Origin of the sequence: Paludifilum halophilum (assembly GCF_002245355.1) — a bacterium.
Lineage (GTDB): Bacteria > Bacillota > Bacilli > Thermoactinomycetales > DSM-45169 > Paludifilum > Paludifilum halophilum.
Genome location: NZ_NOWF01000008.1, coordinates 115,343 through 215,638, shown reverse-complemented (window position 1 = coordinate 215,638; position 100,296 = coordinate 115,343). Strand labels below are relative to the sequence as shown.

At 48.5% G+C, this 100,296-nt stretch carries 105 protein-coding genes (1 of these 105 running past the window's edge); 16 read left to right on the top strand and 89 right to left on the bottom strand.

Annotation, left to right across the window (positions count from 1 at the left end):
* Nucleotides 1-280 precede the first annotated feature (280 nt).
* The gene (locus CHM34_RS14045; RefSeq protein WP_169713747.1) at nucleotides 281-1,153 is read right to left on the bottom strand and encodes a nucleotidyltransferase-like protein; all 873 of its coding nucleotides are present in this window, start codon (nucleotides 1,151-1,153) and stop codon (nucleotides 281-283) included.
* A gap of 210 nt (nucleotides 1,154-1,363) precedes the next feature.
* On the opposite strand from CHM34_RS14045, the gene CHM34_RS14040 reads away from it, so the two are divergent.
* The gene (locus tag CHM34_RS14040; protein ID WP_240512031.1) at nucleotides 1,364-1,678 is read left to right on the top strand and encodes a DUF2614 family zinc ribbon-containing protein; all 315 of its coding nucleotides are present in this window, start codon (nucleotides 1,364-1,366) and stop codon (nucleotides 1,676-1,678) included.
* Between the two features lie 127 nt (nucleotides 1,679-1,805).
* Here CHM34_RS14040 and perR read toward each other — a convergent pair whose 3' ends face one another.
* The 10 genes from perR to CHM34_RS13985 all read right to left on the bottom strand — a co-directional run bounded on the left by perR (nucleotide 1,806) and on the right by CHM34_RS13985 (nucleotide 9,229).
* Nucleotides 1,806-2,243 carry a peroxide-responsive transcriptional repressor PerR gene (gene perR, locus CHM34_RS14035; RefSeq protein WP_094265239.1) on the bottom strand — a complete coding sequence of 146 codons (438 nt, stop codon included), beginning with the start codon at nucleotides 2,241-2,243 and terminating at the stop codon, nucleotides 1,806-1,808.
* Nucleotides 2,244-2,348: 105 nt separating this feature from the next.
* On the bottom strand, nucleotides 2,349-3,002 hold the full coding sequence (nth, locus tag CHM34_RS14030) for an endonuclease III (RefSeq protein WP_094265262.1): 654 nt from the start codon (nucleotides 3,000-3,002) through the stop codon (nucleotides 2,349-2,351).
* Nucleotides 3,003-3,165: 163 nt separating this feature from the next.
* Nucleotides 3,166-4,119 (bottom strand): D-2-hydroxyacid dehydrogenase, encoded by a 954-nt coding sequence (locus CHM34_RS14025; protein WP_094265238.1) that lies wholly within the window; start codon nucleotides 4,117-4,119, stop codon nucleotides 3,166-3,168.
* The gene (locus CHM34_RS14020) at nucleotides 4,116-4,922 is read right to left on the bottom strand and encodes a class I SAM-dependent methyltransferase (protein ID WP_240512030.1); all 807 of its coding nucleotides are present in this window, start codon (nucleotides 4,920-4,922) and stop codon (nucleotides 4,116-4,118) included. The genes CHM34_RS14025 and CHM34_RS14020 overlap by 4 nt, the downstream gene beginning before the upstream one ends.
* Before the next feature lie 79 nt (nucleotides 4,923-5,001).
* Complete coding sequence (gene bcp, locus CHM34_RS14015; RefSeq protein WP_094265260.1) at nucleotides 5,002-5,475, bottom strand: thioredoxin-dependent thiol peroxidase; 474 nt, start codon at nucleotides 5,473-5,475, stop codon at nucleotides 5,002-5,004.
* A gap of 326 nt (nucleotides 5,476-5,801) precedes the next feature.
* Nucleotides 5,802-7,157 carry a sensor histidine kinase gene (locus tag CHM34_RS14005; RefSeq protein ID WP_169713746.1) on the bottom strand — a complete coding sequence of 452 codons (1,356 nt, stop codon included), beginning with the start codon at nucleotides 7,155-7,157 and terminating at the stop codon, nucleotides 5,802-5,804.
* Nucleotides 7,147-7,833, bottom strand: coding sequence for a response regulator transcription factor (locus CHM34_RS14000; RefSeq protein WP_094265235.1), 687 nt, complete (start codon nucleotides 7,831-7,833; stop codon nucleotides 7,147-7,149). The genes CHM34_RS14005 and CHM34_RS14000 overlap by 11 nt, the downstream gene beginning before the upstream one ends.
* Before the next feature lie 390 nt (nucleotides 7,834-8,223).
* Complete coding sequence (locus CHM34_RS13995; protein ID WP_094265234.1) at nucleotides 8,224-8,421, bottom strand: spore germination protein; 198 nt, start codon at nucleotides 8,419-8,421, stop codon at nucleotides 8,224-8,226.
* Between the two features lie 120 nt (nucleotides 8,422-8,541).
* Nucleotides 8,542-8,745, bottom strand: coding sequence for a spore germination protein (locus CHM34_RS13990; RefSeq protein WP_094265233.1), 204 nt, complete (start codon nucleotides 8,743-8,745; stop codon nucleotides 8,542-8,544).
* Nucleotides 8,746-8,809: 64 nt separating this feature from the next.
* Complete coding sequence (locus CHM34_RS13985; protein WP_169713745.1) at nucleotides 8,810-9,229, bottom strand: Hsp20/alpha crystallin family protein; 420 nt, start codon at nucleotides 9,227-9,229, stop codon at nucleotides 8,810-8,812.
* A gap of 154 nt (nucleotides 9,230-9,383) precedes the next feature.
* Here CHM34_RS13985 and gerPC point away from each other — a divergent pair, with 154 nt between their 5' ends.
* Complete coding sequence (gene gerPC, locus CHM34_RS13980) at nucleotides 9,384-9,770, top strand: spore germination protein GerPC (protein ID WP_169713744.1); 387 nt, start codon at nucleotides 9,384-9,386, stop codon at nucleotides 9,768-9,770.
* 77 nt (nucleotides 9,771-9,847) lie between these two features.
* On the opposite strand, the gene CHM34_RS13975 is transcribed toward gerPC, so the two are convergent.
* The 9 genes from CHM34_RS13975 to CHM34_RS13935 form a co-directional block, all read right to left on the bottom strand.
* Entirely contained in the window at nucleotides 9,848-10,849 is a 1,002-nt protein-coding gene (locus tag CHM34_RS13975) for a glycoside hydrolase family 5 protein (RefSeq protein WP_094265230.1), read from the bottom strand.
* A gap of 505 nt (nucleotides 10,850-11,354) precedes the next feature.
* Complete coding sequence (locus tag CHM34_RS13970; protein ID WP_094265229.1) at nucleotides 11,355-12,140, bottom strand: ABC transporter permease; 786 nt, start codon at nucleotides 12,138-12,140, stop codon at nucleotides 11,355-11,357.
* Between the two features lie 10 nt (nucleotides 12,141-12,150).
* On the bottom strand, nucleotides 12,151-12,945 hold the full coding sequence (locus tag CHM34_RS13965; protein WP_094265228.1) for an ABC transporter permease: 795 nt from the start codon (nucleotides 12,943-12,945) through the stop codon (nucleotides 12,151-12,153).
* A complete protein-coding gene (locus tag CHM34_RS13960; protein WP_094265227.1) occupies nucleotides 12,938-13,945 on the bottom strand; it encodes an ABC transporter ATP-binding protein in 1,008 nt (335 codons plus the stop codon). Before CHM34_RS13960 ends, CHM34_RS13965 begins: the two co-directional genes overlap by 8 nt.
* 196 nt (nucleotides 13,946-14,141) lie before the next feature.
* Nucleotides 14,142-14,903, bottom strand: coding sequence for a sporulation protein (locus CHM34_RS13955; protein WP_094265226.1), 762 nt, complete (start codon nucleotides 14,901-14,903; stop codon nucleotides 14,142-14,144).
* A 27-nt stretch (nucleotides 14,904-14,930) separates the two neighbouring features.
* Nucleotides 14,931-15,671, bottom strand: coding sequence for a sporulation protein (locus CHM34_RS13950; RefSeq protein ID WP_094265225.1), 741 nt, complete (start codon nucleotides 15,669-15,671; stop codon nucleotides 14,931-14,933).
* A gap of 40 nt (nucleotides 15,672-15,711) precedes the next feature.
* Nucleotides 15,712-17,109 carry a class II fumarate hydratase gene (locus CHM34_RS13945; RefSeq protein ID WP_094265224.1) on the bottom strand — a complete coding sequence of 466 codons (1,398 nt, stop codon included), beginning with the start codon at nucleotides 17,107-17,109 and terminating at the stop codon, nucleotides 15,712-15,714.
* Nucleotides 17,110-17,149: 40 nt separating this feature from the next.
* Entirely contained in the window at nucleotides 17,150-18,538 is a 1,389-nt protein-coding gene (locus CHM34_RS13940) for a hypothetical protein (RefSeq protein ID WP_094265223.1), read from the bottom strand.
* A gap of 145 nt (nucleotides 18,539-18,683) precedes the next feature.
* A complete protein-coding gene (locus CHM34_RS13935; RefSeq protein ID WP_169713743.1) occupies nucleotides 18,684-19,652 on the bottom strand; it encodes a DUF1835 domain-containing protein in 969 nt (322 codons plus the stop codon).
* Nucleotides 19,653-19,983: 331 nt separating this feature from the next.
* Between CHM34_RS13935 and CHM34_RS13930 the strand changes: the two genes are divergently transcribed.
* The 3 genes from CHM34_RS13930 (at nucleotide 19,984) to CHM34_RS13920 (ending at nucleotide 23,098) form a co-directional block, all read left to right on the top strand.
* On the top strand, nucleotides 19,984-21,279 hold the full coding sequence (locus CHM34_RS13930; protein ID WP_094265221.1) for a glutamate-1-semialdehyde 2,1-aminomutase: 1,296 nt from the start codon (nucleotides 19,984-19,986) through the stop codon (nucleotides 21,277-21,279).
* 12 nt (nucleotides 21,280-21,291) lie between these two features.
* Complete coding sequence (locus tag CHM34_RS13925) at nucleotides 21,292-21,711, top strand: globin domain-containing protein (protein WP_094265220.1); 420 nt, start codon at nucleotides 21,292-21,294, stop codon at nucleotides 21,709-21,711.
* A 598-nt stretch (nucleotides 21,712-22,309) separates the two neighbouring features.
* Nucleotides 22,310-23,098 (top strand): 2OG-Fe dioxygenase family protein, encoded by a 789-nt coding sequence (locus CHM34_RS13920; RefSeq protein WP_094265219.1) that lies wholly within the window; start codon nucleotides 22,310-22,312, stop codon nucleotides 23,096-23,098.
* Nucleotides 23,099-23,394: 296 nt separating this feature from the next.
* On the opposite strand, the gene CHM34_RS13915 is transcribed toward CHM34_RS13920, so the two are convergent.
* The 21 genes from CHM34_RS13915 to CHM34_RS13815 form a co-directional block, all read right to left on the bottom strand.
* A complete protein-coding gene (locus tag CHM34_RS13915; protein ID WP_094265218.1) occupies nucleotides 23,395-23,655 on the bottom strand; it encodes a helix-turn-helix domain-containing protein in 261 nt (86 codons plus the stop codon).
* A 216-nt stretch (nucleotides 23,656-23,871) separates the two neighbouring features.
* Nucleotides 23,872-24,768 (bottom strand): cytochrome c oxidase assembly protein, encoded by an 897-nt coding sequence (locus CHM34_RS13910; protein WP_240512035.1) that lies wholly within the window; start codon nucleotides 24,766-24,768, stop codon nucleotides 23,872-23,874.
* Between the two features lie 24 nt (nucleotides 24,769-24,792).
* Entirely contained in the window at nucleotides 24,793-25,416 is a 624-nt protein-coding gene (locus tag CHM34_RS13905) for a cytochrome (ubi)quinol oxidase subunit III (protein ID WP_094265216.1), read from the bottom strand.
* Nucleotides 25,413-27,314: a cytochrome c oxidase subunit I gene (ctaD, locus tag CHM34_RS13900; RefSeq protein WP_094265215.1), complete on the bottom strand. Its 1,902-nt coding sequence runs from the start codon at nucleotides 27,312-27,314 to the stop codon at nucleotides 25,413-25,415. The genes CHM34_RS13905 and ctaD (CHM34_RS13900) overlap by 4 nt, the downstream gene beginning before the upstream one ends.
* A gap of 30 nt (nucleotides 27,315-27,344) precedes the next feature.
* Nucleotides 27,345-28,361 carry a cytochrome c oxidase subunit II gene (gene coxB, locus CHM34_RS13895; protein WP_240512029.1) on the bottom strand — a complete coding sequence of 339 codons (1,017 nt, stop codon included), beginning with the start codon at nucleotides 28,359-28,361 and terminating at the stop codon, nucleotides 27,345-27,347.
* Nucleotides 28,362-28,408: 47 nt separating this feature from the next.
* Complete coding sequence (gene cyoE / locus CHM34_RS13890; protein ID WP_240512028.1) at nucleotides 28,409-29,347, bottom strand: heme o synthase; 939 nt, start codon at nucleotides 29,345-29,347, stop codon at nucleotides 28,409-28,411.
* A gap of 198 nt (nucleotides 29,348-29,545) precedes the next feature.
* Nucleotides 29,546-30,685 carry an oxidoreductase gene (locus tag CHM34_RS13885; RefSeq protein ID WP_094265214.1) on the bottom strand — a complete coding sequence of 380 codons (1,140 nt, stop codon included), beginning with the start codon at nucleotides 30,683-30,685 and terminating at the stop codon, nucleotides 29,546-29,548.
* Between the two features lie 151 nt (nucleotides 30,686-30,836).
* Nucleotides 30,837-31,058 (bottom strand): thioredoxin family protein, encoded by a 222-nt coding sequence (locus tag CHM34_RS13880; protein ID WP_094265213.1) that lies wholly within the window; start codon nucleotides 31,056-31,058, stop codon nucleotides 30,837-30,839.
* A 190-nt stretch (nucleotides 31,059-31,248) separates the two neighbouring features.
* A complete protein-coding gene (locus CHM34_RS13875; RefSeq protein WP_094265212.1) occupies nucleotides 31,249-31,692 on the bottom strand; it encodes an RrF2 family transcriptional regulator in 444 nt (147 codons plus the stop codon).
* 53 nt (nucleotides 31,693-31,745) lie between these two features.
* Nucleotides 31,746-32,624 (bottom strand): sulfite exporter TauE/SafE family protein, encoded by an 879-nt coding sequence (locus tag CHM34_RS13870; RefSeq protein ID WP_094265211.1) that lies wholly within the window; start codon nucleotides 32,622-32,624, stop codon nucleotides 31,746-31,748.
* A 224-nt stretch (nucleotides 32,625-32,848) separates the two neighbouring features.
* Nucleotides 32,849-33,724, bottom strand: coding sequence for a cytochrome c oxidase assembly protein (locus tag CHM34_RS13865; protein ID WP_094265210.1), 876 nt, complete (start codon nucleotides 33,722-33,724; stop codon nucleotides 32,849-32,851).
* Between the two features lie 88 nt (nucleotides 33,725-33,812).
* Nucleotides 33,813-34,127: a cytochrome C oxidase subunit IV family protein gene (locus CHM34_RS13860; RefSeq protein WP_094265209.1), complete on the bottom strand. Its 315-nt coding sequence runs from the start codon at nucleotides 34,125-34,127 to the stop codon at nucleotides 33,813-33,815.
* 3 nt (nucleotides 34,128-34,130) lie between these two features.
* Nucleotides 34,131-34,757 (bottom strand): cytochrome (ubi)quinol oxidase subunit III, encoded by a 627-nt coding sequence (locus CHM34_RS13855; protein ID WP_094265208.1) that lies wholly within the window; start codon nucleotides 34,755-34,757, stop codon nucleotides 34,131-34,133.
* Complete coding sequence (ctaD, locus tag CHM34_RS13850; RefSeq protein WP_094265257.1) at nucleotides 34,757-36,691, bottom strand: cytochrome c oxidase subunit I; 1,935 nt, start codon at nucleotides 36,689-36,691, stop codon at nucleotides 34,757-34,759. The genes CHM34_RS13855 and ctaD (CHM34_RS13850) overlap by 1 nt, the downstream gene beginning before the upstream one ends.
* Nucleotides 36,692-36,763: 72 nt before the next feature.
* The gene (gene coxB / locus CHM34_RS13845; protein ID WP_094265207.1) at nucleotides 36,764-37,783 is read right to left on the bottom strand and encodes a cytochrome c oxidase subunit II; all 1,020 of its coding nucleotides are present in this window, start codon (nucleotides 37,781-37,783) and stop codon (nucleotides 36,764-36,766) included.
* A gap of 128 nt (nucleotides 37,784-37,911) precedes the next feature.
* Nucleotides 37,912-38,847, bottom strand: a complete 936-nt coding sequence (gene cyoE / locus CHM34_RS13840; protein WP_094265206.1) for a heme o synthase — start codon at nucleotides 38,845-38,847, stop codon at nucleotides 37,912-37,914.
* A gap of 564 nt (nucleotides 38,848-39,411) precedes the next feature.
* On the bottom strand, nucleotides 39,412-39,834 hold the full coding sequence (locus CHM34_RS13835; RefSeq protein ID WP_169713740.1) for an anti-sigma regulatory factor: 423 nt from the start codon (nucleotides 39,832-39,834) through the stop codon (nucleotides 39,412-39,414).
* Between the two features lie 23 nt (nucleotides 39,835-39,857).
* On the bottom strand, nucleotides 39,858-41,639 hold the full coding sequence (locus tag CHM34_RS13830; RefSeq protein WP_094265256.1) for an ABC transporter ATP-binding protein: 1,782 nt from the start codon (nucleotides 41,637-41,639) through the stop codon (nucleotides 39,858-39,860).
* Nucleotides 41,640-41,937: 298 nt separating this feature from the next.
* Nucleotides 41,938-42,717 (bottom strand): GTP-sensing pleiotropic transcriptional regulator CodY, encoded by a 780-nt coding sequence (gene codY / locus CHM34_RS13825; RefSeq protein WP_094265204.1) that lies wholly within the window; start codon nucleotides 42,715-42,717, stop codon nucleotides 41,938-41,940.
* 261 nt (nucleotides 42,718-42,978) lie between these two features.
* A complete protein-coding gene (gene lepB / locus CHM34_RS13820) occupies nucleotides 42,979-43,482 on the bottom strand; it encodes a signal peptidase I (RefSeq protein ID WP_169713739.1) in 504 nt (167 codons plus the stop codon).
* Between the two features lie 35 nt (nucleotides 43,483-43,517).
* Nucleotides 43,518-44,060: a DUF402 domain-containing protein gene (locus CHM34_RS13815; RefSeq protein ID WP_169713738.1), complete on the bottom strand. Its 543-nt coding sequence runs from the start codon at nucleotides 44,058-44,060 to the stop codon at nucleotides 43,518-43,520.
* A 471-nt stretch (nucleotides 44,061-44,531) separates the two neighbouring features.
* On the opposite strand from CHM34_RS13815, the gene proC reads away from it, so the two are divergent.
* A complete protein-coding gene (gene proC, locus CHM34_RS13810) occupies nucleotides 44,532-45,383 on the top strand; it encodes a pyrroline-5-carboxylate reductase (RefSeq protein WP_169713737.1) in 852 nt (283 codons plus the stop codon).
* Between the two features lie 48 nt (nucleotides 45,384-45,431).
* Here the strand turns inward: proC and CHM34_RS13805 are convergent, their stop codons facing one another.
* The 6 genes from CHM34_RS13805 to CHM34_RS13780 all read right to left on the bottom strand — a co-directional run bounded on the left by CHM34_RS13805 (nucleotide 45,432) and on the right by CHM34_RS13780 (nucleotide 52,640).
* Nucleotides 45,432-46,736 (bottom strand): S8 family peptidase, encoded by a 1,305-nt coding sequence (locus CHM34_RS13805; RefSeq protein WP_094265200.1) that lies wholly within the window; start codon nucleotides 46,734-46,736, stop codon nucleotides 45,432-45,434.
* A gap of 250 nt (nucleotides 46,737-46,986) precedes the next feature.
* On the bottom strand, nucleotides 46,987-47,427 hold the full coding sequence (locus CHM34_RS13800) for a GNAT family N-acetyltransferase (RefSeq protein ID WP_094265199.1): 441 nt from the start codon (nucleotides 47,425-47,427) through the stop codon (nucleotides 46,987-46,989).
* 161 nt (nucleotides 47,428-47,588) lie between these two features.
* Nucleotides 47,589-48,332: a hypothetical protein gene (locus CHM34_RS13795; protein WP_094265198.1), complete on the bottom strand. Its 744-nt coding sequence runs from the start codon at nucleotides 48,330-48,332 to the stop codon at nucleotides 47,589-47,591.
* A 345-nt stretch (nucleotides 48,333-48,677) separates the two neighbouring features.
* Nucleotides 48,678-49,949, bottom strand: coding sequence for a VanW family protein (locus CHM34_RS13790; RefSeq protein WP_094265197.1), 1,272 nt, complete (start codon nucleotides 49,947-49,949; stop codon nucleotides 48,678-48,680).
* A 118-nt stretch (nucleotides 49,950-50,067) separates the two neighbouring features.
* Nucleotides 50,068-51,198 (bottom strand): A/G-specific adenine glycosylase, encoded by a 1,131-nt coding sequence (mutY, locus tag CHM34_RS13785; RefSeq protein WP_094265196.1) that lies wholly within the window; start codon nucleotides 51,196-51,198, stop codon nucleotides 50,068-50,070.
* Nucleotides 51,195-52,640: a WD40 repeat domain-containing protein gene (locus CHM34_RS13780; protein WP_094265195.1), complete on the bottom strand. Its 1,446-nt coding sequence runs from the start codon at nucleotides 52,638-52,640 to the stop codon at nucleotides 51,195-51,197. The genes mutY and CHM34_RS13780 overlap by 4 nt, the downstream gene beginning before the upstream one ends.
* A gap of 499 nt (nucleotides 52,641-53,139) precedes the next feature.
* Between CHM34_RS13780 and CHM34_RS13775 the strand changes: the two genes are divergently transcribed.
* On the top strand, nucleotides 53,140-54,069 hold the full coding sequence (locus CHM34_RS13775) for a mechanosensitive ion channel family protein (RefSeq protein WP_094265194.1): 930 nt from the start codon (nucleotides 53,140-53,142) through the stop codon (nucleotides 54,067-54,069).
* Between the two features lie 237 nt (nucleotides 54,070-54,306).
* Here CHM34_RS13775 and CHM34_RS19370 read toward each other — a convergent pair whose 3' ends face one another.
* On the bottom strand, nucleotides 54,307-54,456 hold the full coding sequence (locus CHM34_RS19370) for a hypothetical protein (RefSeq protein WP_169713736.1): 150 nt from the start codon (nucleotides 54,454-54,456) through the stop codon (nucleotides 54,307-54,309).
* A 214-nt stretch (nucleotides 54,457-54,670) separates the two neighbouring features.
* On the opposite strand from CHM34_RS19370, the gene CHM34_RS13770 reads away from it, so the two are divergent.
* On the top strand, nucleotides 54,671-54,874 hold the full coding sequence (locus CHM34_RS13770) for a hypothetical protein (protein WP_094265193.1): 204 nt from the start codon (nucleotides 54,671-54,673) through the stop codon (nucleotides 54,872-54,874).
* 27 nt (nucleotides 54,875-54,901) lie between these two features.
* Here the strand turns inward: CHM34_RS13770 and CHM34_RS13765 are convergent, their stop codons facing one another.
* Both CHM34_RS13765 and CHM34_RS13755 read right to left on the bottom strand, forming a co-directional pair.
* The gene (locus CHM34_RS13765; protein ID WP_240512034.1) at nucleotides 54,902-55,813 is read right to left on the bottom strand and encodes a DNA-3-methyladenine glycosylase family protein; all 912 of its coding nucleotides are present in this window, start codon (nucleotides 55,811-55,813) and stop codon (nucleotides 54,902-54,904) included.
* Nucleotides 55,814-56,371: 558 nt separating this feature from the next.
* Nucleotides 56,372-57,016: a 3D domain-containing protein gene (locus CHM34_RS13755; RefSeq protein WP_094265190.1), complete on the bottom strand. Its 645-nt coding sequence runs from the start codon at nucleotides 57,014-57,016 to the stop codon at nucleotides 56,372-56,374.
* A 189-nt stretch (nucleotides 57,017-57,205) separates the two neighbouring features.
* Between CHM34_RS13755 and CHM34_RS13750 the strand changes: the two genes are divergently transcribed.
* A complete protein-coding gene (locus tag CHM34_RS13750) occupies nucleotides 57,206-57,451 on the top strand; it encodes a DUF8617 domain-containing protein (RefSeq protein WP_094265189.1) in 246 nt (81 codons plus the stop codon).
* Nucleotides 57,452-57,678: 227 nt separating this feature from the next.
* Here the strand turns inward: CHM34_RS13750 and CHM34_RS13745 are convergent, their stop codons facing one another.
* From CHM34_RS13745 to CHM34_RS13720, 5 genes are all read right to left on the bottom strand, one after another.
* Nucleotides 57,679-59,352 carry a putative ABC transporter permease subunit gene (locus CHM34_RS13745; RefSeq protein WP_094265188.1) on the bottom strand — a complete coding sequence of 558 codons (1,674 nt, stop codon included), beginning with the start codon at nucleotides 59,350-59,352 and terminating at the stop codon, nucleotides 57,679-57,681.
* On the bottom strand, nucleotides 59,349-60,083 hold the full coding sequence (locus tag CHM34_RS13740) for an ABC transporter ATP-binding protein (protein WP_094265187.1): 735 nt from the start codon (nucleotides 60,081-60,083) through the stop codon (nucleotides 59,349-59,351). Before CHM34_RS13740 ends, CHM34_RS13745 begins: the two co-directional genes overlap by 4 nt.
* Nucleotides 60,084-60,722: 639 nt before the next feature.
* Nucleotides 60,723-61,961 (bottom strand): O-antigen ligase family protein, encoded by a 1,239-nt coding sequence (locus tag CHM34_RS13730; RefSeq protein ID WP_094265185.1) that lies wholly within the window; start codon nucleotides 61,959-61,961, stop codon nucleotides 60,723-60,725.
* Between the two features lie 268 nt (nucleotides 61,962-62,229).
* Complete coding sequence (locus CHM34_RS13725) at nucleotides 62,230-63,429, bottom strand: MGDG synthase family glycosyltransferase (RefSeq protein WP_094265184.1); 1,200 nt, start codon at nucleotides 63,427-63,429, stop codon at nucleotides 62,230-62,232.
* Between the two features lie 223 nt (nucleotides 63,430-63,652).
* On the bottom strand, nucleotides 63,653-64,612 hold the full coding sequence (locus CHM34_RS13720; protein ID WP_094265255.1) for an ABC transporter substrate-binding protein: 960 nt from the start codon (nucleotides 64,610-64,612) through the stop codon (nucleotides 63,653-63,655).
* 181 nt (nucleotides 64,613-64,793) lie between these two features.
* On the opposite strand from CHM34_RS13720, the gene CHM34_RS13715 reads away from it, so the two are divergent.
* From CHM34_RS13715 to CHM34_RS13700, 4 genes are read left to right on the top strand one after another with little or no spacing between them, the layout of a single operon-like run.
* Nucleotides 64,794-65,855, top strand: a complete 1,062-nt coding sequence (locus CHM34_RS13715) for a FecCD family ABC transporter permease (RefSeq protein WP_240512026.1) — start codon at nucleotides 64,794-64,796, stop codon at nucleotides 65,853-65,855.
* Nucleotides 65,852-66,892: a FecCD family ABC transporter permease gene (locus tag CHM34_RS13710; protein WP_240512025.1), complete on the top strand. Its 1,041-nt coding sequence runs from the start codon at nucleotides 65,852-65,854 to the stop codon at nucleotides 66,890-66,892. The genes CHM34_RS13715 and CHM34_RS13710 overlap by 4 nt, the downstream gene beginning before the upstream one ends.
* A gap of 39 nt (nucleotides 66,893-66,931) precedes the next feature.
* Nucleotides 66,932-67,756: an ABC transporter ATP-binding protein gene (locus CHM34_RS13705; RefSeq protein ID WP_094265183.1), complete on the top strand. Its 825-nt coding sequence runs from the start codon at nucleotides 66,932-66,934 to the stop codon at nucleotides 67,754-67,756.
* Nucleotides 67,757-67,760: 4 nt separating this feature from the next.
* Nucleotides 67,761-68,546, top strand: coding sequence for a (2Fe-2S)-binding protein (locus tag CHM34_RS13700; protein ID WP_094265182.1), 786 nt, complete (start codon nucleotides 67,761-67,763; stop codon nucleotides 68,544-68,546).
* 288 nt (nucleotides 68,547-68,834) lie between these two features.
* On the opposite strand, the gene CHM34_RS13695 is transcribed toward CHM34_RS13700, so the two are convergent.
* From CHM34_RS13695 to CHM34_RS13685, 3 genes are all read right to left on the bottom strand, one after another.
* Nucleotides 68,835-69,890: an HPr family phosphocarrier protein gene (locus tag CHM34_RS13695; RefSeq protein ID WP_094265181.1), complete on the bottom strand. Its 1,056-nt coding sequence runs from the start codon at nucleotides 69,888-69,890 to the stop codon at nucleotides 68,835-68,837.
* A gap of 108 nt (nucleotides 69,891-69,998) precedes the next feature.
* Nucleotides 69,999-70,445 carry a DUF6114 domain-containing protein gene (locus CHM34_RS13690; RefSeq protein ID WP_094265180.1) on the bottom strand — a complete coding sequence of 149 codons (447 nt, stop codon included), beginning with the start codon at nucleotides 70,443-70,445 and terminating at the stop codon, nucleotides 69,999-70,001.
* A gap of 15 nt (nucleotides 70,446-70,460) precedes the next feature.
* Nucleotides 70,461-71,006: a DUF6230 family protein gene (locus tag CHM34_RS13685; RefSeq protein ID WP_094265179.1), complete on the bottom strand. Its 546-nt coding sequence runs from the start codon at nucleotides 71,004-71,006 to the stop codon at nucleotides 70,461-70,463.
* A gap of 452 nt (nucleotides 71,007-71,458) precedes the next feature.
* On the opposite strand from CHM34_RS13685, the gene CHM34_RS13680 reads away from it, so the two are divergent.
* Nucleotides 71,459-72,646: a LuxR C-terminal-related transcriptional regulator gene (locus CHM34_RS13680; RefSeq protein ID WP_094265178.1), complete on the top strand. Its 1,188-nt coding sequence runs from the start codon at nucleotides 71,459-71,461 to the stop codon at nucleotides 72,644-72,646.
* 125 nt (nucleotides 72,647-72,771) lie between these two features.
* A complete protein-coding gene (locus tag CHM34_RS13675) occupies nucleotides 72,772-73,104 on the top strand; it encodes an IDEAL domain-containing protein (protein WP_094265177.1) in 333 nt (110 codons plus the stop codon).
* Nucleotides 73,105-73,270: 166 nt separating this feature from the next.
* On the opposite strand, the gene CHM34_RS13670 is transcribed toward CHM34_RS13675, so the two are convergent.
* The 18 genes from CHM34_RS13670 to CHM34_RS13585 all read right to left on the bottom strand — a co-directional run bounded on the left by CHM34_RS13670 (nucleotide 73,271) and on the right by CHM34_RS13585 (nucleotide 86,922).
* A complete protein-coding gene (locus CHM34_RS13670; RefSeq protein ID WP_094265176.1) occupies nucleotides 73,271-73,468 on the bottom strand; it encodes a YwbE family protein in 198 nt (65 codons plus the stop codon).
* An 86-nt stretch (nucleotides 73,469-73,554) separates the two neighbouring features.
* Nucleotides 73,555-75,171: an ABC-F family ATP-binding cassette domain-containing protein gene (locus CHM34_RS13665; protein WP_094265175.1), complete on the bottom strand. Its 1,617-nt coding sequence runs from the start codon at nucleotides 75,169-75,171 to the stop codon at nucleotides 73,555-73,557.
* A gap of 184 nt (nucleotides 75,172-75,355) precedes the next feature.
* Nucleotides 75,356-75,604 (bottom strand): hypothetical protein, encoded by a 249-nt coding sequence (locus CHM34_RS13660; protein WP_094265174.1) that lies wholly within the window; start codon nucleotides 75,602-75,604, stop codon nucleotides 75,356-75,358.
* A gap of 40 nt (nucleotides 75,605-75,644) precedes the next feature.
* Nucleotides 75,645-75,998, bottom strand: a complete 354-nt coding sequence (locus CHM34_RS13655; RefSeq protein ID WP_141201722.1) for a hypothetical protein — start codon at nucleotides 75,996-75,998, stop codon at nucleotides 75,645-75,647.
* Nucleotides 75,999-76,082: 84 nt separating this feature from the next.
* Complete coding sequence (locus CHM34_RS13650; RefSeq protein WP_094265172.1) at nucleotides 76,083-77,900, bottom strand: recombinase family protein; 1,818 nt, start codon at nucleotides 77,898-77,900, stop codon at nucleotides 76,083-76,085.
* A 61-nt stretch (nucleotides 77,901-77,961) separates the two neighbouring features.
* Entirely contained in the window at nucleotides 77,962-78,108 is a 147-nt protein-coding gene (locus CHM34_RS13645; protein WP_094265171.1) for a conjugal transfer protein, read from the bottom strand.
* Nucleotides 78,109-78,483: 375 nt separating this feature from the next.
* Nucleotides 78,484-78,738 carry a helix-turn-helix domain-containing protein gene (locus tag CHM34_RS13640; RefSeq protein WP_094265170.1) on the bottom strand — a complete coding sequence of 85 codons (255 nt, stop codon included), beginning with the start codon at nucleotides 78,736-78,738 and terminating at the stop codon, nucleotides 78,484-78,486.
* On the bottom strand, nucleotides 78,722-79,159 hold the full coding sequence (locus CHM34_RS13635) for an RNA polymerase sigma factor (RefSeq protein ID WP_094265169.1): 438 nt from the start codon (nucleotides 79,157-79,159) through the stop codon (nucleotides 78,722-78,724). Before CHM34_RS13635 ends, CHM34_RS13640 begins: the two co-directional genes overlap by 17 nt.
* 280 nt (nucleotides 79,160-79,439) lie before the next feature.
* Nucleotides 79,440-80,585 carry an MFS transporter gene (locus CHM34_RS13630; protein WP_094265168.1) on the bottom strand — a complete coding sequence of 382 codons (1,146 nt, stop codon included), beginning with the start codon at nucleotides 80,583-80,585 and terminating at the stop codon, nucleotides 79,440-79,442.
* Between the two features lie 69 nt (nucleotides 80,586-80,654).
* Nucleotides 80,655-81,113, bottom strand: coding sequence for a flavodoxin family protein (locus CHM34_RS13625; protein ID WP_169713735.1), 459 nt, complete (start codon nucleotides 81,111-81,113; stop codon nucleotides 80,655-80,657).
* Nucleotides 81,114-81,203: 90 nt separating this feature from the next.
* Nucleotides 81,204-82,025: a flavodoxin gene (locus tag CHM34_RS13620; RefSeq protein ID WP_206093812.1), complete on the bottom strand. Its 822-nt coding sequence runs from the start codon at nucleotides 82,023-82,025 to the stop codon at nucleotides 81,204-81,206.
* 10 nt (nucleotides 82,026-82,035) lie between these two features.
* The gene (locus CHM34_RS13615) at nucleotides 82,036-82,680 is read right to left on the bottom strand and encodes an NAD(P)H-binding protein (protein WP_094265166.1); all 645 of its coding nucleotides are present in this window, start codon (nucleotides 82,678-82,680) and stop codon (nucleotides 82,036-82,038) included.
* Between the two features lie 33 nt (nucleotides 82,681-82,713).
* On the bottom strand, nucleotides 82,714-83,565 hold the full coding sequence (locus tag CHM34_RS13610) for an aldo/keto reductase (RefSeq protein WP_094265165.1): 852 nt from the start codon (nucleotides 83,563-83,565) through the stop codon (nucleotides 82,714-82,716).
* A gap of 63 nt (nucleotides 83,566-83,628) precedes the next feature.
* The gene (locus CHM34_RS13605; protein WP_094265164.1) at nucleotides 83,629-84,612 is read right to left on the bottom strand and encodes an aldo/keto reductase; all 984 of its coding nucleotides are present in this window, start codon (nucleotides 84,610-84,612) and stop codon (nucleotides 83,629-83,631) included.
* 72 nt (nucleotides 84,613-84,684) lie between these two features.
* Nucleotides 84,685-85,080, bottom strand: coding sequence for a cupin domain-containing protein (locus tag CHM34_RS13600; protein WP_094265163.1), 396 nt, complete (start codon nucleotides 85,078-85,080; stop codon nucleotides 84,685-84,687).
* Nucleotides 85,081-85,098: 18 nt separating this feature from the next.
* On the bottom strand, nucleotides 85,099-85,419 hold the full coding sequence (locus CHM34_RS13595; RefSeq protein WP_094265251.1) for a carboxymuconolactone decarboxylase family protein: 321 nt from the start codon (nucleotides 85,417-85,419) through the stop codon (nucleotides 85,099-85,101).
* Nucleotides 85,420-85,506: 87 nt separating this feature from the next.
* A complete protein-coding gene (locus CHM34_RS13590; RefSeq protein WP_094265162.1) occupies nucleotides 85,507-86,145 on the bottom strand; it encodes an NAD(P)H-binding protein in 639 nt (212 codons plus the stop codon).
* Nucleotides 86,146-86,172: 27 nt separating this feature from the next.
* Entirely contained in the window at nucleotides 86,173-86,922 is a 750-nt protein-coding gene (locus CHM34_RS13585; protein WP_094265161.1) for an SDR family oxidoreductase, read from the bottom strand.
* Between the two features lie 241 nt (nucleotides 86,923-87,163).
* Here CHM34_RS13585 and CHM34_RS13580 point away from each other — a divergent pair, with 241 nt between their 5' ends.
* Nucleotides 87,164-88,057: an AraC family transcriptional regulator gene (locus CHM34_RS13580; protein ID WP_094265160.1), complete on the top strand. Its 894-nt coding sequence runs from the start codon at nucleotides 87,164-87,166 to the stop codon at nucleotides 88,055-88,057.
* Nucleotides 88,058-88,400: 343 nt separating this feature from the next.
* On the opposite strand, the gene CHM34_RS13575 is transcribed toward CHM34_RS13580, so the two are convergent.
* The 13 genes from CHM34_RS13575 to CHM34_RS13515 all read right to left on the bottom strand — a co-directional run.
* Complete coding sequence (locus CHM34_RS13575) at nucleotides 88,401-89,312, bottom strand: conjugal transfer protein (RefSeq protein WP_094265159.1); 912 nt, start codon at nucleotides 89,310-89,312, stop codon at nucleotides 88,401-88,403.
* 15 nt (nucleotides 89,313-89,327) lie between these two features.
* Complete coding sequence (locus tag CHM34_RS13570) at nucleotides 89,328-90,338, bottom strand: bifunctional lytic transglycosylase/C40 family peptidase (RefSeq protein WP_169713748.1); 1,011 nt, start codon at nucleotides 90,336-90,338, stop codon at nucleotides 89,328-89,330.
* Between the two features lie 8 nt (nucleotides 90,339-90,346).
* On the bottom strand, nucleotides 90,347-92,497 hold the full coding sequence (locus CHM34_RS13565) for a CD3337/EF1877 family mobilome membrane protein (RefSeq protein ID WP_240512033.1): 2,151 nt from the start codon (nucleotides 92,495-92,497) through the stop codon (nucleotides 90,347-90,349).
* A 34-nt stretch (nucleotides 92,498-92,531) separates the two neighbouring features.
* Nucleotides 92,532-94,985 (bottom strand): conjugal transfer ATPase TcpF, encoded by a 2,454-nt coding sequence (gene tcpF / locus CHM34_RS13560; RefSeq protein ID WP_094265157.1) that lies wholly within the window; start codon nucleotides 94,983-94,985, stop codon nucleotides 92,532-92,534.
* Nucleotides 94,969-95,361, bottom strand: coding sequence for a conjugal transfer protein (locus tag CHM34_RS13555; RefSeq protein ID WP_094265156.1), 393 nt, complete (start codon nucleotides 95,359-95,361; stop codon nucleotides 94,969-94,971). The genes tcpF and CHM34_RS13555 overlap by 17 nt, the downstream gene beginning before the upstream one ends.
* A gap of 60 nt (nucleotides 95,362-95,421) precedes the next feature.
* Nucleotides 95,422-95,922 carry an antirestriction protein ArdA gene (locus tag CHM34_RS13550; protein WP_094265155.1) on the bottom strand — a complete coding sequence of 167 codons (501 nt, stop codon included), beginning with the start codon at nucleotides 95,920-95,922 and terminating at the stop codon, nucleotides 95,422-95,424.
* Nucleotides 95,923-96,088: 166 nt separating this feature from the next.
* On the bottom strand, nucleotides 96,089-96,310 hold the full coding sequence (locus tag CHM34_RS13545) for a hypothetical protein (RefSeq protein ID WP_017473211.1): 222 nt from the start codon (nucleotides 96,308-96,310) through the stop codon (nucleotides 96,089-96,091).
* Between the two features lie 21 nt (nucleotides 96,311-96,331).
* Nucleotides 96,332-97,537 (bottom strand): MobT family relaxase, encoded by a 1,206-nt coding sequence (mobT, locus tag CHM34_RS13540; RefSeq protein ID WP_094265154.1) that lies wholly within the window; start codon nucleotides 97,535-97,537, stop codon nucleotides 96,332-96,334.
* Nucleotides 97,538-97,743: 206 nt separating this feature from the next.
* Nucleotides 97,744-99,084 (bottom strand): FtsK/SpoIIIE domain-containing protein, encoded by a 1,341-nt coding sequence (locus tag CHM34_RS13535; protein WP_094265153.1) that lies wholly within the window; start codon nucleotides 99,082-99,084, stop codon nucleotides 97,744-97,746.
* Nucleotides 99,084-99,464 carry a YdcP family protein gene (locus CHM34_RS13530; protein ID WP_094265152.1) on the bottom strand — a complete coding sequence of 127 codons (381 nt, stop codon included), beginning with the start codon at nucleotides 99,462-99,464 and terminating at the stop codon, nucleotides 99,084-99,086. The genes CHM34_RS13535 and CHM34_RS13530 overlap by 1 nt, the downstream gene beginning before the upstream one ends.
* Nucleotides 99,465-99,476: 12 nt before the next feature.
* Nucleotides 99,477-99,791 (bottom strand): YdcP family protein, encoded by a 315-nt coding sequence (locus CHM34_RS13525; protein WP_094265151.1) that lies wholly within the window; start codon nucleotides 99,789-99,791, stop codon nucleotides 99,477-99,479.
* Between the two features lie 98 nt (nucleotides 99,792-99,889).
* Entirely contained in the window at nucleotides 99,890-100,084 is a 195-nt protein-coding gene (locus CHM34_RS13520) for a hypothetical protein (RefSeq protein WP_094265150.1), read from the bottom strand.
* Nucleotides 100,085-100,153: 69 nt separating this feature from the next.
* Nucleotides 100,154-100,296 carry the final stretch of a DNA cytosine methyltransferase gene (locus CHM34_RS13515; protein WP_094265149.1) on the bottom strand. It continues 919 nt past the right edge of the window, so the window shows 143 of its 1,062 coding nt (coding positions 920-1,062); its start codon lies off the right edge, out of view; its stop codon occupies nucleotides 100,154-100,156.

The following is a 100,296-nucleotide window of genomic DNA, read 5'->3' as shown; positions in this document are numbered from 1 at the left end:
TGTATTAGGCACGCCGCCAGCGTTCGTCCTGAGCCAGGATCAAACTCTCCGTTAAAGGCGAGCTTGATTGCTCGAATAGACAGGGTCCTGTTCGCTCTTCAGTTTTCAAGGAACGCTTCCCGTTGTCTTCGCGGTTTTCCCCGCGAGAGCCGCTCGTTTGCGGCGACATTTAATACTATACCACCGTAGAAAATATGAGTCAACACCTTTTTTCATTTGTACAGAAAAAACTTTCATTCAAACCGATCAGACAGCAGAGAAACCCCTGGCAGGACCCTCTTTACTCTTTGGGGGCCAACCGATACCGCTGTTCACCGACTTCCTCTTCCATAAAGACGACTTCTTCAATATAAGAACGTTTCACCAGTTCTTCCAACAGTAAAGTGAGATCCAGGTTCATCTGTTCCAGCTGGAGTCGGTCATGCAATTCCTTGACGGTCCAGACTCCCGCCCCGCTGCCGAGAAGATCCAACACATAGCGGCAATAATGTTCCATCCTTGACAGGATCGAGTATTCCGCGGCCAACAAAACCAGACGGGAACGTTGCTCCACTGTTTCCCTCCCGTCAACCAATTCTTTGTACAATTTGTAGACACCAGTATTCAAAGGCTGGACCTGCCTCCACAGTTGGACGCGCGGATAATCTCCCGCATCGATCACCACCAACCGGGCCCAATACTGCAGCGTATGCTGAACTGATACATAAGCATCCAGGTTGAAGCCTTCCTTCAGATAGTTCTTGCTCTCCATATAATAGCGAAGAAGGCGCGAAAACTCGACACAGGATTTTTTCCGCCGCAGATCTTCGGGAAACCTTCTCACAAAAGAACAGAGTTGACGCACCCTGTGATCCGGATCATATAAGACATCCCCATCTAACAGCCAATGAACCGTCCAGGGTTCTTCCCCCGCCAAAATATCCGCTGTCAAACGGGAAAATTGCATCCAAATCTCTTTTACTCTCCAATGACCCACCATATAAGAAGCTACACAACCGTGGATTTCCGACCGGTTACAAAAAACCATGACAAAAAGGTCAGCCGGTTCCAGGGAAGTATGATATGCTGATCGGGCAGGGACAACAAGAGCCCCCGCCGCGTCCATATTTCGGTTCAATTGCTTTTCCAAATCAGGATAAATCGTCTCTCGCATCGGCCTTTCCTCCATCACAACATAAATGAACCAACGGAATCGCGACGTCTACACCCATGTTTTCGACAATTGCTTGAATAATCCTTCCGAAGAACCGTTTTCTCATCGTTCTTGCTGGTAAGCTTCATTTTTCAGCCGATGGGATCCGTGGTATACTGTGATGAAAAATCGGGCGGATTGATTGAATCCTTCCGCAAAGGGGGAGCCCTTTTGCTTTTCGCCAGTAAGTTGAACAAGTTGCGTACTGTAGCTCTGCTTCTCATCTTTTTGGGGATCGGGGTTATGTATTTCGGGTTTCTGTGGCCGGCGGCCATGATCTTCTTTTTTTTGCTCGGTCTGCTTGTTATCGGGTCCAGTGTGGGCATCTATTTTTGGGCGGGAACTTTATCCACCCAGGCCGTCCAAGTGGAGTGTCCCGAATGCGGTCGAATCACAAAAATCCTGGGCAAAACGGACCAATGTATGTACTGCCAAGCAACACTAACTCTGGACCCGGCCTATGCCCCCGATTCCAGGACTGATTAAAACCACCGCCTATAAATATCAAACCCCTTGACCGTCCAGGCACGGTCAAGGGGTTTTTCATTACGGAATCATTCCCCACCCATCCAAAAAAGTCCCGCTCAACGCAGGACTTTTGCTAAGGATGATTCTAAATCGCTTTTGCTTCCTGACAGGCGGAGCAGACACCGTAAATCTCCATCCGATGGGTCTCCACCCTGAACCCGGTTTTCTCTGCCGCTTCCTTTTCCACATTGAAAAGCGGGGGGTAATCAAAATCCACAATCTTGCCGCAATCCCGGCAAATAATGTGGTAATGATCATTCATGTTGGCATCAAACCGGCTGGAAGAATCCCCGTACGTCAATTCCCGTACCAATCCGGCTTCCTTGAATACACGCAGATTGTTATAAACCGTTGCGACACTCATGTTGGGAAACTTATTCTCCAAGGCTTTGTAAATCGCGTCGGCGGTGGGATGGCCCATCGTAGACAACAGGTATTCTAAAATAGCGTACCGTTGCGGTGTCATGCGTACCCCTGTCGATTTAAGCGTTTCGATTGCACGATTTAGGCGGGTGTTTTCCATTACCATCCACCTCACTTCCGCCATACCCGTCGACCACAAATCATTCTCTCTTAATAATATCTATAAACAGTCTACTTCCTCATCACAGGCTTTGTCAATGGCTCCTTATCGCTCCTTCATCCGCTGTTTTCCATACCAGCAGTAAGAGAGAAGATCGCACCGGTCACACTTCGGATTGCGTGCGGAACAGATTCGCCGTCCGTGCCAGATCAACCGGTGGTGGGTCAAGGTCCATTCCGAACGGGGAACGCGACGGTTCAACTGTTTCTCTGTCTCCAAAGGGTTTTCACTGTCCGCCAGAGCCAATCGGTTGGCCACTCGCTGAACATGGGTATCCACCGCTAAAGCCGGTTCATCAAAAGCATTACTGAGTACGACATTGGCTGTTTTTCTGCCGACACCGGGAAGGGCCTCCAGCTCCTTTCGCGTCTGCGGCACTTTTCCTCCGTGTTGATCCACCAGCCTGTGACAGGTCTGCAGGATGTTCCTGCTCTTGTTTCGATACAGGCCCAAGCCTCGGATCTCTTCAGCCAACTCCTCCTCCGTCAGAGAGAGGAAATCCTCCGGTGTCGGATATTTGTCAAACAACTTCTCCGTAACGATATTGACTTGCCGGTCAGTGGATTGTGCGGACAAAATGGTTGCAATCAAGAGCTCAAAAGGGTTTTTAAAGTTTAACTCACAATGGGCGTCCGGATACATTTCCGCAAGAGTATCCAATATTTTACGCGTCGGTACGCGTTTCGGTTTTTTTGTCATCATCCATGGTCCCTCCTTTCCCTTTTCATCTAGAAGCGTTGTGATAGAGCACATCCTTGGTGGGTCGGGGTGGGGTTCCACACTCCGTTTCGTTGTTCTGACGAGCCAAAGGCACTCCGTGTGGAACCCCACCCTCCCGAAAACGGACTTTTTCACAACGCTTTTAGTAACCCTTTTCCAGGGAAACGGGATTGATCATGTTTCCACGTCCAGTGAGGTAAACGTCGAGATTTCGGTGGAATAGATCCATGGCACGAGTCATATACAGTGGAGAACGGCCGGAAAGATGCGGAGTCAGGATCACTTGATCCGATGTCCAAAAGGGATGGTCCGGAGGCAAAGGTTCCCGGTTAAACACGTCGAGAACCGCACCGCCGATCTTTTTTTCCCTGAGCGCCGCTTCAAGGGCCGATTCATCCACCACCGCCCCGCGAGCCATATTGATCAGCCAAGCCCCGGGTTTCATCCGCTCCAACTCCGTTTCTCCGATCATTCCCCGAGTTTGGGGAGTCAAAGGAACCGTAACGATAACGAAATCGGAACGGGAAAGAAGATGAGGCAACGCTTCCCCGGAAAATATTTCATCAAAAGGGGAAACGGGGGTTCCTCGGGAATTGAGTCCCAGGATTCGCACACGAAAAGGACGAAGCCGTTCGGCAATCCCCCGGCCGACCGCCCCGGCGCCGACGATTCCCACCGTTTTACCTGCCAGCTCACCTACGCGGATGTCCCGGGACCAGTTTTTGTGCATTTGTTGGACATACAACTCATGAACGCGGCGAGTCACCTGCAGCATGACCGCGAGCGCATATTCAGCCATGGGGGTTTCATGAATTCCTTTGGCATTGGTCACACGGATGCCGCGTTCCTGTAACCCTGCAAAGGGAAGCCGCTCAACTCCCGCACTGATCACCTGGATCCATCGAAGACGGGAAAACCGGCGCAACCGCTCTTCATTCAGATCCTCTCCGTAAGTGATCAATACCTCCGCCGACGACGCTTCGGACAAAGCCTCTTCCATCCGGTCAAAAAAAGAAAAGCGCGCTCCGGGAATACGCTCCCGCAACCGCTTTTTATGCTTTTCACTCATCTTGGCCGATGAAATGACATGGGTCATCCGAGTCCCCCCTTCTCAGCCGGTTCCGTCCCCTTTTTCTTCCGCGCTTCAATGATCAATTCACTGCTGTGGGGTCCAAAGGGCTCCCGGCGGAAACCTCCGTACCGGTGGACCACTTCAAAACCGGCCAACTGCAAGAGATGATCCAGCTCCACCGGGTATATATAACGGAAAGAAAATCCGGTTTTCAACCGTTCAATGGATCGGCCCGTCCGGTCAAACCGCTCATAGTACCGTGACACCACTCCCTGTTGGTGATAATGATCAAACCGGATCGCATCATAGACTTCCACCGTTTCACCGAATCCGGGAACTGCATACGAACCGCGGTAAAGGTATGAATCCTCTTCCTCCACCAACTGGTGGGGATGGGGAACCAAGATGTTCATGGCGAACATACCGTCCTTCTCCAGATGGCGGTGAATCCCACGCAGAGCGGCGATCTGTTCCCTCACTGTCAACAGGTGGAGAAAGGAGCGGTAGGGGATGATGATCAGATTGAACCGTTCATTGAGATGAAGCTGGCTCATATCCGCTTCCACCCAGCGACAGAAACCGTCCAACTCCGTCGCCTCCGCCTTTTCCTTCGCCTTTTGGAGCATCTCCGGCTGTCTGTCCACTCCTACAACCGGAACCCCGTGACGGGCGATGGCCAGAGTACAACGCCCGGTGCCGCATCCCAGCTCCAGCACCGGACCTCCGGCATTCATGGCCAAATCGGAGTAGTAAGACCGGTCTCCGTCTAATCCGTCGGAGGTCCAATCGTAATAATCGGCCCACCGATACATCGAGTCATCTGCCAATTACAGCCCTCCTTTTCTGTGAACATCCACCGGAACGAGAGGATTCAGGAGAGCGCCTTATTCCCAGGTAAGCGGAAAGTTATCCTTCCAGGTTCTCCTTGATATAGGTGAGAGCTTCCTCTACGTGGCCGTCCACTTTCACTTTTCGATATACTTTGACCAACTTTCCCTCTTTATCGATGATAAAGGTGGAACGCTCAATCCCCCATTTTTTCTTTCCGAACATGTTTTTTTCTTTATAAACCCCGTATGCTTGCGATACTTCCGCTTCCGTATCACTAAGCAGTAAAAAAGGGAGTTCGTATTTTTGAATAAATTTCTCATGGGATTTCAGATCATCCAGGCTGACACCCAGAATCACCGTGTCCAGATCAGCAAACTGATCCTTTCGGTCTCTGAAATCGCAGGACTCCGCGGTACAACCGGGGGTGTTGTCCTTGGGATAAAAATAGAGAACCACATTTTTCTTCCCCCGGTAATCAGCCAGGGATACGTTTTCTCCATGGGTCGCAGGAAGAGAAAAATCCGGCGCTTGATCTCCTTCTTTCAACATCAACGGCACCTCCAAGCCATGTGTTCCTCTTTTTTATTGTATCATGTCCCGAAGAAGAGTGGAAAAGCCGGGACAAAGAAAAAAACCGGGGTTTTCCCGGCCGGTTTTGATGCCTGTATCTGGATCGGGGAACGGGGATTAAAGATAAACCGTATCCTTAAGGATTTCCGAAAGGCTTCGCAGGCAAAAATAAGCCTTAAGCCCCCATACCGGTACAACCAGCAGAAAACCAAAGATCCCTAACACCATCTTCATATGGTTCGCCCCCTTTGGTCCGTTCATTGTACGACACCAAAGTGAGACACCTATAAAAGCCCCATTAACATTTAATGAGAAAGAGGAATTTTCACACACACTTCCGTCCATTCTCCCCAACGGCTGTCAATCGAAATGTCGCCGCCGTATTTTTCAACAACCTCCTTGGCGATAGACAAACCGAGTCCGCTTCCGGGGCGTGAATGCTCCGCTATCTTCACCCGGTAAAACCGATGGAACACCTGAGGAAGTTCGTCAGCGGGAATGCCGGCTCCCGTGTTTCGGACGATAAAAACCGCCATATCCCCTTCCCGAAACAGCTTCAGAGAAATCAGGTCCCCGTCATCAGAATACTTCCCGGCATTATCCAACAGAATATCGATCAGATCCTCCCAATCGGATGGATAAACCTCAGCCGTAAGGGAATCCGGTTCCGGCATCCACTCGATCTTCCGTTGTTTCAGGGTATTTTTCCAGTGGGAAATCCGTTGATCGGTTGTCTTATTCAAGTTAACCCTTGAAATCCCTTCCTTTCTCCCTTCTTGATCAAAATAAGCACTTTCCAATCGGGCCAAACGGAGAAGACGGGAAGTCAAGCGCTCCATCCTCTCCGTTTCTTGGTCGATCGCGTCCAGAGCTTCCTGCATCACTTGGGGATCTTCCTTTCCCCAGCGGGATAACAGGTTGGTATACCCCCGAATCACAGAGACCGGTGTACGCAATTCATGAGAAGCGTCTGCCACAAACTGCCGCTGTTTCTGCATCATCCCGTAGATTTCATCCAACAGTTTATTGAAGGTACGGGACATCATTTCGATCTCATCACGGGTATCCGGGACATGCAACCGGCTGTCCAAACGGGATGCGTCCAGTTCACACACCGTGCGGACGATCCTCTTGACGGGGTTAAGAGCGATGCTGGACATGATATATCCTCCGATCACAACCGTCACCAACAACACGGAGGAACCGATCATTAACGCGGACAGCATCGTATCCAGGTATCGGTTGAGAAAGGTGAAGTCCGTATACATCTCCACTCTCCCTCCCCCCTGAAGCGGAAGAGCGAGAATGGAAACCTGCCTGCCGTTTACATTCTTCACTTCTTTGACCGACTGTCGGGAATTTTCGGGAAGATAGAGATCCCGGGAAACCCCCCGATTGATCTCTAATTCCGCCGAACCATTGCCGGTCACCCGGATCGCCTGTCCCTGATCGACGAAAGGTTGAAGCCACTGGCGAAGAGAGGGGTTTACATCCCGAACCCGATAAAAATCCGACAGGGTGGACAGCTTGTGCTCGAGAACGTTTTGCTCCGTTTGAATGATCATCCCTTCAAACAACTTGTACACAAACCCGTGAAAAAAAATCAAAATCATCAGCAGGAACAGACTGGATAATAAAGAAAGGCGCCATTTAATCGGCATCGTCATTCCGCCGGATGACATACCCGACACCCCGGACCGTTTCAATCAGGTCTTCCAACTCCGCCTCCGAGAGCTTATGTCTGAGATAACGGATATAGACATCCACAATATTACTGTCCCCGTTATACTCGAGACCCCATACCCGATCCAAAATCCGGTCCCGGTTCAGTACGCGATCTTGGTTGCGAACCAGAAAGGTGAGCAAGTCGAACTCCCGAGTGGTCAGTTTCAACTCTTTTTCCCCACAAAACACTCTCCGCTGTTCCACAAAGACACGGCAAGGCCCGGCTTCCAACACTTCTTCTTCTCCCCAGCCCTTTCGGCGAAGCAAAGCGCGCACCCGCGCAAAAAGCTCCTCGATCGCAAAGGGTTTGGTCAGATAATCGTCCGCACCGGCGTCCAATCCGCTTACCCGATCCGGAACGGCATCTCTGGCTGTCAACATGATGATCGGTACCTGACTTTCCCCGCGGATGCGGCGACAAACTTCCAGACCGCTTAGATCCGGAAGCATCACATCCAGAATGATCACATCCCAACGCTGACCCATCGCCTTTTTCAGCCCGGAACGCCCTTCTTCCGCCCGACCCACGGACCATCCTTCGTGTTGAAACTCCAGCTCCAAGAATCGCGCCAAATTGGCTTCATCCTCGACAATCAACACTTTATAGTTCAAATCGGATCCCGCCTGTCGTTCGATGATTCTGTACCCATTATATAATACTAACGGTTCTTTGTACGGGGATCAGGCGGATCCAAGATCCGATTGGAACCCCTTCAAGTAGCGGATGTTCCTAAAGTGGCGCCCGGAGCAGGTGTTCCCGGTCCTGGGACAGGCGTCGGAGCCGGAGCGGGCATTCCCGGTACCGGCTGCGGGGTAGGAACTTGCGGGGGCGGAATACGGGGAGGGCCCGGTTCTCGATCCGGTGGTCTCTCGGGAGCTTCCTCCCTCGGTGCGACGAGGTTCAGAGTCGTACCGATATTGAGAGACCCTACACCGGCAATGGAGTGAACTTTTATGTTATGAATACAAATGCGGAACATGGTTACCCCATCCGTTTCTAACTTAGTCAATAAAATCCCGGTCATTGACCCAGTTCTTTTCCATGTCCAGATTACGTCCATGATCACCGATAGGCGATGACCCACCCACGGTTTTCGTCTCACTATCCGGACCGATATTAATGGTATTGCCAAAATTAGCAGATCCCGTACCGGAAATGTTGTGTATCTTCAGGTTGTAGATGTTGTTTACCGTGCCCATGGATCATCCACCCCGAAGAACCCTTTTTAACAAACGACCTTTCAAAAAGGTAAACTTTTCTTCCAGATCTCGGCGGTATACCAACGCCTCCATGATCCGTTTCATTCCGCCAAGGGTCGACTACACTTGGTCGATCACGTCGGAATCGAAATTTGTATTAAGTCCTAAAGTGGCATTCCGACCCCAGTCACCGATCAGGAAAGAGCCTCCGACAGCTTTTTCGTTGGATTCCACTCCAATATTCAGAGCGTTGCCGTAATTGAGCGCGCCCGGGCCGGATACACTCTGTATCTTCTGGCTGAAGATATTGTTCAAAGTCCCCATAATACCTCTCCTTCCTCCTTAACTCTGTCATCTTATGAGCATCTGCCGGGCTGTGTGCCCGCCTTCAATCTTGTTCCACCCGGATCCGCCTCTCGTTACGGGCAGTCGACCCCTTAGGCAAATAAATTTCCAGTACTCCTTTCCGATAACGGGCACGGGTGTTTTCGCGACTGACCGTCTCCCCCAGGGGGACGACCCGTTCAAACTGCCCCTGAAACCGCTCCGTTAAGATCCGCTGGCAATCTTGTCGAGAGGGGGAAATTTCGCCTCTCACATAAAGGGTTTCTTCGTCCACATGAAGTTCCACGGTATCGATATCGTCGATTCCCGGTGCATCGATAAGAACAATCACTTCGCGTTCATTCTTTAATACATCGACTCGGGGTGGATACCCCTGTACCGCTCCCGACACTTCCGACCAAAAATCCTCGCCGAGAAAATCCCTCGCCAAACGTCCCCACTGGGTGAATTGGTTCCTTTTCACCAGTCTCCCTCCTGATTGCCCATGAAAACTCATATAGGCCAGTGTATTCGGTTTTCGCTATTCGGTCACAGATCGGTTGGAGGAGTGCTTGGCATGAACCGGTTTGCATCGCCCATATACTGTTACAGAATCGGGTACCGGAGGTGAAAACACCGTGTATGCCTACCTGTGGGATCGATTGAACCGGTTGGAGCAGGACCTCCAATCATTGCGCCAGGAAAACGAAGAGCTTAGGAAAAAACTGGCCACGATCCAGCCGCTCCGGATCGAACGGATTGAATATAAAGTGCAGGAACTTCAAGTGGAAACCCTCAGCGGTACCCTGGACATCGGGTTGTCGGTCAAGGGGGACGACCAGAGCATCGACCGACTCGTCGAAAAAATCAAAGACGGCCAAAACACCCATTTCCAATTGGGGGATCAAATCCCCTCGCCGGAGGAACAAAAGGAGGAGAACACCTGCCCCGGCCCGGAAGAATCAACAGAGAAAGAACGGAACGGGAATAAAGATGACCACTCCGACAAAGAAAAGGATTTGTAGAAAACCAGAAATAAACCAGCCTCAGAGAGCGACTCTGCGGCTGGCTGTGTATTTCATGGGAGACGCTTTTTCGCTGATTACTTATTCCTGATAAACACGGATGCAGGCGAGCTCGTGGATCGAAGACCGTCGGGGCCGTATACGATTCGGCTGCCCCATTCAGTCAAGTGATTTCCGGCCCAATCGTAGGAGAGGTCAAGGTATTCCACTCCCCCACTGTTTCCTTTCCAGGACCAGGCCGCCCAGCCTACTCCCTTTTCTGCTGTATAGCTCAAAATGGTATCTTCGTCCACATCTCCATCATGATGTCGATGGCCGAATTCACCGATCATGACGGCCAATCCCTGATCGAGCACACCATCGATGTTGGACCGGATCGTTTCCGCGTCTCCACCCGCGTATTCATACATGTGGATGGAAAACATCGTGTTCTCAAGCGGATCGGCATCAAATACTTCTTTTCCGTATTCGTGAATCGATTGGGGATATTGCCCCCATCCCGCAGCGTCAACTAAGAGTGTGTGTTCGAGTCCTGCTGCTCGCAGCTGTGGAATGGCCTGTTTATAACCCGCCGCCCAACCTGCACCGTCCGAGCTTCCATACCACTCATTGGCAATATTGATGATAACGGTATCTTCTTTCCCGATTAACACATCCTTGATTTCTTTCCAATAATTAATCGCTCGATTGAGATCCGATACTTGATCACTTCCGGTTCCATCGTGTACTTCGAGAATCGTGACCAAATCGTGTTCCTCTGCCAGCGATATAATCTTTCTCACTGTGTCTGCATCATCTTTTGTCCATTGACCGCCATCGGAAAGAGTGACCCGGATGGTATTGGCCCCCTGATTTGTTATTGCTTGTACGGCAGTAGCGGTTTGATCCTTATACCATGTATGGGCGTGATTGATCCCTCTCATGACAAAGGCGTTTCCATTCGCATCATAAAGCCTTCCATCATCCACATAAAAACCATTGGCCGCAGCATGACTCGTCGGTATCGGGACGGAAACTGCCCCGCACAACACGATCACCAACATCCAAACCACGACTTGAATTGACAAGATTTTTTTCATTCAGATAACCCCCGGTACCATGTGTTTGAACGCTTCACTCCTCAATCGATCCCCCAGTTTCCTCCCGGCTTCATAATAAGCAGGTATCTTTTTCTTCTCCAGTTTTCCCATTTAAAACATATTTTTCAATGTTTCGCTTTGATTATATCCTCCTTCAGAGATATTTGTCTATACTTTTATTTTAAAAAGTACATATTTATATGATCACCCCTGCTTTGCGAGAAGAGATCCTCTCTGAGAAATTACAAGTCCCTCGCCTGATAGAAGGCAAGGGACTTGTAAAATAGCGTCAATGCAAGCTCCAGATTCAGTGGACGAAAGACACGTCATTTATATTTGGCAACTGAACCGACAGCGGGTGATAACCAGTGTGCGGCACTTAGTTAGGTCCCCGGAGGAAACAGTGGGACCGTTTTTCATCTGCGGGAGGGCACCCGGCACAGGGCCGAAATCGACTCCCGCACTCACCCAGTACCAATCGTGGTTATTGATGATCAAACATGCCTTAATTCCCCGCTCCCCGGTAGTTGCGGATTCCCCAGTTCCACAACCGGACTCCCAGAAATAGATAAATCGCACCCACAACAGGGGTGAGCAAGGCGAAGGTCAGCCATCGTTGGTCATCGAGCAGAAAACTGGCAGGATAAAATCCGACAAAGGCGAAGGGCATCACCCATGTCAACACCAATTGGATCGCCTTGTGGTAGATATTGACCGGATACCGGCCGTAATTGCTCACATTGTACATAATCGGCTGAATATCCGTTTTGGAGTCGGAAAACAGGCTGATGCTGGTCAACGCAATGTAGATCCCGCCGTAAACGGCGGCCCCTCCCAAGACAAAGACCAGGAACAGCAGGGGATCATACCAGGCCACGGCCAAATCCATCTCCCAAGCGGCCCAACCCATCACCAGAAATCCCGTTACAACACCGATGAGAGATTCGGGGGTCATGGTCTCCATAATCACCTGGAGCAGACTGTGGGCCGGACGGGTGAGCACGCGATCCAGCTCTCCCCGGATGATATAGCGCTCATTGAAGTCCCACAGGTTGAAAAAGGCTGAAAAGATCGCATAGGGAACCAGGAAGTATCCGTAAATGAAAATCACTTCCTCCTGGGACCATCCGCTCAGTTGACGGGTATGGGAAAAAACCACCAGGATGAAGACCAGATTGACTGCCTGAAACAGAAAATCCGTAGCCAACTGGACCAGGAAGTCGCTTCGGTATTCCATCCGGATCTTCATGTACTGAAGAAAATACCCCCAAAACAGTCGAATATGAAACATGGTCCGCTCCTCACCCTCCTTGCACGACCAACCGACGGCGGGCCGTCATCCACAAGATTTGAATCGGCAACCATAAGAGAATTCCCCATAAGGTCTGTATTCCCAGGAAGGAAAGAATTTCGCCTGTCGGCATACCCTTGGACAGAATCGTACTCGGCATATAGCTGATTCCTTGAAAGGGCAGAAAGGAGAGTATCCGCTGGGCCCAGTCCGGATAAAAGGAGATCGGCAGAATGAGACCGGAAAGCAGATCCACCAGCACCCGCTTCGCCCGGATCATGCCGGCGTTATTGAGGACAAAGAAGGCCATCAACCCTGTCAAAACATTGATCTGGGCGTTAATGACAAATCCCAATATAAGGCTCAAACCGAACCAGAGCCACGGGGAAAGTGATCCCGGCAGTTGAATCGGAAAGACCAGCGACACAACCAGCAATCCCGGAACACTGAAGAGAAGCAATCGAAAAAGTCCTTCTCCCAACCCTTGAAAGCATTTAACCAGGATATAATGATAGGGACGGATCAACTGAATGGCAACGGTCCCGTCACGGATTTCCTGTGCGATCTCCCGGTCCAGATTATTGAAGTAAAAAGCCCGGGACATCCAGGCCACCGCTACATAGGTCGCCATTTCCACGGACGTGGTTCCGTTAATGGATCCACTGTTCCCATAAACAGCCATCCAGAGAAAATAATAGACTCCGATATTCAAACTGTAAATGATGATGCCGCTGTAATAATTGACCCGGTAGGCCAACATCATCAAAAAACGAATCCGCATCAATTCCAGATAAGTACTAAGCATGGGCGACACCTTCCCGGTAGATCCGGCGAACGATATCCTCGGTCGTTGCTTCCTCAATCTGAATCTCTTTGATATCCACGTGGGTCACCAGTCGCGATAAAACCTCGGAGACACCGGACTTTCCCTGTTCCAGGTGAAGAACATACCGCCGTCCCCCCTTGTGTTCCCAACGAAGAGCCAACCCGCGCGTCCTCTCTTGCAGAGTAAACAGCGGGACTTCCTCTGACAGCTCGAGCCACACCCGCTGTCCGTTGCCCCACTGAGTGCGCAACCGGCCCAAGTCACCGTCATAGATGATCTTTCCCCGGTCCAGCATCACCACCCGGGAACAGAGAGCTTCGATATCAGACAAGTCATGGGTGGTGAGTAGAATCGTCGTCCCGTATTCCCGGTTAACCTGACGCAAAAAGTGACGAATATTCTCCTTCACTAAAACATCCAGACCGATCGTCGGTTCATCCAGAAAGACCAGGCGCGGCTGGTGGATCAAAGCCGCAGCCAACTCACAGCGCATCCGTTGTCCCAGGCTGAGCTTACGGACCGGCTGATCCAGAAACGATCCGATCTCCAGCACTTCGACGAGTCGGTCCATATGGCACTGATAGACCTTGTCGGGAATGCGGTACAATTTTTTAAGCAACCGAAAGGATTCCCGTACCGCGATATCCCACCACAGTTGACTTCGTTGCCCGAAGACCACCCCAATCGTCCGCACAAATTCCTCTCGCTGACGGTGAGGGTCAAAACCGTTGACCCGAAGCATCCCTGATGTCGGTTCCAAAATCCCCGTCAACATTTTAATCGTCGTCGATTTTCCCGCCCCGTTTTCCCCGATATATCCGACGATTTCCCCTGATTCGATCTCCAGCCGGATGCTGTCCACCGCACGAATCGTTCGATATTGCCGGTCAAACAGATCGCTGAAAGCTCCTGTCAAACCCGGACGGCTTCGATACACCTTAAACTCTTTGGTCAGCTCCCGTGCCTCAATGCTCAACATGTTTCACCAACTCCTTGGATCTCTCTTTTTCCGGGAACTTTTATAAAAAAGCAGCACCCCTTCCCGGGATGCCTTTCTGACCGATCTAAAACACATATTCCCGTATCTATCACAATCTATCATAAAAAAGATAGATAAAAAGATGCAAGACGGCGGGAGTGACTCCCGCCGTCTCAACCATCCGTATAAAAACCCTTTAACGGGCATGACGATGGATCAGTTCAGAAACCTTTTTCTGCAATTCTTCCATTCCATCCTCGATGTCTTCCTTGGTTACGCCGAAACGAACGGTGCGATTATCCAATTCCAATGCTTCTTCCAGAGAAGTCATGAGGTCTGTCGCTTTCCGATCGATCTGCATAATCACTTCCAATTCTTTTTCTCCCACGTAAAACATCACTTCCAGCTTATCCAGCACCCTTCGCAGGTCACCGGTCGGTTTAAATTCGAATTCCTGAATAAAAGGGTGGCGGGAGAAAAAGTTTTCAAATTCAAAACCGATATCCACCAGCTGAAACCCGGCGGTTTCCACTACATGCAATACCTTTTCCACCAGCGGATGGGGCAGTACTTCGATTCCGTCGGTATCGTCGGGATCGACTGCCATTTGGATATTCAGCCCTGTTTTCAGATAGACCGGACAGCCGCCGGTGGTAACGGGTGTATCAAAGGGCAGGCGGATTTCAAAGGGAATTACTTTGGTTTCCCGGGGCCCGATCGTAAAGATTTCGGATAATCGATATTCCTCCATCACGTATTCGTGTTGGGACCCCTCATGATAATAAACAATGACCAGGAACAGGTAGAGTTCATCCACTTCCTGCTCCACCTGCCCGCCCTGGATAAATACCTCTCCTTCGATCAGACCGCCCTGCCGGTACTGTGTTTGACGCAGTCGGGTATCCACCTTGGCGTTTCCCACCCCGATGCTGGCCAGTGCTTTGCTGAACAGTGACATCCTTTTTCCCTCCTCACCCCCGAGTCTCTAACGTTGTAGCAGAGATTGGATCGTTTCAGCGGGGCTGCTCACTTGGTCTTGGTGTCCACCATCATTCATCGTCAGCGTCCCGTCCGGATCTTCCAAATCCCAGCTGAAGGAAGTCGTTAAATTTCGCGTTCCCCTGCAGATTTCCACATCCATTTGTACATCGTGGCTGTCGACATCGAAGAATAAATTCAATTCATCTAGAAAACCGTGATAGCGGTCTGTGGGCCGGAATTGAAAGATTTGGATAAAGGGACGATCCTTGGAATCCGGAAGGTGTTCGTTGAACAAACGATACATAATGAAACCGGAACGCTCAATCTCCCCCAAAACCTTCTCCACCGTCGGATGTGGAAATACTTCAATCCGGTCCATATCCGTCGGATCCTTCGCCATCTTAATGTCCAGCCCTGTTTTAAGGTAGATCGGAAACCGACCGCAGGACATCGGGGTATCGAAAGGCAACCGAATCTGGAAAGGGATAATCTGATACTCCCGCTCCTGAAGCTCAAAGGACTCGCTCAAATGATATTTTTGCATGACAAAGGGGATTTTTTTATCGCCTTTCAGATAATGGACAACCAAGTAGAGATAAATATCATCAATCACCTGACTGGCGCTTCCGCCCCGAATCACTACTTCACCCTTGACATTTTCCCCCGGTTGGTACTGAGACCGCTCTAACCGGGTGTCCACTTTAGCAGAACCGACCCCTAGACTGGCCAGTGCTTTATAGAACATCTTTTCACCTCCTTAAAAGCGAGAAAGACCGGCTGGCCGGTCATTCCCGATCAGGAATCATATGGGCGGCATCCAGGATGCGATCCGCCTCCTCCTCTGACAACAAGTTTTCTTCCCGTACCATTTCACGGACGGTCTTTCCTTCCGCATAAGCTTTTTTGGCGACCTCTGCCGCTCGGTCGTACCCGATCGCGGGATTCAGCGCGGTGGCCAGGGCGAGAGACTGATCCATCAAGGAGCGGCATCGCTCTTCGTTCACTTCCAACCCCGAGACACAGCGTTCCTCGAAGGTATCCATGCCCGCATACAGAATCTGGATGGAATGAAGAAGGTTATAGGCGATCACCGGCATCATCACGTTCAACTGCAATTGTGCATGTTCACCGGCCGCAGTAATGCAGGCATCGTTTCCGATGACTTGAGTGACGATCATGTTGGCCATCTCCGCCATCACGGGATTCACCTTACCGGGCATGATTGAGGATCCCGGTTGAACCGGAGGCAACCGATATTCCGCGATTCCGGTACGCGGGCCGGAACTCAACAGGCGAAGGTCGCTGGCCAGCTTTCCCCAATGAACGGCCAAGACTTTCACAGCGGCACTCACTTTGAGTGCTCCGCGGGTATTATGCATAAAGGCAAACCGGTTGTCCGGTTCGGAAAAGGGAAGCCCGGTACGCTCCGCGATATTTTCCACCGCCTTAGCGGCATAGCCTTCCGGCGTATTGATCCCGGTACCGACAGCATTGCCACCCAGACCGATCTGGTAGAGGAGAGGCAGGCTCTCTTCGATTCCTCTCAGAGCCTCCCGCATGGTGGAAGCGTGACCGGACAGCTCATGACTGACCCGCATCGGCACGGCATCCTGCAGATGGGTGCGCCCCGGCTTGATCACATGTCGAAAAGCCTTCGCTTTGGATTCCAAGGTTTTGATTAACTTTTCAACGGAAGGGATCAGGGAGTGCACTAGTTCCTCCGCCACTGAGATGTACATGGCCACATGAATCGTATCATTGGTGGACTGCCCCCGATTGACGTGATCATTGGGATGAACCCGGGACGAATCCCCTGCCTTGCCTCCCAAGAGTTCCGCCGCCCGATTGGCGATCACCTCATTGGCGTTCATATTTTGTGAGGTACCGGCCCCTGCCTGATACACATCGACGACAAAGTGATCGTCCCAATGCCCGTCAATCACTTCCTCCGCCGCCCGGATGATGGCATCGGCCAGGGTCGGCTCCAAATCCCCGCTCTCCCTATTGGAAAAAGCGGCGGCCGCCTTAATGATACCCTGAGCGCGGATAAAACGGCGGGGAAGCTTCAACCCGCTGATCGGGAAATTCTCCACGGCGCGTTGCGTCTGAGCTCCGTAATACTTGTCAGCAGGTACGCGAACTTCTCCGAGGGAATCTCGTTCCCTTCGAAACTTCGTGTCCATGGGAACACCTCACAGTTTAGGATATACCCATACATTTTCCCTAGGACGGGCGATTGAACACGTGTTGAACGTATTCTTCAAACTGTGCGGCAATCCGCTCGTGCTGGTCCTGCTCTCGGCGCTCTTCCTCTTCACGGGCTTGCCGTTCCTGCTCTTCCCGCTCTCGACGCTCTGCTTCCAAACGCTCCTGCTCTCGGCGCTCTTCCTCTTCACAGGCTTGCCGTTCCTGCTCTTCCCGCTCTCGACGCTCCGCTTCCAAGCGCTCCTGTTCTCGGCGCTCTTCCTCTTCACGGGCTTGCCGTTCCTGCTCTTCCCGCTCTCGACGCTCCGCTTCCAAGCGCTCCTGTTCTCGGCGCTCTTCCTCTTCACGGGCTTGCCGTTCCTGCTCTTCCTGCGCGCGACGCTCTGCTTCCAAGCGCTCCTGCTCTCGGCGTTCTTCCTCTTCACGGGCTTGCCGTTCCTGCTCTTCCTGCGCGCGACGCTCTGCTTCCTGGCGCTTTTGTTCCAATTTCGCCCGCCGGTCCTGCGCTTCCTCTTCCTCCGTTTCCTCGACCGGATCCTCCTGATCCTCTCGGCCCTCCTTCTCCATCCTGGTCCGACGGGTTTCTTCCAATCTCTCTTTCAAAATGCTGTCTAGACGAACTTGTGATTCATGGTCCCTCTCCCGGGACACCGACTGCTCCTCTCCATCCGCCGCGTCGTGAGCTTCTGATTCATCTTTCTTCCCGGAGGACTCGGAGCGTTTAAACAACTGATCGAATAAACCCTTGGAATCCCGTTTTTTGATATAAGAATCCAATTGAGAAGATACATACCCTGCCGGTCGGTTCAAACTCTTATGAATGAACTTGCCCAACTGTTTGGGAAACGGACTGTCCCCCGGCAGCTTTTTCAGCGGTTCATCCAAAACCCGACCCGTAAACATCATGTACAGAAGGGTTCCCCAATCAAACACGGGTTCGGGAAGCGTCCGACCCTCCACCCCGCAAAAGATCACCTGAAGTTTCCCGTCCTCGGTAACCCCGATATTGGCGGGATGAAGAAGCGTATACATCCGAAGGGGTTTCTCCTTTAATACGTTCTCCACCGGAAACAAACTTTTGACCCAATGAAGAATCTGGTCCTCCTCGATCGGTCCTCTGGAAATCACTTGATCCAACCGCTCCGAAAAATCGACATACGGACGGATGAACACCAGCGAGCGCTCCTCCGAATAAACCTGGAGGTACGGCAAAATCAAAGGATGGTCCTTTAAAGACAGGTACTGCTGAATCGCCCGGGGCGGGGCCGGTTTCTGAAGTTGGGCGTGCTGAAGGAAAAAACGTTTTCCTCCGGCGGAAGCAACGGCCAGCTCGCCCTCAAAAAACGGCTTCACTCTTTCAACTCGATATGTATCCTGATACAAATCGTCAACTGTAAAGAACGACAACGTCCTCTCCCCCATCATATTTTGAAGCCTAGTTTCTTGGGCTGGTTCGGATATAAAAAGCTACAAAACACCATTTTCAGAATACCACAGCACTATAAAAGCGTACAGACAAAATTCTGCAAAATTACCCATTTGCTGTCCATCCCTACTCTTTTCCTTCAACGATGAACCCTTGCCGGTTCCGACGCCACTGTCCCCCGGTTAAGTGAACACCGCCGAGCCACCAGTCGATACCATGACTCCGGATTCGATCCTTCTTCCCGTCCAAAACCTCCCGTCCCAGAGCAGTCAATTCGAGACAGCCTTCCTCCTGCGAACCGTTTTCCCTGCAGATGGGCCCTTGGATACGGACTAAAGGATGTTGCGAAGAGCTCAGTTCATTTAAGAGGGCGGCAAAATGAAAGTCACTCAACCCGTCCTGTTGACGTTCCCGGGAAACAGCGGCATGGAGCTCCGAAAAACGGGTGACCCCCTCCCTGATCCTATGCATCGCAAAATGCTCCACTTCATTTAACCCGTTAAACACCGAGGGAAAATATTGCAGATGAATGCGAAACGCGTTGTGAATGTGAGGGAGACGACGCGGCTGGGCGGCCAGCCAGCGCTGGACATTGCGGGGATCGGTCGAAAGATATGCCTCCCAGGCCGATGCGGCCTGATCCAGCTGCTCCGGTTTCACCGACTTTCGGTGCCGATACAACTGCTCCAGCCGGTCGGAGGAAAACGATCCCCACTCACGAATATCCATTTCCAACCCATCCGGCGTGATCATCTCCAGCTGTTTCAATCCCAAAGATCGAAAACGGGTAAGCAAATACAACAGCATCATCTGATCGTAACGGTCATGACTAAACCACAATACCACACGGGAGGAACGGGGGATCATCTCCAAGCGCTGCTCCTGATATCGCCCCACCATAAGCATCTGTTCCGCGGGTAAACCCAGCCGCTCCTCAAAAAAGGCGGCCCGCTTCCGCAACTGCTCTTTCACAGTCCATTGCCGGGACAAGGGACCCAAGTCATACATCTCTCTCCAGACAAAAACTTCACCGTCCATCCCTTCCCAATCTCTCAACCTCTCACCCAGTACATCACCGTTGACGATATGAATCACGGTTTGGGATCCCCTCCTTTTCATGAAATGGAACGTAAATCATCGGGACATTTATCCCCGCATCACCGGGTCCTCCATCCGGAAATCCTCCGGGAGAATGAACCGACCGGGTGCGCAACAAAAAAGCTGGGTTCACCCAGCTGCTCTGTCTGCAAAAACACATCGTCTTAACTCCAGGTTACATCTTTCCCCGTCCCTCCGCCAACCCATCGCCTTCCTTCGTTTCACCGACAAACCCCTCCGAAAAGGGGAATGGCTCCGATCTCTTGCCCTCTTCAGCCCTCCCCCGATACAATGGAGAAGCACGGATGGGAAGGAGGGAACAAAATCCATGCGGACTCATCACCGATCCGAAACATTATACAAAGAGGCTTTGGATACCATCGTCGGGGGTGTAAACAGCCCTTCACGCTCCTTATCTGCAGTGGGAATGGACACCCCCATTTTTATGAAAAAAGCACAAGGCCCTTACTTTTGGGATGAAGACGGAAATCGATATATTGACTACTTGGCCGCCTTCGGCCCGATGATCCTGGGGCACGCCCACCCCTCTGTCACGGCCGCGATTATCGAAACCGCCCAGGGGGGCGTCCTCTACGGAACTCCTACAAAAAAGGAAATCCGTTTGGCCCGGATGCTGCGGGAAGCGATCCCTTCCTGTGAACAGATCCGCTTTGTCAACAGCGGTACCGAGGCGGTTATGAGCACCATCCGCTTGGCCCGGGCCTACACCGGACGGGACAAAATCATCAAATTTACCGGCTGCTACCACGGCCACTCCGACCCGGTTCTGGTGGCGGCGGGATCCGGTCCCGCCACCCTGGGGACTCCCGATAGTGCCGGAATCCCCGAGAGTCTCGCCCGGGAAGTGATCACCGTCCCGTTTAACGACCCGGATGCACTCAATGAAGCCCTCGAACAGTGGGGAGACCAAGTAGCCGCTGTTCTGACAGAGCCTCTCGTCGGTAACTTCGGAATCGTCGAGCCGGAGGAAGGTTTTCTGCAGTCCGTCAACGAACAGGCCCATGCCGCAGGCGCCCTCGTCATCTACGATGAAGTCATTACCGGCTTCCGCTTTCACTACGGCGGCGTACAAACCCTGTACGGAGTAGAACCGGATCTAACCGCTCTGGGCAAGGTCATCGGCGGAGGGCTTCCGATCGGGGCTTACGGCGGTAAAAAGGAAATCATGGAAAAAGTGGCCCCCACAGGACCCACTTATCAAGCGGGGACCATGGCCGGCAACCCGTTATCCATCTCCGCCGGAATCGCTTGTCTGGAAACTTTGTCTCTGCCGGGAACCTATGAATCTCTAGACCGCAAAGGACAGGCGCTGGAAGAAGCTCTTCTGGAAGCCGGTGCATCCGTCGGAATCCCTGTCCAAGTCAACCGCAAGACCGGAGCGCTCACTCTCTACTTTACCGACCGCCCGGTAACCGATTACGAAGGTGCCCAAGCCGCCGACAGCGATACCTTCGGTCGATTCTTCCGGGCCATGCTGGAAGAGGGGGTATATCTCGCCCCTTCCAAGTACGAAGCTTGGTTTATCACAACCGCCCACACAGACGAAGATATCCAGTATACGGTGAGGGCGATAAAGAATTCCTTTCAAAAATTGGCCCCATAAAATCGGGAGGTAATAGACTTGTCCCAACCACTGACCCTGTATGAGAAGATGGGAGGAGCCGAAACGATCGACTGCATCGTAAGCGCCTTTTATCCCCGGGTGCAGTCCGATCCTCTGCTCGCACCGCTGTTCCCGGAAGATATCCGTCCAGTGATGGAAAAACAGAAGTGCTTTTTAACCCAGTTCTTCGGCGGACCTCCCCTTTACAGCCAAAAATACGGTCATCCGCGCCTCCGGATGCGGCATCTCCCCTTTCCCATCACCCCGAGCCGGGCGAATGCGTGGCTGCGCTGCATGTCCCTCGCTCTGGACGAAGCCGGGATCGAAGGGGAACTGCGGCAGGAGATGTGGAGCCGTCTCTATTTCACCGCTTCCCATATGATTAACACCGATGAAGAGGATATCTCCTCGAACACCCCAAGGGAAAACTGAAAAAGGCCACAAAAAAACTTCCGGTTTCTCCGGAAGTTTTTTGTCATTCGTATTCGCGTAAAGATAAATAGAGAAGACGACTTCCTCGCTGAAGAAAATCTGGTGTACTCCCTCGGGTCACCCGCAGAGCCCTTCAGACTCTCACCCGCTGACCCCAGTACCGAAAGGACCGAGGGCTCCAGGGTTCCGATCAGGTAGTACAAAGCGGCTTGATTTCCGGCTGTCTGTCCTCCATTTTTTTACGGGTCGACGTTCTCAGCTTCTTCGGACGTGAATATTTTTTAATCGATTCAGGACTTGGTCAAGTTACTACTTATTATCTTACTCAATCCAGGTAACAAACTCAACCTCCTTTTTGATCGTTTTCATCCTCTATCGAATAAGACATGTTTCCATGAATAAACCCTTTGATGATACAGGTCGATTCCTTTCTTATCGTTATATTAATTTACAATAGACAAAGATCCATTTATTATAGAATATATTAACTGGTTTAATAGATTGATCCATTATCCTTCCTCATGTTTTCAAAAAATGGATTCTCTACCCCAAATGTGTGGACACACTACATCATTTCATCATTCGGAGGTATTCTCGGATGGAAAACGTACTGACCGACTCCCAGTCTAAAATATTTCAAAAACAAGGTTATATTCGTTTCGACTTGCAAAGTGAGCTGGCGGATTCCGGGTTGTTGAATCACTTTGATCCGTTGAAACAAGTATTCACCGACCTTCCTGCGGATCCCTACGCGAGGGATACCCAGCGCTACCGCCGTTACTCCCGGGCGGTCATCATCCCGTGGACCCATGAACTACACTGGCTACCCAACTATCATCCCCGGAACGGTGAACCGGTCTGCGAGTACTACCAGGGTGCTTACAATGCCGAATACCAGGAAGAGTACCGCGCCTTTGCACCAGTCCCTGAAGCCATTAAATCCAACCCGCTTCTTCAGGAGATGATCCTGTACAATTTCAAGCTGACCTTTTGGGACGAGCGCATCCTTACCATGCCGATCCATGTCGGTGTACACTTCGTCAAAATGAGCGTCGACGACCCTGACAGTGAGTCCGTCGCCTCCCCCAACCACGTTCATCAGGATGGCGAGCCGTTCACCTTCTGTCACTTGATCGAACGGTCAAACGTTATCGGTGGAATCAATACCATTGCCACACCGGAATGCGCGGGAAAAAACCGGGAAGAGATCGACCCGAATCTCATCCATGAGGAGTTTGAACTCACATCCCCGCTGGAAAGCTACGGGATCTGCGATCGCATGGTGAGCCATTACGTCAGTGGTGTCCGCCTCGGCACCGATCGGGATGTCGCCGAACGATCCGCCATTCTGATCGATTATGTTCCAACGGTGATCTCCATTACATAGTAGCCCCTTCAAACCCCTTTGTTCCGTCTTTATAATGGCGTTTTCCGGATGCGGCCATCGCATGCGGACATAGATAAGGCTCCGGCAACCACCGCCGGAGCCTTATCTTTTTGGATCCACCGGCACAATCAGGGGCAGACACCCCGAAAGCGTCACAAGGGAGATACTTACCCCCTAATCCCCCTCCATCTTCTCCATCAGGCTCAGCTGGATCGCTCCGCGCCACGGTCCCGCCATGGCGGAACGCGCCCCCCTATTGCGCCTTGATTGCCGGTTCATAACAATCCTGATTCAGCTTATGTACCGATGAGCTTCTCCTTAATCTCCCGGATCGAGAACCCCTCCTCTTTCAAAGACCGAATCTCCTCAATCCGTTCAAGGGCGAACACCCGTCGGTACCGCCTCGTCATTCGAGTATCCTCCTGATAAAAGGGTAGCAGCCCCTCTTCTGTATAGTATTTCAACGTACTGTAGCGGACACCGGTTAATCGGACCAGTTCACTGATGGTGACGTATGTGGATTTTTGGATCGTTTCCATGCTTCGTCTGCGAGACATGCACCCACCTCCCGGCCAAGAGGGTTTTTCTTTTCCCCCGCGCTGATGATTTCATATGGTTTTTTACTTATTACTTACTAGATAAAGCATAACCGATTTTTTAGCGGGAGACAAATCTCGTCCTCTGTTTCCAAGAGAGAACCGGGTGAATTCGCATATGAACGTCCAAACAAAATACCCCTTCAACCGCAACGGCTGAGCGATTGAAGGGGATGATTAACCGCCTTTTTCCTCCCCGGGTCGATTCACGGAAGGCGGATTCCAGTTTGCCTCCCCGGTTGTCGAAGGGGAAGGATGATCAGTCGGAATCCCGTACGTTTCATTCCTCTTTTCCCGGCGTACCCATTGAAAGAAAACCCCGGCCAAGGCAACCCCGTAAACGGCCTCCTGAAGAATTTTCATAATCACGCCCCCCATTTGCTGATCATCCCGGGGAGAGAGAATGGGAAAAAGACGTTCTCCCCCGCTGTAGGAAGTAAAGAGCAGATGGTCGGCAAAAATGATCAAGGCGCAAGCTGGAGTCAGCAGAACGCCCGCTGCACAGATATAAGCCATTTTCCGCAACGGACTCAGCCGTTCCTGCTCGGGAAGGGGAGCTGTCACCGGCCACCACATCAGGAAGGCGGACAGGGTAAGGAGACCGTGGGATAAAGCATGGTAGAAAGCGCTCCCCATAATCGTGTCGAATACCCGGGGAACATGGTACAGGGAAAATAAGCCGTTAAAGACAAGCAAGGAAAGAAGAGGGCGAGACCAAAGGGTAAACAACCCCCTCCACACCCCCTTCACTTGATCGAATCCCCACCGGTACAGCCAGTCCGGAATGCCGAGAAGGATCAGAGGCGGCATGATCAGGTAGAGAAGGGATTGTTGAAACATATGGACGCTGAACAGTTCGTCCCCGATCAGGTTGATAGGACTGCCCAAAGCCAGATAACACAAGCACAAACCCGTCATGAACAGTGCTTTTTGACGATTGGATACCGGTGCTGATTCCGGAATCGCCCTCCGCTTCGGACCGGTGATCCACAAGTAGGCCGTTCCCAAAGCCAAAGCCATTGCGTTCATTCCGATATGGTACATACCCGGCTGCAAAAAGGGCTTCAACAACATGTCCACTTCCATCCCCCCTTCCTGTCATTCCATCATTCCCATCAGATAAACGACGGTAAAGATGAACACCCAAACCACGTCGACAAAATGCCAGTAAAGACTGGCCACATAAAATTTAGGGGCGGTTTGGACCGTAATCCCCCGCTGCCTCCCTTGGATCATCAGGGCCAGAATCCAGAACACCCCGTACAGGACGTGGCTTCCGTGGGTACCCAGCAGCAAATAAAAGGAAGACCCGAAAGCGCTACTGGTAAAGGTATGCCCTTCATGTACATATTCGTAGAATTCATACGCCTCCAGTCCCAGAAAAGCCACCCCCAGCAAAATGGTAATCCCGAACCAGCGGATCATCCCGGGGGCGTCATTCCGGTGCATGGCCATGATCGCCAGTACACTGGTCAGACTGCTGGTAAGCAGAATGAGTGTGGCCGCGGCGACCATGGGCAGACTGTACAGTTCACCGGGGGTGGGACCAGCCAGTGACTCTCCCTTTAATGCCAGGTAAGTGCCGAACATTGTGGCGAAAAGGGTTGTCTCCGCCGCGATAAACAGCCAGAAACCGAGTATTTTATTCTTGCCTTCCAGCGTGGCCTTTTCCGGCTCGGCGGGCAGACCGGCCACGGTCGATGTTTCTTCCTCGATCCTCACGTTCCTTTCACCTCTTCCTCCGGATGAATATGAAAACCCTCATCTTCCTGGAAAGAGCGAATAAAGAGAGTCACGATGACAATGAGCAATCCCAGAACCCCGACGCGGACCGAATGGAACACAAACCCGATCCCCGAGATGAAAAAGCCGATCGCCATGACAAAGGGCAGATACGTCGAGGAGGGCATATGGATGGGACCCAAAGGCTCCGCTGGCTGCATCCCACGGTTTCCTTCCCTTTTTTCCGCCCACCAGGGATCCAGACTGCGTATCTTGGGCAGTTGGGCAAAATTATACTCGGGAGGAGGAGAAGAAATCGCCCATTCTAACGTGCGACCGTCCCAGGGATCGGATTCCGCCCTCGGCCCTTTGGTTAGAGACCAGACGGCGTTATACAGGAAAAACAACAGACCGATGGTCATCAAAATAGTACCGAGGGAGCTTAACAAATTGTTCAGCTCCAATCCGTAGCCGGATGGATAAGTGAACACCCGCCGCGGCATTCCGTATAACCCCAGAAAGTGCTGCGGGAAAAACGTGAGATGAACCCCCGGATAAAAGAACCAAAAATTCCATCTCCCCCATTTTTCACTGAGCATCCGACCGAAGATTTTCGGCCACCAATAGTACACCCCGGCGAGGATTCCCAGAAGGGTGCCGCCGATAATGACATAATGAAAATGAGCCACGACAAAATAGGTGTCATGAAACTGCCAATCGGCGGGTACCACCCCCAGCATCACTCCGGTCACACCCCCGATGACAAACATGACGATAAATCCCGCGGCGTAGAGCATAGCGGTAGTAAAACGAAGGCTCCCGCCCCACATGGTAGCCAGCCAATTAAACACTTTAATCCCGGTCGGTACGGCAATCGCCATGGTGGCAACGGCAAAAATCGTATTGGCCACCGGCCCCAGACCGACTGTAAACATGTGATGCACCCAGACCATAAAACCCAAAAATCCGATCAGAACCACAGCGAAAACCATGGAGTTGTAACCGAACAGACGCTTTCGGGAAAAGGTGCTGATCACTTCGGAAAAGACACCGAATGCGGGCAAAACCAGGATATATACTTCAGGATGACCGAAAATCCAAAATATGTGCTGCCAAATCGTCACATTTCCTCCGCCATGTGTCGTAAAGAAGTTCGTGTCAAACAATCGCTCGAACATCATCATGAACAACCCCGCAGTCAGCGGAGGAAAAGCGAACAGAATCAACGCTGAAGTAACAAAGGTAGTCCAGGTAAACAGAGGCATGCGAAGATAACTCATCCCCGGCGCCCGCATGTTAATGATCGTCACCAGAAAGTTGATCCCGCTGATCAACGTTCCGATCCCGGCGATTTGCAGGCCCAACACGTAATAATTGACCCCCGGACCGGGGCTGAACTCATTGAGGGCCAACGTGGCATAACTGGTCCAGCCGGCATCGGGGGCACCACCGAATAACCAGCTCAGGTTCAACAGCAGGCCACCGGAAAAATACAGCCAAAATCCCAGGGAGTTGAGAAAAGGGAAAGCCACATCCCTCGCGCCGATTTGCAAAGGAACGATCACGTTCATCAAGCCGAAGAGCAGGGGGAGAGCCACCAAAAAAATCATGGTTGTCCCGTGCATGGACATCAGCTGATTATATTGATCACCCACGATAAAGCGATTGTCGGGAAACATGAGCTGGAGACGGATTAACAATGCCTCCAACCCGCCGACGGTAAAAAAGAAACCGCCGGCGGTCAGGTAAAGCACGCCGATCTTTTTGTGGTCCACCGTGGTGATCCATTCCCACAGCCAGTTTTGTTGCACCCTCTCCAGATATTTTTTGTTGTATCCTCCAGTGAGGATGGCCGCCAAAAACAGGCCGAACACGATAAGGATAATGATCGTTGCCATGGTATTCCCTCCTATGCGGACAGGCGGAAGTTATTTCAGATCGCTAAGGTACTCCACCAGAGCGGAAATCTCTTTTTTACTGAGATGATCGAAGGCCGGCATTCGATTGCCCGGTTTGACGACCTGTGGATCCTTCAACCAGGCTTCCAGATTTTCTTTATTGTTCTCCCATACTCCGGCGATCCGTGTTCGCTTACCGAATGCCGTCAGATTGGGGCCGGTACGCCCTTTGATCTCAAAACCGGCACCATCGATGGCGTGGCAGCCGATACAGTTTTGGGACACTAGCTTCTTCCCCTCTGAGGCAAGAGGCGTCTGAGGCTGGGAAGAAGGATTTCTCATCGATGCCACCCACTCTTCAAACTCCTCCGGGGGATGAGCAATCACCCGGAAGTTCATCAAAGCGTGGCTGGCCCCACACAATTCCGTGCATCGCCCTTCATACACCCCCGGGCGATCCGCCTCCAAAACCAGCCGATTTTGAATCCCGGGATTCAGATCCTGTTTGCCGCCTAAACTGGGCGCCCAAAAGGCGTGAATAACATCGCCGGAGGTCATTTGAAAATCCACCTGGGTCCCGGTGGGAATATGCACCTCATTGGCCGTTTGTACTCCCAGATCCGGATATTCGAATCCCCACCAATACTGAAAGCCGACTACATTGACACGCATCGATTGCTCCGGCTCCGGTTTCTTATTCAGGGTAAAAGTAGCGGAGATGGTGGGAACAGCGAGAATCACCAACAAAATGATGGGAATCACCGTCCACAACACCTCCAACTTCCGGCTCCCTTCCACCTGTTCCGGAATTTCCTCCTCCCCCGGGCGCTCCCGAAAGCGATATACGACATAAATATAAATAGCGGCCACGACGATCACAACCAACGTCATAATCCCCGTGCTGAGATAAATCAATCCCAACTGCGACCGGCCGGCCGGCCCCGCCGGATCAAGCACCGATTGAGAAGGATGACCGCAACCCGCCTGGATTATCACTGCCAACAGAAGGACCCATCCGGCCCCGATTCGCCACTTTTGTTTCATCATTCGTATAACCCCGCTTTCCTAGGCCGTAAGTATGCGACCGCCGTCAGTCACACGCCTGCCGCGAACAGGATCATCGCAGCCAACATGACCGTCAAATAGAGCAAAGAATATCGAAACATCCATCGAGTCCAACCTTCCAGATCCCGCGTGAAAAAACCAAAAGCGGACAAAACCAGGTAGGTTCCCCCCAAAAGACATGCTGGAATAAGGTATCCGTTTTCCACCATACCGGCGGCATGCAGATATAAAGAGACAGGAAGCAGAAAAGCGACCCAGAAAATCATCTGCTCTTTGGTTTCCTGAAACCCCTTCACTACCGGCAACATGGGAACACCGGCCTCCTGATATTCCCTCGACTTGAGCATGGCCAAGGCAAAGAAATGGGGAGGCTGCCAAGCGAATATCAGAATAAACAGCGACCAGGCGGCCGCATCCAGCCCTCCCGTCGCAGCCGCCCACCCGATCAGCGGCGGTATGGCTCCCGAGACACTTCCCGCCACTGTGTTATATACCGACACCCGCTTCAACCACAGACTGTAAAGACCGACATAAATCACCGCTCCCCCTGCGGCCAACCAACCGGTGACGGAATTAACCCCGACGAACAGGATACCGAGACCGAGACCGGTGCAGACAAAACCGATCCATATCGCTTCCCTCGGTGAAATCCTTCCTGCGGGAATCGCCCGGTCCCGGGTCCGTTCCATCCGGGGATCGATATCCCTGTCAATATAGTTGTTCAAAGCGCAACTGCCTGCGATCACAAAAGCCGTACCGAGAAGAGTGACAGCCAGGACAGCGTCAAAACGGGCGCTTCCTGCCAGCCAATAACCGACAAAGCAGGCCAGGAGATTGGAAAGGTTAATCCCCGGCTTAGTCAGTTGGAGATAATCTCTAACATGAATCTTTTTCATCCCGGAGGGAAGATGTACCCCCGTCGGACTTCCCCGACGAACAACCCGTTCTTGAGTAAAGGATCGGTTCACGTCCAGCATCCTTTCTACGGCCTCACCCGTTGATGGATTCTGATGGTTTCATCCTCGATTAGAATCCCATAAACCGAAAGGAAATATGTAAAAACTGGTGAACCCTCTTGTCAATAACGGCGGAATTTACCTTTTTTCCATCGAAAAAACCCGCTCCCTGATGGAGCGGGTTCGAGACACACAAAACGGACATTCACTTTAAAGTGGGGTTTCAAAATCCTTTAATTTTGCATTAGGGCTCAGAATTTTCTCCGGTTCGAATTCGGTTAAGGGTTCGTTGTTTTTTACTTTAAGCGGCCAATCCCCATTTGCCAGAGCACCTCGACCAATGGTGACCACATCGGCCTCTCCCTTTTCAATCATTTCATTCGCTTTCTGGGGATCCTCGAGATAACCGTTCGCCATAACAGGAATCTCTCCATATTTTCCAGCCAGTTTCGCAAGGGAAGCCCCTCTTTGACCAAACGCCGGCTCCCACGCCCCCTGATTTTCGTCTCCGTTATCAAACGCGGGTTGCCATGCTTCATACTCGGTGACATGAAGGTAATCCAAACCGGCCTCAGCCAATCGGCTAAAGATCACCTCGGCATCTTTTTCTCCACCGGCCCACTTATGTTTGAAATCATTCACTTTTCCTTGTGAGATCCGGATCCCGACCGTCATGTCACCAACCGCTTCCTTGACAGACCGGGACACTTCCACCAACAAGCGAACCCGGTTTTCAATGGACCCTCCGTATTGATCCCTTCGTTGATTGGTGTAATCCGTTAGGAACTGATCCAAAATGTATCCGTTGGCACCGTGAAGCTCAATTCCGTCAAATCCGGCTTGTTTCGCCCTCTTCGCCGCCTCTGTAAACCCACCAATCACACCTTGAATATCTTCGACCGAAGCCTCGCGGGGCACCGGAAACAGTCCTTGTCCACCGTACATATCCATCTGTTCCCCTTTGGGTTGAACAGGAGAAGGAGCTAAAGTTTCTTTTTTAAATCGGTTTCCCTGAGACAAAGCCCCGGCGTGCATCAGCTGAACAAAAATGTTGCTCCCTTCTCTATGAACAGAATCAACTACCCGTTTCCAGGCTTGCATTTGTTCATCATTACAAATCCCCGGTTGATTCAAATACCCCTGACTATACTGGTCATCCGGATAAGTTCCCTCCGTAATAATCAACCCAAAACCGCCACGGGCAAACTTTGAGTAGTAAGACACCATCGGGTCCGTTACCAGTCCCTCATCCGTCGCACTGGTTCGTGTCATAGGAGCGACTCCGATCCGGTTCGGAAGACGGGTCGAACCCAATTGTACGGGTTCAAATAAACGTTTTGTCACCAAAATACCTCCTTTCCGAGATCATTTTTACCCTTTCCCATTCAGCCAAACGCATCCCTTTTTTGGAATAAAAATGGCCCCTTGACGGGACCCTATCACCTTTTTCCTATTGCCCTTTCAGGTAACCTTGTTCTGCTTTTATCTTGCTGCGAGGGCACTATGTGTCATCTGTGATCTCTCCCCTGGCGAATTCCTTGACTTGCTGTTCCGGAATGAACCCCAGAGAGCGGTTGCTCTCTTTTCCATCCTGGATTCGGATGAGCGTCGGGATGCTTTTAATCCCGAACTGGTCAACTAAGTTCGGATTTTGGTCGACATCCACGTAATAAAAATCAACGTCCGTCTCCTGCTCTGCAACTTCTGAGACCACCGGTCTCAGCTGGCGGCAAGCCGGTCACCAATCCGCGCCGAATTCGAGAACGACAGGCTTCTCAGCATGTCGGACCCATTCGTTATAATTTTCTTCCGTGATGGATTGGACCATGTTTCATGTCTCCTTTTCTTGATCTTATACCTTATGATGGAGAGATTGTCAGTTAAATATGCCGGAATTCACTCGGATCCCAAGGTTATGGTTCCGTAACCTCCGGCGACTTTCGGACCACTCGCCGTTTCAGCAAATCGTCCAAGGTTGTCCGGTCGAGAACCTCGGTCACCGTATCCCGAACCAAGGCCCACAACGGTTTCAACAGACAGTCCGTTTCCAGAGGACAGGGATCATAAGCGGTCATGCTGACACACCCCATCGGGGCCAACGGTCCCTCTAACCGACGGATCACTTCACCGATGACCACTTCTTTCGGGGATTTTTGCAAAGCATATCCCCCGTGCATCCCCCTTCGGCTTTTAACCATCCCTTCTGTTTTCAGCCGCAGTAAAATCTGTTCCAAGTAAGGGACCGGTACCAGCGTCCTCTCAGAGATTTCGGCAATCGGCATCACCGAGTCCTTGGACTGCTGACTCAAAACGATTAATGCCCGCAAGGCATACTCACCTCTGCTGGATACTTTCATCGCACCTTCACAATTCCTTTTTCATCCACACATTTGAAAATCAGATTCTCAGATCAAATATCAGTGGATTTCTCCTTCTTCTTTTTCCAAACCGCCGCCCCCAGACAAGTGAGCCACACAATCGAAAGTCCTCCGTAAATCAGGGGATACCAGGAACCGGGGATCCCGGCGATGCTGTCGAGAAGAGTTCCTGCATTGGTCGTTATAATTAATCCCCCGACTAACACCCCGAGCAGATAAGAGGGGATCACCTTTACAAACCACGCTGCAATCGGTGCGGCCACAATCCCGCCACCCATCAAAGCCAGCACCCAAGGCCAATTCATTTCGGACCAACCCAGGGAGAAGAGAAAACCGAGAGTGGCGGATACGGCGATGGCAAACTCGCTGGTATCGACAGACCCGATCACTTTCCTCGTTTCCATGCCGCGATGAGCCACCAGGATCGGAGTGGTTAAAGGACCCCACCCGCCACCGCCAGTGGAATCCGCAAATCCGGCAAACAGTCCCATCGGAACCGTCCATTTCCCCGGTCGCCGATTCTTTCTTCTCCGCTCCCGGTTGGATCGGCCGACTAAAAAACGAAACAATACGTAAAAACCGAGTAAGAACAAAAAGCCTGAAACATAAGGCTTCGCCAGTTCACCGGGGATATAACTCAAAAAGCAAGCCCCCGTAAACGCCCCGATCGAACCGGGAATCATTAATTTGAACACAAGTGTACGATCCACATTTCCAAACTTCCAATGGGAAACGCCGGAGGCGGCTGTGGTGACGATTTCAGCCATATGGACCGATGCCGATGCAACCGCAGGCGCTATACCGAACAGAAGCAGCAGAGAGGTTGACGTTACACCGTATGCCATTCCCAACGAACCGTCGATCAGTTGGGCCACAAACCCAATAAAACCGAGAACGATCAGTCTTTGCATGAATCGATTCCCCCGAACTCCTTTCCGATGTCGTCTTCTTACTGTAACGATCTCGATGATCTTGAGCATGTTAGTCGACTTAGTCTGAAGGCATCATATGCAACGCCAATCCGCCGGGTTCCAAGTATCATGTTTGCGGGAAGCGGGACATCCGCCTTCACGTAAAAAACCCGGCCCTCCCCCTTTTTTGGGGAAAGCCGGGTCGCGTTACCGGATCTTCTGTTTTAGACATTGGGGTGAAGAGCCGGTGAGGAAGCTGCAGCCGCTTCCCCGCTGTTTCGGATCGCTTGCTGTTCCTCCCGCTCCTTTTGCTTGTGTTGGCGAACCCAACGAAAGAAGTTATAGCCCAATACCCAACCGTACACGATCTCCTGAACGATCTTCATAAGTACGCCGCCCAGGGATTGATCATCCCCCAGGGTGAGGAAAGAGAACACCTGGGGCGCCCCCTGATAGAAATCATAAAGCAATACCTGAGAAAAGGCGATGATCGCACAGGCCGGGGTCAACAGCACTCCATCGGCGAAGATATAAGCCATTTTCTGCAAGGGGCCCAGCCGATCCTGTTCGGGAATCGGACACATCACCGGCCACCACATCAAAAAAGAAGCGATAGCCAAAATGATATGAGAGACCCCCATCCACCAGGAATTGACCATGATCGCATCAAAAACGACCGGCAAATGATAAATGGAGATCAGCCCGTTAAACAGAACGATGGCAATCAGCGGGTGAGTCAACAAGGAAAAGATACGGGCAAAGGCTTTGCTTTTCCATAGGGGTCTCAGTAGCCAGGGCGGAGAGCCATACAGAAGCAAAGGCGGAACAGCGAGATAAACGATAGACATCCACAGCATGTGAGCGCTGAAAAGGGAATGCCCATAGGCGTACACCGGTCCCGATGCCAAGTAAAAAAGGACCAGTCCGCTGACAAAGCCGATCTTTTGCCCCAGGCTTACTTCCTCTTTTCCCCCGAAGCGGTCGCGCCAAGGGCCGATAACCGCGAAATACAGGACAATCAATATCACGGTGAACAAGAGGTAACCGGGATTGACCAAAGTCCAGAAGTCAAGAGACCCGTGACCAGCATGTTGATGCATCGGTTTCTCCCCCTTTCCTCATTTCGTGCGTATATAAGGTTTCCCCTCACTCCTGGAGAGCGAGGGGAAACTCGAATTTCGTTGTCTTTTATCCCAAAACAAACAGGGCAACGGCGCAGATGGCGCCGATAATCAGGCCCATCATCACAAAAGTGACGGTCATGCGGTTGTTTTTAAGGTCCAGATGCATAAAGGTAAACAGTTGCAAAAAGACTTGTATAACGGCCAGCACCAGGATGAAAGGAATCACCATCCCGGCTGGGACCACTTCCAACATCACCGCCGCAAAGGCGACGAGGGTCAAACCAATCATCAATGCGAAGGAAAGGAGGTGTTTCACCGCACTTTCCGGAGTCGGATCGGTTTCCTGCTGTGCCTGATTTTGCTGAACTTCGGTTTCCATGCGTCAACCCACCTTCCCCATCAGATAGACGACGGTAAAGATGAACACCCAGACGACATCGACAAAGTGCCAGTACAGGCTGGCCACATAGAGCTTCGGGGCCGTTTCCATATTAAGCCCTCGGCGGCTCAGCTGAATCAGCAAACAAAAGATCCAGGTGATCCCGAACAAGACGTGGGAGCCGTGGGTTCCCACCAGAGTATAGAAGGCCGACCCGAAGGCACTGCTGGTAAAGGTGTGCCCTTCATGGACATATTCGAAGAACTCGTAGATTTCCAGGCCCAGAAAAGCCGCACCCAGCACCACCGTGACCCAGAACCAGAGCTTCACCTGTTTGATATTGTTCCGGTGGATGCCCAGAACGCCCAACACACTGGTCAAGCTGCTGGTCAGCAGGATAAAGGTCGCCAACGCCACCATCGGTATCTGGTAAAGCTCCTCCGTGGACGGACCGCCCATCGTAGAGTCTTTCAAAGCTAAGTACGTACCGAACAGACAGGCGAAAAGTACGGTTTCCGCGCCGATGAGAAACCAAAAACCCAGGACTTTATTACGGCTTTCCATCGTCGCTTTTTCAGGATGAGGGGGCAAATGGGCCTGTGTGCCCTTGTGTTCCACCTGTGCGCTCATCAAGCATTCGCCCCTTTCTCCGTTTTTTCGATCTCATCCAGCTCGATGTGGTAGCCGTGGTCTTGCTCGAAAGAGCGAATGAACATCGTCAAAAAGACGAGAATCAAACCGAGTACCCCGACTTCCAGCGAGCGGAAAACAAATCCTAATCCGGAAATGAAGAAGCCGATCGTCATAATAAACGGCCAATGGGTTGAAGAAGGCATATGGATCGGTCCCAGCGGTTCTGCGGGAATCATCTTCTTATTGCCTTCCATCTTTTCAAACCAGAACGCATCCAAGGACCGTACCTGGGGCAGTTGGGCGAAGTTGTATTCCGGAGCCGGAGAAGAGATCGCCCACTCCAGGGTGCGTCCGTCCCAGGGATCATTGCCGGCGGGAATCGCGCTTCGGGCGCTCTTAATAATGTTGATCAGCCAAACGATGGTCCCGGCGGCCATAAAGAAAGCCCCTACAGTACTGATCTGGTTAAGAGTGGTCAAACCGTCTTCCGGTTGATAAGTAAAGTGTCGACGGGGCATCCCGTACAATCCGATAAAGTGCTGAATGAAGAACGTCAAGTGGAACCCGATAAAGAAGAGACCGAAATGCCACTTACCCAAGGTTTCACCCAGCTTGTGGCCGAACATCTTGGGCCACCAGTAGTAAAGCCCCGCAAAAATCCCGAACACCGTACCGCCGATCAATACATAGTGGAAATGAGCCACAACAAAATAACTGTCATGGTATTGATAGTCCGCCGGAGGAGAGGCCAACATCACCCCTGTCACTCCCCCCATCACAAAGGTGGGAATAAATCCGACGGCCCACAGCATCGCGGTGGTGAAACGGATTTTACCGCCCCACATGGTAAACAGCCAGTTGAAGACCTTGATTCCCGTCGGTACAGCGATAGCCATGGTAGCGACCGCGAAGATGGAGTTGGCCACCGGGCCCATGCCCACGGTGAACATGTGGTGTGCCCAAACCATAAAACCGAGAAATCCGATCAATATCGTGGCGAATACCATCGATGTATATCCGAACAGACGCTTTTTGGAGAAGTTGGAAATCACATCGGACATCACACCGAAAGCAGGCAGGATCACGATGTACACTTCCGGATGACCGAAAATCCAAAACAAGTGTTGCCAAATCACCGGGTTTCCGCCCATCGCCACATCGAAAAAGTTGGCGCCGAAAAGACGCTCAAACATCACCAGGAACAGCCCGGCGGTCAACGGCGGAAAACCGAACAGAATGAGTGATGAAGCGACAAAGGACGTCCAGGTAAACATCGGCATCCGCAAAAGGGACATCCCCGGCGCCCGCATATTGATAATCGTGACCAGGAAGTTGATACCACCCATCGTCGTCCCGATCCCGGAAATTTGTAAACCGAGAACATAGTAGTCAATCCCTGTTCCGGGACTAAACTCATTGGATGCGATGGGGACATAGTTGGTCCAACCGGCATCCGGAGCATTACCGAAGATCCAGCTGAGGTTCATCAGAATGCCGCCTGCCAGGAACAGCCAAAAACCCAGCGAGTTCAAAAAAGGAAAAGCGACATCCCGGGCACCGATCTGCAACGGAACAGCCACGTTCATCAGCGCAAACAAGAGAGGCATCGCTACAAAAAAGATCATGGTCGTCCCGTGCATGGACAAGAGTTCGTTAAACGTGTCCCCGACCATAAAATCGTTGTTCGGGACCAAAAGCTGAATCCGGATCAGCAGTGCTTCAATCCCGCCGATGATAAAGAAGAATGCACCACCGATCAAATAGAGAATGCCGATTTTTTTATGGTCGACTGTGGTGATCCAGTCCCATAACCAATGGGATCTGAAACGATTTAACAGCTGTTTGTCGTACCCACCGGTCCAGATCGCCGTCAAAAACAAGGCGAACACGATGAGAATCACCAGCGTAGCCAAAGGAAACCCCTCCTCCATTCCAAGCATTTCTCAACCGCGCTTCCCTCGTACGTCAGGGAACGCATTTCTTCCGGTTTGGAACCGGGAATGTTATTCGAGGCTTTGCAGATAGGCCTTCAGAGACTTCATATCCTTCTCGTTCAGGAAGTCAAAGGACGGCATATAACTGCCCGGTTTCACCTTGTCGGGATGCTTTAACCACTTTTCCAGGTTTTCGTCGTTGTTTTCCAACACACCGGCGATTTTGTCCCGCTCTCCGAATCCGGTCAGGTTTGGAGCTTTGTTTCCTTTCCGTTCCAATTCGGCTCCATCGATAGCGTGACAGCTCATGCAGTTCTGGGAAAATACTTCTTCTCCCCGTTCCTGAGCCGCAGTTTGCGGTTGAGAGGAAGGTTCCTGCCGCTGGGCTACCCATTGATCAAACTTCTGTTCTTCGTCCACGACCACTTCGAAATTCATCAAAGCGTGGCCCGCCCCGCACAATTCCGCGCAGCGCCCCTCATATGTTCCAACTTTTTTCGCATCGATCGTCATCGTATTTGTCTGTCCGGGATTCAGGTCCGTCTTCCCTCCGAGAGCCGGAACCCAGAAAGAGTGAATCACGTCCCGGGAAGTCAACTTCAGATAAACCTTTTTGTCCTTGGGGATATGAAGTTCCTGAGCGGTCTTGAAACCGTAATCCTCATATTCGAACTCCCACCAGTATTGGTGAGCCGTCACCTTCACCGTCAGCGCTTCTTCCTCTTCAGAGGGCTTTTCCGCCAGGGAGAAGGTGGTAGCCACCGTCGGCACCGCCAGGATCGCCAACAGAATGATCGGGATCACCGTCCAGAGCAGTTCAAGTTTGGTGCTTCCCTCCACCTGCTCCGGAATGCTGTCATCCCCCGGTTTTTGGCGATAACGGATAAGTACATAAATGAAAATGACCATCACAACGGCGAAAACGAAAGCCATAATATAAATACTGATTTTGATGAGGGTCAGCTGTTCTTCACCGGTGCTACCCTGTGGGTCGAGCACAGATTTCGCAGGCTCTTCGCATCCGGCCATAAGGAGGGCGATCATGGAAAAAACAAACAATAGACGCCCGAGATGTTTCCCTCGACTCATACCCGTTTAACCCCGCTTTCTCTCATCATCTCGATCAAACCGATCTTCATTTTATAACAAACAACGCCGCTCTTGGATGGCAAATGGAGCCAGGCGGACGTTGAAAAGCGACTGCCGGTTGACTCCGATCAACCTAAGACGACAGGATCCAAAAACATAGCTGCTTGCATCAGGGTCAAATATAGCAGGGAGTAAAGAAACATATGACGGGCCCAGGTCTTAACATCCTGAGACAATCCCCTAAACGCCAGAAAAATCCATAGAGAGCCCAGGATGAGCGCCGTCGCGAAATAGATCCAGCCGACAACCCCTGTCGCGAACAACAACAGGGAGGAAGGCAGCATCATCAGAACGAAGAGCAGAATCTGCCGCTTCGTCTCAGCCCCTCCTTTCACCACCGGCAACATGGGAATTCCCGCCGTGCGGTATTCCTCTTCCTTCAGCATGGCAAGTGCATAAAAGTGAGGGAACTGCCAAATGAACATAAACATGAACAAGATCCATGCCGCCGCGTCCAGGGAACCCGTCACGGCGGCCCAGCCGACCAACGGGGGTACAGCGCCCGACACGCTCCCGATCAAAGTGTTCCAGGGAGTGGTCCGCTTGCTCCAAGCCGAATAGACAATGACATAGATAAAAAATCCGAGGCTCGCCAACAGGGCGGTGAGAGCATTCACCAGCAACGCCAATAAAACGGCGCCCGACAAGTAATAGACGACACCCATCCAAAGCGCCGTCTGCGGTCGAATCCGCCCCGCCGCGACAGGACGGTTACACGTCCGGGTCATCAGGGGATCGATATCGCGATCGATAAAATTATTGACCACGCAACCGCCAGCGATCACCAGGGCCGTTCCCAGAAGGGTAACCATCAAAAGTCCAAAATCGAAGGTTTCGTGTCCCGCCAGCCAAAACCCGGCGAAGACAGCGATCAGGTTTGCTCTATTGATACCCGGCTTGGTAATATCCCAATAATCCCGCCAGGTCGCTTTGGCCGTTGAAAAGGGCTGTTCATCCCCGGCTAAGATCCTGCCTGAGGATTCGCGGGTCATGGGTCGTTCCACGGTCCCCCTCCTTTCTATGGAACTGGATCGCCTTCATAGAGCCGGTGACCCGGGGGATGGGCCCCGCAATATCACGGCGTTCCTCATCCACTTCGTCATACGCCCGTCCGACAGCAAACACACACTCTCTGCACCGAAATCGCGGACCACAGCAAAAAACTGCGCTGGAAAACCCCCGTCAGGATTCAGCCTCTGGACAAAGAGGGTCCCAGCGTTTTTGCCGGAGCCGAACCCGTCGGAATATGAGTGTACTCGACTCCAGTGTTTCCACCTTCATAACCTTCATGGAGTGATTCCGCCACCTGGGCAGAAAGCCGCCAGGACAGCGCATACAAGGAATGGCAGTTTAGTTCATAACCATTTTAGATGAGTTAAAAGATTTGCGTCAAGTAAGGTCTTAAAAGGTTCATAATATGGATACATGATTGTGAACTAATACAAAAAGACTATCCGATAAACCATTCGGATAGTCTTCAACCATCTTCCCGCTTACCAGCGTATTAACCAACCCTGTTCAGGCGGGAAAGATCTATTCAAAAGTCCTGCCTGCTTCCGCAACGGCACTCAGGATTGATGGTCGACGGAATCGGACTGTTCTTTCCACTTGGATACCGCCACACAGGTTCCCTTTCCCTCCACGGCCCGAATCGAAAAGTCATCCATCAATTCCCTCACCTGTTTCAATCCGTAACCTTCCACCGCAGCCGGGGACTCTGACATGCGGAGGATCTGATTCAGTTCGGCGATTCCCGGTCCGAAATCCTGGACGACAATCCGCATGCCCGATTTTTCATCTTCATCCACCAGCTCGATGTGAACAAGGCCCTCTTCAGCATGGTGCACCACGTTTCGGGCCAGCTCGGATACGGATTGGACAATCCGGACCTGATCCAGTTCGCTGAACCCGTGTTGACGGGCCGCTTCCCTCACTTCACTGCGCATGGCGACGATATCCCACTCGTATTTAATCGGGAACGTCTTTTCCACTTTACTCCCCTCCATCTTCTCGCTCAGGGTGCACCTTGACGGTTTACGACCGGTACCCGGTTCCGATCCAAGTTTTGCACATTAAACAATCGGGCGTACTTGCCGTTTAAAGCCATCAACTCCCCGTGGGTTCCGTTTTCCTCGATCCGTCCGTCCTCGATCAGACAGATCCGATCCGCATGAGTAATCGTGGACAGGCGGTGGGCAACGATCAGTGTAGTCCGGTTTTTCGCCAGGCGGTGCAGGGACTCTTGGATCAGTTGTTCCGACTTCAGATCCAAAGCCGATGTCGCTTCATCCAAAATCAGGATGGAGGGATCCTTAAGAAAGACGCGGGCGATGGCGATCCTTTGTTTCTGACCGCCGGAGAGCTTCACTCCCCGTTCTCCGATCTCCGTCTCGTACTGATCCGGAAGATCCATGATAAATTCGTGGGCGTTGGCGGCTGTCGCCGCCGCTACCACCTCTTCCATCGTCGCATCCGTCCGGCCCATACGAATGTTTTCCAACACCGAGCCGCTAAACAGGATATTATCCTGAAGTACCATTCCCACCTGGTTTCTCAGACTGGATAAATCCCAGTCCCGAACGTCCCGGCCGTCGACCAGGACCCGACCCGTTCGGACGTCGTAAAAGCGGGGGATCAGGGAAACCAGGGAGGACTTTCCACCTCCGCTCGTTCCGACCAGAGCAACCGTCTGTCCCGGTTCAATCCTCAGGTCCACCCCCCGTAACACATCTTCTCCATCGGGCAGATAGGAAAAGTGCACCTCCCGGAAGGCGATGGCTCCTTCGGCCCGATCGATCTCGACTGCTCCGGGGCGATTCTCGATCTCGTAGGGAACATCGAGAAATTCGAATACCCGATCCATCGAGGCCAAAGACTGGGTCAGAACCGTTGAAGAATTGACCAAGCGCCGGATCGGGGAATAAATCAATTGAAGGTAACCGTAAAAGGCGGTCATCTCCCCGATCGTGACATCACCGTCAATCACCTGGTAACCGGCAAAACCGATCAAAAGGATCGGGGCGATATCGGTAATCGTATTGACTACGGCGAAAGTACGGGCGTTCCAGCTGGCATGGGCCATCGCCCTGTTCAAAAAATGACGATTTCGGGTACCAAACTGGCCCCGTTCGTATTCCTCCAAGTTGAAGGCACGAATGGCGGAAATCCCCTGTACCCGCTCGTGTAAGTGCCCTTGCATTTCCGCCAGAGCTTGAGAGCGTTCCCGGGTCAACCGCCTCAACCTTTGATAGAAATACTTCACCGAAAATCCGTACAAAGGAAAAACGGCCAGGGAGACGAGGGTCATCCATGGATCCATCCACAGCATGATTGCCACAGCAATGAGCAAGGTGATCAGATCCAGCCAGATGTTCATCATCCCGGTAACTACGAACTCCTTTGTCTGTTCCACATCGTGGATGACCCGGGAAATGATCTGCCCCACCTTTTGGTTGTTGTAATAGCGTAGAGAAAGCTTCTGTATATGGTCGAACAACCGGTTCCGGACATCAAACAGCACTCGGCTGGCCGTCAACTGAGCGAAGTACTGCCGGTAATACTCGATTGGCAGCCTTAACACCGTAAATATGAAGAATGATCCGGCCAATACCCAGACCAGTCTGCTCACTTTTTCCTCAGTGGGCATTTCCGTCAGCAGGACATCATCAACGACATACTTCAGGATGAGCGGAAGCAGGAGAGGGATGCCGAACTTGAGGACGCCGACACACATGGTCAAGGCGATCTGTTTTCGGTAGGGGCGGATAAACCGCAGATATCTTCGTACGCTCCCCAAACTGCTCATCTCCCACTTATATAGTCAACATTCCTCCCCATTATAACAGAGATCTTCACCGGACACGGAATCCTTCCCGTTTATTGTCAAGAACCGTTTCATGAACAACAATGTTTCGTTTCGAACTTTACCATTTCTATTTTTTCCTTGACAAACGATCCATGGAAGGGTTAAGGATCTTTCATTTTCCCTCTTCCTTTATTATACTACGGGAACCTCCTGGATCCCAGACCAAAGAAACCGACCGCAGTCGATGGACTGCGGTCGGTTTCTCTTTTTCGACAACATACGGGGCTATTCAGCTGCGGGCCTTTTCCAGAGCCGGCAACAACTTGGGGTTGAGAATCTTGATGTAGGTCCCCTTCATCCCCAGGGAACGGGACTCGACAACACCCGCACTCTCCAGCTTGCGCAGCGCATTGACGATGACGGAACGGGTAATCCCGACGCGATCGGCAATCTTACTGGCGACGAGCAATCCTTCCGTGCCATCCAGCTCGTTGAAAATGTGTTCAGCGGCTTCCAGCTCGCTGAAGGAAAGGGAGTTAATCGCCAGTTGGACAACGGCGCGGCTCCGGGCTTCATCTTCGATCTTGCCGGCACGCTCGCGCAGGACTTCCATCCCGACAACCGTAGCACCGTATTCAGCCAGAACCAGATCATCGTCGACGAACTCGTCATTGATGCGGGAAAGAACCAGCGTTCCCAGGTGGTCCCCGCCTCCGATGATCGGGACAAGGGTCGTGTACCCGTGTTTAAACATGTCTCTCATTTCCGTCGGATAGGCGGTGTAAGGGCTGTCCACGCTGACATTGGAAGAAGTGCTTTCCACTTCCATCAACAAAGTCGCATATTCTTCAGGGAATTGGCGATCTTTTAGATACTTTTCCATCCGTTCATTTTCGATTTCGTGGTTGATCGCCATACCCAGAATTTCGCCTTCCGGACTGACAACATAAATATTGGCGCCGATCACATCACAAAGTGCCTCGGCAACCTGATCGAAGTCCACCAAATGGTGGCTTACGTTTTTTTGGAGAATGCTCGAAATCCTCCGTGTCTTGTTCAACAGATCCATTGGTTAGGTCCCCCCAAAGATAATGTGTTCATGTTCTTTTGTTTTTCTATTCACATAACGCGACAAGGTCCCTTCCAGTGACAGGGACACCGGGCGAAGTCGTTCCGCCCCCTTGCTCGCTGTGGTTGATAGCTGGATCACAATCGAATTCGGACGGCCTGGCCACTCCCTATTATGCTTCCTCATCAGAGATGACGCAAAAGGATTTTGTGAACAGTTATTGACTTTTTATATTATTTGAAATTGCTTCCTCGGTTACCATCACAGGAAGGTTGCCAGGGAAGGGCGCCACAAAATCAACTCCACTTTCCCTTCGATCAGCTCATTCGGCACCAGACCGACGCTTTTGTATCGACTGTCCCGACTGGCGTACCGATGACGATTGTCTCCCATGACGAAAACACTGCCCGGTTTGACTGCGACCGGTCCGTAGTTTCCGTCTTCGATGTCTGAATCGATGTACGGTTCGCTTACCCGCTTCCCGTTCCGATACAACTCACCTCCTCGGATGGCAATACGGTCACCCGGCACCCCCACCACTCTTTTCACAAGGTATCGCCCGTCACGGGAAGGATCCTCAAAGGTGATCACATCCCCCCGCCGAGGTTCTTCAAACAAAAAATGAAATTTGTTGATGAGAAGCCGGTCGCCGTCTTCCAGGGTGGGTTGCATCGATGTTCCATTGACAACGGACATCGCCAACCCGAACTGGTTGATGACGAGGGCGACGGATACAGCCAGAAGGACTGTTCTCAACCAGGACATGATCCGAGACCTCTGACGTTTCATATATCCTCACTTCACCCCATCAATTGTTTTGCATAAGTTAAAAAAAGATAATAGCCGGCTTGTACAAAGTCCGGATGAAAGGGATGAGTACAGGTTCGGACCCGTCTTTCCAACTCCGAGACAGCCTCTTCCACCCGATCGAGCACCTCAATCGGATAATTCATCCGACAGCGGTTTTTCTCAAATTCATCTGTGTCCATCCAGCGGTAATAACCGTGTTTGTCGGCGATCAGATCCAGATCGTAGTCGATATAAACCAACTTCCCATTCTCGTATCGATAAGGAGAGGCGATGTTGCAATAATAACGGTGGAAGCCTTCGGAACCGAACAGTAGTATCGTATTGAACCAGTGTTTTCTATGAAACTGGCAGACAGCCAGCCCTTCAGAAATCCACCGGCGCCCGTCAGCTTCCATAACTTCGACATCTTTATTAGCTAGAAGAAGCGAGTCCGACCCGTCCAAAACGACCGACCGTTTCCAAGTTCTGTGCAAGGTTCCGTCATGTTTATAACTTTCAATGCGCAGGATATCTCCCGGTTTCGGGAAGTCCATCGACATATCCAATCCTTTCTGCTTACTTTCTTGTATTTCCAATTCAAACAAATTATAAAACAAAAAATCTGAATTGATTCTAGAAAGTTTGCGGGAGGATCTTTCTATGTATTTTCCACCTTGACATTCCCTTTCTCTGGTATGCATAATAATAAAAACTAGAAGCCGCCGATATGTTGGAAACGCGATGACCGGGCCAGTAAGGCCGGCTTACCGCCCAGAGAGCGGAACCCCCGGGCTGTGAGGTTCCGTCGGGATGCCGGCCCCAACCCACCTTGCGAGCGGGCGATGATGAATCCCACGGAGTTCTCTCCGTTACCAAAAGAAGAGCGGCTGACCAGGCCGCTCAACCGAGTCGGGCACAACATGTGCCAACAAAGGTGGTACCGCGGAAGAACCCTCTTTCGTCCTTGTGACGAAAGAGGGTTTTGTATTGACTGGCACCTCAACCAAAGAACAGGAGGGAAGTTTATGTCTCAACGGGAAACATACTGCCTGATCGGAGCAGGAGCCATGGCAGAAGCCATCCTTTCCGGACTGTTGAAAAACAAGCGGGCCTCTGCTGAACAAATCCGTTTGATCAACCGCGAAAACGCAGATCGACTGCGTCAAATGGAGAGTGCATACGGCATCCGCTGTCCCCGGCAGAAGGAAAAAGCGATCGCTGATGCCAACACGATCATTCTGGCCGTTAAACCAAAGGATATGGATCAGGTGCTGAAACAGTACAAAGATGATATCCGCCCCGGCCAGCGCGTGATCTCCGTTGCCGCCGGGATCTCCACCTCTTTTATCGAAGAGCGCCTGCCCCGAGGCACAACAGTGATCCGGGCCATGCCCAATACTTCCAGTATGATCGGGCGCTCCGCCACCGCTCTCTGCGGAGGAGCATACGCCACGGAGGAGGATCTGAACAGCGCGTCAGCAACTTTTTCCTCCATCGGATCAGTAGTCCGGGTAGAGGAAAAGGATATGGATGCAGTAACCGGTTTATCCGGCAGCGGCCCGGCCTATATTTATTACCTGGTGGAAGGTTTGGAGCGAGCAGGGGTCAACGCCGGCCTCTCCCATCCGGTAGCCCGGCAGCTCACCCTGCAAACCCTGGTCGGAGCCGCTCACATGCTGCTGGAAACCGGTGAAGACCCGGCTCAGCTGCGCCATAAAGTTACTTCCCCGGGAGGGACGACAATGGCCGGTGTCCAGTCCCTGGCCGATCATGATTTTCATCAGACACTGATCACCGCTGTAAAGCGGGCGCAGAAACGTTCCAAAGAATTGGCGTCTCCCTGTCCACTCCGACACTGCGCTGACGACCCCGTTTAAAAGGAGGATAAAGACCAAAACCTCGCCTCTCGGCGAGGTTTTGAGGATTTATCCTTTGACCGGAGCGAAAGGTTGCTGGAATTGAAGATATTTTTTGGCCAGATCCACCGCACGCCGGGAATCGATATAGCCTGCCTGGTCCCCTTCCATTTCTGCAGCGGTACTCTTCAGAATACTCTTTACGTCGTTGGGGCTCAAACGCGGGTTGGCCTCCAGCATCAGGGCGACCACACCGGCGCAGACCGGCGTTGCCATCGAAGTGCCGGACAGGCTGATATAATAGTCTCCAACCCGATTTTCGGGCAATTCTTCCTCCAGAGGGGAATCGGGAACCGACAGGGAGATGATATTCGTACCCGGGGCGTAAATATCCGGCTTCACCAGCAAATCCAAAGTGGGGCCCCGGCTGGAGTAAGGGGCTTTTTCGTCATCGCCCCGTTCGATCGTATCCTGGTCGTCGGCAGATCCCACCGTGATAATGACCGGGTCGATCCCCGGAGTGCTGATCGTACCCGGATAGGGCCCTTGATTCCCCGCGGCGGCACAGACCACAATCCCGCTGTGCCAAGCAGCTTCACACGCCTGGGCCAAGGGGTCGTCCCGATAAGATTCAAAGGCGGGAGCACCCAGGGAAAGCGAAATCACCCGGATATCCAACTCCTCCCGGTGTTGGATGCACCACTCCACGCCCCGGATCACCGTGGACAGCCTGCCTCCCCCCTCCTTGTCCAGTACTTTGACCCCGACCACGTTCGCTTCGGAGGCTGGACCGGTGTACAATCCCTCCGACAGATGACCGTTGCCCGCGGCATCCCCTGCACAATGGGTGCCGTGTCCCTGATCATCGTAGGGATCCTGCTTCTCCCCCACCAGATCGGCAAAACCGGAAATACGCTCTTCCGGCTTCGTCAGATCGTCATGGGGATGAATTCCCGTATCAAGGACAGCGATGGTTACTCCTTTTCCGGACAGGCCCTCATGTTCCCGAACATCGACCGCTCCGACGGACTTGGATGCCACATCCAACAAAGCCTGAACTTCCCGGTCAAAATAGATTTTCGACACGGCTTTATGATCTTTTAAACTGTCGATCGTCCCTGGGCTTAATTGCCCGTAGAAGCTTGCCGACATGCTCAATTCACCGAACACACTGTCACAGGAACCTCCCTCGCAAATCCGCAAAGCCTCTTCCCGTTCCTTCCGGTCCGTTCGATCTTTCCAGCGGACAATCACCGGCAAACCAGTTTTTTGTTCGTCCGCTCCTTCCTTCCTCAGCTGTCTCAGCTGGCTGATCAGCCCCGGATCGAGCATTCCACCGGCTTCTTCGAACCAAACCCTGCGGCTTTTACCCATGATGGATCCACCTCCTTACAGAAGAATTAGTCAGCCCGGAAGGATAATCCTTCCTTTTCCGAACATTTTAAATAAAAATAGACCGCCCATCAGGACGGCTCTTTTTGTTCGTTTGATTCTGAAAATTGATTGTTTAATAAAAAGGTTTATAAAACCTTTACAAAAAACGGTGTTTTCCTTTAACACGGATGTGATAAAAAATAGATGTCAATCAATCCGTTCCGATAGTAGACCACCTTTTACAGTTGTGTTACACGGTTCCCAGATTGTCCTGAAGGCGAAACATCCAGTTCTTTTCCAAGACGGAAGACCGCGTTTCCCGGTAACCCAGATGGTTATAGAAGGGGACCAATTTTTCCGTCCCTCCGTCCACCATCACTTCAATCCGGTGGACACCCTTACTGTGAAACCGCTCTTCCAACAGCGATGTCAATTCCCTTCCGACACCGCATCCTTGGTAGTCCGGGTGAACAGCCAGACAGTAAAAATATCCGGTGTCCTCCTCCATCGTCCCCACGATCGCCCCGACGACCCGGTCGTCGATCTCGGCCACAAGGACTAGGTCCCGATCACAGGCCAGTTGCTTGGAAAGAACCTTCAATGTTTCCCTCTCGACCGCCCGGGACGCCGTCAGCCTCCAGATGGATGTAACAGCATGGACATCAGATAATTGAAAAGAGCGCAGGTTCATAAGCTGAAAATCCTCCTACGACGATGGTTTTATTAGTTTACTAGATGGGATCGGAAGAATGCAATTTTGATCTTTTTGTGAAGAAAACGCTTACGAAACAGGTGTACCTCCCGCATTCGCCGATTTTTTGCCTTTTTCTTTGAAGTGCTTTCCGCCGGATATCACCCTGTTTCATCGCAGTATAAAATATTGGAAATCCCTCCTCGAAACCATGATCCCCACTTATCATACTTCCTTCGGCTGAAACGATACCGGCCCAATTGCCAAAACCAGGGTACCAGAGCCAGCAGAGACAACGTTGTCATCCATGGAAAAAAAGGAGTCAACCAACGTACCAATACGGCCGACAAAAGAAGAAATGTCCAAACCCCGAAAGAGTATCGGGCCAACCGATCGGGAAAATGATTCGTCCGGAACATAACGGCGGTATATATCAATCCGCTGATCGCATAACAGGTAAAACCGAATACCCCCGCCCAACGGACCAAGAGTTTTTCCCACTGAATGATGGTTTGGGCCAAATTTTCCGTCGGTACTTGGAGAAACAGCTGGGATAAGGCAGGGATGACGGTCATTTGGATCAGATCGTGAAGGATACCGGTAGCGGCTCCCGTGATCCAAATCATCAAAGCCATCTGTAAAATTGCTCGGTATCGTTGATCCAAAACCAAAAGCAACACACAAAAAATACCGGTCATCGTCGTAGTCGCCAGAATCCCGCTTCCCCAGGACCAGATCACGGCGGTTTCGTTGGAGACAATGTAGGACATCCGTTCCCCCAGTGATCCATGTCCGATACGTACTAAAAAAAGGAAAGATAAAACAACCGCAGTCAAATTAATGGCCGCTGCACTCTTAGCCAGCCATGGATACCAAAATCGAATTCGAAGATGCCCCGAATCCATCGTATTCCCTCCCCGCTCCCAGCTCCAAACCGAGCATGGAAACCCCAATTTCAGTATATGTCCCGGAATATAAAAAATTGAAATATCGATCATCAGGAATCGGTTTCGGCATTTAGTTTTTCCCTGCGATCCCGATTTAAACGGGTAAAGATTCACTTAAAAGGATTTTATCTAGCATGGGCAATATCCCCAGTATTTACTAGAGGAAGAGAAAGCCGAACTGGATCACCCGGAGGATGCCCCGCAAAAACGAAACGGTTGAACGAATCAAAAGCCGCAGCGGAAACATCGCTGCGGCTTTCGGTATTCCATCTCGGGTGAAGGGTCAAGCTCGGCCTCATCCAGTTATTCATCCTCCCGGTTCAGTTCTTCCGAAGCCTGATTCGGTTCGGAATCCGTGGTCGACTCCACTTCCGTGGGAGCCCCCTCCACTTTTCTGGGGTTATGCCATGCCTCAGGTGTCGTGTATATTTCAACAGTTAACGTTCCACCTTTGAGGAATGATCGGATCAGAATCGGTGCCGAGAGATTATTGCGAAAGCGAAAGTCGGGACCGTTCCAAGCGACCGTGGCATCCCTTCCTTTCGGAACATAGGTGACTTCCTTGCTGTGGGAAAAGCGGGCGATCACGGCAAGACCGGCAGCATCAACGCTGTTGTAAAGGGTGGAAGATGTCTGACAGATCCCGCCGCCGAGCCCTTCACTATATTCCCCCCGCACGATAATCGTGGCAGGCTTATATCCCCGAGCGGCGGTGCGCTTTCCCACCGTCTTGTTAAAGGAAAAAACCTCGCCGGGGTTAAGTACTCGGTTGTTGATCGCTTCGCTGGCCAGTCGGACATTCGTTGTCCGATCGGTGTTTCCGGGATTCAGATATGTCGTATATCGACCGATGCGCTTGCCATCCACCCGTTCCAAATCCGCCGTCGTCACCTCGGGCTCGTCAGGAACCATAGGGATTTCCTGAGGTTGATTGACCCGGTCTGACAAGTCGTTCATCCAATGGTCCTCGATTTCCTCCAGGTCCATCAAGGTGCCCTCGCGTTCAGGGCGAATCGACTGACCGAAGCGTTCCAGCTCGGCGTTTTCCGCCGGCTGATCCACTTCCTTCTTCACTTCCTTCAGCCAATCTTTCAGTTTTTCACGATCAAAATCCTCGTTTTCCTTTCCATCAAACCCCATTTTCCGCAAATCGGTCTCCCATGTTTCTCCCTCATGGGTAAGGATCAACTTTAAAGGCTTCGGTTTCGGCGGCTTCTTTTTCTCCGTCGCCTCCGACTGTTCCCGGATCGTTTCCGAATCAGCGTTAGTAGCAGCGGGAATCGTATTCATCGCCATCACCAAGACTGCCCCGAACAGGAGAAGGGTCAGTACCGCCGCACCAATGGCAGTGTTTCGCGGTCCGACACGTCTCAAGGGAATCCGGTGAACCAGGGGAAGCCGACGAAAAAAGCGAATGATCGACTCCCCCGCCTGACGCAATTTTCCGCTCCCGGCTGATTCCGTTTCCGAACGGTCGTCCACCTCTTCCACCGGTTCCAGCCCCGGCTCCTCCGTCGCCGGCGACCCTTTTTCCCCCTCGGACTCCAGCGATTGATGCCGTTTATTTTCTTCCACGGGTCCTCTCTCCCCTTCGGTATCTCTTTCCCCGACCGCCCGATTGAAGGCGGACGGGTTTCCCGCGACAAATGCCTGGATTCAACTATCATAGAAACTTGAATAACCGGACATGTTCTTAAAACAACCGTCCCTGAATCCACGACCGTGACCGGTCCGCCACCCGTTCCAACGCTTTTCGGTATACATTGGGAAGGGCGAGAGTATCCCACTCCCCTTCTTTCACCCACTCATACCCTTCAGGCAAACATTCCGGCGGAGAGGGAAGTTCACCCTCTACAACAGTGATCCACCACCGGCGATGGCTGAAAACATGTTCCATCTCCCCCAAAGCGGCACCAAGCTCCACCTCCAGTCCCTGGTCGAACAGGTCCTGTTTAAGGGTTTCTCCGGGAACGACTTCCCCTTTTTTCCGTTCCGATGAAGGCAATCCCCACATTCCCGCCAGCAACCCTTCTTTCGGCCGCCGCTGAATCAGAATCCGATCCCCGTGCCGGATATATCCAAAGGACACTTCTGACGGAACCGGGGGTTTCGCCTTCTTTTTCACCGGCAGTTCCGCTTGCACCCCTTCTTTCCTCGCCTGACAATGCTCCTGGACGGGGCAAATGTCGCAAGAGGGGGACAGAGGACTGCAGACTAAAGCACCCAGCTCCATCAGCGCCTGATTGAAATCGCCGGGCCGCTCCTCGGAAATGACATGGCGGGCGATCGTTTCCATTTTCCTTCGCGTCGACAGCTTGGCCACATCGTCCTGTAAGGCGAACCACCGGGAAAACACCCTCATCACGTTCCCGTCCACCGCGGGAACCGGCTGGTCGTAGGCAATACTCAGAATGGCTCCGGCGGTATAGTTACCCACCCCCTTCAGGCTGGATATCTCCTCCGGATCCCGGGGAATTTCCCCGCCGTAGGTGGCGGCCACCTCTTTGACCGCCGTATGCAGGTTGCGAGCCCGAGAATAATAACCCAGTCCTTCCCAGGCTTTGATCACCGACTCTTCCTCCGCTTCCGCAAGTCGATTCAGAGTGGGGAAAGACTCCATAAACCGCTCGTAGTAGGGAATCACCGTATCGACACGGGTTTGTTGCAACATGATTTCCGATACCCAAATCCGGTAAGGATCCTTGTTCTGGCGCCAGGGGAGTTCGCGTTTGTTTTCATCGTACCAGTTCAACAATTTTCTCCGGACCGCTTCCACCCAGCCCTCCTCCGGAAGGGGGACCGATTCCGTCGCTTTCCGGTTCATTCCGCCGCCTCCTCTCTGCTCCCATCTCTGGTGTCTTTGGTGGAGGGGGATGTTTTTTCCGATTGGAGGCGAATCAGCCTCAATTTTTGTCCTTCGGTCAACTCTTCTATCACTAAGAGTTTGTCGCGTCGGGAAGACAAGTAAAAACCGGTGATCTGGAGAGGAGTCCGATAAACTTGTTTTTCTTCCATGTTATCCGCGACATATAAAATGGCATGCGTTTGCCCCAACCATACCCCGCCGGGATCGTAACGGATATACTCCGTCTGATCCTGTTCTTCCTGGGTATACACGTCATAAACCCTCGATTCTTGGGTGTTCAAATTAATCAGTTTGAGAATTCCATTGACGGAATAAGAAAGATAATTTCCGCCTTTACTCAAAAGCATATTTTCTAACCGGGTCGGCATCAGATTTTGTTCGCTCTCCACATAATGAAAGGCCTTCCCGTCCATCACATGGATCTCCTCAAAGGTGGTTTCATCCTTCTCCTGTTTTCCGGTGGGAAATGCCAGATACCTTCCTTCAGGATCCCAGGCGACTTCCCGGACGACCCACTGCTCGGACTCCGCCCGGAAGATGACCCGCTCATCCCCCGTCCCGGCGTTCCACAACACCACCTTCTTCCCCCGCGGCGAGGTCCGTTCTGTGGGAAAGTCCTCCTCCGAGGGCTTGTCTTTCCCTTCCGAGCCGATGTAGGCCAGCCTGTCCCCTTGCGGCGACCAAGTTCCGCCCGTCCCGGGAAGGGTTCGTTCCAAACCGCCGTCTTTGACTCGATAGACCCATCGTCCGCTCACCAGGACATATTTCCCGTCGCCGGACCACTGTACCCAACGGGGCCGTTCCAGCTGATCGGGTGAGACGCTTTGCGACAAAGCCACGGGATCCTTCGTCCCGATCCGGTACAGATACAGGTCCACCTTCCCACCGGCTTCTTCGGCATAAACAAAGGCCTCCCCCGATTCGGCAATCGACAGAGGTTGTTTTCCCTGCGGCAGATGATCGGTCACTCTCTTTCTGTTCCCGGAGCTGTCTTCCAGCAGAAGGGACCGGGATCCGTTTCGGGTTTGGATATCGAGTGTATACCGGTCGTTCAAACGATAGACCTTTTCATTATCCCCGTACTCACGGATCCAGTCCTCTTTGCGGAGACGAGCCTTCTTCAGGTCGAACACATAGTAATCGCCTTGGCCATTGACTTCGCCCCAGAAATAAAACCGCTCGTTGCGAAACAAATAGGGGACGATTTTGGAAAAGACGGCTTCTTTTAAAACCTCGGGAGAAGAATCATCTTGTCCAAGGTACCAAACCGTCCAAAAAAACCCGACCAAGACCAAAGCCAACCCCATGAATAGCAACCATCGGTTTCGCCCTGCCGGCAGGTCGGTGAAAATCCGCCATTTTTCGGAAATTTTTTCCCCGATCCCATGGTTTTGCCGCATCGTTTCATACGCCCCTTAGTTGCAGGCTCCCGCACCCGGTCCCGAAAGGATCATGGCACCTCTTTCCCACCATGGTAGGATCAACAGAACGGACTCTCTCCTCCTCCATTATATGAATCGGAACGGAAGAGAACATCATAGTAACATGAAATTATTTCTTTTGGATTAGGGAAATCTCCTGCCTTTCCCCTTACACAGAAAATGAACCGGAGCCGCTCCTCCCGATCAAAGATCGACATCCCGCGCTTTTTCTCTTTATGGGAAAAAATACTCCTTTCGATTCAGTTTACCAAAAAAGGATCGACCCGTTTAAGAAAAAAGTGACCCTTTATATAGGGAATGAATTCAGTGGTATAATGGGAAATGTTTAGGCCGCAGAAACGGTCACTAAGGACGCAAGGAAACAAACCGTCAAAAAAGATTCAAACGGTTTTTGTCCAATGGCCGGGGTGGCGAAACGACGCTAACATCGATTCACTGATGAAGAGGGTGCTTGAATATGAAATGGCTTTCTTCCGCTGCTGAACTGGTACAAAATATGGAGGACATGCAGAAAAAAGCGGAAGCAATCGTGGACGACCCCTCCCAAAAACTTTGGGAACCCTTTTGGGAGCACATACTGGTTCCCTTCGGGCAAATCGTTCTTATTATCTTTCTGACATACCTCGCCCTGCGGTATGTAGGGCGGTTGGTGGATCGCGTGCTCAACCTCAGCCGGTTCGAGGAAAAACGGGGAAAAACGCTGGCACGCCTGATCAAATCGACAGCCCGTTACGCGATCTATTTTATTGCGGCCATCACGATTCTGGAAAAAGTAGGGATCGAAATCGGCCCGATATTGGCCGGTGCGGGAATTGTCGGTCTGGCAGTCGGCTTTGGTGCACAGAACCTAGTTAGAGATATCATTACCGGCTTTTTCATTATCTTCGACAACCAGATGGAAGTGGGCGACTACGTACAAATCAACGGAAATATCGAAGGGACCGTTGAGGAAATCGGGCTGAGGATCACCAAGGTTCGGGAATTCAATCAACGGCTCCATTATCTTTCCAACGGGGAAATTTCCCAGGTAACCAACTATTATCGGGAACGCATGCGACCACTGATTGCGGTGACCGTCCCCTACGAAGCCGACCAGGAACACGTGCAAAACACATTGCACCGTATCTGCGAAGACATGAGCCGCCGATTTGCCCCTTACGTGATCGAACCTTTCAGCCTTTACGGGGTCACCAACATTCAGCGGGACGGGGTGGAATACACATTGACCGGTATCTGTACCCCGGAGGAGCATTGGATGATTGAGCGGGAAACTCGAAAAACCATCGTCCGCACCTTTGCGGACCAACAGATCGAAATCGCTTATCCCCGCCGAATCTTTGATTCCCGGGAGCATCCATTCCCGATGTCAGATCGGGAAAAGAGCTAAAAAAAGAAGGCTAGGGTCCAACCCGGCCTTCTTAAGTTTCTAGTGCCCCTTCTGGAAACTTTTATCTGTTTGATCCCTTGCTGGGGGTGGTCGGGCTGGTAAGTCTTCTCCGATCTCTTGCAAAAAACGCATAGTGAGACCGGGAAGCGGAGCGACCTTGGCGAGACTTGTGCTCTCCTGAGTGCAAAGGATCTACGCCGGCCTACCACCCTCCCAACTTGGTTCCCTGATGGGGCACTAGCGCAGATTCTCGATGACGAGGGCGAAAGCCCCTGTCAGTACGACCGAAATCCCTGTCCACAACGCTACTCTTTGCAAATCGCGGGACAATACTTTATTCGGGTCCACTTCACGAACCGGTTTCTTTTTTTTCTGCTTTCGGGCCATCTAGACCTCCTCCTTTTTACACACTCACAATGATTTTACAACACGAAGAAAATCATGTAACATCAATGTAAAGAAATCGGTTTTTTAATCACCTTATTTGTCAGAATTCATAGTCTAATTACGGGATTCCCATGGATCCCATATCCAGGTGTGAACACCGGATAAAAAGGGAATGAGCACAGTAGAGGTGAAAAAGATGTTTTTCCTAGGAGGCATGACGGTAGTACACCAGTCCTACGGTACGCCTCGGGTGGTCTACTCTTTGCGCAACCGCCTGGAGCAAAGTCACATCTACAGTGAGCTGAAAGTGAAACGCAAAAAGCATGTCACCGCCTATCAGCTACTCGTCCCCAAAGAGGACGCATCGAAGGCTCAAGAACTGCTGAACCGGTACAAACGGGAGCTGGAGCGGACCTGATCCCGATTGACACGAACTTTTTCTCCTTCACTGCCCACTCAGAGTATCCCACAGATAAAAGGTAGCATAACTCCGCCAAGGTGACCACGCCTCTCCCATCTGCCGAACTTCTTTCTCCGTCGGCTGCGCATCCAGTTCGTACACCCTGCGAACCGCATTTCTCAAACCGATGTCCGCCGCCGGAAGAAGATTGGGCCGCCCCATCCCGAAGAGAAGTAAACACTCCGCTGTCCAGCGACCGATCCCTCGTAACGGAAGCAGACGCCCCACCACCTCCTGGTCCTCCAGTCGATGGAGTTCGTCCAAATTCAACTTTCCTTCCGCGATGCGACGGGACAGGTCAATCACGTATTCCGCCTTACGCCGATTGAACTGCAACGCCTGCAAATCTTCATAACGAAGACGGGCCACTTGCTCCGGTGTGGGAAAGACGGCGAGTACTTCCCCGGCCCTTTCCAGCCGTTCTCCAGCGAGGTGGATCAGTCGGTCAACCAATTTAGCGGCAAAAGCCATATTTAGTTGCTGTCCGATGATCGTTTTGATAAGGCACTCATAAAGGGTAGGATCCAGTACGAAATGGAGTCCCTTGCGCTCTTCGACCACTTGGGCCAATCGGGGCTCCATTTTTATGCTCTCATAAAAAGGAGCGAGATTGACGTCCAAAGAAAACATTCGCCGCAAGATCCGTTCCAGATCCATCCGCTCCCGATCATCGAGTTCGGTATCCACTGTCGCCGCCAAAGCGGATTTCTCTTCCTCCCATTCCAGTTCCACGACAACCGGACGTTTGGATAACCGCAACGTACGGTACAGTTTTCCGCCCTCACTTCGGTAAGCCGTCTTTTCAAAGGAAACGAGCCTGCGGATCGTCTCCTCGTAGGAATAAGGTTGTTGTGGTCGAAGCAACATCCGTTCCCCGGATTCTTCACTCGATCGCACACTGGCCAAACCCTTTCACCTCCCGTCAACCTGCCCCGATTATACCATTCTTATCCCCGGTTCCGGGGTTTATTCTCGTCCTGAAATACAGCATCTTGCCGAGCCTGGGCTGGGCCAGTAGTGCGGCCCAATGACTCTCCCTGATATGGGTGCTGTTCAGAACCCGATGGGTCCAGAACCAAGCGAACAACACGGTGAACCAAGAGCCATAAAAAATCGGCTTTCGCCGACATAGGGTAAAGCCGCAGTCAGAGGCGAATCCCGAAAGGGCCGCCTCTATTTCTGTTTGATAGAGAACTGACAATTGTACAGAGTCATGGTATCCCACAGGGATTTCCATACAGTATCAGATCTATGATCAACCATCCTTTGGATGGGGAGATCGTATCCAGGTGGGGCCGCTAAACGGTTCGATCCTACGAAAACTTCGCTGGGGCGTCGGGCATAGCGAGACCCGAGAGCGAAGCGTTCGAGGCGAGACTTGTACTCCCCTGAGTGCAAACGCCGCTACGCTGGAAATTGGCAGCCCGCTACTTTCGGCGATTTACCAGAAACACCCTAGTCCACCCGCTCCACCTTGACTCCTTTTTTCACGCCGAACTGACGGGCTTGTTGCGGATCTTTCATATAAACATCGATCCGGTTCCCTTGGATCGCACTGCCGGTATCCTGGGCGACACGGTAACCGATCCCTTCAATGTATACCCGGGACCCGAGGGGAATCACATCGGGATCGACAGCGATGGTCACTCCCTCCGCCACCTGGGCTCCGCTGGAGGTCACCCCGAAGGCCGGGTGATCCGGCGATTTCCCCGTCGACTCCGGACCGGCCGTGTAGGCGGTCAAGGTGAACTCACCGAGGGATTGACCCCGGGCCATCGCGGTAACCTCCTCTTCCTTCTGTTCCTTCTTTTCCTTTTGTTTCTCTTTTGACTCCCCCTTCGCCATAGGAACGCGAAGCTCGTCACCGACCCGGATCAGAGAAGGATCGGACAGATCATTCAACCGGGCCACTGTATCCACATCGGAATCATATTCCTGAGCAATCTCATAGACTGTATCCCCGGGCTCCACTGATACCGTAGCATACCCGGTCTTCGCCTCGGCATTTTCGGACCACTCCGATGAATGGTCCGGTAAAGAGAAAATGACAAAAGCACCGATGATACAGACAGAAACCACCATCCACCCTTTGACAGCCATGTTGATCACCTCATAGTTTCATAGACTCGGTAACCATCATGGCCAAAAAAAGGTAAAATATACCCCGCATCCATTGAACGTTGGGTGAAAACGGGAAATGGCTACATGATAATCTGTAAGAGTCTCCGAATCAACAAAAGATGATATACAAATCTACAAGCCTTAATTCCAAGAAAGAAGGTGCAGAAAATGGCTCGAATGACATGCAAATGTGGGGAAACATTATCTACTGTCAGTGTCCCAAACGAAATTGAGTTATACGTTTATACTGACTTTGAAATGGACAAGATTAACGAGATGGATATTCAAGACCCTTTTGATATACCTGATCCAAAAAGAGAGGTTTGGCGTTGTCCGACATGTGAACGAATTCATGTATTTGAAGGAAATAAAGTAGTTAAGACGTATATTCTTGAAAAAGAGAACGTAAATTAGTGCCCCTTTTCGGAACGTCGATTGTGTTTTCCTGTGAGAGAAGATTGGACTTACGTCGGGGCAACTTGGCAGTGCATGGAAGCAAAAAGCCCGACTCCCCATGACAGATAATGATTAATACGGACTTAGCTTTCTTCAACCCTGCCGTTGTCCAAACAACAAAAAAGCGGACCCGCTTCCCCTGTTCGAGCGGGCCGCTTTTTTATGGTTTTTCCCATTTCTGTTCCCTAAACTTCAATCCGCCGGTAGCGGTCTTCCGCGATTCCCCGCAGGGTGAAAAACAGGACGGCGTTGAGTCCGATCAGGAGGAGGAGAACGCCGGTTTTGATCCAGACATCCGGCAGGTTGATGAAAAAGCCGAGTCCGACGATAGCTGCCAGCAGCCCGCCTAAAACGATCTGGATCAGCATCATCCCCATACCGCCGACAAAACGCTGCATCACCTCCCGCGGGGTCTCCCACTCCAGATAAGGGAACCACAGATCGATCAGCAATCCGACCCCGTTAAACAGGCAACTGCCCGCCATTCCTAAGAGAAGGGTCCACAGAACGGCCGGAACGGAGGGAAACACCATCCACTGGATGACGAGCACCACGGCGATAATGATCAGTGAAAAGGAAAAGGCGTGAAGCCACTTAGCCAAGAGCCGGGTAAAGGCAGAAACCGGCAGGGACAGATTGAAGGCAAACATCTTTCCTTCCCGGGAAATCGCGGAAGAGGCAATTCCATTCATCGAACTGATGAAAAGGATAAAACCGGCGGCCCCCCATACAACCATTTTGGCTGCAAAGGGATGAGTGGAAAGGTCCCGAGACACTGCTCCCAGGTTGCCGAAGGCAGGCAGAAAAGCCATTACCGTGAATATAATCAGGGGAGTCACTGCATTCATGAGAAATATCGGTGTCCGGATAAAGACTTTCCACTCCTTCCAAAACCATGCCGCCAGGGGGGAACGCGGCCGAGAGAGGGCGTCGGCGGTGGAAGTCGATTTCTTCTTCGCGTTTTTCGCCACTTCGTCGCCCCCGATCAATCCGGGATAATACAGGAATCCGGCCAACCCGAACATGAAAGCGAGAGCGCCAGCTGTCACAACCGCAAAAGCCGTCCATCCCGTCCAACCGCCGGAAAAGAAAGGCTGTATCAAACCGTGGGCGGCCCAGGCCGCCGGCGGATACCAACCGCCGAGCCATTCGTACAACCCTCCCGATCCGGCGAAAAACTGCTGAATCCGTTCCGGGTCGTCCAGCTTGTCCGGCAAATCCGAATGGACGGCGAGCTGAACGGCGATAAAGATCAGGACGCCGCTAAAGGAGGCGAGATAACGCAATAAGTCCCGATACCCTTTCAGGTTGGTCACCCGCATGAATACCAGAGACGCTGACGTGGACAGGGCAATGGGTAACAACGGCAACCCTGCTGTGAGCAAGGCCGCCCCCACATAGAATCCGAGACCCCGCCCTGCGAGTACGCCGTATACGATCAGCCCCGGTAAAAGAAAAAGAAGGGCGCCGATGACTTCATTCACCCATACCCCGGCCAAACGAGCTCCCAACACTTGTCTCGGAGTCACCGGCAGAGGCAAGGGAATTTCCGCATCACGGACAAAATAAAGCTGATTGATCACAAAGGGAAATCCGAACAGAAAAGCAACCAGGTGTCCCCCCAGGACCAACAGGAGTAACATGGCCGATTCTTCGCCGATCAAAGCCAGGCCCTGATAGATTCCGCTATAGAAAAAGATCACCATCAATTCAACGGGGACTGCGATCACAAGGAACAAAATCACCGCCAACAACGGTTGCCACTGTTGCTCCCGCCGGACGATGTACTTCTGCTTCATCACCGAGAGGTTGAACTGGTTCTTCAAAAAAACCCAAGTCAGCGCCCAGCCTCGTTTCATGATTCCGTCAACCCCATGAACAGGTTTTCCAATGTATTTTCGTCCGACACATGACCGCTTCCCCGGCGCAGATCCTCCAACTTTCCGGAAGAGACGAGGCGCCCCTCGTTCAGGATCGCCACCCGGTCACACAACCGCTCCGCCACCTCCAACACGTGAGTGGAGAAGAAAACCGTATTCCCCCGATCGCAATGCCGTCTCATCTCCTCTTTTAAAACGGCGGAAGCCCGGGGATCCAACCCGACCATCGGTTCGTCCAGAATCCAGACCGAAGGTTCATGAAGCAAGGTGGCAATCAGGGTGATTTTCTGTTTCATCCCTCTGGAATATCCCTGAATCAGTTGATTCGCATTTTCTTCCATACCGAAGCGCTCCAACAACCCCGGAAGATGCTTTTGCCGCTTCTCCAGGGGAACCTGATAAATATCCGCCATGAATTGGATATATTCCCGTCCGGTCAGCTTGGCGAAGGGCTCCGGCGAATCGGGAACATACCCGATTTTCCGCTTCGCCTCCAATGGCCGATCCGACACGGAGGTATGATCCACCTCCACCACACCAGTGTCCGGCTGAATGATCCCGGCGATCATTTTAATCGTTGTCGTCTTTCCTGCGCCGTTCGGTCCGAGAAATCCGAAAATTTCACCGGGTGAGACAGTCAGCTGTAACCGATCTACTGCCGGCACGCCGGACTTCCCGTAGCTTTTGCTTACATTCCCCAGCCAGATCATCGCATCACCTCAATTCCTTTTCGTAGAGGACTGCCTCTTCTCCCTTTTCTGAACCTTGAGTGCCTTTTTTTCCATAAAAAGAAGACGGAACGATCCGCCTTCCACGGGGATCGCAGTCGGATCCCCCTTTTTGTTACCCCCTTGAGATCTGCATACGTTTCCTACCTTACCACAAAAAATCGACAAAAGAAATAACCCTTCCATATTTTCCACGGGGATACAGATACTTGTCTCCCCCAGCCCAAGACGCTCCGTGACCGGCCCTTCCCTCGTCGGAAAACACGACCGACTTTCTCAGAAGGGACACTAGAAGCGTTGTGATTTTAGCACATCCTTGGTGGGTCGGGGTGGGGTTCCACACTCCGTTTCGTTGTTCTGACGAGCCAAAGGCACTCCGTGTGGAACCCCACCCTCCCGAAAACGGACTTTTTCACAACGCTTCTAGTGCCCCTTCAGGAAACTTTGATTGGTTTGATCCCTTGCTGGGGGTGGTCGGGCTGGTAGGCCGTCTCCGATCTCTTGCAAAAAACGCATAGTGAGACCGGGAAGCGGAGCGACCTTGGCGAGACTTGTGCTCTCCTGAGTGCAAAGGATCTACGCCGGCCTACCACCCTCCTAACTTGGTTCCCAGATGGGCCACTAGTTTCGTTTTTCGCCTCTATAGGCCCATTTCGGCTTGTTCAGGCAACGCCGCTCGTATTGCTGATGGATGATGATAATCGCCAGCATAAAGATGAGACCGATCTGAGGGGCGAGAATCGGATAATCGTACATTCCGTGACCCAACAGGGCAAATATCAGCGAAATCAGCATCCCCGCCAAACGCTTTTCCTCCTTGGCATTGGCCGTTTTCCGCCATCGCCGGGCCCGGTGAGTGGTAACGACGATCAGAGCGATAAAAAGGATCAATCCAATCACACCGTATTCGCTGGCAATCCCTAAAAGCACGTTATGAGCATGATATAAATAATCACCTGTCATCTCCTTAAAAACGTGGCCGAAATGGAGGGGCAAAACACCGAACAGCCAGTGGTCTTTAAAGATCTCAAAGGAATTTTGCCATACCCGAACACGGATATCATACGTGGCAAACAACGTTTCCTCCCGAGGAATCAACGTCTTGTTGGTGTAGATGACCATCCCGAAGATGACCAGGCCAATAAAAAGAAGTACTGCCCGCTTTCGGTTGCCCGTCATCCAAACCTGAACCAAGAGCCCGATCACCAAGCCCACCCAGGCCCCTCGGGAGCCCGTGCACCAGATGGCTGCACAAAACAAAAAAAAGGCGGCGAAGGAGCCCACTTTGTGCCAATTCTTCCGGAAGACCGATGAAGTGTAGATACTGATCAATGCCAAACAGATCAACATGGCGGCAGCCAGATTGGAGTTGGAGGCCGTACCGATACTGCGGACCGATTCGGCCTGTTGCATCGGATAAAATCCGAGCACATAAAAGAGAGTGGATTTTTCCGTAGGAATCCAATTCACGCGCTGTAAAATGGTTACAACCGCCACATAAAGACCCGCCAGCCAAAATTGGAGGTATAGGGTCTCGATTTTTTTCCACGACCAGTCGATCCCCTTCATCCACACGGTCAATAAATAGTACAACCCGAAAAAGAGGATCGGTATCAACCCGGCCGGTATCCATTTAAAAACCCAGTAAGGATTCAAGTGCCAACTGATCATGGAAAGCAGAACAAATCCCAGGAAAACGCCTTCCGGCCAACCGGTCAACCTCCACTTTCGTTTAAAGAAGAAAGGAGTGGCCAGTCCGATAGCCAGCATAGCAACCCCAGGAAGTATTGGTGAAAACAGGATCGATATGTATAAAAACTGAATCCATTTTTCAGCTGGAGTGGTCAACTGCGAGTCCATTCTCAAGACTCCCTTATCGTGAACTACCCGCCGCCCGCCGGCGGGCTCTCCCTTCGATCGGGTTGTTTACACATTTGGATGAACAAGGAACATATGTTCATCATACACTATATATCCCTTTATTTCCACAAAAAAGGGTGCCCTTCCTCCCCCGTGAGAGAAGTCGGGCATAATGTCTGTCCCACCCCGATTGAAGCGAGGAGTATTATAGCATTTTATCCGTACAATCACAAAAGAAAGGGATGAAGGACGTATATATATAAGGAAGTTACATCGTCGATGAGGGAGTCATCAGGTTTAACACGGCCTGGACACTCTTAGAGGGGTGAATCTTCCATCTCCAGCGCATCATCTGTTCTCTGATACAGGCAAAAGAGTCGGCATCCGTCAAAAGGCGTTCCAACCAACGGTCGAGATCACTTTCGTCGGTCACCCTCTTTGCCAAGCCGTTGTCTACCATGAAAAGGCTGTTCCTCTCCTCATGGCCGGGGATGGATCCGTAGAGAAGCAGCGGTTTCCCCTTGGCAATCGCCTCTGTACAAGTCATTCCTCCGGGTTTGGTCAGGATGAGATCAGCCGCATCCATCCAGTCGGCCATCGCCTCGGTGAATCCTGTCACCCGGATATGGGGATGGTTTAGCTCCTCCCGCCGATAAAGGCTTTGCAACAGTTTATGATTGTGACCAGTACAAACCACAATCTGCAAGTGCTGTTTCCACTTGGCCGCCATACGGACCAGCTCTTCGGTCCTCCCCATTCCCAGGCCGCCCCCCAGAATCAACACAGTAGGCATATCGCGGATGCCGAGATACCGCCTGACCGCCCCCGAATCCCGAACCTCCCAAAAGCGCCCATCCGTGGGAATCCCGGTAACAGCCACCCGTCGAGCGTCCACCCCCATTTGAATTAGCTGTTGCTTGACTCCGGCATAAGGGACCAAATACATGTCCACTTCCCGATTGATCCAAGATCCGTGGGCGGAAAAGTCCGTGATGACCGTACAGAGGCGGACGGGATAACCTTCTCTTTTAATACGGGCGACTCCCGAACTGGCGAAGGGATGAGTGGAAACCACCACACGGGGCTGAAAGTGCCCAATATATTCCGAAAGCCGCGAGTACAGTGTCTGGTACAGACACCACTCGATCCAACGGGGAAAAGATCGATGGTGATGGCGGCCGTAAACTTTTCGCCACAAACCGGGAACCTTTCGGATCATTCCCAAGTAAGAATAGAGAAGCGCCTGATTCACCTGAGGGCGGAGTTCCCGCCCCAACTCGACCAGCTGGACGCGAATTCCGGGATCCGCTTCCCGGATTCCTCTGGCGAGGGCTTCCGCCGCCTTGGTATGACCGGAACCGAAGTTTTCAGAAACGAAGAGTGCGCCGTTTCCGAACCCTGTTACAACCCCGGAATCATACCAGTCCTTTTCAACCAGACCGCCTGACCAGGCCATGCGATCCATCATTCCCTTCACACCTCTCTCCCGTCCAACCCTATAAATCGGGCGACAGGATTGACTCACCCACAAGCAACGTCGATTTTTACGGAACGGTTTCAATTGTCCCTTATTATACCATACACAAATACCGGACAACTCATGCACTTTTCCCGCCGGTTAAACAAAAAGAACATGCGGGAATCCCGCATGTTCATTATGAACCTTCCAGGATGAATGGAAGGGAAGGCGGTCAGAATTTCTCAACATACTCATTCAGATCATCCAACACCTTATTGGCTCCTTGAATGCCGCCGGAGAGGTTCCAGTAGACATCATTCACTTTGAACACCTTGTCTTCCTTCACCACGTCCAACTTCTTAAACAATGGTTTGTTCATCCATTCCTTCTGTAATTCTGTCGCCTTCCCGTCCCCCTGCTCCATCGTGAGGACGAACATCACATCACCGTCCATATCGGGGATACGCTCTTCTGTCACCTCTGTGTAAAAGTCATCTTTCTTCTGAGCTTTCGGCCGGTCCAATCCCGCTTCCTCAATAATAGTGTCGGGGAACATATTGTGATGGATACGGACAACCCCCGGCAAAAACCGGACGATGGAGACCTCGGTATCCAATTTGTCTCCCGCCTTCTTCTTAAAGTCGGCGATTCGCTGATCCCATTCCTCTAATTTTTGTTCCGCCTTTTCCTCTTTGTTCATCGCTTCGGCATACAGTTTGAAGTTTTCTTTCCATGTCTTACCGACCGTTTCACTGAAAACCGTTGGAGCGATATTGGACAGTTGCTTGTATATTTTCTCGTGGCGAACTTTGCTCCCGATAATCAGATCGGGGTTAAGGGCGGCGATAGCTTCCAGGTTGGGCTGAATTTCCTCTCCAACCACTTGAACCCCTTTCATATCATCGGAGATAAAATCGTAAAAAGGATCACCAATCCAGGACTTCACAGCACCTACCGGCTTCACGCCCAAAGCCAGAGCATCGTCTGTGGCATCGTTAGTCAACACGACCACTCGTTTCGGTGTTCCTTTGATTTCCGTTTCCCCCATGGCGTGTTGAACGACCCGGGTTTTACCGTCTTCCCGGCTCTCTTTCTGTTGATCGCCGGAACCGGCACCACATCCCGCCGTTATGATCAATAAAAAAGCCAGACCGAAAGCGGTCACTCGCTTTGACCAGTGTCTCAAGCGCATCGAAGGCTCCCCCCATCGATTGAAAATGATTTTCATTACTGACATCATCTTAGACAGAGTCCATAACTCTGTCAAGATTTAATTGAAAATGATTATCAAATGTATTGACGTCTGAATTGATAATGATTATCATGATACTTGAGATCCATCAGCGTTGACAGATTATCATAGGAGATTGTCCATGTTCCAGCGCATATTGCCCAACACGATGACACGCAGTATCGGATTATTGATCAGTTGCGCTGTACTCGTTTTCTGTTTGATCGGAAGCATCAAACTGGGGTTGACGAAAATCGACTGGAACGCGATGCTGCACGCATACGGCACCGCCAATCCTTCCGAGGAACAGCTGGTGATCCGTACGACCCGGGTGCCCAGGGCCTTGATCGCCCTTTGCGTCGGAGCCAGCTTAGCCATATCCGGCGCATTGATGCAGGCACTCACCCGTAATCCGTTGGCATCGCCGACCATCTTCGGCATCAATGCCGGAGCGGCTTTTTTCGTTGTTTTGGCGGCCAGTTATTTATCCGCCAGCTCCTACCACACATTTACATGGATCGCCTTTTTCGGTGCCGCTGTCAGCGGATCGATCGTATATGCCTTAAGTTCTTTGGGCAGAGGCGGTCTCACTCCATTGAAGCTGACCTTGGCCGGTGCGGCGATCACTGCCTTTTTTCACACACTGACCCAGGGGGTTCTGGTCACGGAGGAGAGTACTCTGGATGAGGTGCTCTATTGGTTATCCGGGTCCATCGTGGGCCGAAAACTGGAAATGCTGACTGACATTCTGCCCTTTTTCATTACAGCTTGGCTGGTTGCCCTGATTTTAGCCCGTCCGATTAACACCTTAACGATGGGTGAGCACATAGCCAGGGGATTGGGACAGAAGACCGGTTGGGTAAAGCTTCTGGCCGCACTCGTCATCATTTTTCTCGCCGGAGGATCGGTGGCGGTGGCGGGTCCGATCGGACTCGTCGGGTTGGTTGTCCCCCATATCGCCCGAACTCTCGTCGGTTCGGACTTTCGGTGGATCATTCCATATTGTGCCGTTCTGGGAGGGAGTTTTCTGCTCCTGGCGGATATCGGGGCACGATACCTGATTATGCCCGGCAGTCCCTTAGTGGATCTTCTGTCCGGTTTGGGAGCGAGAACCTTATCCGATGAAGTACCCGTTGGAGTCATTACCGCGTTGATCGGAGCGCCTTTTTTCATCTATATCGCCCGAAGGAGCATCACAGAGTGAGGAAGAAACACCTAGCCATTCGACTCAAATCCCTGCCCGTTTCCCTGTTGATCGACCTTCGCGCTCTCATCATCATGGTTTTGCTCGCGCTCCTGGGTCTGTCTGTTTTCGTGTACAGCATCGGAAGCGGTGAAATGACAATCGCTCCCTGGAACGTACTGACCGCACTCATCGGTCAGGGATCACCCGCCGATGAGATGGTTATTCAGACCCTGCGGTTACCCCGGGCTCTTGTCGCTCTCTTTGTCGGCGCCTCGATGGCCGTCGCGGGATCCATTCTGCAGGGGATCATGCGGAATCCCCTCGCTTCGCCTGATATCATCGGAATCACAGGGGGGGCCTCCGTCACAGCAGTCGCCTTTCTCACCCTTTTTTCCGATTGGGGAGCCCGCTGGCTTCCGGCCGCCGCATTTGTCGGAGGAAGTATCACTGCGTTACTCATTTACGCTCTGGCCTGGAAAAAAGGAGTCTCCCCCCTCCGGTTGGTCTTGATCGGAATCGGTATCAACTCCGCCGCCAACGGGCTGACGACCCTGTTGTTGATCCTCAGCCCCATCTACGCTACCAGTCAGGCGATGGCGTGGCTGGCAGGAAGCGTATACGCCAGTTCCTGGGAAACGGTATGGACGATCCTGCCCTGGTTCATTGTACTGGTCCCTTTGGCGATGATCCTGTCCCGCCAACTGAACGCCCAGCAGATGGGGGAGGCCATCGCCACCCAGTTGGGAACTTCCGTGCAAAAGCAGCGGTTCCTGCTGATTCTGGTCAGTATCGCTCTAGCCACTTCGGCGGTCGCTGTCTCGGGACCCATCGGCTTCATCGGTCTGATGTCCCCCCATATCGCCCGGCTCCTGACCGGGCCGTCCTTCGGTCAACTCCTTCCGGTTTCCGGATTGATCGGCGCCTGTCTGGTCTTGGTGGCGGATCTGATCGCCCGAACGGCTTTCAGTCCCCTCGACCTTCCCGCCGGACTGTTTACAGCAGTGCTGGGGGCGCCCTTTCTCATCTACCTGCTCTACAGTCACGGCCGAACATAAACCATCGCCACCACCCTTGAGCAAGAGGAGGGGTTTCCGTTGAAACCAACTCTGAAAACCAATCGACTCACCCTGGCCTACGGCCCATCCCCGGTGATTGACGAATTGAATCTGAATGTTCCCAAGGGGCAAATCACCGTTCTGGTGGGAAGCAATGGATGCGGAAAATCCACCCTTCTGCGTTCCCTGGCCCGCTTAATGAAGCCCTGCCAAGGCAACATCCTGCTAAACGGCAACGACATCGCCAAACAATCCACCAAAAAAACGGCACGCCAACTGGCCATCCTCCCGCAAGGACCCGTGGCTCCCGAAGGATTGACGGTGATGCAGCTGACCAAGCAAGGGCGGTATCCATACCAAAACTGGATCCAACAGTGGTCCAAAGAGGATGAAGAGATGGTGGAATGGGCGCTGGAAGTCACTCAAATGACTCCCTTCGCCCATCGGCCCGTCGACTCTCTGTCCGGCGGCCAACGGCAGCGAGCCTGGATCGCTATGACACTGGCCCAGGAAACGGATACGCTTCTCCTCGACGAACCGACGACCTATTTGGACATGACTCATCAGATCGAAATTTTGGATCTTCTCTACGATTTGAACGAGAGAGAAGGGCGCACGATTGTCATGGTCCTTCACGATTTAAACCTGGCTTGTCGATACGCCCACAATATCGTGGCCATCCGGGAAGGACAAATGCACTCCCAAGGGCGTCCAGAGCATATTGTGAATGAACAGCTGGTCAAGGAAGTGTTCAATTTGGATTGCCAGGTCATCCTCGACCCGCTGTTCGGGACTCCGATGTGCGTCCCACACGGCAAAGGCCGCCATTTGCGACCCAGTCGACTGACCGCGACAGGAGGTTGAACCGATGCGACTCTCCCCACAGGAAATGATTCAGATCGAGGAAAACTGCAAACTGTTCCTGAATCGGGAAAGTAAAGAGGGGACCCTTCCGGCAAAAGACTTGCTGCACCCCGCCGGTCTGTCAACAGCTCTCGCCGATTGGAGTCGAAAAATCGGTACAACAGAACCCCCCGTCGCCGCGTCCATGCTGTCCAAGCGATACGGCTCCCTGTTGTTGAAAGGTTGCCTCTTCGCCATGTCCCGCCTGAATAAAGGGTTGGACTTTTCAGCGGATAATCTGAATATCCGATGGGGACCGGGATGGGATCTTTCCTTGGAACTGAAGGAAGATACCGTCCTCACCTGCCCCTCCTCCGACGAGAGGAAAAGGTGGAGGAATGAGGTTCTGTCTCGGCTGTTACACCGGAATCTCACTCCCCTCCTGGAACAGCTGTCCGCTTACCTTCCTCTGAATCTCCTGTGGGAAAATACGCTCTGCTACCTCTATCACAACTATGAACAATGGATTCAGGAGTCCCGCTTCCCGGAAGAGCGGAGCCGCCTGCTCGACGATTTCCGCTTTTTAACGGACCGGACCAACATCATCGTTACCGGCACGCTACCCAATCCCTGGTCGATGCGATTCCGCCCGGTTCCTCACCCGGCCCGTCCGGAGGAAACCATGCGTCGGCGCCGCACCTGTTGTCTTTATCATCGGATACCCGGAGCCGCCAACTGTACCAACTGCCCCCGAATTCGGAAAGAATCATCCACAGTCTGCAACCATAAAAAAAGAGTCAGCATGGGCTGACGGATCGGATCACCTTACTTGCCTTTCCTGATCAGGTTCTATTTTCTTACATACCGGCGGTTAAGCCGGATTTTTTTATGGAGGGACCGGTCTTCCCGGACTCTTTATCATAAAAAAGGCTGCCCTTTGAGCAGCCTCCGTATGACAACTGCCCCTCCATGGCCTTTTCAAGCAACCTTGATTCGCTAATGAACGTTTACCAGGGGTTGGGGCTGGCAGGCCGCCAATCTCATACATAAAAACGCTCCGCCGGCCTACCAGCCTCTCACCTCACTTCCTGATTGGGCGCTATTCTTCTCCCAACTGTTTGGCCAGCTCCTGAACCGCCTGATCCGCATCCGGTCCCCGAGCCCTGATTTCAATCCGCGTTCCCTTTAAGCGACGCATCAGGATGAGCTCCGTCCAACGCTTCGCATGAAACTCTTTCTCTCCCTGCTTCAGAACCACCTCCGCTTCATATTCCTTGGCTTTTTCCGCGATTTCCAGAGCGGGAAAATAGCGCTTCAGCCGGATGGTTTGTTTGACACGGTCATCGCCTTCCTCCGGAACCGGATCGGATGGCACGTTCCCGTCATCCGGAGGTGACGGTTCTTCATCCGGAGTCTCAGAACCGCCGCCGGGATCTTTTTGATCCGGCTTTTCTCCGGGCTTTGTTTCCTCACTCGAATCCTTATCTTCTTTGGATGATTCTTCGGAGTCATCTTGCGGTGATTCTTTTGACTCCTCTTCTTGATTGAATAACTCCTTCAATTTTCGGTTGACCTCTTCTTCCGCCTCTGTTTGATCCCTTGTGGAAAATGGGCGCAAATCGATATACAGACCATTCTCGGGCGGCTTCAGGGATACGGCTTTCGTCGTATCCAAATCGAGAGCGGTCATCCGGGAGCTCTCCGCCTGCAGACGTTCGACACGAAGAAACACATCGTGAAGGACGATCGAAGGTGTTTGCCAACCGATTTTCATCGGCCGGTCGAATCCGATGATGTCTCCCGGTTTGATTTTAAAACCGATCGCACTCGCTTCCACGGTCATCCCTTTCATCGTGACCGGACCCGGATCCTGCCCGGCCATATGCCAGCGCCCTCCGCCTTCGCCTCTCCGATACGATCCCCCCAATGTCATCCCGGAGATTTTGGCTTCGGTGATCTGAAGTTTCAATAACAAGCCGTCTTTCCCGACGCTGATCCCCGGTAACACGCCTTTTGACTCGATTCGGTCCGCTCGGATCACAAAGGCCTCTTTGCCCGCAGTTGACGGCCCGTCGGCGGATACCGAAGGGATCGAAGCAAGAAGAAGGGAGAAAACCAAAAAAATGATCAATCCCACGATCTTCTTTTTGTTCAAAGGCACTCCCCCGCTTCATCATCCCGGACTGTAAACATCAAGGCGGACCTGTCCCGGCTCGTTCTGTTCGAAACAGATCCTTTTGTCCAACTCCGGGCTCAGACAGTCTTAAACCGCCACCCCGTCCCCTTCGGAACCGTCGATCGGTTTCGACTTTTTCGGATCCGGATCATTCCTCCAGGCGAAGCATAAACAACCTCCGACAATCCCCAGCAACATGCCGATAACCAGTCCGCCCAATGCCCCGATCAATGAGAGAATGGAAAACAATATGCCGAATATCCCGAGAAGTCTGCAGTATTGAGGCATCATCCAGCCAATCCCTCCGCAAGCGAAAAGAAGCGTCCCGAACAAAATGCCGGTGAAGGCAAAACTTCCCGGAACAAAGGCCAACCAATACAACTGAACCGGAATATACAGAGTGATCGCCCCGGAGAGGAGGAGAAGCACCAGTCCCGCCCGGGGTCTTTTCGATTTCGGTGAAACAGCTGCAGTGTCCGTCATTCCCCGGCCAACGGCTCTTTTTCCCCTCTTCGGAACCATTGTCTCACTCATCGGGAATCCCTTCCTTTATTTCTTGAGTTTTTGCACCTCCAGCTTCATCCCCGGAAGTGAAATACTGTTGTTGAAAAGATAGTGCGCTTGGATCTTCGGATCTTTCAGCACCAGATGAGGAGCGTCCATGCCGAATTTTTTGCGGAAATCGCTGGAGGCCTCCTCTTTAATCGTCAGCTTTTTAAAGGAATGATCGGCGGAAATTTTCGTCATGTCCAACACCATACCGGTGGATTTCACGACCCCGGAAGCGGTAATCAGGACGCGTACCTTTCCCTGGCCCGGTATATTGAGATCCTTGTACAGCTTCAACCCTTTGATATCCGCATCCATCTGAGTCGCGACTTGTGGAACCGCTTTCTTTTCACTCGTTTCTCCAACCTCGGGTAACAACTTGAAGTCCCGGATCTCAATCCTGTCCGCCTCAATATAGAAGCCGCCGACTCCCGCAAGCGGTACGGCCATCGCCACCCCGCCGGCATAGATCCCTAATGCCACAGACAGCAATAAAGCCATGGACACGGTCAGACTGATCCAAAACAATTTCCCTCGATACTTCATTCCACCCACCCCGCCTTCATAAAATTGGAGAAAATCCTCGGCAACCGACCGCCCACATCGACATAAAGAGGCGGCTTCTCAACAGGACACCCTGTTTTTAAAAAAGAAGAAGCGCACTGAAATCTTGTTGGTCCAGGTCCACTTTATGTGGAATCGTACAATGATTCAGAAGTTTCAACAACCCTAGAACCCGGGGGTTTCTTTCCCATATAAATATAGGGGTCCATACACTGAACAAAAAATGCCCCTTTCTTGGCAAGAACGACCGATCCCGGTTCATCGTATACCGGTGGTCAAAATCTCTGTTATATCATAGAATGGTGCAAAGGAATCAAGAACACCACCCGCCCCGGTGAAGAAAATACAGTACCTCCACGTAACAGAGATGAAAAAAACAGTCTCCTATTGTTACATAACACCTTTAAGGAAAACCCGAAGAAAGGAACGGTTTTATGCGGATATCCACTTTTTTATCTACTCCCTTGCTTCCCCAACACGAACTTCAACAGATGATGGACACGATTATCCGGAATTACGAAGATTGCTTAAGGAGTTGGAAAATCCGACTATCCACTTTCAACTTGGATCCTGAACAGAAAAAGGCGATCCATGATCTGTTTCAGTTTCTTGCGGGAAGAATCGATTTAGCTTCCTCCTATTTTTCCGAATACGAGGAAAATTTTCTTCAATTGGTCGCTTCCCACCGATCGGTTCTGCATGTCGGGCAGGTTCTGCTTACCATCGGCACTTTTGAAGAAATCGTTATGGGGGTGTTGCTTCAAAAACACAGACAGCCGGATATTCACACTCGTTACCGGTGGCTCCATTCCTTGTCGCTCACCTTGGCCTGCTCTGTCACCCGCTCCGCATACACCGACCCGTCAGAGTCCGAACAGGAGCAAGCCCCGTTAAAGGAACTGAAAAATGTCGATCCTTTGCTTCAGACGATCATTCGTTTGGACGAAGTCCTGATGACTTCCCACACACTGGAGGAGTTGTTGACAGCCAGTGTCCGCTTCATTACGGAGCGGTCGGGAATGGAACGGGGGGCTCTGTTTTGGTATTCCCCCCTCACTCGCACCATCGAAGGTATCTACTCCCATCAGGTCGATGTCAGTGATATCCGCCGAGTGAGGGAAATGGATTCCAATATTCCCGGCATCGCCAAAGCGATGAATGGAGACCGAACCGTCTTTTTCTTCAGGGAAGCCCAGCTTTATTTTCCGATGCATTATGTGAAGCAGTTTGGTTTAACCTCGCTCCTCACCGCCACTCTGCGCGATGAAAACCGAACCCCTGTCGGTTTTTTGCTGCTGGACCAAAGCGGCAAACCCTTTGATCCAGATGCGCAAACCTTGGAGGGGGTCAAAAAGATGGTCTCCCGGGTCTGTTTGAGTCTCCGTTCCAAATTGTACGAAAGCGGTAATCCCTCACCCGCCCCCGTTTCCCTGTTAACCCAACGGGAGCAGGAAATTTTGCAAATGATCGCCGATGGTCATTCCACGAAGCATATCGGTGAAACCTTGCATATCAGCGAACATACCGCCGCTGAATACGCCCATTCCGTGCTGAAAAAACTGAAGGTCAAAAACCGTCCGGAAGCGGTCTCTAAAGGATTGAAGCAGGGATTAATCCGATAACTCTCCGAGTCTATCAATCCGAGAGGTTTAGTGAACTCGCATCCGTGAAATAATAGTAGTAAACCCGAATACGGCAGCCAAGTTGCGATTTTTGATCATCCCAAAGGGAAAAGGCGGTGTCATGCATGGAAGCCTTAATTACCCAGTTCAATGACGGTGATTGGGTAACGGGAAAAACGTTCAACGACGAGCTTTTTCAAGGATATATCGAGGCGATCGACCATGAGCGGGAAACAGCCAAGATTCGGGTGATTCAATCGGATAATCCGCATATTATCGGGAAGCTTTCCCTCAGCTTACTGGAAAACCTTCGCCCCTATGAAACCACTTCCTTGAAAGAGGAAGGGCATCTTTTGAATTTGATCGACCTCGCCCTTACCACCAAGGACAAGAAGTGGTTCATGGAACTGACTTCTTCCTTGAAAGAACGGAAGAGCCAAGTTGATTCAGACAAATAACCAGAAACCCATAGATTCCCGGGATCGAACCGGACAACAGCCGTTTGTATGGGCGGTTTGGCCGGCAGGGCCAAATGGGGCCGATCCTTTCTTTCGCGGGAAAGAAATAAAGCTGATCACTGATTGCGAAGGAAGCGAGTGATCAGTTTTTTTTGGAGACGGATCCCTAGCTCTGAAGTATCCGTTTGACCCGCCCCACCCGGCCATCCTGCAGTCGGACCTTGATTCCATGGGGATGTGAGGCTGAAGAAGTCAGAATATCCTTGACCACGCCCCGAGTTCGTTTCCCGGATCGTTGATCCTTCTTCAGCACAATCTCCACCGCGGCTCCCGGCCGGATCTCTCTTCGATTTCGTCCATCCACGATATCCCTCCTTTCCCCCCGTATTCAATCGGTTTGCCCAACAGCAGGAAACCCTGCCCGGAAGGCAGGGAAGGCAAAGCAACAGTTTACTCATACATCCGGTGAACTTTTTCCTGCAAGGCTTCATCATCCAGATATTCATCGTAAGTGGTCACCTTATCCACCAAGCCCCCGGGAGTGACCTCCATGATTCGATTCGCTACCGTTTGGATCAGCTGGTGGTCATGGGAGACGAGCAGAATCGTCCCGGGGAATTCCTCCAGCCCCTTGTTCAGCGCTGTGATCGACTCCATATCCAAGTGGTTGGTCGGCTCATCCAGCAGGAGAACATTGGCTCCGGACAACATCATCCGAGCCAGCATACAGCGTACCTTCTCCCCTCCGGAGAGGACCTTCGCCTGCTTCTTCGCCTCGTCTCCGGAAAAGAGCATCCTTCCTAAAAATCCGCGGATGAACGTTTCCGACTGGTCCTCGGAATACTGGCGCAACCAGTCGATCAGGTTGAGATCCACTCCGTCAAAGTAAGCGGAATTATCCTTGGGAAAATAGGACTGGGAAGTGGTTACACCCCAAGTGTAGGAACCGGAATCCGGATCCGTTTCTCCCATCAGAATTTGAAAGAGAGTCGTCTTGGCCAGCTCTCCGGGACCGACAAAGGCGATTCTGTCTCCTTTGTTGACGGTAAAGCTGAGATCATCCAATACCTTTTCACCGTCAACAGTTTTGGACAGATTCTCCACTTTTAATAAGTCGTTCCCCGCTTCACGGTCCGGTTGAAACTTGATGAAGGGATAACGGCGGGAGGAAGGTTGGATGTCCTCCAGGGTCAGCTTCTCCAACAGCTTTTTCCGGGACGTGGCCTGCTTCGCCTTGGATGCGTTGGAACTGAACCGGGCGATAAAATTCTGCAACTGCTTCCGTTTCTCTTCGATTTTCTTGTTTTTTTCCCTGGCCATTTGCAGGGACAGTTGACTCGATTCGTACCAAAAATCATAGTTGCCTACATAAAGCTTAATCTCCCCGAAATCGATATCCGCCATATGGGTGCAAACTTTATTGAGGAAGTGACGATCATGGGAGACGACAATCACCGTATTTTCGAAGTTGAGGAGAAACTCCTCCAACCAGCGGATCGCCCGGATATCCAAGTGGTTGGTCGGCTCATCCAGAAGCAGGATATCCGGTTGGCCGAAGAGAGCCTGGGCCAAAAGGATCTTTACCTTCTCGTTGCCGTCCAAATCCTTCATTTTTTTGCTGTGAAGCTCCTCGGAAATACCCAGTCCCGACAGAAGCACAGCCGCCTCCGACTCGGCCTCCCAACCGTTCAGCTCGGCGAATTCCGCCTCCAGTTCCGACGCCCGGATGCCGTCCTCATCGGAGAAATCCGGCTTGGCATAAAGAGCATCCTTCTCCTTCATGATCTCATACAGCCGCTCATGCCCCATGATGACCGTATCCAGCACCTCATACTCCTCGTACCGGAAATGATCCTGCTTCAACACCGCCAGCCGTTCTCCCGGAGTGATCGATACCTCTCCGGTATTGGGCTCCACTTCACCGGCGAGGATTTTCAAAAAGGTGGACTTTCCCGCTCCATTGGCCCCGATCAACCCGTAGCAGTTACCCGGGGTAAACTTGATGTTCACATCCTCAAACAATTTTTGCCCGCCGAAGCGCAGGCCGACATTGTGTACACTGATCATAGAAAAACCGTCCTCCAGACACGTAGAAACTCCCTCTATTGTAACATGAGGAGGGAGTTTTCCGTCTAATTTAGAAACCGGCAACACCGGAAAATGGAAAAAATGGAGTAGTCTCTCGCTTCCGCAGTCGAATCTCCTTTGGGAATACGCCTGCCCCATCCGATCTCTCCGGATCGGGCCCGTCTTACAGACGGGAAAAGTAGACAGCCAACGAGAGGACGGCAACCAAAAAAGTGATTCCGTAAACAAGGGTATACAAGCGCACTCTGGAGAAGGTACTTTTTTCATACTGCAGGGAGCGGGAGTGTTCCTCACGTACTTGATCCGCTTTATTTCTCCCATACTCCCGGATCTTCCGGTTCACTTCTTTTGCGACAAACAGGGTCCCGGCTAAAGCGATCGCGCTGATTACGAATGTCAAGAATACAACCATGCGGACTCACCCCAATCATCGGTGGTCAAAATCAATGGGTTCATCCGACAAAGAAAATCATCTTGTACGCCGCCATTGTAAGAACGGCTGTGCCCAATACAACAGGGTACGGGACATCCACCCATTTTTTAAAATAGGTCTTTTTTAATCGGGTTTTCACCTTCCACTTTCTTCGACCCCACCAAGAGTAAGCGCCCAAAACGAGAACCGGAACAACAGGAATTGAAATTTCAAACTGAGAAGGTGTCAAAGTCCAAGTTGTAATCTCATAAAACAGCCAAGCCATGCAGATGGTTCCGATCAGATATTCAACCCATAAAAACCTTAAAAACGACGGGTAGTCTTCCCCGAACCGTTCCTTTAATTGGTGCTTCATTTTCGACCACATGGCCATGATCATTCCTTTCTCTGATTAAACTCGTCCCCTCCAGCGCCTCTTCTCTACTGTGAACCGTTAGCTGGGTCGTCTGCGTCCTTATTATACCATGAAGCGGGAGTTTTTTCCCTTCACGACTTCATAAACACCGTGACACACTCCACGTGTGTCGTCACTACTATGTGGATACAATTTATTATCCTCGTTACCTGCATGTGAACACAATTCATTAGATGTTTTTGTTTTTTCCTTTTTCGCATTTTTTCTAGCAGGTTTATACTTTTTCCCATCAAGACTGTTACTCAACCCAGTTTTATATACAAAAGTAATCATGGCAGGATCTTTATTTCCATCTTCATCTATTCCGCCAACAATTACTTTTTCAACTACACTTTCAAATACATAACGATCAAAAGTATCGATAACCTCATTTTGCTCTAATACTTTTTTAAAGGCTAATAACCGTTTTTTAATGTCTTTTTCTTCTTCTAAATTTGACAGCGATTTTTCTTTTTCTTGAACCTTTTCATTTATCTTCTGCATTAGTTCATCATATTTTTCTTCATACGTTTCTTTGTCGATGATATCCTCTAATCTCATGTCCACTAACTTATTCTTTTTGTTTTCTAACCCCTGAACTTCCTTTTCTATTTTGAAAAGTTCTTTATGAATCGTACTGGCACTTAAAGTTTCTTCCATTCGTTGCAAAAACTCATCTAAAACATCTTTGTTATTATTACACATAATACGGTAACTTTCCAAAAAGGCCTTTTCAATGGCTTCTTCTGGTATCCCTTTACTATCTGGACAAAACTTTTTACCTTTCTTCGTACTCGTAACACATTGCCAAATTGTCTTACCATATTTAGTTCCACTATGCCATCTACGTCTTGTTAATGTGCTGCCACAATAAGCACATTCAATCATGCAGCTAAAAGCATATTTACGGCTGAATTTTTCTCGTTTACCACCATTTTTCTGTACCGTATTTCTTCCTTTACTTCGCTTTAATCTGATTTCCTGTGCTTTATCAAATATTTCAGCACTGATAATGGGTTCATGGTGATTTCTTAAATAGTATTGATCTTCTTCTCCAAAGTTTTCTAATCGACGTTTCGAAATAGGATCCAATGTGAAAGTTTTTCCCATTAAAATATCGCCTTTATATTTTTCATTCTTAATAATTCCGAGTACCGTCGAATCAGCCCATGTTGGAGTACCTCTTTTAGTTTTATAGCCTAAATTTTCAAGTTCTCTAGCAATGACACTGCCCCCGGCTCCTTCAACATATCTGTGGAATATATAACGAACAACTTCTGCTTCTTTCTCGTTTACAGTTATACTCTTATCTTCTGGATGATAATCATAACCAAGGCAGCCTTGAAAACCGACTAATTCACCTCGTTTCATTTTCATCTTTAATCCTTTTTTTACATTAGAAGATATATTCTCAACTTCTTGTTGTGCTACTGAACTTAACACTACAAGTAACAATTCACCATCCATTGTAAGCGTGTTAATTTTTTCATCTTCAAAATAAACGGCTATATCTCTTTCCTTTAGCATACGGACGTATTTCAACGTATCCAATGTATTTCTTGCAAATCTGGATATTGATTTTGTAATGACCATATCAATATCTCCATTCATACAGTCATTAATCATTCGCTGGAAATCTTCCCGTTTTGTTACCTGTGTTCCAGTAATGGCTTCATCAGCATATATATCAGCTAATACCCATTCCATATTTTTCTTAATTAAATCCGAATAATATGCAACTTGTGACTTATAACTGTTTAACTGGTCTTCCGAATCTGTACTAACTCTACAATATGCTGCCACCCGAAGCCGTTTAATTTCTTTTCCACGCTTTTGGTTAGCCAAGTTACTATTCGCCCTAATCACTTCAACTCCTGACATAATAGCTCCTCCTTTTGTGTTCCTTATATACTTCCTATTGTATCATCAATAGGAACACAAATCAGCTTGTAATGTCAGAAACGATACCATACTCTTTCATTAATTTATTTTTTACCATATAATATTCTTTATCTGAAATTAATTTATGGGTAAGCAGTTGTTTTAACATAGCAATTTGCATGCTATATAGAATCAAATTCTGTTTCAAAAAACACGCCCCCTTATCTTAATCTATTAAAAAATCAGACGGCTGTTGGTGCAGCTCCACGGGAATTTCACCCCTGCAAGTAATTCTTCCAGCCCTACTCATAGCTTGCGACGCTTTGAACGCTCGAACCATGACGGTAGGGGAGTATCATTATCCATACTGATGGGTTATCGCCGGCAATCCACCACAATTGCATTAGACTCATGGATTATTGCTCGTTCCTGTTGGAGGTCATGGCGCACGAGTCAGATAGCTCGCCATCAGTAAGAATGTATCTGATTTTTTAGTTTATACTGCACGGTGTTATCTTCCATGCTTTCTTTGTCAAAGAACAAAAATATGATTAATGAAAGGGAAAACCTAGCTATTATTTCATCAAATTTTGAAAACTAAAACAGATTGCATAAGCTTTGAACGTAAACGATCACGCGTATCTTCATCGATACCCCAATAAGTATTTCCGTGATCATCACACAGCTTACGCATGGACAGGCTTGTCATGTAGCTTCCATAATGCAGAACAACTACTTTTATTGCTTCTGGATCACCCTTATTTGCAGCTAAAATAATTGGGTACGGCAATAAACCACGCTCGTTGTTTTCAATATTAGAATTAATCATCCCATTCATCTGCATGTTCCTCCAAAAATCGTTTTAACCTTTTGAAAGAGCTTGTCCTCCTATACTGAACTGTACTACGTGGAATATCGAGTAGCTCAGCTATTTCTACATCCGACTTGTTAAAAAAATAGTATAGTAGGACGGTCTTGCGCTTTTCCTTCGGCAAAGTACGCAATGCTTCAGCAAGTAATTTCGGAGTAATTTTCTTTCCAGCCACTTGAAAACTTTGTCCTCCTTCCCCCTCATATAGCTTATCTAAGGTATAGAGTTGATTTTTTTCTTGTGGTGTAAGATCAGAAAATGTCATCTCCTTTGCTTGTCTTTGTTGCCTTTCGTTGTAAATATTGATTGCCTCATTCTTCAATACACGTTTACAAAAGGCATTAAATGCACAGCGAACTTGCCATTCGGTACGATCTGGTTCTATCATGCATTTCCTCTCCCTTCGCAACTGCAAAGGTGGGTGATGATTTCCCCTTTCATAACCTTCAACAAAAAATTTTATGAAATGCCAAAGATTTAGAGTAAATTTTTCAGAAGAAAACCCCTTTGTTTTATACAGTCAGGTGCAAGCTTTCAAATAAATAAAGCAGAGAGGAAAAAATTGTATTATAAAAAAACCAACTGTATAGAAGACAGTTGGACTTAAAAGTGAATTTATTTTATTAAAGAAAGATTCTTTAAAATGATGCAAATAATAATTAGCTTAACTATACTTTTGCTTGCTGTTTAAAAGAGAATAATCCTGTCATGGCAGCTACACACGTAGATAATAATGCCACCCAAATAATCGAATGGATATCAGCTAAATTAACTGCTATACCTCCTAGTCCCGATCCCAATGCAAAACCAATTTGTACAAAAGAACTATTCAGGCTCAGCATAATAGATGCTGCTTGTGGAGCAAGAGAAATAAGATTATAATTTTGAGTCGGACCGAACATCATGAAAACAACGGACCAAAAAGCGAGCATGATGACAATAAATATCGTCGAATTCATTACAAGAAATAAACCGATTAAGGCAATTGATTGTAAAATTAAACTAGATAGAAGTGTTTTGTCTTTTCCATAATGATCAGCCGTAAATCCTCCCAGTTTAGAGCCAGCCAGACTGGCAATACCGATAATGAATAAAATAGCGCTGATATACTTTTCATCTGTTACAGATCCTAAGAATGGAGCGATATAAGAGTTAAGAACAGAGTAGCCAAGAAAGGTGAAAAGCGTAATACTAAGTGCAATGACGATACGGCTATCCTTGAGAAGTGACAATTGTTTTCTTAAAGGAATGACCTCTTCGCCTTTCACAGAAGGTATAAATTTAAAAATAACGATGGTGGCTACGATTGCTAACAAGCCGATCATCCAAAAGATAATATGCCAATGGTAAGCAGAAGCAATCACTCGTCCAATTGGAACTCCTAAAACAAGGGAAGCATTATAACCCATAGCGATATTTGCCATCGCTCCTATTTCTTTTCCCGGTTTCGCCAGCTTCGATGATAAATTATAAGCTGTGACAACAAAAACACCTGTCCCCATTCCCATGATAATCCTAGCTAAGATAAGCAGACCAAAACTATTGTAAAGGACTGTCAACAATAAACTTATCAAAATAATGGATAATGAAAGCAATAATTGTTTTCGTTGATTTGATTTTGCTGTAGCAGCAATGAGTATAGGTGTTCCGATAGCATTTCCCAGAGCAAATACAGTAATTAATTGTCCTGCGCTTGCAACGGAGACATCTAATGAAACGGCAATTTGATCTAAAATACCAGATATAACAAATTGTGATGTTCCTACCAAAAAGCTGGTAAGTGTAAGTATATATATTTTCCATGTGTTTGACATTCGTGTTCATCTCCGTACGTATAACAGTTTGCTACTATCATTTCTTCTTACAGAACAGAAGAAACAAGACTACTGTCTTTTTAAAATCTTATTGAGCTGTTTTGCGTCTTCTTTATTTTGAAGTAAGCCTTTATATTTCATATCAAAACGCCGACACAAATGTTTGATGACATGTTCAATAAAAGGGATCGCATCTTCTGGAGCAGTTCCTTGAATGATTAGGCAGACCTCTTTTCCTTCTAAATTTACATCCGTTACTTCAGAGAATCTGTCAATAAAGGTTTTTAAATAACCACTCATACTGGACCAATATACCGGAGTACCAATAAGAATGACATCGGCTTCCTCAAATTGATTAAATACCTCCCTAAACTGATCGACCCTCTCATCATTTTGTTGATCTATTTGCTTAATGCTATAATCCACTAAATGAAGCGGATTATAGTGAATCCCTTCAAATACAGTTTTCCCTAAATCAGAGGTAACACCATTTTTATTTTTACTACAGTTAACAAACAAATACTTCATGCTCGTCATCCTTTCAGTTGATATGGTTAGAAAAACACCCTCCTATGAAGAAAGGTGTTTTAAACAGGTATTACAGACATCATACAATCTTTATTCCTCTTCCAATACTCCTAATCGTTCCAGCCAAGCTTTCACATCATCTTGTGAATCCATCGCTTCTTCGTCCACAACGGTATAATTCTCAAGAATCGTACTATCCGGACTCAATTCCGAAATTCTATCAACAGAACTTCCATCCCCATATCCTGAATTCGTTGAAAAAGCAGCAATTGATTTCCCGCTGAGTTCCTCATTATTATCCTCTAAAAAACGGGCAATCGGATTCGCGATGGTCATACTCCAAATTGGATGTCCCAAAAAGATCGTATCATATTGGCTTAAATCAGGAATTTGTGTAGCCAATTCAGGATAATCACCAGATTCCCGTTCTTCCGTTGCACGATCGACTGTTTTTTCATAGTCAGCAGGATAAGGATTCTCTACTTGTAATTCAAGTACATCTGCTCCAGTATGTGCTGCTACTTGTTGAGCTAAATTTTCTGTATTTCCGCTACGTGAAAAATAAATAACAATAGACGATGCATCTTCTGTAAGGATGCGAACAGGTTCTTCATCTGCATTCGTATCCGCACCGTCTGAGACCGCTCCACGACCGTAATTGTTAGCATTATCTGTTGGCTCACTGAAATCCACCGTATCATCGGATTCAGCAGTTTCATCAGACTCAGATGAATCGGTACTATCATTGGAGTCATTCGTTTCCAAAGAATCAGCAGAATTCTCACCTGTACTTGAATTCGGATTTCCTTCTTCATTAGAACTAGAGCATGCCGCCAAAATGACTAAAAGCAGTACTGACAAAGCAATGGCATATTTTTTGAACATCCTTCTTTCAGCATTTTCTTTATTCATACATCCTCCTTTAGTAAAATGACGGTTTTTCCCAATCTGTTCCCGGTTCACTTACACCTAGACTTTTGCCGATAAACTGATCGCTTGTATCGCCTAGGATATCGACAATCAATCGAGCCACAGCTTCACGTGTAACCTGCGCACCGATGAAGTCTTCACCTTTTTGAGTCAGGCTATAGTTCTCATTACCTTCTTCATTATAAAGCCAAGTTAACCGGAGCAAGGTATAATCTAAGTCAGAGTTCTCCACTGCTTTTGCCGAATCTTTCTGCGCCTGCATCCTAGGGCTGCTGCCAATCATCGCTTGATTCCATTCTCTAAAAGCTCCGCCAACTTCATCATAAATACCTAAAATAGATGCTCCAATGAAGCGTTTCACTTGGGATGCTTTCATCGCTTTGATAACGGTTTTTACAGCTTCCGTGTTTCCCATATCATTTAGATAAACAACATCTACGCCGGTGAGTGCTTCTTTTAATGCTTCCTCATCCAAGAAATCCCCTTCTACTATTTTCTCCCTTGTTTCATCTTTCATTGTTAAACGTTGATGGGCATTTCTTGCATAGAGCACCAAGGAATCATTAGTCTCCTTTAACAAATGATCACGTAATAGACCTGCAATTTGTCCAGCAGCTCCTAAAATTAGTACTTTCATTGTTTTTCCGCCTTTCTACCTATACTTGCACCATTAAATATTTAATTTCCGAGTACTAAGCGATTTTACCATTTCAGGGTCACGATGTGAGAAGAACAGGCTTTCTTTCTGATCTAATGTAGCAATCTTGTCCATGTCCTGCCCATCTAATTCAAAGTCAAAGATATTGAAATTCTCCACCATTCTTTCTTTACGCACAGACTTCGGAATAGCAACAACGCCTCTTTGTGTCAACCAGCGCAACACGACTTGGGCTACGGACTTATTATACTTTTCAGCAATGGATACCAATGTCTCGTTCTGGAACATATTATTTTTACCTTCTGCAAATGGTCCCCAAGCTTCTATTTGCACATTATTTTCTTTCATGAATGCAGCATTTTCAATCTGTTGATGGAATGGGTGTGTTTCCACTTGGTTGACAGCAGGGGTTATTTCATTATGGACAATGATATCCATTAAACGATCCTCCTGGAAGTTGCTCACCCCAATGGCTCTCACTTTCCCTTCACGGTACAACTCTTCCATTGCACGCCATGAACCGTGCACATCCCCATACGGCTGATGAATTAGATATAAATCTAAATAATCTAATTGAAGTCTTTTCAATGAATTCTCAAAAGCCTTCTTGGTAGCTTCAAAACCAGTATCCTGCACCCAAAGTTTCGTCGTGATGAATAATTCTTCTCTTGGCACACCACTGCGTTTAATTCCTCTGCCAACTGCTGCTTCATTTAAATAAGATGCGGCAGTATCAATAAGGCGATAGCCTGTCTGAATCGCATCGTATACTACTTGTTCACATTCCTCGGCATCTGGAATCTGGAATACACCAAATCCTAATATCGGCATTTCCACACCATTGTTCAATGTTACCTTTTGCATTATAATTCCTCCTTTATAGTCATTAATTACCCAATCTATTCATTAGTTATACTTTTATTAAAATTACTTACCCACTCTATTTGCGTATTCTGCAGGATAGCGTTCTCCTGAAATTTCAATTTTTGAAAGTGCGTCATTTAAATCAGCTAATTCCTTGAGAGTCAGTTCAACCTCTGCCGCCCCAAGGTTTTCTTCCAATCGTTCCGATTTCCTTGTGCCTGGAATAGGAACAATCCATGGTTTTTGGGCAAGTACCCAACCTAATGCAATTTGGGCTGGCGTTACCGCTTTGTCTGTCGCAATCTTTTGGATTAGGTCAATTAAAACCTGATTCGCTTCTATATGCTCTGGCTGGAAGCGGGGAACAATACTTCGGAAATCAGAGTCAACGAATGTGGCCTTCTTATCTATTTTACCAGTCAGGAATCCTTTACCTAATGGACTGAAAGGGACAAAACCTATCCCTAATTCTTCAAGGACAGGAAACAGTTCTTCTTCAGGAGCTCGCCACATCATGGAATACTCACTTTGGACCGCTGTGAGAGGATGAACCTTGTGCGCACGTCGAATTGTCTGCACGCCTGCCTCCGAAAGTCCCCAATATTTTACTTTTCCTTCTTTAATTAAGTCTTGTACGACTCCTGCGACTTCCTCAATCGGCACATTAGGATCTACACGGTGTTGATAGTAAAGATCAATCGTATCTATCTTAAGACGTTTGAGCGAGCCCTCTACGGACTTCCTAATTTGCTCTGGCTTGCTATCAAGTATTTGTTTACCATTTACCATCTGAATACCAAATTTAGTTGCAATCGCTACCTCTCCCTTGAATGGGGCAAGTGCTTCTCCAACCAATTCTTCATTTATATATGGACCATACACCTCAGCAGTATCGAAGAAAGTAACCCCTCGATCAATTGCCTCATGGATCAGCGAAATCATCTCTTTTTTGTCTGATGCCGGTCCATAACCATGACTCATTCCCATGCAACCGAGACCAATAGCCGAAACTTCTAGTCCATTTTTTCCTAATTTACGCTTTTGCATTAGAAAGTCGCCTTCTTTCCTTGGATATTAGTAAGAAAATAAGACCATCACAAATGACTCGATACGTTATGTTTATAATTGATTGAACCATTCATCATCGACCGGCTCAAACCAATCTGTTTCTCCTGGCGTAATGGCTAAGTGCACAAACCAACTATCTTTTGTTGCACCATGCCAATGTTTTACATTCGGTGGGATATTCACTACATCTCCTGTTTTAAGTAGTTGGGCAGATTTGTCCTCTTCCTGATACCAACCTTCTCCACCAGTAACTAACAGAACTTGCCCCACTTTATGGGAGTGCCAGCTATTACGAGCGCTCGGAGCAAAAGTTACATTTCCAATTGGTGCATTAAGTGGCGTTTTATCAGTAAATACCATGTGTAAGTATGCGTCACCGATAAAGTTTCCCTCCACTTTTTCTCCTAATGGAAAGATGGTACTATTGCTTAACTCATCATGTGCCATATTTAATCCCCCTTTTTGTTAATCATTAAAGATTTCTTTTGCAATGTTAAATGTTGACCAAGCTTTGGGCCAGCCAACATAAAACGCAAGATGGGTGATGATTTCCGAAATTTCCTCTTTCGTTACTCCATTTTCCTTCGCTTTTTGAAGATGTGCAGTCAACTGTTCAAAGTTTCCACCAGAAATTAATGCCGAAACTGTAATCATGCTGCGGTCACGTGGAGAGAGTTCCTTCTCTCTTGACCAAACCTCACCGAATAATACATCGTCATTAAGTTCAGCAAATTTTGGAGCAAATTCCCCTAATCGATCACGGCCTGCTGTTTGTTTTTCCGCCAATTTTACCATTCCTTTCGTTCCTTTAATGTAGTTTTTGAATAAAGTTTGATTAAAAACTTCATACAAATCCGCATTAAAGAATCCAGTTTAGTAAAAGCTTGGTTTTGTATATTCCGTCCCAGGTTCACCCAACCCTAAACTAGCTCGATGATAATCGGCTCGATTAGTCAATAAATCAGTAATAAATTGTGAAACAGCTTGACGAGTAACTTGAGCTTCGACAAAAGGCTCTCCTTTTTCGGTGATATGAACACGTGTGTTACCATCTTCATTGTAAAGCCAAGTTATTCGAAGAATGACATAATCAAGATTGCTGGCTTCAATAATGTCAGCAGCTTTACGGTATGGGGACGTCCACATAATCCCTGTGTTGGCTCGATACCACTCCTGAAACTTACCTTCGATTTCTTGATACAAGTCAGGAACACTAGCTGCAATAAAGCGTTTGACCCCACTTTCTTCCAATATCTTAACTAACGGTTTGATAAGATCGTCTTTCGCAACAAAGCTAAGATAAACTGCATCCACATCAACAAGATGATCTTTGATTTTGTCAAATTCCTCAAATTCACCATCAACGAACGAAACACGATCACTTGCTTTATCTGATAAACGTGATGAGACATTTCGCCCATACAATACCAAATCAAAATCGGTCTGGGTTAATAAATCATCTGTTACCATTTTGCCGATTTGACCTGCGGCTCCTAAAATCATGACTTTCATAAATAGTTCTCCCCCCAGTAATTCAATTTACATAAGCTGTTTCGTCGGACGAATAATTACTTCATTCCAAGCAGCATCTTCTGGTAAGTCAATCGCTTGCTTAATGGTCAAAGCCACTCGATCAGCGGAAATCCCGAAGTTTTTGTAGAATTCTTCGGTATTACTTTTCACTTCTTGATCAGTGATGGATTCTAACAATTCTGTATTGATAGCTCCCGGAGATACAATGGTTACACGCACATTAGTTTCATCCTGCGCCATCTCTTCTCGTAAAGATTCACTAATTGCACGTACCGCCCACTTTGTCGCAGAGTAAACCGAACTGCCTGCATGTGCGATATGTCCGGCAATAGAAGAAATATTAATGATATGCCCCGATTTTTGTTTTTCCATGAATGGAAGGGCAGCTCCAATTCCATACAATGTTCCTTTAATATTAATATCAATCATGGCATCCCAATCTTCTATTTTCTTTTGCTTTAATAATGATTGTGGCATAATCCCCGCATTGTTTAACCAAACGTCAATCTTTCCAAATGTATCAATGGCTAATTTAGCCAAGTCTTCTACTTGTTCAACTTTTGTTACATCAACAACAGCATATACCGCTTCGCCACCCAGTCCTTCTACTTCTTTTACTAAGTTCTGTAAAAGATTTTCTCGGCGAGCCCCTAAAACCAACTTTGCGCCATCTTTTGCTAATAATTTTGCTGTTGCTTCACCAATACCACTTGAAGCACCTGTAATAACAATAACCTTGTCTTGATGATTAGACATAAAAAACAACATCCTTTCGTCCGAGAATTAATCATGAATTTTAACAGTACCTATTTGCATTATTATGGCTTTAAACGGTCGTATTATTTATCCGCATCCTTATTATGTGACATGTGAGATTGCAAGCGGTAGACTATTCTTGTCAAATGATTGCCTAATCTTCTCATTTTCATTTAGTAATAGAGAAATATGCATTACAATAGTATTAATGAGATAGAGTAATTGAGGAGGATTTTATTTTATGTCTGAACAAATTTATAAGCGGCAAGGGGATCTTGCTAAACTTATTGAACGTTATTCAGAACAGGACGGTACTTATGCAACTGCTATTCCGTCTTTATTTATGACTCGCCTATCTAATGCTACTGAACCAAAGTATGGAATTTATAATACTTCCTTATGTGTTGTTGCTCAAGGCGCGAAGGAAGCATTACTGGATCAAGATCGTTTTAGATACAGCCCCGCGGATTACCTTGTTGCATCTGTTGATTTACCAGTAATCGCTCAAGTTATCGAAGCCTCCCCTGAGGTTCCTTACTTGGCTTTAAAACTTGAAATTACACCGAATGACATATTAGAGGTCTTACGTGAAACGCAAATAAAAGCTGACAAAAAGGAAAGTACTAAGCGAGGTATGTACGTCAGTAAAATGAAGCAACCTTTATTAAATGCAATAACAAGATTGGTTCATTTACTATATACTCCAGAAGACATCCCGATTCTTGCCCCTTTAATCAAAAAAGAAATCATCTATAGAGTCCTGCAAGGAGAGCATGGGGGGAGGCTGAAACAAACAGCAATTGAAGGGAGTTCTACTCACCAAATCAATACCGTGATTAAACATATCATGCAAAACTATGAGAAGTCCTTTAAAATTGAGGAGCTTGCAAAAATAGCAAATATGAGTGTTTCTTCCCTATATCGGCATTTTACAGAGGTAACGACAATGAGCCCCATTCAATTCCAAAAACAATTGAGGCTACAGGAAGCTCGGGGGTTATTATTATCCGAGTCAGCAAATGCAGCGGATGTTGCATTTCGAGTAGGATACGAGAGCCCTTCACAATTTAGCCGGGAATATGCCCGTATGTTTGGTTTGCCACCAAAAGAAGATATACAGCGCTTAAAGGTATAAGGAATTTATTCTCCCCTAAGTTCATCAAAAAAGTGCATGAAGCCAATACTGGTTCATGCACTTGAACTTTTTTCTAATTACTCTTTTTAAGCTTCGTTTTCTCCTATCTTTGAATAAATTTTATCACTTAATTTGTTCCGCATATATACCCATCATAGATAAATAATCAATAATCAACTCAAAGGCGGATATACATAATGGATGTTGTTAGTACTTTGGCGCTTATGAAATCTTTCGGGATGTTAGAGCGTTTATTGTTTCTGAAAATAACGATAAAAAATAACCCCCTTGCATTGCTAATGTGGAGAACAATTTGTGTTTTTTTAAAAACAAACATATTATTTTATTCTACAATCATCCAGTTTGCATATTTTTCCAACGTGAGTACATATTGAGAAATTTGCGTTGCCTTCGTCTCTTCATCCAAGTACTTCACCGATAACCAAACCCTTATTTGATCCCCTGTTTTTTGGAATACCGGATTGATTAGCTCTGAAAATAAATAATCCTTACCTATAGGTGGTAAGGCATTGTTTCGTACATAATAAGCAAGTTCTTTATCCGTGGCAGTCGGATAAAACGTAAAGAATGTCTCCAAAAACTCTGTCACTTCTTGCATGGTAGCGGAATTGACTGTTCCATTACTTTCAGGTTGTTGTGGCTCATAATCTGATTTATTCGGTATACTCCATAAGGTAGGGTTTTGTGTAATGACTAAGTTTCCTGCATTATCTTGATGAAGCAAGATTCGATATGCGGAACGAATCCATTGACTATTTTTATCTTCTACAATCTTTTGAACGACCGAGTAAATAACCGCAAAGGTATTATCATTTTCTGGTGACACTGACCAGATATCAATATTACTCACGCTGGAGCTGGTAGGAATATCCGCTCTAACGGTATCAGTATTTAAAGCTTGTAAATCCTTTGTAAAATATTGACTGATCTTTTCCGCCCGTTGTTCAATGGAATCTTTTTCGTTTTGCCATGTGTAGTAATCTTTCACAAAGTTTTTTGTAAAGCTTTCAATAGCATTAGTATCCACAAGCTTTGTTTCAACAACTTCCTTTTCATGAACCGTGTGCTGATCAATTGCCGTAAAATTTTTATATACCCCAAATGCAAGGCTACTAATTAATACAATCCATAATACAATGACCGACTTCTTACTTGTGCCAACACTTTTTACTTTTGTTTTTGTAGATTTCGTTTCAAGCTTTTGTTTTTCTTTTTTTCTAAACATTTTTTTCATCTATTCCAACCCTTTCTATTGTTTAATACGACCAGCTCCAATTAGGTGCTTTTGCCAGTAGGCAGTAGTTAAATCTGCATAACCAATTGGATCGCCGGCATTATACATTCGATTGTTCCCAACATAGATTCCAACATGAGTAACATACGTCCCTGAGTTATATGTGGAGTGAAAAAACACTAAATCCCCAGGTTTTGCTTCAGATAAAGATATATGCTCGGTCACGTCATACTGTTGCTGTGCTGTTCGGGGCAAATTAATACCTGCTTTTCGATAACTCCATTGTGTTAATCCACTGCAATCAAAAGAAGTGCTCGGATTGTCCCCTCCAAAGACATAGGGAAATCCTTCATATTTTAAGGCTTCATCCATAACAATCTGAACTATTTCATCATCAAATTGGGGCGAAGTGAAATATTGACTCACCAAATCGACATAAAACATATTTCCGTAAAGATAACGCCAACCGCCGTTTTTCTTTACGGCTATTGGATTTGTGTAAGTAACTTTACTGCCGCCCGAACGTTCCTTCGCAAAGCTTTGCGCTAGTTCAAAGCTGTATTGCTTTCCTCTTTTTGCGACATAATCAATAAAAGCACCGCCATAGTTATAGGCTTGAGTGACCGCATTGCCATCGACACCGCTTGCTTCTGCGGAACGTACTAAATCTGCAAAGTATTTTGTTCCTTGTTGAATAGAGGCTTCGGTATCTAATGAATTGGGGGGAAGTCCCAATGATTCACTCGATTGCATCACGTCTGAGAGTTTCCCGCCACTTTCGACTTGGATAATGGCAAGCAAAGTAGAGACATACTCACTAATGCCATATTCTTTCGCATACTTTTCCACCATTGGCTGATGTTTTAACACATCTGCCGACACCGATATACTACCTCCATCACCAATTAAACCATCGCTACCTGTTGAATCTTCCTCATTGGAAATAAAAATCGCTACAAACGCCAATAGCCCAAACAAGGCAAGAAAGCCTAGTCCCCAAGCAAGTAACAGGATCTTTAACCTCATGACCTTCATCAGCGTTCCCTCCTACTTGTATACATGGAACGTTTGCTGATCTGTTTCTGTTTTTCATGTTTCAAAGGTTTAGAGGGACGCTTGATGACATACTGCCTGTTTTTTGGTCGAGAACGTTCTTCATTTAGAGATGGCTGTCCTTTTTTTACAGGTTGTTTAGACTTATCGGTATGAATCAAATGTTCTTTTCTGTTTGAACGTGATGGCTGTTGTTGTAATGTGGTCTGCTCGTTGTAATCCATTTTGGAGATGGGTCTTGTCTTTCGCTTTTGATAAACAGTTGGTTTCCTAGAATTATCCTGATAGAAAGGTTCATTGCCCCCCTGTGTAGCTGGTCGCCCGTGAATGACAGTATCACGGGAAGGTGTGCGCTTTTCTTCCAATGCCCGCCGTTTATTTGCAAGATTTTGACGGTGGTTCGCTTTTCGGGTTGAATTTACATGTTGTCTTTTTTCTTTTGCCTGCGTGATACCTTCTTTAAAATCACGGGCAGGCTTTTTGAGTTGTTCTTTTCCTTGCATAACTGCATATTTGGTATTCGTAGGCAAATCTTGCAGTTGTTCTTTTCGGTGCTCTATATTCGCACGGAACTGGCTTCTTGCACCAAGCACCTTTCCTGTTACTTGACCGATTTTCTGGCTCAATGAAGTTTGTTTTGTACTATCATTTGTCCGTTCCTTATCCCTTGTTGCGGGTGATGTTAGCCGCTGTAATGGTCGGATAGAAGGAGAGGAACCCTTTGTTTGTCTTGATTTGCCAACCATCGCTCCAACAGTTGCACCAGCCGTTGCGCCTGCAAATGTTCGTCCAATCGAGCGCTGTAATCGACGACTACCACGGTTGAACATGCGGTAAGGACGGCGCATGACTTTACGTCCAACGTTTTGTGAATCATTACTTTGCAAATTAAACATGCTCATGATGTCACCGAGTTTCATGTAAATGCCTGCAAACGTCACAATCTGTAAGAAGGCAATCAAGAAAAATGGATAGCTCATCGTTAAACTGTAAAGCATGGATGAGATACTAAAGGCAGCTGTAATAATCAAGGTAATGCCAGCCCGAAGCATAATCACATTAAACAACTTCATAATCGCTTGTTTTCCCATGTTTTCGAAAGTCGGTATCATTGATAATAAAAAGCTAATGGGTAAAAACATCGCATAAATAATAAAAAGTATTTGCGAGAAAATCATGATCCCTGAGAGAAGAAATACGAAAATCGAAATCCCGATATTAAACAGAAATAAAAAGAAGACCATTCCTAAGCGAGTAGTGGTCTTCGTAATTGTTAAATTTTTATTGTCATGGTCTTCGATTTCCGCTTTGACGGCATTCTCACGGTCTTTCCCGTTATTTGTATCAGGACTGATTGAGACCAAGGTTTCAACACGATCTTCCCCTATGGTTTCTTTGTCCGAATCATCAAACTGTAATAACATCCATGGCTGCTCTACTTGAATGGAAAAGAGGTTATTCCGTATCAGATCAACACTGTCTTTTCCTTGACTATCCGAGTTAGGCATCAAGATTTTGGTTCCTAAGTCTAAACTTGCTTGACTAATATCAGCGGAAAAGTCATTAACTTTCGTGATATATGTTGGAGCGTATGCGATAAAGGAAGCAGACAAAATAAACACCACTAAAAAATTGAGGATCGCACGAATCGCTTTCGTCGTTTCCCGTTTCATTAAACCTGTATACGCCACATAAATTCCAATCACTAAAATGAAAAGAAGCAGGAAGCCCACATAAAAGCCAGAACTGCTGAAACCACTTGCGGTAATTCCAGCTATTGTTTGCATGTTCTTGCCAATCGCATCCGCTGTTTGTGAAATAAAATCAAGCGAATAAGCTTGTTGAATTAAGTAGCCTGTCGCATTCGATAAATACAAGCTAATAATCCAAATGAAATTGGTAATCGTATAAAGCCCATACATAACCTGCTTTCCGATCCCATCTGTCCAATTCCACGGTAGCCACTCCCAACTTGTATCAACATAAAAATCGAGTTGGTAATGTTCGAGTGGATACTTGGAAAAAAGATTGTCTTCAGATACCGTATCCTCAATTAATCCAGCTGCTTGTGCAAATGTACCAAGCAAAAGAAGCAATAAAAAAACAGCAGCACCAATAAGTACCGCCATCATGACTATCTTTTTCAATTTTTGTTTGTTCACATCGTCACCTCGTTTCATTCTCCTTGGTAGGTGGTCGAGTATCAAAAGCATCAAATAAATCTTCAAAGACAGGATGGACTTGAATAGTTCCAACACGCCCATACAAATCTTGAATTAAACATTGACCGTTTTCCAGTTCCCGAAGTTTCCTTTGATTCCCTTCATCTTCTTTATCTACTCCAAAAAATTCAAGTGTCTTTTTTATTTCATTTATATCCCTAGAACGAAAAGCAAACTTTACACCGATATTATTTTTTAGTTTTTCATCGGTTAGATCATCCGCATTTTGCGTGACGAAGTACACACCCGCATTCATCGCACGCCCTGCTCGTACTAGTTTGTTAGATAATGTCTTTCCTTGTGCTACTTGCAAGAATGACCAGGCTTCGTCTAAATCCACGATTTTGAATACACTGCGATCCGAATGGATAAAATCCAATGCAAATGTAGAAATGACAATAAGCATAGCGACGCTAAGTAACTCCATCGTCGTATATTCTTCAAATCTTGTTTCTGCATCTGGTAACACTAAATCCGCCACTTGAATGATATTTAATTGTTTTTCTAAGCTAATCGAGTTTTTCACTGTTCCATCTGAAAACAGAAGGTGGGCAAAGTCATAGTCGGTAAAACTTTCGATATGGTCAGCGATAGGACCAGCTAATGGATTAGGGTCACTTCTTAGTTCATGGATGACAAGCATTAAACCACGTTCCTCCTGTTGACTCACGGCTCGTATCGCCCTTCTTAACACAGGAAATTTCTCACCATCCCGACTCGATATACCTGTAAGGAATGTGAGTATATCAATCGCAAGACTTTCCGAATCCTTTTTCTTTTTCATAATGACATACGGGTCAAGCAATCCTTTATTGTGATCATCACTTGTTAAATTCACAATATTTATTTCATGGGCCATTTCAGGCAATGTCTTTTTCCAGTTTCCCCGTTCTGCCTTTGGGTCAACAATGAGAGCCTGACCACCAAAGAGAACCGCATAATAGACAAGCAGATTATTACTAAAAGATTTTCCGCCACCAAGTGAACCTAAGAACGCAGAAGCTAACGCATTGGTGACCGAACCTTTTACACCTTGACTCGCTAGACTGGGATTCAAATAAACATTACGTCCTGTATCCAAGTTATAGCCAATGTATATTCCTTCTGTTTCTCCAAGCATTTGTGTTGCACCAAATCCTAGACCTGCTAAAAAATCAGAGGTCACGTACTGAATATAGTCATTCATATAACGTTTACTGGCGGGAATAAATTCTCCGTGTAAACCAATCATATCCCCGAATGGGCGAACGAGTTTTACATTTAAGTCATCATAAAAATCTTTTACCTCATTACAACGCTGTTTGAGTTCATCCAAGTTGGAAGCAGAAACCCGAATAACATAGCTTAACTTATACATCGATTCTTTACTTTGATCAAGCACATCTTCTAATTCATTTACCTGTTCCAAGGCTTCTAATACATTATTTCCAGTTTCGTTATCGGACTCCCAAGCGTGATTATCCAAGTCTTTGAGTTCCTTTTTCTTATTCCTAATCGTAGTTAGTGCTTTTTTGTTCGTTACAATTTCTACATTCATAGATGTGTCAATCGGAAAATCAAATTGTTGTTGCTGATAATAAAAGATTTCATCCGATGGAAATTCAAGATCACCAACAATTGAATTAATCGTAAAATAGGCTACATAAGTGGTTTGTTCTTCCTGTTCAATTTTTAAATAACGTTGATTTTCTTCAATCAGACAACGTGTTGGCTTAATGATGTCATAACGTTTGACTAAAGTTTCCTTTTTAAATTTTTTTAGTGGGAGAATATAATCATACTCTTCATAAGCAATTCCTGATTGCCCATGAAGATGTTCAATTAGATAACCAAAGTCATTTTTATCTAAAGGACGTATCTTAAAACGTCTTGAAATTTTGTTTTGTAATAAAGACTCCATTTTAAGGAAACGTCTAATTTCATCATGAGGCATGGAAACAAAATCGCCCATCAGATGATGATTCACATCACGGACAAAAGAAGAAAGCAAATTTTTAATGGAGTTCCCCATTGATTTCATACTGACTTCTTCTTCATTCAGCAACAGCTTAAAACCGATAAAGAAACGGTAGTCTACTTGATGTTCACCAATCATGGAAACAAGCGCTTCTGTTTGGTCGTCAATGCGCTCATAAGCAACCTCATGTAATCGTCCTGTCACTAACTCTTTACTTCGTTCCTGCGCTGATCGGATACTGCTTGCGGTACTAATCTGTAAAGCATGAATTTTACCGTCCTGATTTTGCGCAATCAACTGACGAAAGTGATCATGTACCTGCATTTTTTCTTCTGGTGAGAGAAATGAATAGTTATAGGGAAGTAACTCATAGTATGCAAAACATTCCCCATCATGGTTAAAGACAAGATTATTTTCCATGTATTTAATCGGATAGCGCATGCAATTCACTCCTTACAGCTGTCATGTTTTCATTTATTTTCACACGTTTTAGTTTGATGGGTTTCCCTGCATAAGTGACTTTAGGACGAAACAAATAAGTCAATACGGACTTGAGAAAGCTATACGGTTTTTTGCCGTCAAATGTTTTCTGACTCATAAACCATGTCAAACCAACTGGTATTCCGACATATTTTAATAACGCTCCATCGATTAAGGAAAGTGGGGGAAGATTTCCTAACAACATGACGACTAAGAGTGAAAGTACAAACCATGACATTTGATTGAATGTTACGGGAAATGGTAAACGAAAATCATTAATGGCATAAATCACTTTTTCGACTGACCAAATACGGGTATAACTCTTTAGTTTTTTCATATAAAATCATCCTTTCGTACATAGAAAAGCAGCCTGTACGGGAACAAGCTGCTTCTTCATCTATTGAACATATTCAAATACACCATGTGACGTCACAAGAAAGCTGCCTTCAATTTCAAGGTCACGTCCAAAAGCTCTGTAATCAATATAATTCTGTAAGTTAGCAGGGACTTCTCCAAGTACGCCTGTTTCTTCTATCAAATATCTCGCAACATCTTCCATATCTTCACAATCAGAATAACAAATGATGTCATCCTGATGTTCCAGTAATTCTTCCAAACTATCAAACCAATAGCCTTGCACTTCTGATAGTGCATCATATAAAGGAGAGCCTTCGATTTCTTGCACCATTGCACATAACCGATTGATTTCAGAAATCGGCGTATATTCATCCACTTCAAAGGGCAACTCGAAATCATGAATTGCATATTCTTCATATTCGTCATTTAAACCAATACGTTCTTTCACATCTTCTATATCAATGGGTGGGGTAAACCAAGCACCAACCAATTCACCCTCATTATATTTTCCGAGATTAGCTATATAGACCTGCATTTCCATTGGTTATCACATCCTTTTTATTAAAAATAACCATAAAAAAAGCAGCAGCGTTTTATCTGCTGTTACACAAAATAAGCTTGTTAATCCCTACCGCACTACCGTTTGGTTCACCATTTTTTTGCAGAACATAAGAAGACCACTTATCTTCCACAAAAAAACGGTACATTTAAGCCCCGATGATTCGATTAAATAGGTTTAACAATACATCTTTCACTCCACTTGCATTAAAGACTAAACCCACTGCAACCAACGCAATAATTAAAAAGCCAATCAGCTTGGAAAACTCCCGTTTAAAGCCTAAATAAATTCCAATCACGACAATCGCCATCAATACTAAGGATTGCGCATTACTAAGAAACCAATTGTACAAATTCTGCCCAAAGTTCATTTGAATTTCTCCCTTCATTCGTTAATCATTCATATCTACCAGTGGTTGGATCACTTTCTCGATAGGGATGGTTTGTTGCATGAGTATCTTTTGGTGTCGTTCGGATAACTCTACCTGCTCTAACATATCCTTGATTACACTGGTTTGATTGAGTTCATCTATCTTTGTCGCCAGTTTCCAAGTAGGTGCAACTTGACGTGCAAGCCATCTTAGTGATTTTTCAAACGTATAAGGTTCAGGCTTTGTTGTTAAAGAGATTTTTCTATCCGTACCTAAATCAATAAATCGTTGCCATTCTTTATTGATTTCCCAACTGCTACGACGCTTTTTCTCGTCTTTATCAACAAAACGAATATACCGATTAATAATGGAAAAAGCAGTCCGTCCAGCGTCTTCATACATCATTAAATCCACAACCGCATGGTAAGCACGATCATTCTTTAAACGAATTTCAAAACGGTTTTTCACGTCTGTATCTTCGAGTGATGTTCCATGTTTCACGTATTGTTCATAATCCTTTTCATACGCACAGAAGTACACGTCACTTTTTAAAGAACCAATATATAAGGTATTTCCCATGTCAGGCTTTTCTTCATTCTGTACAAGTTCACCAGAACGATAACTTTTAAAACTACGAAAAACAGAGATACATTCTTCATTACGGCATTTTTCTGTTAGAAATGGAATATCTAATATATTTGTCTTATCGTTTATCGCAAGATCAATTCGTTTAAAAACCCCACCATCACGAAATACATCCATAAAAAAGTCAAACCAAGTCCGTTGCTGAGCTAATAAGAAATTCTCAAATTGTCTGCATCCTTTGCCTTTAAGTTCGAGTAAACAGCCTTTGTCTTCATCAGGAGAAACCATGATGACAATATCGCCAAAAACGTATTGTTCCATATAGGAGTAAAACGCATAATCCTCATGTAACATATATTCCATTTTCAATTTCAAAATATCTTCAATGACAGGCTTCGGATTTGTTGTTAAAAATCGAATCCGCACATAATCAAACAAGATTTCCAGCGGAGCATTTGGATTAAATTGCTCCAAAATATCGAACAAGGAATTTTTCAACGATTCGGAAGGAGTTACTTTTCCTGTTTCAATTTCGCTAATATATTGTCTTGAAATTCCAATATGAACAGCTAACTTATTTTGCGATACCCCGTATTCCAATCGTTTTTCTTTTAATCGTTGATACCAAGGTACTTGATTCATGTGCATTCCTCCAAACTAAAAAAGATGTCAACTAAAGGTTAAAAGCTGACATCTTCTTCATATGTTCCAAACCGTTGTGCCATCTGGTGTTATTGACTTTTGGAACAGTTTCTTATTGTTTTTCTACCCCCCTGTTAGAAATGGGGGGTTAAGGCTTGGCCCAGCACAGCGGCTTTCGCTTCGCACGCCGCCGCACTGGGCAGCCTTTATTGAGCTAGTTTCTCTATCTCTTTTAAAAAATCATGATCCTTTGGCACAAGTGGTGTGTAAAATTCAGTAATGACATTATCTCCTTTATCTACATATCCACGTCCTTTGATCTGTTTTAAGAAAAATTGTTTTTGTACGTCGCTTCCAAACATCATGCCGTATCCTAGTTCTGACATTCTTCCTAAAGCAACTCGAAAATTAAATTGATCACGAATTCCATCTCCTAGATATTTTGCATCTGGTCGTTGACAGGCGAGAATAAGGAAGAATCCTGCTTGTCGTCCTAACATAACAATCTGTTTTAGCTTGGTAAGCACCGCTGTATTTTCCTTAGAAGCAAGCATTTCCATAAATGCGACATATTCATCAAAGACTAAAAAGTGAGGGAATAAGCCCAAATAAGCATAGTTTTCCCCTGTCTTATAGCCCTCCATCTGTTTCATTTCTTCACTACGAGCCATCATATCTTCATAAAATTGGTCAATACATGTCATCATGTCTTCCTTTTTATAATAGACATCAGTCATAACAGTTGCTAAGTCTGCTAAATCAGCATTTTTCGGATCTAAGATATACAATTTCGCATTTGTTTTTAATAGGGCTTCAATTAGTGTGAGAATAAAATATGTCTTCCCACCGCCTGTTCCTCCAGCGATTAACATATGCGGAAGTTTATCATATTCCCAATACATCGAGTCCATTAGCTTTAAGCTACCGTTTTGTGCGATGACTTCATCAATCGAAATCCGGTTCGCAATCATATCATAGAACAGGACGTACTCAACATAGGAATCATGTAATTCTTTCGATACCAATTCACAGTACAGACCACTTTCTAACTTTTTTTCTAAATTTAAAAGTGGCTCTTGATATTTGCCAAGTGTAATTTCTACTTGAATATGAATCATCCCTTTTTCATACCGATAATACATTTTTGGAAAATGGCTGATTTTTTCCTTTGTTTTTCCTGATGGTATGTCCTTAAAGAAACCCTCTTGAGCGTCTTGCTTTGTTTCATACCATTGATTTTCTAAAATCATTTTTGCGAGCTTTTGACGGTGAATAATCTGTTTAATATGGTTATAGCGATACCGATAATAAACAAAAGCACAACAAGCGACCATTACTAGACTAATCACCAATGAAACCAATCCATACGTACTCATAAAATGTGCTTGAACTAGATCAAGCTGCCATGTTGTAGAAAGTAAAAATGACAGATGAAAAGGGATAAAAGAAGCGAGCCATACACCTACCAGCCCAAAGAATACAAACTGAAAAAGGAGGGAAGCATCACTGGATCGAATCCGTTTCCCTCTTCTTCGGTAAAGTTTCATTATTTATCCTTGTTAAGCGCAGCTTTTTGAGTATTGCCAGCCGATGTTACTGCTTTTTCCTTTAGAATTAAATCATCTGCTTTAATGTACCAATCAACATCCGCTCCACGAAACGTTGCATTTGCGACCGTATCTGCGACAGGGTTAATGAGTTCTACTTCTGCATTATAGTCAAACTCTTTTAACGGAACTGAAGCAGGAATACTCACTTGAATCATGCGACCTTGTTCACGAGACTTTAAGTCATATGTGCGCTCCTTAACTTCCGATGATACCGTTCCATCTTCATTTTGAAGGAAAACTTCACGTCGTAATGCAGAAAACTTTAATAAGCCAAATGTCTTTTCTTTATCAATGACAATACCTTGTGCTAATCTCATCTCTTTTCCTCCTTATGCCTTTACCATGTCATCTGCATGTAAAATATAATTTGTGAAACCACGTTCTCCAATTTTATAACCCTCTGCGGTGATTCTTGCATTGACTAATTTTACTTTTTCCTCGTGTTCAAAGAATTTTTCTCCTGCTTCTTGTGGGAGAACCACCGCAATATCATCTGCACGTTGAATATCGGAATATAGATTATAGCTGCGAGATAGTGTCGTCATACGTCCATTAATTCGTCGCTGTTCGACTTTACCTTCTCCTGCATATTCTAAATTTCCAAATGTCTTTTCCATATTGGGAATTACGTATTTTAATTCCATGATACATACCTCTTTTCTTATTATTAATTTCATCAATGCGCTAAAGTGAAAAAACCAAAAGGAGGTGAACGAGAAATATCCATCGCATACCATGCTCCTTACGCTTCTTGAAACCGATAATCCACACGCCCATAAATCACACACCAAAAAACAACCATCGTCTCCCCTTGCTTATCACGAATCAATTTTCCGTTTGGAAAAAAAGGAAAATCCTCAATCTCAATCTCATTCAAATCAAAATGATCATCGATCCATTCCATCACCTTTTCTTCATTTCCTTCCAAAGAAAACACACTCCTTCCTTGTTCTGGCCAATAAAAAAAGCATGACAGATCGAATTTGCTACACATTAGTATGTCTATCTATAAAACTTCTGCAATACCGCCCATGATATATTCAGCGCATGGTAGAGCAATCGCATTTCCAAGCGCTTTGTATCTTGCATAATCACTAATGGCCTCACCTTTATTCCCTAAAGCTGTCCAGTTCTCCGGTAATCCCATTA

What these genes read in the sequence shown, in the direction of transcription:
- CHM34_RS13755 (WP_094265190.1), bottom strand. Translation starts at nt 57,016, where the DNA reads ATGGCTGTCAAAGGGTGGATGGTGGTTTCTGTCTGTATCATCGGTGCT.
- CHM34_RS13865 (WP_094265210.1), bottom strand. Translation starts at nt 33,724, where the DNA reads ATGCATCAACATGCTGGTCACGGGTCTCTTGACTTCTGGACTTTGGTC.
- CHM34_RS13775 (WP_094265194.1), top strand. Translation starts at nt 53,140, where the DNA reads ATGAAATGGCTTTCTTCCGCTGCTGAACTGGTACAAAATATGGAGGAC.
- coxB (WP_094265207.1), bottom strand. Translation starts at nt 37,783, where the DNA reads ATGAGTCGAGGGAAACATCTCGGGCGTCTATTGTTTGTTTTTTCCATG.
- CHM34_RS14045 (WP_169713747.1), bottom strand. Translation starts at nt 1,153, where the DNA reads ATGCGAGAGACGATTTATCCTGATTTGGAAAAGCAATTGAACCGAAAT.
- CHM34_RS13915 (WP_094265218.1), bottom strand. Translation starts at nt 23,655, where the DNA reads ATGTCTCGCAGACGAAGCATGGAAACGATCCAAAAATCCACATACGTC.
- CHM34_RS13675 (WP_094265177.1), top strand. Translation starts at nt 72,772, where the DNA reads ATGGAAGCCTTAATTACCCAGTTCAATGACGGTGATTGGGTAACGGGA.
- proC (WP_169713737.1), top strand. Translation starts at nt 44,532, where the DNA reads ATGTCTCAACGGGAAACATACTGCCTGATCGGAGCAGGAGCCATGGCA.
- CHM34_RS13960 (WP_094265227.1), bottom strand. Translation starts at nt 13,945, where the DNA reads ATGTTGAGCATTGAGGCACGGGAGCTGACCAAAGAGTTTAAGGTGTAT.
- CHM34_RS13615 (WP_094265166.1), bottom strand. Translation starts at nt 82,680, where the DNA reads ATGAAAGTACTAATTTTAGGAGCTGCTGGACAAATTGCAGGTCTATTA.
- CHM34_RS13665 (WP_094265175.1), bottom strand. Translation starts at nt 75,171, where the DNA reads ATGATCAGTGTACACAATGTCGGCCTGCGCTTCGGCGGGCAAAAATTG.
- CHM34_RS13720 (WP_094265255.1), bottom strand. Translation starts at nt 64,612, where the DNA reads ATGCGCTTGAGACACTGGTCAAAGCGAGTGACCGCTTTCGGTCTGGCT.
- CHM34_RS13680 (WP_094265178.1), top strand. Translation starts at nt 71,459, where the DNA reads ATGCGGATATCCACTTTTTTATCTACTCCCTTGCTTCCCCAACACGAA.
- CHM34_RS13875 (WP_094265212.1), bottom strand. Translation starts at nt 31,692, where the DNA reads ATGAAAGTATCCAGCAGAGGTGAGTATGCCTTGCGGGCATTAATCGTT.
- lepB (WP_169713739.1), bottom strand. Translation starts at nt 43,482, where the DNA reads ATGTCCTGGTTGAGAACAGTCCTTCTGGCTGTATCCGTCGCCCTCGTC.
- CHM34_RS13570 (WP_169713748.1), bottom strand. Translation starts at nt 90,338, where the DNA reads ATGAGGTTAAAGATCCTGTTACTTGCTTGGGGACTAGGCTTTCTTGCC.
- CHM34_RS13635 (WP_094265169.1), bottom strand. Translation starts at nt 79,159, where the DNA reads ATGATAGAACCAGATCGTACCGAATGGCAAGTTCGCTGTGCATTTAAT.
- CHM34_RS13685 (WP_094265179.1), bottom strand. Translation starts at nt 71,006, where the DNA reads ATGAAGTATCGAGGGAAATTGTTTTGGATCAGTCTGACCGTGTCCATG.
- CHM34_RS13640 (WP_094265170.1), bottom strand. Translation starts at nt 78,738, where the DNA reads ATGAATGGGATGATTAATTCTAATATTGAAAACAACGAGCGTGGTTTA.
- codY (WP_094265204.1), bottom strand. Translation starts at nt 42,717, where the DNA reads ATGGATCTGTTGAACAAGACACGGAGGATTTCGAGCATTCTCCAAAAA.
- CHM34_RS13545 (WP_017473211.1), bottom strand. Translation starts at nt 96,310, where the DNA reads ATGAACTTTGGGCAGAATTTGTACAATTGGTTTCTTAGTAATGCGCAA.
- CHM34_RS13965 (WP_094265228.1), bottom strand. Translation starts at nt 12,945, where the DNA reads ATGCTTAGTACTTATCTGGAATTGATGCGGATTCGTTTTTTGATGATG.
- CHM34_RS13860 (WP_094265209.1), bottom strand. Translation starts at nt 34,127, where the DNA reads ATGGAAACCGAAGTTCAGCAAAATCAGGCACAGCAGGAAACCGATCCG.
- CHM34_RS13945 (WP_094265224.1), bottom strand. Translation starts at nt 17,109, where the DNA reads ATGGACACGAAGTTTCGAAGGGAACGAGATTCCCTCGGAGAAGTTCGC.
- CHM34_RS13740 (WP_094265187.1), bottom strand. Translation starts at nt 60,083, where the DNA reads ATGATCTGGCTGGGGAATGTAAGCAAAAGCTACGGGAAGTCCGGCGTG.
- CHM34_RS13795 (WP_094265198.1), bottom strand. Translation starts at nt 48,332, where the DNA reads ATGGATTCGGGGCATCTTCGAATTCGATTTTGGTATCCATGGCTGGCT.
- CHM34_RS13580 (WP_094265160.1), top strand. Translation starts at nt 87,164, where the DNA reads ATGTCTGAACAAATTTATAAGCGGCAAGGGGATCTTGCTAAACTTATT.
- CHM34_RS19370 (WP_169713736.1), bottom strand. Translation starts at nt 54,456, where the DNA reads ATGGCCCGAAAGCAGAAAAAAAAGAAACCGGTTCGTGAAGTGGACCCG.
- mobT (WP_094265154.1), bottom strand. Translation starts at nt 97,537, where the DNA reads ATGAATCAAGTACCTTGGTATCAACGATTAAAAGAAAAACGATTGGAA.
- coxB (WP_240512029.1), bottom strand. Translation starts at nt 28,361, where the DNA reads ATGATGAAACAAAAGTGGCGAATCGGGGCCGGATGGGTCCTTCTGTTG.
- nth (WP_094265262.1), bottom strand. Translation starts at nt 3,002, where the DNA reads ATGACAAAAAAACCGAAACGCGTACCGACGCGTAAAATATTGGATACT.
- CHM34_RS13630 (WP_094265168.1), bottom strand. Translation starts at nt 80,585, where the DNA reads ATGTCAAACACATGGAAAATATATATACTTACACTTACCAGCTTTTTG.
- CHM34_RS13920 (WP_094265219.1), top strand. Translation starts at nt 22,310, where the DNA reads ATGGAAAACGTACTGACCGACTCCCAGTCTAAAATATTTCAAAAACAA.
- CHM34_RS13655 (WP_141201722.1), bottom strand. Translation starts at nt 75,998, where the DNA reads ATGGCCATGTGGTCGAAAATGAAGCACCAATTAAAGGAACGGTTCGGG.
- CHM34_RS13605 (WP_094265164.1), bottom strand. Translation starts at nt 84,612, where the DNA reads ATGCAAAAGCGTAAATTAGGAAAAAATGGACTAGAAGTTTCGGCTATT.
- CHM34_RS13625 (WP_169713735.1), bottom strand. Translation starts at nt 81,113, where the DNA reads ATGAAGTATTTGTTTGTTAACTGTAGTAAAAATAAAAATGGTGTTACC.
- CHM34_RS14005 (WP_169713746.1), bottom strand. Translation starts at nt 7,157, where the DNA reads ATGCCGATTAAATGGCGCCTTTCTTTATTATCCAGTCTGTTCCTGCTG.
- CHM34_RS13910 (WP_240512035.1), bottom strand. Translation starts at nt 24,768, where the DNA reads ATGTTGTTGAAGCCCTTTTTGCAGCCGGGTATGTACCATATCGGAATG.
- CHM34_RS13565 (WP_240512033.1), bottom strand. Translation starts at nt 92,497, where the DNA reads ATGATGGCGGTACTTATTGGTGCTGCTGTTTTTTTATTGCTTCTTTTG.
- CHM34_RS13955 (WP_094265226.1), bottom strand. Translation starts at nt 14,903, where the DNA reads ATGTCACTGTTCAGCAAAGCACTGGCCAGCATCGGGGTGGGAAACGCC.
- CHM34_RS13610 (WP_094265165.1), bottom strand. Translation starts at nt 83,565, where the DNA reads ATGCAAAAGGTAACATTGAACAATGGTGTGGAAATGCCGATATTAGGA.
- CHM34_RS13975 (WP_094265230.1), bottom strand. Translation starts at nt 10,849, where the DNA reads ATGAAAAAAATCTTGTCAATTCAAGTCGTGGTTTGGATGTTGGTGATC.
- perR (WP_094265239.1), bottom strand. Translation starts at nt 2,243, where the DNA reads ATGGAAAACACCCGCCTAAATCGTGCAATCGAAACGCTTAAATCGACA.
- CHM34_RS13600 (WP_094265163.1), bottom strand. Translation starts at nt 85,080, where the DNA reads ATGGCACATGATGAGTTAAGCAATAGTACCATCTTTCCATTAGGAGAA.
- CHM34_RS13620 (WP_206093812.1), bottom strand. Translation starts at nt 82,025, where the DNA reads ATGAATAAAGAAAATGCTGAAAGAAGGATGTTCAAAAAATATGCCATT.
- CHM34_RS13970 (WP_094265229.1), bottom strand. Translation starts at nt 12,140, where the DNA reads ATGTTTCATATTCGACTGTTTTGGGGGTATTTTCTTCAGTACATGAAG.
- CHM34_RS13525 (WP_094265151.1), bottom strand. Translation starts at nt 99,791, where the DNA reads ATGGAATTAAAATACGTAATTCCCAATATGGAAAAGACATTTGGAAAT.
- CHM34_RS13730 (WP_094265185.1), bottom strand. Translation starts at nt 61,961, where the DNA reads ATGGACTCGCAGTTGACCACTCCAGCTGAAAAATGGATTCAGTTTTTA.
- CHM34_RS13555 (WP_094265156.1), bottom strand. Translation starts at nt 95,361, where the DNA reads ATGAAAAAACTAAAGAGTTATACCCGTATTTGGTCAGTCGAAAAAGTG.
- CHM34_RS13690 (WP_094265180.1), bottom strand. Translation starts at nt 70,445, where the DNA reads ATGAGTGAGACAATGGTTCCGAAGAGGGGAAAAAGAGCCGTTGGCCGG.
- CHM34_RS13950 (WP_094265225.1), bottom strand. Translation starts at nt 15,671, where the DNA reads ATGTTCTATAAAGCACTGGCCAGTCTAGGGGTCGGTTCTGCTAAAGTG.
- CHM34_RS13800 (WP_094265199.1), bottom strand. Translation starts at nt 47,427, where the DNA reads ATGAACCTGCGCTCTTTTCAATTATCTGATGTCCATGCTGTTACATCC.
- CHM34_RS13770 (WP_094265193.1), top strand. Translation starts at nt 54,671, where the DNA reads ATGACGGTAGTACACCAGTCCTACGGTACGCCTCGGGTGGTCTACTCT.
- CHM34_RS13575 (WP_094265159.1), bottom strand. Translation starts at nt 89,312, where the DNA reads ATGAAAAAAATGTTTAGAAAAAAAGAAAAACAAAAGCTTGAAACGAAA.
- bcp (WP_094265260.1), bottom strand. Translation starts at nt 5,475, where the DNA reads ATGTTGAAAGAAGGAGATCAAGCGCCGGATTTTTCTCTTCCTGCGACC.
- CHM34_RS13930 (WP_094265221.1), top strand. Translation starts at nt 19,984, where the DNA reads ATGCGGACTCATCACCGATCCGAAACATTATACAAAGAGGCTTTGGAT.
- CHM34_RS13660 (WP_094265174.1), bottom strand. Translation starts at nt 75,604, where the DNA reads ATGGTTGTATTCTTGACATTCGTAATCAGCGCGATCGCTTTAGCCGGG.
- ctaD (WP_094265257.1), bottom strand. Translation starts at nt 36,691, where the DNA reads ATGGAGGAGGGGTTTCCTTTGGCTACGCTGGTGATTCTCATCGTGTTC.
- CHM34_RS13995 (WP_094265234.1), bottom strand. Translation starts at nt 8,421, where the DNA reads ATGGGCACGGTAAACAACATCTACAACCTGAAGATACACAACATTTCC.
- CHM34_RS13650 (WP_094265172.1), bottom strand. Translation starts at nt 77,900, where the DNA reads ATGTCAGGAGTTGAAGTGATTAGGGCGAATAGTAACTTGGCTAACCAA.
- CHM34_RS13585 (WP_094265161.1), bottom strand. Translation starts at nt 86,922, where the DNA reads ATGTCTAATCATCAAGACAAGGTTATTGTTATTACAGGTGCTTCAAGT.
- CHM34_RS13780 (WP_094265195.1), bottom strand. Translation starts at nt 52,640, where the DNA reads ATGCGGCAAAACCATGGGATCGGGGAAAAAATTTCCGAAAAATGGCGG.
- CHM34_RS13870 (WP_094265211.1), bottom strand. Translation starts at nt 32,624, where the DNA reads ATGCAAAGACTGATCGTTCTCGGTTTTATTGGGTTTGTGGCCCAACTG.
- CHM34_RS13700 (WP_094265182.1), top strand. Translation starts at nt 67,761, where the DNA reads ATGCGACTCTCCCCACAGGAAATGATTCAGATCGAGGAAAACTGCAAA.
- CHM34_RS13590 (WP_094265162.1), bottom strand. Translation starts at nt 86,145, where the DNA reads ATGAAAGTCATGATTTTAGGAGCCGCAGGTCAAATCGGCAAAATGGTA.
- ctaD (WP_094265215.1), bottom strand. Translation starts at nt 27,314, where the DNA reads ATGGCAACGATCATTATCCTTATCGTGTTCGGCCTGTTTTTGGCGGCC.
- CHM34_RS13815 (WP_169713738.1), bottom strand. Translation starts at nt 44,060, where the DNA reads ATGGACTTCCCGAAACCGGGAGATATCCTGCGCATTGAAAGTTATAAA.
- CHM34_RS13750 (WP_094265189.1), top strand. Translation starts at nt 57,206, where the DNA reads ATGGCTCGAATGACATGCAAATGTGGGGAAACATTATCTACTGTCAGT.
- tcpF (WP_094265157.1), bottom strand. Translation starts at nt 94,985, where the DNA reads ATGCGCTATCCGATTAAATACATGGAAAATAATCTTGTCTTTAACCAT.
- CHM34_RS13715 (WP_240512026.1), top strand. Translation starts at nt 64,794, where the DNA reads ATGTTCCAGCGCATATTGCCCAACACGATGACACGCAGTATCGGATTA.
- CHM34_RS13745 (WP_094265188.1), bottom strand. Translation starts at nt 59,352, where the DNA reads ATGAAACGAGGCTGGGCGCTGACTTGGGTTTTTTTGAAGAACCAGTTC.
- mutY (WP_094265196.1), bottom strand. Translation starts at nt 51,198, where the DNA reads ATGAACCGGAAAGCGACGGAATCGGTCCCCCTTCCGGAGGAGGGCTGG.
- CHM34_RS13550 (WP_094265155.1), bottom strand. Translation starts at nt 95,922, where the DNA reads ATGGAAATGCAGGTCTATATAGCTAATCTCGGAAAATATAATGAGGGT.
- CHM34_RS14025 (WP_094265238.1), bottom strand. Translation starts at nt 4,119, where the DNA reads ATGACCCATGTCATTTCATCGGCCAAGATGAGTGAAAAGCATAAAAAG.
- CHM34_RS13530 (WP_094265152.1), bottom strand. Translation starts at nt 99,464, where the DNA reads ATGAGATTAGCACAAGGTATTGTCATTGATAAAGAAAAGACATTTGGC.
- CHM34_RS13805 (WP_094265200.1), bottom strand. Translation starts at nt 46,736, where the DNA reads ATGGGTAAAAGCCGCAGGGTTTGGTTCGAAGAAGCCGGTGGAATGCTC.
- CHM34_RS13855 (WP_094265208.1), bottom strand. Translation starts at nt 34,757, where the DNA reads ATGAGCGCACAGGTGGAACACAAGGGCACACAGGCCCATTTGCCCCCT.
- CHM34_RS13725 (WP_094265184.1), bottom strand. Translation starts at nt 63,429, where the DNA reads ATGATGGATCGCATGGCCTGGTCAGGCGGTCTGGTTGAAAAGGACTGG.
- CHM34_RS13990 (WP_094265233.1), bottom strand. Translation starts at nt 8,745, where the DNA reads ATGGGGACTTTGAACAATATCTTCAGCCAGAAGATACAGAGTGTATCC.
- CHM34_RS13535 (WP_094265153.1), bottom strand. Translation starts at nt 99,084, where the DNA reads ATGAAACTTTACCGAAGAAGAGGGAAACGGATTCGATCCAGTGATGCT.